107 protein-coding genes and 6 tRNA genes (1 of these 113 running past the window's edge) are annotated in these 115,343 nt (G+C 65.1%); 78 read left to right on the top strand and 35 right to left on the bottom strand.

What is annotated here, in order from left to right; all coding sequences use genetic code 11:
• The 4 genes from EB836_RS06235 to ettA form a co-directional block, all read left to right on the top strand.
• Positions 1-801, top strand: partial view of a GTPase gene (locus tag EB836_RS06235; RefSeq protein ID WP_135538613.1) — the 3' portion only. Its footprint begins 780 nt before the window's first position; only the last 801 of its 1,581 coding nucleotides appear in the window; its start codon lies off the left edge, out of view; the stop codon is at positions 799-801.
• Between the two features lie 171 nt (positions 802-972).
• Complete coding sequence (locus EB836_RS06230; protein ID WP_135538611.1) at positions 973-1,644, top strand: single-stranded DNA-binding protein; 672 nt, start codon at positions 973-975, stop codon at positions 1,642-1,644.
• A gap of 77 nt (positions 1,645-1,721) precedes the next feature.
• On the top strand, positions 1,722-2,330 hold the full coding sequence (locus EB836_RS06225) for a hypothetical protein (RefSeq protein ID WP_135538609.1): 609 nt from the start codon (positions 1,722-1,724) through the stop codon (positions 2,328-2,330).
• A 47-nt stretch (positions 2,331-2,377) separates the two neighbouring features.
• Entirely contained in the window at positions 2,378-4,060 is a 1,683-nt protein-coding gene (gene ettA, locus EB836_RS06220) for an energy-dependent translational throttle protein EttA (RefSeq protein ID WP_135538607.1), read from the top strand.
• 161 nt (positions 4,061-4,221) lie between these two features.
• On the opposite strand, the gene EB836_RS06215 is transcribed toward ettA, so the two are convergent.
• Positions 4,222-4,470, bottom strand: a complete 249-nt coding sequence (locus EB836_RS06215) for a hypothetical protein (protein ID WP_135538605.1) — start codon at positions 4,468-4,470, stop codon at positions 4,222-4,224.
• Positions 4,467-5,375 carry an acyl-CoA thioesterase II gene (locus tag EB836_RS06210; RefSeq protein ID WP_135538603.1) on the bottom strand — a complete coding sequence of 303 codons (909 nt, stop codon included), beginning with the start codon at positions 5,373-5,375 and terminating at the stop codon, positions 4,467-4,469. The genes EB836_RS06215 and EB836_RS06210 overlap by 4 nt, the downstream gene beginning before the upstream one ends.
• A gap of 95 nt (positions 5,376-5,470) precedes the next feature.
• Between EB836_RS06210 and EB836_RS06205 the strand changes: the two genes are divergently transcribed.
• Complete coding sequence (locus EB836_RS06205) at positions 5,471-6,013, top strand: acyl-CoA thioesterase (RefSeq protein WP_135538845.1); 543 nt, start codon at positions 5,471-5,473, stop codon at positions 6,011-6,013.
• Positions 6,010-6,678 carry a hypothetical protein gene (locus tag EB836_RS06200; RefSeq protein ID WP_135538601.1) on the top strand — a complete coding sequence of 223 codons (669 nt, stop codon included), beginning with the start codon at positions 6,010-6,012 and terminating at the stop codon, positions 6,676-6,678. The genes EB836_RS06205 and EB836_RS06200 overlap by 4 nt, the downstream gene beginning before the upstream one ends.
• A 78-nt stretch (positions 6,679-6,756) precedes the next feature.
• On the opposite strand, the gene EB836_RS06195 is transcribed toward EB836_RS06200, so the two are convergent.
• The 3 genes from EB836_RS06195 to pepN are packed head-to-tail and all read right to left on the bottom strand — an operon-like array spanning position 6,757 to position 10,984.
• Positions 6,757-7,161, bottom strand: a complete 405-nt coding sequence (locus tag EB836_RS06195; protein WP_135538599.1) for a globin — start codon at positions 7,159-7,161, stop codon at positions 6,757-6,759.
• Positions 7,145-8,305 carry a mechanosensitive ion channel family protein gene (locus EB836_RS06190; RefSeq protein ID WP_135538597.1) on the bottom strand — a complete coding sequence of 387 codons (1,161 nt, stop codon included), beginning with the start codon at positions 8,303-8,305 and terminating at the stop codon, positions 7,145-7,147. Before EB836_RS06190 ends, EB836_RS06195 begins: the two co-directional genes overlap by 17 nt.
• Before the next feature lie 12 nt (positions 8,306-8,317).
• Positions 8,318-10,984 (bottom strand): aminopeptidase N, encoded by a 2,667-nt coding sequence (gene pepN, locus EB836_RS06185; RefSeq protein WP_135538595.1) that lies wholly within the window; start codon positions 10,982-10,984, stop codon positions 8,318-8,320.
• A gap of 194 nt (positions 10,985-11,178) precedes the next feature.
• On the opposite strand from pepN, the gene EB836_RS06180 reads away from it, so the two are divergent.
• The 3 genes from EB836_RS06180 (at position 11,179) to EB836_RS06170 (ending at position 13,470) form a co-directional block, all read left to right on the top strand.
• The gene (locus EB836_RS06180) at positions 11,179-11,784 is read left to right on the top strand and encodes a DsbA family protein (RefSeq protein WP_135538593.1); all 606 of its coding nucleotides are present in this window, start codon (positions 11,179-11,181) and stop codon (positions 11,782-11,784) included.
• A 75-nt stretch (positions 11,785-11,859) separates the two neighbouring features.
• On the top strand, positions 11,860-12,333 hold the full coding sequence (locus EB836_RS06175; protein ID WP_135538591.1) for a ribose-5-phosphate isomerase: 474 nt from the start codon (positions 11,860-11,862) through the stop codon (positions 12,331-12,333).
• 24 nt (positions 12,334-12,357) lie between these two features.
• Positions 12,358-13,470 (top strand): alcohol dehydrogenase catalytic domain-containing protein, encoded by a 1,113-nt coding sequence (locus EB836_RS06170; protein ID WP_135538589.1) that lies wholly within the window; start codon positions 12,358-12,360, stop codon positions 13,468-13,470.
• On the opposite strand, the gene EB836_RS06165 is transcribed toward EB836_RS06170, so the two are convergent.
• On the bottom strand, positions 13,451-14,587 hold the full coding sequence (locus tag EB836_RS06165) for a PQQ-dependent sugar dehydrogenase (RefSeq protein ID WP_167854369.1): 1,137 nt from the start codon (positions 14,585-14,587) through the stop codon (positions 13,451-13,453). The two genes, EB836_RS06170 and EB836_RS06165, sit on opposite strands and share 20 nt — an antisense overlap.
• A 203-nt stretch (positions 14,588-14,790) precedes the next feature.
• Positions 14,791-14,864, bottom strand: a tRNA-Pro gene (locus EB836_RS06160).
• 164 nt (positions 14,865-15,028) lie between these two features.
• On the opposite strand from EB836_RS06160, the gene EB836_RS06155 reads away from it, so the two are divergent.
• From EB836_RS06155 to EB836_RS06125, 7 genes are all read left to right on the top strand, one after another.
• A tRNA-Gly gene (locus EB836_RS06155) sits at positions 15,029-15,102 on the top strand.
• Between the two features lie 139 nt (positions 15,103-15,241).
• Positions 15,242-16,621 (top strand): hypothetical protein, encoded by a 1,380-nt coding sequence (locus tag EB836_RS06150; protein ID WP_135538585.1) that lies wholly within the window; start codon positions 15,242-15,244, stop codon positions 16,619-16,621.
• Between the two features lie 226 nt (positions 16,622-16,847).
• Positions 16,848-18,203: a trigger factor gene (gene tig, locus EB836_RS06145; RefSeq protein WP_135538583.1), complete on the top strand. Its 1,356-nt coding sequence runs from the start codon at positions 16,848-16,850 to the stop codon at positions 18,201-18,203.
• Between the two features lie 204 nt (positions 18,204-18,407).
• A complete protein-coding gene (locus EB836_RS06140; RefSeq protein ID WP_135538843.1) occupies positions 18,408-19,004 on the top strand; it encodes an ATP-dependent Clp protease proteolytic subunit in 597 nt (198 codons plus the stop codon).
• A gap of 26 nt (positions 19,005-19,030) precedes the next feature.
• Complete coding sequence (locus EB836_RS06135) at positions 19,031-19,675, top strand: ATP-dependent Clp protease proteolytic subunit (protein ID WP_135538581.1); 645 nt, start codon at positions 19,031-19,033, stop codon at positions 19,673-19,675.
• A gap of 198 nt (positions 19,676-19,873) precedes the next feature.
• Positions 19,874-21,157: an ATP-dependent Clp protease ATP-binding subunit ClpX gene (clpX, locus tag EB836_RS06130; protein WP_135538579.1), complete on the top strand. Its 1,284-nt coding sequence runs from the start codon at positions 19,874-19,876 to the stop codon at positions 21,155-21,157.
• Positions 21,158-21,168: 11 nt separating this feature from the next.
• Positions 21,169-22,455, top strand: coding sequence for an MFS transporter (locus EB836_RS06125; RefSeq protein ID WP_135538577.1), 1,287 nt, complete (start codon positions 21,169-21,171; stop codon positions 22,453-22,455).
• Between the two features lie 240 nt (positions 22,456-22,695).
• Here the strand turns inward: EB836_RS06125 and EB836_RS06120 are convergent, their stop codons facing one another.
• Together EB836_RS06120 and valS are read right to left on the bottom strand one after the other, a co-directional pair.
• Positions 22,696-23,388 carry an AIM24 family protein gene (locus EB836_RS06120; RefSeq protein ID WP_135538575.1) on the bottom strand — a complete coding sequence of 231 codons (693 nt, stop codon included), beginning with the start codon at positions 23,386-23,388 and terminating at the stop codon, positions 22,696-22,698.
• 278 nt (positions 23,389-23,666) lie between these two features.
• Complete coding sequence (valS, locus tag EB836_RS06115) at positions 23,667-26,312, bottom strand: valine--tRNA ligase (RefSeq protein ID WP_135538573.1); 2,646 nt, start codon at positions 26,310-26,312, stop codon at positions 23,667-23,669.
• A gap of 253 nt (positions 26,313-26,565) precedes the next feature.
• Here valS and EB836_RS06110 point away from each other — a divergent pair, with 253 nt between their 5' ends.
• From EB836_RS06110 to ndk, 6 genes are all read left to right on the top strand, one after another.
• Positions 26,566-27,780 carry an acyltransferase gene (locus EB836_RS06110; protein ID WP_135538572.1) on the top strand — a complete coding sequence of 405 codons (1,215 nt, stop codon included), beginning with the start codon at positions 26,566-26,568 and terminating at the stop codon, positions 27,778-27,780.
• A gap of 62 nt (positions 27,781-27,842) precedes the next feature.
• Positions 27,843-28,598 (top strand): SDR family oxidoreductase, encoded by a 756-nt coding sequence (locus tag EB836_RS06105; RefSeq protein WP_135538570.1) that lies wholly within the window; start codon positions 27,843-27,845, stop codon positions 28,596-28,598.
• Between the two features lie 282 nt (positions 28,599-28,880).
• Positions 28,881-32,144 carry an isoleucine--tRNA ligase gene (gene ileS, locus EB836_RS06100; protein WP_135538568.1) on the top strand — a complete coding sequence of 1,088 codons (3,264 nt, stop codon included), beginning with the start codon at positions 28,881-28,883 and terminating at the stop codon, positions 32,142-32,144.
• On the top strand, positions 32,141-33,616 hold the full coding sequence (locus EB836_RS06095) for a folylpolyglutamate synthase/dihydrofolate synthase family protein (RefSeq protein ID WP_135538566.1): 1,476 nt from the start codon (positions 32,141-32,143) through the stop codon (positions 33,614-33,616). Before ileS ends, EB836_RS06095 begins: the two co-directional genes overlap by 4 nt.
• Entirely contained in the window at positions 33,613-33,978 is a 366-nt protein-coding gene (locus tag EB836_RS06090; protein ID WP_135538564.1) for a DUF4233 domain-containing protein, read from the top strand. The genes EB836_RS06095 and EB836_RS06090 overlap by 4 nt, the downstream gene beginning before the upstream one ends.
• Before the next feature lie 82 nt (positions 33,979-34,060).
• Entirely contained in the window at positions 34,061-34,480 is a 420-nt protein-coding gene (ndk, locus tag EB836_RS06085; protein ID WP_135538562.1) for a nucleoside-diphosphate kinase, read from the top strand.
• A 143-nt stretch (positions 34,481-34,623) separates the two neighbouring features.
• On the opposite strand, the gene EB836_RS06080 is transcribed toward ndk, so the two are convergent.
• The gene (locus EB836_RS06080) at positions 34,624-35,271 is read right to left on the bottom strand and encodes a vitamin K epoxide reductase family protein (protein WP_135538560.1); all 648 of its coding nucleotides are present in this window, start codon (positions 35,269-35,271) and stop codon (positions 34,624-34,626) included.
• A gap of 300 nt (positions 35,272-35,571) precedes the next feature.
• Between EB836_RS06080 and EB836_RS06075 the strand changes: the two genes are divergently transcribed.
• Positions 35,572-38,640, top strand: coding sequence for an Rne/Rng family ribonuclease (locus tag EB836_RS06075; RefSeq protein WP_135538558.1), 3,069 nt, complete (start codon positions 35,572-35,574; stop codon positions 38,638-38,640).
• A 122-nt stretch (positions 38,641-38,762) separates the two neighbouring features.
• On the opposite strand, the gene EB836_RS06070 is transcribed toward EB836_RS06075, so the two are convergent.
• Entirely contained in the window at positions 38,763-40,073 is a 1,311-nt protein-coding gene (locus tag EB836_RS06070; protein WP_240689658.1) for an SPFH domain-containing protein, read from the bottom strand.
• A 142-nt stretch (positions 40,074-40,215) separates the two neighbouring features.
• Between EB836_RS06070 and EB836_RS06065 the strand changes: the two genes are divergently transcribed.
• The 12 genes from EB836_RS06065 (at position 40,216) to EB836_RS06015 (ending at position 50,643) form a co-directional block, all read left to right on the top strand.
• Entirely contained in the window at positions 40,216-41,745 is a 1,530-nt protein-coding gene (locus EB836_RS06065; protein ID WP_135538556.1) for an alanine/glycine:cation symporter family protein, read from the top strand.
• Between the two features lie 110 nt (positions 41,746-41,855).
• Positions 41,856-42,173, top strand: coding sequence for a chorismate mutase (locus tag EB836_RS06060; RefSeq protein ID WP_240689656.1), 318 nt, complete (start codon positions 41,856-41,858; stop codon positions 42,171-42,173).
• Positions 42,174-42,426: 253 nt separating this feature from the next.
• On the top strand, positions 42,427-42,735 hold the full coding sequence (gene rplU, locus EB836_RS06055; protein ID WP_135538553.1) for a 50S ribosomal protein L21: 309 nt from the start codon (positions 42,427-42,429) through the stop codon (positions 42,733-42,735).
• 15 nt (positions 42,736-42,750) lie between these two features.
• Entirely contained in the window at positions 42,751-43,002 is a 252-nt protein-coding gene (gene rpmA, locus EB836_RS06050) for a 50S ribosomal protein L27 (RefSeq protein WP_135538551.1), read from the top strand.
• A 100-nt stretch (positions 43,003-43,102) separates the two neighbouring features.
• Positions 43,103-44,671: a GTPase ObgE gene (obgE, locus tag EB836_RS06045; protein WP_135538549.1), complete on the top strand. Its 1,569-nt coding sequence runs from the start codon at positions 43,103-43,105 to the stop codon at positions 44,669-44,671.
• On the top strand, positions 44,668-45,834 hold the full coding sequence (gene proB / locus EB836_RS06040) for a glutamate 5-kinase (RefSeq protein ID WP_135538547.1): 1,167 nt from the start codon (positions 44,668-44,670) through the stop codon (positions 45,832-45,834). The genes obgE and proB overlap by 4 nt, the downstream gene beginning before the upstream one ends.
• 3 nt (positions 45,835-45,837) lie before the next feature.
• Positions 45,838-47,127 (top strand): glutamate-5-semialdehyde dehydrogenase, encoded by a 1,290-nt coding sequence (locus EB836_RS06035; protein ID WP_135538545.1) that lies wholly within the window; start codon positions 45,838-45,840, stop codon positions 47,125-47,127.
• Positions 47,128-47,302: 175 nt separating this feature from the next.
• Positions 47,303-47,464, top strand: a complete 162-nt coding sequence (locus tag EB836_RS18140) for a hypothetical protein (RefSeq protein WP_167854366.1) — start codon at positions 47,303-47,305, stop codon at positions 47,462-47,464.
• A gap of 1 nt (position 47,465) precedes the next feature.
• Entirely contained in the window at positions 47,466-48,071 is a 606-nt protein-coding gene (nadD, locus tag EB836_RS06030; RefSeq protein WP_135538543.1) for a nicotinate-nucleotide adenylyltransferase, read from the top strand.
• Complete coding sequence (locus EB836_RS06025) at positions 48,064-49,635, top strand: hypothetical protein (RefSeq protein WP_135538541.1); 1,572 nt, start codon at positions 48,064-48,066, stop codon at positions 49,633-49,635. Before nadD ends, EB836_RS06025 begins: the two co-directional genes overlap by 8 nt.
• A gap of 37 nt (positions 49,636-49,672) precedes the next feature.
• Positions 49,673-50,050, top strand: coding sequence for a ribosome silencing factor (gene rsfS / locus EB836_RS06020; RefSeq protein WP_240689652.1), 378 nt, complete (start codon positions 49,673-49,675; stop codon positions 50,048-50,050).
• A complete protein-coding gene (locus EB836_RS06015; protein WP_135538536.1) occupies positions 50,047-50,643 on the top strand; it encodes a histidine phosphatase family protein in 597 nt (198 codons plus the stop codon). The genes rsfS and EB836_RS06015 overlap by 4 nt, the downstream gene beginning before the upstream one ends.
• Before the next feature lie 47 nt (positions 50,644-50,690).
• Here the strand turns inward: EB836_RS06015 and EB836_RS06010 are convergent, their stop codons facing one another.
• Positions 50,691-51,872 carry a glycosyltransferase family 1 protein gene (locus EB836_RS06010; RefSeq protein ID WP_205683317.1) on the bottom strand — a complete coding sequence of 394 codons (1,182 nt, stop codon included), beginning with the start codon at positions 51,870-51,872 and terminating at the stop codon, positions 50,691-50,693.
• Positions 51,873-51,994: 122 nt separating this feature from the next.
• Here EB836_RS06010 and EB836_RS06005 point away from each other — a divergent pair, with 122 nt between their 5' ends.
• The 6 genes from EB836_RS06005 to EB836_RS05980 are packed head-to-tail and all read left to right on the top strand — an operon-like array spanning position 51,995 to position 57,878.
• Positions 51,995-55,027 (top strand): DUF4040 family protein, encoded by a 3,033-nt coding sequence (locus EB836_RS06005; RefSeq protein ID WP_135538533.1) that lies wholly within the window; start codon positions 51,995-51,997, stop codon positions 55,025-55,027.
• The gene (locus tag EB836_RS06000; RefSeq protein WP_135538531.1) at positions 55,024-55,356 is read left to right on the top strand and encodes a cation:proton antiporter subunit C; all 333 of its coding nucleotides are present in this window, start codon (positions 55,024-55,026) and stop codon (positions 55,354-55,356) included. The genes EB836_RS06005 and EB836_RS06000 overlap by 4 nt, the downstream gene beginning before the upstream one ends.
• On the top strand, positions 55,353-56,870 hold the full coding sequence (locus tag EB836_RS05995) for a monovalent cation/H+ antiporter subunit D family protein (RefSeq protein ID WP_135538528.1): 1,518 nt from the start codon (positions 55,353-55,355) through the stop codon (positions 56,868-56,870). Before EB836_RS06000 ends, EB836_RS05995 begins: the two co-directional genes overlap by 4 nt.
• Positions 56,867-57,238 carry a Na+/H+ antiporter subunit E gene (locus EB836_RS05990; protein WP_346763078.1) on the top strand — a complete coding sequence of 124 codons (372 nt, stop codon included), beginning with the start codon at positions 56,867-56,869 and terminating at the stop codon, positions 57,236-57,238. Before EB836_RS05995 ends, EB836_RS05990 begins: the two co-directional genes overlap by 4 nt.
• Complete coding sequence (locus tag EB836_RS05985) at positions 57,235-57,495, top strand: monovalent cation/H+ antiporter complex subunit F (protein WP_135538526.1); 261 nt, start codon at positions 57,235-57,237, stop codon at positions 57,493-57,495. Before EB836_RS05990 ends, EB836_RS05985 begins: the two co-directional genes overlap by 4 nt.
• Entirely contained in the window at positions 57,495-57,878 is a 384-nt protein-coding gene (locus EB836_RS05980; protein ID WP_135538524.1) for a monovalent cation/H(+) antiporter subunit G, read from the top strand. Before EB836_RS05985 ends, EB836_RS05980 begins: the two co-directional genes overlap by 1 nt.
• 12 nt (positions 57,879-57,890) lie before the next feature.
• On the opposite strand, the gene EB836_RS05975 is transcribed toward EB836_RS05980, so the two are convergent.
• Positions 57,891-58,613 carry an alpha-ketoglutarate-dependent dioxygenase AlkB gene (locus EB836_RS05975; protein ID WP_135538522.1) on the bottom strand — a complete coding sequence of 241 codons (723 nt, stop codon included), beginning with the start codon at positions 58,611-58,613 and terminating at the stop codon, positions 57,891-57,893.
• 54 nt (positions 58,614-58,667) lie between these two features.
• On the bottom strand, positions 58,668-59,879 hold the full coding sequence (locus EB836_RS05970) for an FAD-dependent oxidoreductase (RefSeq protein WP_135538520.1): 1,212 nt from the start codon (positions 59,877-59,879) through the stop codon (positions 58,668-58,670).
• Between the two features lie 151 nt (positions 59,880-60,030).
• Here EB836_RS05970 and EB836_RS05965 point away from each other — a divergent pair.
• The 4 genes from EB836_RS05965 (at position 60,031) to EB836_RS05950 (ending at position 63,226) form a co-directional block, all read left to right on the top strand.
• Positions 60,031-60,103: transfer RNA gene (locus EB836_RS05965), tRNA-Ala, on the top strand.
• Between the two features lie 38 nt (positions 60,104-60,141).
• Entirely contained in the window at positions 60,142-60,495 is a 354-nt protein-coding gene (locus EB836_RS05960; RefSeq protein WP_135538518.1) for a MauE/DoxX family redox-associated membrane protein, read from the top strand.
• Positions 60,496-60,587: 92 nt separating this feature from the next.
• Positions 60,588-61,940, top strand: a complete 1,353-nt coding sequence (locus EB836_RS05955) for a family 1 glycosylhydrolase (protein ID WP_205683316.1) — start codon at positions 60,588-60,590, stop codon at positions 61,938-61,940.
• Positions 61,937-63,226 (top strand): MFS transporter, encoded by a 1,290-nt coding sequence (locus EB836_RS05950; RefSeq protein WP_240689650.1) that lies wholly within the window; start codon positions 61,937-61,939, stop codon positions 63,224-63,226. The genes EB836_RS05955 and EB836_RS05950 overlap by 4 nt, the downstream gene beginning before the upstream one ends.
• Positions 63,227-63,240: 14 nt before the next feature.
• On the opposite strand, the gene EB836_RS05945 is transcribed toward EB836_RS05950, so the two are convergent.
• From EB836_RS05945 to EB836_RS05930, 4 genes are all read right to left on the bottom strand, one after another.
• Entirely contained in the window at positions 63,241-63,789 is a 549-nt protein-coding gene (locus EB836_RS05945) for a YdeI/OmpD-associated family protein (RefSeq protein ID WP_135538517.1), read from the bottom strand.
• A 128-nt stretch (positions 63,790-63,917) separates the two neighbouring features.
• Positions 63,918-65,438 carry a 3-hydroxyacyl-CoA dehydrogenase NAD-binding domain-containing protein gene (locus EB836_RS05940; protein WP_135538515.1) on the bottom strand — a complete coding sequence of 507 codons (1,521 nt, stop codon included), beginning with the start codon at positions 65,436-65,438 and terminating at the stop codon, positions 63,918-63,920.
• Positions 65,435-66,346, bottom strand: coding sequence for a 3-keto-5-aminohexanoate cleavage protein (locus EB836_RS05935; RefSeq protein WP_135538513.1), 912 nt, complete (start codon positions 66,344-66,346; stop codon positions 65,435-65,437). Before EB836_RS05935 ends, EB836_RS05940 begins: the two co-directional genes overlap by 4 nt.
• The gene (locus EB836_RS05930) at positions 66,343-67,239 is read right to left on the bottom strand and encodes a TetR family transcriptional regulator (protein WP_135538511.1); all 897 of its coding nucleotides are present in this window, start codon (positions 67,237-67,239) and stop codon (positions 66,343-66,345) included. The genes EB836_RS05935 and EB836_RS05930 overlap by 4 nt, the downstream gene beginning before the upstream one ends.
• 161 nt (positions 67,240-67,400) lie before the next feature.
• Here EB836_RS05930 and EB836_RS05925 point away from each other — a divergent pair, with 161 nt between their 5' ends.
• Complete coding sequence (locus EB836_RS05925) at positions 67,401-68,774, top strand: aminotransferase class V-fold PLP-dependent enzyme (RefSeq protein WP_135538509.1); 1,374 nt, start codon at positions 67,401-67,403, stop codon at positions 68,772-68,774.
• A gap of 79 nt (positions 68,775-68,853) precedes the next feature.
• Here the strand turns inward: EB836_RS05925 and EB836_RS05920 are convergent, their stop codons facing one another.
• Entirely contained in the window at positions 68,854-69,519 is a 666-nt protein-coding gene (locus EB836_RS05920; RefSeq protein ID WP_135538507.1) for a hypothetical protein, read from the bottom strand.
• A gap of 156 nt (positions 69,520-69,675) precedes the next feature.
• Here EB836_RS05920 and EB836_RS05915 point away from each other — a divergent pair, with 156 nt between their 5' ends.
• The 4 genes from EB836_RS05915 to EB836_RS05900 all read left to right on the top strand — a co-directional run bounded on the left by EB836_RS05915 (position 69,676) and on the right by EB836_RS05900 (position 73,604).
• Complete coding sequence (locus tag EB836_RS05915) at positions 69,676-70,455, top strand: YggS family pyridoxal phosphate-dependent enzyme (protein WP_135538505.1); 780 nt, start codon at positions 69,676-69,678, stop codon at positions 70,453-70,455.
• Between the two features lie 14 nt (positions 70,456-70,469).
• A complete protein-coding gene (locus EB836_RS05910) occupies positions 70,470-71,429 on the top strand; it encodes an arsenic resistance protein (protein WP_167854368.1) in 960 nt (319 codons plus the stop codon).
• A gap of 32 nt (positions 71,430-71,461) precedes the next feature.
• Positions 71,462-72,913, top strand: a complete 1,452-nt coding sequence (locus EB836_RS05905; protein WP_135538501.1) for an AlkA N-terminal domain-containing protein — start codon at positions 71,462-71,464, stop codon at positions 72,911-72,913.
• A gap of 82 nt (positions 72,914-72,995) precedes the next feature.
• Entirely contained in the window at positions 72,996-73,604 is a 609-nt protein-coding gene (locus EB836_RS05900) for a methylated-DNA--[protein]-cysteine S-methyltransferase (RefSeq protein ID WP_240689648.1), read from the top strand.
• Between the two features lie 116 nt (positions 73,605-73,720).
• Here EB836_RS05900 and EB836_RS05895 read toward each other — a convergent pair.
• Positions 73,721-73,793, bottom strand: a tRNA-Ala gene (locus EB836_RS05895).
• A 114-nt stretch (positions 73,794-73,907) separates the two neighbouring features.
• Positions 73,908-74,135 (bottom strand): hypothetical protein, encoded by a 228-nt coding sequence (locus tag EB836_RS05890; RefSeq protein WP_135538499.1) that lies wholly within the window; start codon positions 74,133-74,135, stop codon positions 73,908-73,910.
• A gap of 811 nt (positions 74,136-74,946) precedes the next feature.
• Here EB836_RS05890 and EB836_RS05885 point away from each other — a divergent pair.
• Both EB836_RS05885 and EB836_RS05880 read left to right on the top strand, forming a co-directional pair.
• Complete coding sequence (locus EB836_RS05885; protein WP_135538497.1) at positions 74,947-75,843, top strand: universal stress protein; 897 nt, start codon at positions 74,947-74,949, stop codon at positions 75,841-75,843.
• Entirely contained in the window at positions 75,840-76,709 is an 870-nt protein-coding gene (locus EB836_RS05880) for an alpha/beta hydrolase (RefSeq protein ID WP_240689646.1), read from the top strand. The genes EB836_RS05885 and EB836_RS05880 overlap by 4 nt, the downstream gene beginning before the upstream one ends.
• A gap of 121 nt (positions 76,710-76,830) precedes the next feature.
• Here EB836_RS05880 and EB836_RS05875 read toward each other — a convergent pair whose 3' ends face one another.
• Together EB836_RS05875 and EB836_RS05870 are read right to left on the bottom strand one after the other, a co-directional pair.
• Positions 76,831-77,061 (bottom strand): hypothetical protein, encoded by a 231-nt coding sequence (locus EB836_RS05875; RefSeq protein WP_135538495.1) that lies wholly within the window; start codon positions 77,059-77,061, stop codon positions 76,831-76,833.
• A gap of 73 nt (positions 77,062-77,134) precedes the next feature.
• Positions 77,135-77,554 carry a phage holin family protein gene (locus tag EB836_RS05870; RefSeq protein ID WP_135538493.1) on the bottom strand — a complete coding sequence of 140 codons (420 nt, stop codon included), beginning with the start codon at positions 77,552-77,554 and terminating at the stop codon, positions 77,135-77,137.
• 243 nt (positions 77,555-77,797) lie between these two features.
• Here EB836_RS05870 and EB836_RS05865 point away from each other — a divergent pair, with 243 nt between their 5' ends.
• On the top strand, positions 77,798-79,096 hold the full coding sequence (locus EB836_RS05865; protein WP_135538491.1) for an MFS transporter: 1,299 nt from the start codon (positions 77,798-77,800) through the stop codon (positions 79,094-79,096).
• Positions 79,097-79,243: 147 nt separating this feature from the next.
• Positions 79,244-80,713, top strand: coding sequence for an oligopeptide:H+ symporter (locus EB836_RS05860; protein ID WP_135538489.1), 1,470 nt, complete (start codon positions 79,244-79,246; stop codon positions 80,711-80,713).
• A 148-nt stretch (positions 80,714-80,861) separates the two neighbouring features.
• Here EB836_RS05860 and EB836_RS05855 read toward each other — a convergent pair whose 3' ends face one another.
• Positions 80,862-81,710, bottom strand: coding sequence for a CPBP family intramembrane metalloprotease (locus EB836_RS05855; protein WP_240689644.1), 849 nt, complete (start codon positions 81,708-81,710; stop codon positions 80,862-80,864).
• A 110-nt stretch (positions 81,711-81,820) separates the two neighbouring features.
• Here EB836_RS05855 and EB836_RS05850 point away from each other — a divergent pair, with 110 nt between their 5' ends.
• Together EB836_RS05850 and EB836_RS05845 are read left to right on the top strand one after the other, a co-directional pair.
• Complete coding sequence (locus tag EB836_RS05850) at positions 81,821-83,002, top strand: molybdopterin molybdotransferase MoeA (protein WP_135538486.1); 1,182 nt, start codon at positions 81,821-81,823, stop codon at positions 83,000-83,002.
• A gap of 83 nt (positions 83,003-83,085) precedes the next feature.
• On the top strand, positions 83,086-84,246 hold the full coding sequence (locus tag EB836_RS05845; protein WP_135538484.1) for a ThiF family adenylyltransferase: 1,161 nt from the start codon (positions 83,086-83,088) through the stop codon (positions 84,244-84,246).
• Between the two features lie 18 nt (positions 84,247-84,264).
• Here EB836_RS05845 and EB836_RS05840 read toward each other — a convergent pair whose 3' ends face one another.
• The gene (locus tag EB836_RS05840; RefSeq protein WP_135538482.1) at positions 84,265-84,510 is read right to left on the bottom strand and encodes a MoaD/ThiS family protein; all 246 of its coding nucleotides are present in this window, start codon (positions 84,508-84,510) and stop codon (positions 84,265-84,267) included.
• Positions 84,511-85,599, bottom strand: a complete 1,089-nt coding sequence (moaA, locus tag EB836_RS05835) for a GTP 3',8-cyclase MoaA (RefSeq protein WP_135538480.1) — start codon at positions 85,597-85,599, stop codon at positions 84,511-84,513.
• Between the two features lie 40 nt (positions 85,600-85,639).
• Between moaA and EB836_RS05830 the strand changes: the two genes are divergently transcribed.
• The 13 genes from EB836_RS05830 to gluQRS all read left to right on the top strand — a co-directional run bounded on the left by EB836_RS05830 (position 85,640) and on the right by gluQRS (position 97,333).
• Positions 85,640-86,953, top strand: a complete 1,314-nt coding sequence (locus EB836_RS05830) for a molybdopterin molybdotransferase MoeA (protein WP_135538478.1) — start codon at positions 85,640-85,642, stop codon at positions 86,951-86,953.
• Positions 86,950-87,420, top strand: a complete 471-nt coding sequence (moaC, locus tag EB836_RS05825; protein ID WP_135538828.1) for a cyclic pyranopterin monophosphate synthase MoaC — start codon at positions 86,950-86,952, stop codon at positions 87,418-87,420. The genes EB836_RS05830 and moaC overlap by 4 nt, the downstream gene beginning before the upstream one ends.
• On the top strand, positions 87,402-87,851 hold the full coding sequence (locus EB836_RS05820; RefSeq protein ID WP_240689642.1) for a molybdenum cofactor biosynthesis protein MoaE: 450 nt from the start codon (positions 87,402-87,404) through the stop codon (positions 87,849-87,851). The genes moaC and EB836_RS05820 overlap by 19 nt, the downstream gene beginning before the upstream one ends.
• Positions 87,848-88,249, top strand: coding sequence for a TOBE domain-containing protein (locus tag EB836_RS05815; RefSeq protein ID WP_135538476.1), 402 nt, complete (start codon positions 87,848-87,850; stop codon positions 88,247-88,249). Before EB836_RS05820 ends, EB836_RS05815 begins: the two co-directional genes overlap by 4 nt.
• 116 nt (positions 88,250-88,365) lie before the next feature.
• Positions 88,366-89,130, top strand: a complete 765-nt coding sequence (modA, locus tag EB836_RS05810; RefSeq protein WP_135538474.1) for a molybdate ABC transporter substrate-binding protein — start codon at positions 88,366-88,368, stop codon at positions 89,128-89,130.
• 1 nt (position 89,131) lies between these two features.
• Positions 89,132-90,874: an ABC transporter permease gene (locus tag EB836_RS05805; RefSeq protein WP_135538472.1), complete on the top strand. Its 1,743-nt coding sequence runs from the start codon at positions 89,132-89,134 to the stop codon at positions 90,872-90,874.
• Positions 90,875-90,903: 29 nt separating this feature from the next.
• The gene (locus tag EB836_RS05800; RefSeq protein ID WP_135538470.1) at positions 90,904-92,592 is read left to right on the top strand and encodes an AMP-binding protein; all 1,689 of its coding nucleotides are present in this window, start codon (positions 90,904-90,906) and stop codon (positions 92,590-92,592) included.
• A 145-nt stretch (positions 92,593-92,737) separates the two neighbouring features.
• Positions 92,738-93,466, top strand: a complete 729-nt coding sequence (locus EB836_RS05795) for an amino acid ABC transporter ATP-binding protein (protein ID WP_205683323.1) — start codon at positions 92,738-92,740, stop codon at positions 93,464-93,466.
• A 45-nt stretch (positions 93,467-93,511) separates the two neighbouring features.
• Positions 93,512-94,411, top strand: coding sequence for a glutamate ABC transporter substrate-binding protein (locus EB836_RS05790; RefSeq protein WP_135538466.1), 900 nt, complete (start codon positions 93,512-93,514; stop codon positions 94,409-94,411).
• A gap of 70 nt (positions 94,412-94,481) precedes the next feature.
• Positions 94,482-95,144: an amino acid ABC transporter permease gene (locus tag EB836_RS05785; protein WP_135538464.1), complete on the top strand. Its 663-nt coding sequence runs from the start codon at positions 94,482-94,484 to the stop codon at positions 95,142-95,144.
• On the top strand, positions 95,141-95,983 hold the full coding sequence (locus EB836_RS05780) for an amino acid ABC transporter permease (RefSeq protein WP_135538462.1): 843 nt from the start codon (positions 95,141-95,143) through the stop codon (positions 95,981-95,983). Before EB836_RS05785 ends, EB836_RS05780 begins: the two co-directional genes overlap by 4 nt.
• A gap of 94 nt (positions 95,984-96,077) precedes the next feature.
• Positions 96,078-96,398 (top strand): GNAT family N-acetyltransferase, encoded by a 321-nt coding sequence (locus tag EB836_RS05775; protein ID WP_135538460.1) that lies wholly within the window; start codon positions 96,078-96,080, stop codon positions 96,396-96,398.
• Positions 96,395-97,333, top strand: coding sequence for a tRNA glutamyl-Q(34) synthetase GluQRS (gluQRS, locus tag EB836_RS05770; protein ID WP_135538458.1), 939 nt, complete (start codon positions 96,395-96,397; stop codon positions 97,331-97,333). The genes EB836_RS05775 and gluQRS overlap by 4 nt, the downstream gene beginning before the upstream one ends.
• A gap of 11 nt (positions 97,334-97,344) precedes the next feature.
• On the opposite strand, the gene EB836_RS05765 is transcribed toward gluQRS, so the two are convergent.
• The gene (locus EB836_RS05765) at positions 97,345-98,514 is read right to left on the bottom strand and encodes a glycosyltransferase (RefSeq protein ID WP_135538456.1); all 1,170 of its coding nucleotides are present in this window, start codon (positions 98,512-98,514) and stop codon (positions 97,345-97,347) included.
• 42 nt (positions 98,515-98,556) lie between these two features.
• On the bottom strand, positions 98,557-99,468 hold the full coding sequence (locus tag EB836_RS05760) for a DMT family transporter (RefSeq protein ID WP_240689640.1): 912 nt from the start codon (positions 99,466-99,468) through the stop codon (positions 98,557-98,559).
• A gap of 234 nt (positions 99,469-99,702) precedes the next feature.
• Between EB836_RS05760 and EB836_RS05755 the strand changes: the two genes are divergently transcribed.
• The 6 genes from EB836_RS05755 (at position 99,703) to EB836_RS05730 (ending at position 104,802) form a co-directional block, all read left to right on the top strand.
• Positions 99,703-99,775, top strand: a tRNA-Asn gene (locus tag EB836_RS05755).
• An 86-nt stretch (positions 99,776-99,861) separates the two neighbouring features.
• Positions 99,862-100,899, top strand: a complete 1,038-nt coding sequence (locus tag EB836_RS05750) for an LLM class flavin-dependent oxidoreductase (RefSeq protein WP_135538454.1) — start codon at positions 99,862-99,864, stop codon at positions 100,897-100,899.
• A gap of 155 nt (positions 100,900-101,054) precedes the next feature.
• Complete coding sequence (locus tag EB836_RS05745) at positions 101,055-102,476, top strand: MFS transporter (protein ID WP_167854377.1); 1,422 nt, start codon at positions 101,055-101,057, stop codon at positions 102,474-102,476.
• Positions 102,477-102,612: 136 nt separating this feature from the next.
• Positions 102,613-103,884, top strand: a complete 1,272-nt coding sequence (locus EB836_RS05740; RefSeq protein ID WP_240689638.1) for an EAL domain-containing protein — start codon at positions 102,613-102,615, stop codon at positions 103,882-103,884.
• Between the two features lie 90 nt (positions 103,885-103,974).
• Positions 103,975-104,048, top strand: a tRNA-Ile gene (locus EB836_RS05735).
• 262 nt (positions 104,049-104,310) lie between these two features.
• Complete coding sequence (locus tag EB836_RS05730; RefSeq protein WP_135538822.1) at positions 104,311-104,802, top strand: DUF3145 domain-containing protein; 492 nt, start codon at positions 104,311-104,313, stop codon at positions 104,800-104,802.
• A gap of 418 nt (positions 104,803-105,220) precedes the next feature.
• Here the strand turns inward: EB836_RS05730 and EB836_RS05725 are convergent, their stop codons facing one another.
• The 6 genes from EB836_RS05725 to aceE all read right to left on the bottom strand — a co-directional run bounded on the left by EB836_RS05725 (position 105,221) and on the right by aceE (position 112,980).
• On the bottom strand, positions 105,221-106,465 hold the full coding sequence (locus EB836_RS05725) for a beta-ketoacyl-[acyl-carrier-protein] synthase family protein (RefSeq protein ID WP_135538449.1): 1,245 nt from the start codon (positions 106,463-106,465) through the stop codon (positions 105,221-105,223).
• 67 nt (positions 106,466-106,532) lie between these two features.
• The gene (locus tag EB836_RS05720; protein WP_025776743.1) at positions 106,533-106,784 is read right to left on the bottom strand and encodes an acyl carrier protein; all 252 of its coding nucleotides are present in this window, start codon (positions 106,782-106,784) and stop codon (positions 106,533-106,535) included.
• Between the two features lie 118 nt (positions 106,785-106,902).
• Complete coding sequence (locus EB836_RS05715) at positions 106,903-107,904, bottom strand: beta-ketoacyl-ACP synthase III (protein ID WP_135538447.1); 1,002 nt, start codon at positions 107,902-107,904, stop codon at positions 106,903-106,905.
• A gap of 18 nt (positions 107,905-107,922) precedes the next feature.
• Complete coding sequence (locus EB836_RS05710) at positions 107,923-108,828, bottom strand: ACP S-malonyltransferase (protein WP_135538445.1); 906 nt, start codon at positions 108,826-108,828, stop codon at positions 107,923-107,925.
• A 55-nt stretch (positions 108,829-108,883) separates the two neighbouring features.
• Complete coding sequence (locus tag EB836_RS05705) at positions 108,884-110,083, bottom strand: helix-turn-helix domain-containing protein (protein WP_135538443.1); 1,200 nt, start codon at positions 110,081-110,083, stop codon at positions 108,884-108,886.
• A 134-nt stretch (positions 110,084-110,217) separates the two neighbouring features.
• Entirely contained in the window at positions 110,218-112,980 is a 2,763-nt protein-coding gene (aceE, locus tag EB836_RS05700; protein ID WP_135538441.1) for a pyruvate dehydrogenase (acetyl-transferring), homodimeric type, read from the bottom strand.
• 262 nt (positions 112,981-113,242) lie between these two features.
• On the opposite strand from aceE, the gene EB836_RS05695 reads away from it, so the two are divergent.
• The 3 genes from EB836_RS05695 to EB836_RS05685 all read left to right on the top strand — a co-directional run bounded on the left by EB836_RS05695 (position 113,243) and on the right by EB836_RS05685 (position 114,616).
• On the top strand, positions 113,243-113,686 hold the full coding sequence (locus EB836_RS05695) for a DUF3052 domain-containing protein (RefSeq protein ID WP_135538439.1): 444 nt from the start codon (positions 113,243-113,245) through the stop codon (positions 113,684-113,686).
• Positions 113,683-114,150 carry a redoxin domain-containing protein gene (locus EB836_RS05690; RefSeq protein WP_135538437.1) on the top strand — a complete coding sequence of 156 codons (468 nt, stop codon included), beginning with the start codon at positions 113,683-113,685 and terminating at the stop codon, positions 114,148-114,150. The genes EB836_RS05695 and EB836_RS05690 overlap by 4 nt, the downstream gene beginning before the upstream one ends.
• Before the next feature lie 61 nt (positions 114,151-114,211).
• Complete coding sequence (locus EB836_RS05685; protein WP_135538435.1) at positions 114,212-114,616, top strand: HIT family protein; 405 nt, start codon at positions 114,212-114,214, stop codon at positions 114,614-114,616.
• Positions 114,617-114,643: 27 nt separating this feature from the next.
• On the opposite strand, the gene EB836_RS05680 is transcribed toward EB836_RS05685, so the two are convergent.
• Positions 114,644-115,204: a TipAS antibiotic-recognition domain-containing protein gene (locus EB836_RS05680; RefSeq protein WP_240689636.1), complete on the bottom strand. Its 561-nt coding sequence runs from the start codon at positions 115,202-115,204 to the stop codon at positions 114,644-114,646.
• Between the last annotated feature and the right edge of the window lie 139 nt (positions 115,205-115,343).

Below are 115,343 nucleotides of genomic sequence, written 5' to 3'. Positions count from 1 at the left end.
ATGCAGGCCATGGCCAAACGGATCCGGAAGGAACTCGGCGAGCCCGTCGCCCCTCCGGACGAACTGCCAGGAGCTTCCCGCCTCGTCGAGACGATGTCCGATGCCGCCGGCGTCGACGCCGTGGCGCAGACGGTTCACGATGATTACATTCGTCGTGCCTATCGCAAGACCGGGTATCCCGTTCTCGCGTGGATGCAGCGCAATGCTCCGGATCCACTCGGCGCCAAGCACGGACAGGACCGTGACGAACTCGTCCGCGCCTCGGTCCCGGCGACCACCAAGGCGCAGAGTGCGCACGTGCGATTGATGGCCCACGAACTGATCACCGAATCGGTGTCCACGATGCCCCGAGCGTGGCAGAACGACGCCGCCGAAGCGGAGAAGAGAAGCACAGACGAGCTCTCCGACAACCTCGACTCGGCCATCACCGCTGTGGAGATCACCCGGCGTCGTCCCGGTTGGTGGTCGCTTGCACACACCCTGCAGATCGTCTTCTTCATCGCCACGATCATCGGAATCGTCGGTGTCGTCGCCTCCGCCCTGGCCGCGGCGATCGGTTCCGGAACGCTGCCGGCTTGGTGCTGGGTGGTGAGCATCGGACTGCTCGTGATCGGTGTGATCGGCTCCGTGATCACCTCGCTGATGGCGAAATCGGCGCGGAACAGAGGGGCCAGCGAAGCGGGTGCCGAAGTCGACGCCAGACTGCGGGACGCGGTCGGTCAGGTTGCGCAGAGCTCCTACCTCGAACCGGTGAAGGCTGTCATCGGTGAGCATCGGCGGGCATACGAAATGCTCACCTGAGACTTCAGCGCACAATGAGTGCGACTCGGTCTCCTGTGCCCTGTGGATGGAAAAGCGTCATCCACAGGGCATTTTCAATCTCTGGACGGGGGAGGACGGTTCCGGGCTGACTGGAGGACCACGCGACCGCCGAGGATCGCGTGCCGCCATCCAGTCGAAGAGGAGACACCGATGTCCGCCATTCCAATCACCGTCACCGGCACCATCGCCACCGAACCCACTGCTCGCACGCTGCCGTCCGGGCGGGCCTGTGCGTCCTTCCGCCTTGCCGTCAATCACTGGAGAGTCGACAGAGGCACCGGGGAATTCATCAACGACGGCACCTCCTGGTTCGGCATCGACTGCTACGGAGATCTGGCCAGCAATTCCTCCATGTCGCTGGGCAAAGGCACCGCGGTCATCGTCACCGGCAGTCTGCGCAACCGCGAGTGGGAAACCGAAGAGCGAAGCGGCGTCGCCCCGACCGTCGTCGCCGACCACATCGGTCCCGACCTGCGCTACGGAACCGCGCACTACCGGAGGGCCAAGGGACAGGACCGGACAGAGAATCAGCCGTCGAAAGCGCCGGAGGACACCGGCACGGCTGAGAGCGATGGCTGGGAGGGCCTCGGTTCTCCTTCTGCAGCCGAGGTGGCGACTGCTGCTCGCACGACCGGTGCCGGTGAGCGCCCATCGTCCGATGCCGACACCTCGGTCGCTGAGGGGGAGGCGTCGGCGGCTGAAAGCGATGGAGCCGACCAAGAGGGAACGGGCAGCAGCGCTGCGACGGGCGACAACGACGGGCCCAGCGCGGACGATACCGCGATCGCGGCAGTGACCGCTGCCGCGGCGGCGCCGTTCTGATCGATTCGCTGCCACCGCCAGCCGCCTCGATCGGTTAAAGTGAGACTGTCAATCGTCCCCTCTCGCCGAGGTTTCAGATGCGTCTTGTTCCTGTGCTGGGTGCCGCAGCACTGACTCTGGCATTGTCGGGCTGCTCCCTTCTGGGCTTCGGCGGCGACGACGCCAAACCCGAACCGAAGACGACTCACGCTGCTCCCGTGGCCGAGGTGGACAAGGTGCTCAAGGCACTCAAACCGATCACGGGGGACAAGGACTCGGTCCCGTCGACGAAGAAGTTCTTCACCACGATGCTCGACGCCGGTTACGAGCCCGATCAGCTTGAAGCCACACTCGACGCCTCGCCATTGGGCAACGATGTCCCATCGAAGATGTTTGGAGTCAAGACCGACAAGGGCTGTGTCGTCGGAGAGATCCGGTCGGGGAAGGCGACGGCAGAACTCGTGGAGCCCACAGAGTCGACGGGTTCCTGCCTGTTCGGCGAGGTCGACAGGCCGAAGGGGGTCAAGGCTCCGAAGGGGGAGAAGCGGGACGAAGAAGGTGACTCCAACGGCAAGGGCCACCTGCCGGGGGAGGATATCAACGGCAAGGACGAGCAGACAGAGACTCCGCAGCCGAGCGAGGACTCTCCAAGCTCCGACGGCAGTTCCGGTTCCTCGGACGAGGCCCCTTCGCTCGGCGGCGGCTGAACGCCAATTAACGCTTGAGCGCGCGGAAACGATAGCCTGAGGACACTATGGCCGAATTCATCTACACCATGCACAAAGCGCGCAAAGCGCACGGTGACAAAGTCATCCTCGACGATGTATCGATGTCGTTCTACCCAGGAGCGAAGATCGGTATGGTCGGCCCCAACGGCGCCGGCAAATCGACGATCCTCAAGATCATGGCGGGACTCGAGCAGCCCTCGAACGGCGAAGCTCGACTCAGCCCCGGTTACTCCGTGGGCATCCTTCTGCAGGAACCGCCCCTGAACGAAGAGAAGACAGTCCTCGGCAACGTCGAAGAAGGCGTCGGCGAGATCAAGGCGAAGGTCGACCGCTTCAATGCGATCTCCGAGGAGATGGCCAGTCCCGATGCGGACTTCGACGCCCTCATGGAAGAGATGGGCAAGCTCCAGGAAGCCATCGACGCGGCCGACGCGTGGGATCTCGACTCGCAGCTCGAACAGGCGATGGACGCTCTGCGCTGCCCGCCGCCGGATGCCGAGGTCTCGGTGCTCTCCGGCGGTGAGCGCCGCCGCGTGGCCCTGTGCAAGCTCCTCCTCGAGAAGCCGGACCTGCTGCTTCTCGACGAGCCGACGAACCACCTCGATGCCGAATCCGTGCTGTGGCTCGAGCAGCACCTGAAGACCTACCCGGGAGCGGTCATCGCGATCACTCACGATAGGTACTTCCTCGATCATGTCGCCGAATGGATCGCCGAGATCGACCGCGGTCACCTCTACCCCTATGAGGGCAACTACTCGACCTACCTGGAGAAGAAGCAGGAGCGCCTCCAGGTCCAGGGCAAGAAGGACGCCAAACTCTCTAAGCGGCTGAAAGACGAACTCGAGTGGGTGCGTTCGAATCCGAAGGCGAAGCAGACGAAGTCCAAGGCACGTCTGGCCCGCTATGAGGAGATGGCCGCAGAAGCGGAGAAGACCCGCAAGCTCGACTTCGAAGAGATCCAGATCCCTGCCGGTCCCCGCCTCGGAGATGTCGTCATCGAGGCCGATAACCTGCAGAAGGGCTTCGACGGTCGTCAGCTCATCGATGGTCTGAGCTTCTCGCTGCCGCGCAACGGCATCGTCGGTGTCATCGGCCCCAATGGCGTCGGTAAGACGACGCTGTTCAAGACGATCGTCGGGATCGAAGAGCTCGACGGCGGCGATCTCAAAGTCGGCGACACCGTCAAGCTCTCCTATGTCGACCAGTCGCGCGGCGGAATCGACCCGGACAAGAGCCTGTGGGAAGTCGTCTCCGATGGACTCGACTTCATTCAGGTCGGTGCGGTGGAGATGCCTTCGCGTGCCTATGTCTCAGCGTTCGGATTCAAAGGTCCGGACCAGCAGAAGAAGGCCGGCGTCCTCTCCGGCGGTGAGCGCAACCGTCTCAACCTCGCACTCACCCTCAAACAGGGCGGAAACCTCCTTCTCCTCGATGAGCCGACTAACGACCTCGACGTCGAAACCCTGGGTTCCTTGGAGAACGCGCTTCTCGAGTTCCCGGGCTGTGCCGTGGTGGTCTCCCACGACCGGTGGTTCCTCGACCGTGTGGCCACACACATTCTGGCGTGGGAAGGCACCGAGGAGAATCCGGCGAACTGGTACTGGTTCGAAGGCAACTTCGAGTCGTACGAGAAGAACAAGGTCGAACGCCTCGGTGAGGATGCGGCGCGACCGCATCGGGTCACGCACCGTCGTCTCACCCGCGACTGAGCCTCACCGGCCGCAGCCGCCGATTCTCCACAGAAGTGCCTCCGCCCGGTGGCGGGGGCACTTCTGTGTCCGGTCAGCGCTGATCGAATGATTCTGCTGCTCTGTTCGGCTCTCAACCGGCGTGCGCAGATCGTCGACTGGCCGCTGACCGAGTGTACGGTTCAGCGTTCGGATGGGCGCAGAAGCGCTCCGAGACCCTTGAACAGGAGGCGGATGAGAACTGTGCCGATGACCCCGCTGATGACCGACAGGATCGCGCAGACCCCGATAGGCAGATCGGTTCTGCCGTTGAGCGCGGCGAGGGTGAGGAGCGCGATGACGATGAACAGGGCCACGTTCACCAGGCGGCTGAGGATCGTGCCGATGACGTCCATCATCGTCGGGTCGCTCGGCATCGGATCGTTCTTCACCGGCTCTCCTTGACCCGGACCATGCCCTCCTGCGCCACCGTGGCCAGCAGCGTCCCGTCCTGGGAGAAGATCCGTCCGTAACCGAGACCCCGTCCGCCCTGTGCCGCCGGTGACTCCTGAACGTAGAGCATCCACTCGTCGACCTTGACCCGACGATGCCACCACATGGCGTGGTCGAGGCTGGCGACCCGCAGACCGGGGCTCCTCCACGTCAGCCGGTGATGACGGAGAACAGGTTCGAGGAGGTTGAAGTCGCTGGCATAGGCCAAAGCTGCGGCATTGAGGACGGGGTCGTCGCCGAAGGGGGCACTGGCCCGGAACCATGAATGCTGCTCGGTGATCGAGGGATCGGAGACCCCTGAGGTGTGCAGGGACGGTTCGACCGGGCGGACTTCGAAGGGACGTTTGCGCAGCCAGTCGGTGACGACCGCCGAATCCTCGTCGCCGATGTAGTCGAGCAGCTCCGGGCAGTCCTCGGGAGCCGGCAGACCGGTGGGCATCAGCTCGGCGTGGTCGAGACCGGGCTGTTCGTCCTGGAACGAGGCGCTCAGCGAAAGGATCGGCGCGCCCTTCTGATAGGCGTGGACGCGCCGGGCCGAGAACGAACGGCCGTCGCGCAGGCGCTCGACACCGAATTCGATCGGTTCGCTGACATCCCCGGCACGGAGGAAATAGCCGTGCAGGGAATGGATGAGCCGGTCGGAGGGCAGAGTCGCTGCCGCCGCGATGACGCACTGGGCCAGCACCTGACCGCCGTAGACACGACCATCGGGTTTGTACTGGCTGTGGCCGATGAAGAAGTCCGTTTCGCTCGACGCCGAGGTGAACTCGAGCCGCTGCAGATCGAGGATGTCATGCAGCGTCGCCACGTTGGTCTCTGCTTCGGTGGATGCTTCTTCGGTCATAGCTCTCTCCCTGCAACGCCGGTGACTTTTTCGCGTACGGTCCACGATCCTATCGCGTGGGACACCGAGTCGATAAAGGTGGCATGATGGGAAGCATGCACTCAGGCGCCACCGATCCACTGCTCGATGACTTCACCCGTGTACTGCTGGAGCTGAGATGGGGCGATATGGATGCCTACGGGCATGTCAACAATGTCACCCAGCTCAGGCTGCTCGAAGAGGCTCGTGTACGCGCGCTGGGATCCCCGACCCACAGCTCCGATGCTCCGACGACGCCCGGCCGGCACGGAGTGTCCGATGCTGTCAGTGGGGTGAAGATCCCCACGATCTTCGCTGACGCATCGGCGACGACCGAGCTGCTAGTGGCCTCCCACGCGATCGAATACCGCGCACCGATGCCCTACCGCACCGGACCCGTCGCGGTCGATCTGGTCATCAGCGAAGTCAGGGCCGCCTCGGTGACGGTCGGCTACACCATCTGCGAACCCGACGGTTCGCAGGTCTACACGGTCGCCGAGACCGTCATCGTCTTCATCGACATCGCCAGCGGCCGACCGCGTCGCCTCAACGAAGCCGAGACCGCAGCGATGGAATCCGTCCTCGGCACCGCCGTTCCGCTGCGGAGGGCACGCCGATGACCACATTGCAGATCGCCGACCCGCTGGCGATGCGGGATCTCGCCTCTTTCACCACCCTGGCCCACCGTGCCGATTCCGACGGTGCGATGCGGCTGCAGGTCGTCTCCAACGTCCTCGCCGCCTCCGTGGCGCCGCTGTTCCCCCACGGATTGGGCGATTCGACGCCCCTGGTCCTGGCCATGCGGACTCTGCGCCTGCATGATTCCGAGCTCGACGGACTGGACGAAGCAGTGCCGCTGTCGAACCTGCTCGACCGCTTCGCTCGGGAGGAGAACGGCACGGCTCTGCCCGTGCCCCCGAACTCCGTGCTCGTCTCGTGGACGGGCATCGCGCCTCCGCGCGGAGGATGGCAGACAACGGACACGATTTCGGTGGGCGGTCTGCACGAGACCGCAGCACAGGGTGTGGCCGAGATCAGCAGCGGAGCGCCGGAAGGTTCAGGGGCTCACGCGGTCAAGGCGCTGCGCTCCCGAATCTGGTCGCGCGAAATGTTCGGCGACCAGGGTACGGCCGTGCCCAGCGGGCTCGCCTTCGCGGCCACGGCCCTGCGTTTCATTCCTGCGGCAGGACGCGATGATGACCGCGAACTGACCATCATGGAATCCGCGGGATGGCTGCGTCTCGTCACTCCGGGCGGGCACCTGCTCACTCGGATCCGCGGCTGAGCCGAATCGTGCTCACCCGCCTTCGACGCTGAGCCGGCGCTCGCTGAGCGGCGCCTTCGACGCTGAGTCCGAGCTCGCTCAGCGGATATTCGGATTGGCCGTATTCACCATCGCCGTCGCGGCTCGCTGGAAGTAGTCCCAGAAGATCTCGTCGTAGAGCGGGGCCAGAGCGACATCGTCGAGTGCCGCACGCATGCAGCGCAGCCACCGGTCACGGGCATCGAAGTCGATCGGATAGTCGAAATGACGCATCCGCAGCCGCGGATGCCCCCGTTCCTCCTGATACGTCGAAGGACCCCCGAAGTACTGTTCGAGGAAGGTCTGCAGGCGATGCTTCGCGCCCTCGAGCTCGTGGCCGTCAGGGTACATGGCGATGAGCTGAGCATCCGCGTCGACGTGCTGGTAGAACACATCGACGAGACGGCTGAAGGTTTCGTGGCCTCCGACGGCGGCGAACACCGAATCGTCAGTCGTCTGCGTCATCGTTCGATCCTTCGCTCGGGGAGTCTTCCTGGACGGTGCTGCGGATCTCCTGGTCGCTGGGCAGCGCCGAGGGCTTGTCCTCGGCGGTCGCAGTCGACTTCGTCGGTGCGGCACCGACGGTGCTCTGCGCACGCTGGGCAGATGAGTCCGCGCCGGTCGTGGAAGCAGCGGTGGTGGCGGCATCCTCGGTGGTCGGCAGTGTGCGCAGGACCGTCTCCTGCATCATACCGATCTGTCCGCCGCGCTCGGCCAGCTGGGTCATGAGTTCGGCGCGGAATGCGCGTTCGACCATCCACTGCAGGTTCGGTTTGGTTTTGACCATTGTGCGGATGACTCGGTACGAACCGGACAGGGACTGGACACCGGCGATCTCCGGGTCTTCGAGCATCGCCTTGGCGATCTCGGGGTCCTGCTTCAGCTTGTGGGTGATCTGTGCGGCCATCTCGCGGAAGTCGTCCATCGAGGTCCGGTAGTCGATGGGGATGTCGAGGACCGCGCGAGCCCAGCCCTGCGACAGGTTGCCCACGCGCAGGATCTCACCATTGCGCACATGCCACAGGGTGCCGGTGAGGTCACGGACCTGAGTGCGGCGCAGACCGACGTCCTCGACCTCGCCGACGGCCTCACCGAGGTCAACGGTGTCACCGATGCCGTACTGGTCCTCGATGACGATGAAGAACCCGGAGAGGTAGTCGCGGACGAGCTCCTGGGCACCGAAGGCGATGGCGACACCTGCGATACCGGCAGAGGCGAGGATCGGGGCGATGTTGAAGCTGAGCGCGTCGAGGATCATCAGCGCAGCGATCACACTGATGAGGATCGTCGTCACCGACGACAGCATCCGTCCCACGGTCCTCGCCCGCTGCGCACGGCGCTGCTTGATCGTCTGCTGATCGATCCCGGTGCGCTGCGCTTCCATCGCCGTGGCCGAGAACTTCGCGAGACCGGCACCTTCGGCCTTCTCGCTGCCGACCGTGCCCTTGGCCACCGCCGTCGTGAAACGACGGATGAAGAGACGCACGATGAGATTGACGATGATGGCACCGACGATGATGACGGTGATCCGCAGCGGGGCTCCGAGGAGGAAGGACCAATCGAAGTCACCTGCGGCTTGAACTGTGGATTCCAATGGATCAGAAGTCATGGTGCCCCGAGACTAACGCGCGAGGTTCAACGATCCCTTGGAAGCGCTGGACACCCGCTGAACCCGCAGCGCCCTCTCGGCATCGGCGAGGTTCTCTCGCATCAGCCTCAGCAGGCCCTTCGGAGCCGAAGGGTGGTCATCGAGCCAGCGTCGGGTCGCCTCGACTGTGTCGGAACTCACCGGCGGGAACAGACGCACTGTCATCGTCTGAGCCATCTCCAGGGTTCGAGTCTCCCACCAGCCTGCGACGCGGGCGAAGTACTCGTCTGCGAAGGGACCCAGCGGAGCCGCCGCGGCGATGCTCTCACCCGACGACGTCTGCAGACCCGTGGCGAATCCCAAAGCGAGCGCGCTGAGTTCGGAGTTCGGCAGATCCGCCTCATCGACGAGGCGGGTGAACGCCCACGATTTCGCCTCCGTCGTCGGCCGGGAGGCACGAGCGGTTGCGGCCCGCCGGACTCCGGTGGCGCTGGGATCCTTGCGGCTCATCGCCTCGAGCGCAGCCTCATCTGCGCCGTCATGGGCGCAGAGGGCGACGAGAATGTCCCAGGACAGGTCCGTGTCGATGGCGATCCCGTGAACCCTCTCGGTCTCAGGCAGCAACCAGGACCGCAGCCGGTCGAGCTGGCCGGTCGTGGTTGCGTGCTTGACGAAGCCCTGGACGAACTGGAACGCCTGATCGGTGCCTTCGTCCACGGTTTCGAGGAGTTCGAAGAAGCGATCGGCCAGCCGGGCGTGCATCGCCTCGCGCTGCTGCGGAGGCAGATACGCCGAGACCGCGGTCTCGAGCTGGCGCATCTGCGTGAGCAGACCAGAGGAATGCGTGATCGCCCCCAGATGGGCGGTGATGGTGTCGATGTAGTCATGGACGGGCCGTTCACCGTCGCGGACCTCATCCCAGAGAGTGGCGAGGATGAGCAGCTGGGTGAGCGAATCGTCGAAGTCACTCAGACGCTTGGCAGCGGTGTCCATGCTGTGGGCGTCGAAGCGGACCTTCGCGTAGCTGAGGTCGGCGTCATTGACGACGATGACGTCGGGACGGGCCAGCCCCTCGGCCTCGACCACCTCGGCGGATTCGGAATCGATGTCGAGGGAGAAGGAATGGGTGCGCACCATGCGGCCGGTCTCGGACTCCGAATAGAAGCCGATGGCAAGACGGTGGGGCCGCAGCGACGGGGTGGGCTGTCCTGCGATCTCCCACGGACGCTGTGTCACCTGCAGACGCGTGATGACTTCGCTGTTGCCTTCAGCCGCGGGGTCGGACTCGGTCTCGACGGCAGCTTCGAGGAGGTTGACGCCGGATTCCTCGAGCCACAGCTTCGACCAGCTGGCCAGATCCCGCCCCGAGGTGGCCTCGAGCTCGTCGAGGAGGTCGGAGAGTTCCGTGTTCGACCACGCATGTTTGTCGAAGTAGCGTCTGAGTCCGGCGAAGAACTCCTCCCGCCCGACCCAGGCCACCAGCTGCTTGAGCACCGAAGCGCCCTTGGCGTAGGTGATGCCGTCGAAGTTGACCTCGACATCGGCGAGGTCTTCGATGGGCGCGACGATCGGGTGGGTGCTCGGCAGCTGATCCTGTCGGTACGCCCACGACTTCTCGATCGTGGCGAAGGTCGTCCATGCGTCGGCGAACTCCGTCGCCTCGGCGGTGGCCAGCGTCGACATGAATTCGGCGAAGGACTCGTTGAGCCACAGATCGTTCCACCAGCGCATGGTCACGAGGTCGCCGAACCACATGTGGGCGAGTTCATGGAGGATGGTCACCGTGCGTCGTTCGACCAATGCCTCGGTCGGCCGCGACCGGAAGACGTAGTTCTCCAGGATCGTCACGGCCCCGGCGTTCTCCATCGCTCCGGCATTGAACTCCGGCACGAAGAGCTGGTCGTACTTCTCGAACGGGTAGGCGATCCCGAACTCCCGTTCGAAGAACTCGAAGCCGGCCTTTGTGATGCGGAACAGTTTGGCCGAGTCGAGGTGCTCGAGCAGCGAAGCCCGGCAGTACAGGCCCAAGGGCACGATCGAACCGTCCGAGGACGTCAGCTTCGAATGCACGGACCGGTAGGGGCCGGCGATGATGGCAGTGATGTAGGACGAGATCGGCGTGGTGGGAGCGAACTGCCACACGGCCGTCCCCTCGATGGGCTCCTCGTCGAGCTCGGCGAAGGTCTCCTTCGGGCTGCTCGGCGTGGGGGTGGGGGAGTTCGAGACGACCGTCCACTTCTCGGGAGCGATGACGGTGAAGGAGTACGGGGATTTGATGTCGGGCTGCTCGAAGACGGGGAAGACGCGGCGGGCGTCGGGGACTTCGAATTGGGAGTACAGGTAGACCTCGTCGTCGATCGGGTCGACGAAGCGGTGCAGGCCCTCACCGGTATTCATGTAGTAGAAGCGGGCATCGACGATGAGTTCGTTCTCAGCGGCCAGGCCGGGCAGAGTGATGCGCGCCGGTCCGACCACCTCGGCGAGGTCGAGGTCGACGTCGTTGAGACGCACGCGCTCGACACTGGCGGTGATGGCGTCGATGAACGTCGACGAGTCCGGCACCGCGGTGAAGCGGATCCGCGAGCGGACGCGGAAGCTCTCACCGACTCCCGTGAGGATCAGGGTGTGATCGTAGCTCGTGACGTCCACGAGGGCGGAACGTTCGCGGGCTTCATCGCGGGTGAGGTTGTATTGCGGCACAGTGTGGCGACCTTCGCTTCGGGAACCGGGTGTACTGGGTCATTCTTTCATGGACACGTCATCGGGCAAGGACCTCGGCTCCGATGCCCGTGATTCGATCGCGTTCCCCGTACCCGCTCGGCCTTGATAGATTGAACAGCGCAACGTCGGGTGGCCGGCTTCGGTGCCCACGACCGAATGGAAGAGGAGAGACAGTGAGCAAGGAAACACTCGATCTGTGGTTCGATACGGCCTGCCCCTGGGCCTGGATGACCTCCCGCTGGGGCCTCGAAGTGGCCAAGGTGCGCGATGTCGAGGTGAGGTTCCGGCCCATGAGCCTCAACTTCCTCAACCGCGACAAGGACATCGACGCTGACTACCGGGCACTGATGGACCGGGCGCTGGCGCCGATGCGCATCGTCACCGCCGCGATCGCCGAACACGGAGAAGAGGTGGCCGAGCCCCTCTACACCGCCATCGGCACCCGTATCCATCCGGGTGGGGAGAAGGACTTCGAGCAGGCCGTCTCCGAGGCCCTCACCGAGGTGGGGCTGCCCGCCGAGCTCATGAAATACGGCGAGACCGACGACTATGACGCGGCTCTCCAGACATCCCACGATGAAGCGCTGGCTCTTGTCGGCGATGATGTCGGAACGCCGATCTGCCGTGTGGCCGGCACCGCGTTCTTCGGACCGGTCGTCACCCCGGCACCGAAGGGCGAGGACGCAGGCCGACTCTTCGACGGTGTCCTCGCGGTCGCTTCGACGCCCGGATTCTTCGAACTCAAACGCACCCGCGACCAGGGTCCGAACTTCGACTGAAGATCCAGCACCACCCGTTCCCGCGCGGATAAAGCGGATAAGACAGCTCCGCAGAGTTCATCGAAAGGCACGCACATGAAGGTTCACCTCGGCACAGATCACGCCGGATTCGATTTCAAACAGGTTCTCAAAGCCCACCTCGCAGAGGCGGGGCACGAGGTCGTCGACCACGGCGCACTCGAATACGACGCCCTCGACGACTATCCGGCGTTCTGCATCGCCGCCGCCCAAGCCGTGGTCGATGACCAGTCCGCCGGAATCGAGGCCCTCGGCGTCGTCATCGGCGGTTCGGGCAACGGCGAGCAGATGGCGGCGAACCTCGTCACGGGCGCACGCACCGCTCTGGCGTGGAACCCGGAGATCTCGAAGCTGGCACGTCAGCACAACAATGCGCAGATCGTCGCCGTCGGCGCCCGCCAGCACCCCGAGGACGAGGCGATCGCCATCGTCGATGCCTTCCTCGCCGAACCGTTCTCCGGCGACGAACGTCACCAGCGCCGGATCTCCATCATGGCCGATTATGAAGAGCAGGGCGCCCAGGCGCTGTGAGACGAACAGTCTGAGGAGGACGCTGTGAAGATCAGAGGTGCGGTGCTGCGTGAGATGGAGCGGCCTCGTCCGTTCGCGACGTCGCGGCCGATGACGATCGAGGACCTCGACCTCGATGACCCGGGACCCGGTGAGGTGCTCATTCGGATGGAGGCCGCCGGAGTCTGCCATTCCGACCTCTCCGTCGTCGACGGCAACCGACCCCGGCCTCTGCCGATGCTGCTCGGCCACGAGGGAGCCGGAGTCGTCGAGAAGCTCGGTGACGGTGTCGATGACCTCGAGGTTGGCCAGCAGGTCGTCACCGTGTTCCTGCCCCGGTGCGGTGAATGCCCGAACTGCCGCACCGACGGCAAACTTCCGTGCACGCCCGGCAGCGTGACCAACGGCGCCGGGACCCTGCCGTTCGACGGTCACCGGGTGCGCCTGCACGATGACACCGGTGCCGAGGTCCTCCACCACCTCGGCGCGTCCGTGTTCGGCACGCATGCGGTGCTCAACCGGGCATCCGTCGTCCCCGTCGCCGACGATGTTCCCGCACCCATCGCCGCTGTGCTCGGCTGCGCCGTGCTCACCGGCGGGGGAGCGGTGCTCAACGCCGGTCGCCCCGGACCGGACGACGAAGTGATGGTCGTCGGCCTCGGCGGGGTCGGCATGGCAGCGCTCATCACGGCAGTGTCGCTCGACACCGCAGGAGTCATCGGCGTCGATGCGAACCCGGACAAACTCGTGCGGGCGAAAGAACTCGGCGCCGCCGAAGTCTTCACCCCCGAACAGCTCGGGGACCGGAAGGCTCCCATCGTCATCGAATGCGTCGGGCACCCGCGCGCCTTCGAAACCGCGTTCGAAGCCACCGCCGTGGGCGGAACGACGGTGACCGTGGGCCTTCCCGCACCGGATGCGCAGTCGCATATCACTCCGGTGACCTTGACCGCCGAGGCTCGCACCGTCGTCGGCTCCTACCTCGGTTCGGCCGTGCCGAGTCGCGACATCCCCGTCTACGCCCAGCTGTGGCGGGAGGGGAAGCTGCCGGTCGAAGAGCTCATCTCCGACACGATCGGCCTCGACGACCTCAACTCCGCGTTCGACGCCTTGGCCGACGGCACGGTGGTGCGACAGATCATCGACTTCGCACGCTGAGGATCCGGTCGTCGCCGTCGGACGGGTCGCCGCGTCCGTCGGTGTTGTTCGTCATCAGCCACAGTTCTCCGCCCGGGGCGGAGACGACATCTCGCAGCCGTCCGTACTCGCCGACGAACTGCGTCTCCTGCCTTGCGGTGTCCGCGAGGGGGACCCAGCGGAGTCGTTGACCGCGCAGGTTGGCAATGGCGATCGAATCCTCGGTCACGGCGATTCCGCTCGGGCTCGCTTCCTCGGTGCTCCACTGATGAACCGGAGCGACGAAGTCGCCGGCCGACCCCGAACCCGTGCTGCCGCTGGAGGCTGGGATCCCTTCGACCTCCGGCCAGCCGTAGTTGCGCCCGGCTTCGATGATGTTGAGTTCGTCCCAGGTGTCCTGACCGAACTCGCTGGCGTACATCGTTCCTTCAGCGTCCCAGCCGAGCCCCTGTGCGTTGCGGTGTCCGTAGGTGTAGACAGGGGAGTCCGGATCCGGGTTGTCCGCGGGCACGGTTCCATCGAAGTTGAGCCGCAGAATCGAACCGTTGAGAGACTCGGGGTCCTGCGCATCCGCGGGGTTCCCGGCATCGCCGGCCGTCGCATAGAGCTTGCCATCGGGTCCGATCGCCAGCCGACCCCCATTGTGGAAGCTCGCCTTGGCGATCCCGTCGAGGATCGTCTCCGGCTCACCGAGCTCGAGCCTGCCCGGCTCTCCCGAGAGCGGAAACCGCTGGATGCGGTTGTCCTCGGCCGAAGTGAAATAGGCGAAGAGACTCTCATCGGCCACTGCCAGCCCGAGCAGCCCGCCCTCACCCTCGGCGACGACTGATTCGACAGTCGCGACTTCGCGGGACTGCGCGGGCCGGTCCTCGCTGAGTTCGAGGATCCGCCCGGAATCGCGTTCGCTGACCAGCGGAGTTCCCTTGAAGAAGGCGATCGACCACGGGGTGTTAAGATCCTCTGCCACCAGCTGTGGTGCACCGTCCTCGGAACCGGTGTCGGCAGCTCCATCCGACTGCGCGGCGGTCGGATCCGCGGTGTCGTCGGCCGACGCGGGAGATTCGGACCCCTCGGGACTGGGCGGTTGATGGGTGCAGCCCGAGAGCAGCAGGGCAAGCGCAGCGATCACGGCAGCCATGCGGACCGGTCCCTGCTTCGATGGCTCGCTTCGGATCGGTCGGTTTCGGCCCAGCATCGTGAGCACCTCTCGGGGTCGTTCGCTCGAACAGCTCGTGCGCCCATTGTTCCCGATGCGGTCGACTGCCGCCAGAATCAGGCCCCGCAGAGCCTGAGAATGCGAAAGAGCCGCCCGGACCGATTGGTCCGAACGGCTGCTGATCGTCGGGATGACAGGATTTGAACCTGCGACCCTCTGTTCCCAAAACAGATGCGCTACCAAGCTGCGCCACATCCCGCGACGACACCCATCTAACCACAGGCCAGGACCCAGATGCACGCCGGAATCGACCAGTCGCGGTAATGCGATGCAGTTCACACGACGACCGCGCCTGTGGTGCAGCTCACGAACCCTCGATTTGGTGAGCGGAGAGGAACTCGACTATAGTCGATCTCGCACCGCGGGGATGTAGCTCAATGGTAGAGCCTCAGTCTTCCAAACTGATGGTGCGGGTTCGATTCCCGTCATCCCCTCCAGCTACCGGTCTGGCCTTCGGGCCAGGCCGGTTTTCTCATGCCCGCACGTGCCTGTGTGGGTAGAATTCGTCCATACCGTCATCGCCGCCCCGCGACATCGCAGTCCGGTGTCGGCTCCGCACAGCAGGAAGTCCCACTCATGTCCTCCGCCCGGCCCCGCCGTCAACGTGCCGGGTTCGCGCTGTCGCGTCGACGGCTGATCGCCGGAGGGGTCGGTCTCGGCCTCATCGGGCTCGGGGCGACGGCGGCGACCCGGGAACTCGCCGAGGCGGCCCAACCCGATCCCGTCCGTTCGGTGACCGTGGCCTACACGCGGTCGGGACGCAGAGAGGGCCTCGATGCCGAGGCGGCGCGGAGTCTGCCCGACGGGTCGAGGGTGGTGCCCGGGGCCGCGGTTGCGGCGCCTGCACGGCGGCAGCGGGAATTCCTGACTCAGAGGGCGGCATGGTTGGAACATGTGCCCGAAGCCCGGCGGGGCCTCGCGACCTCGGCGCTGCTGGATCTGTGGGTGCTCAGTGACGGACTGCCGGCCACCGTGGCCGGCTGGGTCGGCCCGTGGAGGTACATCTGGCCTCGTGACACGGCCTTCGCCGCTGTAGCTCTGGCCCGCGTCGGCGCTGTCAGACAGGCCTGGAGCCAACTGCTCTACCTGCAGAGCATCCAGGCCGTCGATGGGTCATTCGCCGCCAGGGTGGTCCCCGAGACAGGGATGTCGCCGGACGACCGGGAATCGCAGTTCGACGCTCTCGGACTGGTGCTCTGGGCCGTTGCCGACGTCCTTGCTGCGGCGGAACGGGCCGCTGTCCGACTCGACCTCGACGAGTTGGCCGACCTGCTGCGAAGAACCACCCGGAGACTGCTCGACCACACCGCCCGCGGACAGCATCTGCCGCCGGTGGGCCCGGACTATTGGGAGGTCGGAGAATCACAGGTCACCCTCGGTCTGGCCGGCCCGACTCTGATCGGAATGGACTCGTTGGCCGCGCTGACCGCGGCGGATCCGGAACTGTGGGGCCGCCTCGGCGGGGGAGTCGGGAACGTCCTGCCGGCCGTCGACGCCTATTCCGCGACCTTCGCTCGCACCTTCGGCGCCAACGGGCTGCAGCGCTATCCGACCTCGGGCGGGTGTGATTCGGCTGCTGCCTATCTGCCCGCCGCCGGGCTCGTCCCCACCGACGGTTCCGGCGCCCGCATCTACGCGATCGAAGCCGAAGCCCTCGTGACCGTATGGGACCGTCTCGAGCAGCCGGGCGGCGGCATCAAGCCGGGTCACGGATGGATCATCGACCGCTCCAGCTGGAGCCCATCGACCTCGCTCATGGCGCTGGGATTCGCGCGTCTGGGGCAGCGCGGTCGGGCCGAGGCGATCCTCGATTGGCTGGCCGAGCATCGTACCTTCGCGGGTTCCCTGCCGGAGAAGATCAGTGCCGACGGGCAACCGGTCTCGGTGGCGCCGCTGGCATGGACGGCAGCCAATGTCATCATCACCTTCGACGAGCTCTACGTTCGGCGCGGATAGGCCGCCCCATGAAATAGCGCCGGTTTCGCGTATCGAGAGGGGTTTCGCGTAATATGGGTGATTGCGTCTTGCGGACGTGCGCGAAACATTCGTGGACTTTCGCTCCCCCTTAAGGTCACGGGTTGGCCGATCAGGCTGCGAGATGGTCGACAACGACCACGAGCTGAGCCGGTCAGGTCGGTTGATGGCCGCAAATGCATGACTGTCGAAATTGAAAGGTCGCACTGTGAAGAGCTCCGTCGAGCAACTCGACCCCACCCGGGTCAAGATCAGCGTGGAAGTCCCTTACGCCGAACTCAAACCGAGTGTCGACGAGGCATACACGACTATCGGTGCTCAGGTCACCGTTCCCGGCTTCCGCAAGGGAAAGGTCCCCGCGCGCATCATCGATCAGCGGATCGGTCGTCCGGCAGTCATTCAGGAGGCCATCAACAACGGCCTCGATGACTTCTACCGCAGCGCCGTGGAAGAGAACGAGCTCAAGCCGATGGGTCAGCCCGAGGTTGAGATCTCCGAGGTCCCCGGACTCGACGGCACCGAAGACGGTGACCTCAACTTCACCGTCGAGGTCGACGTCCGCCCCGAGATCGAACTGCCTGCCTACGACTCCATCGCCATCGAGGTCGACCCCGTCGAGGTCACCGACGCCGATGTCGATGCCGAGCTCGAGCAGCTGCGCACCCGCTTCGGAACCCTCGTCTCCGTCGACCGCCCGGCCGCCAAGGACGACTTCGTCACCCTCGACCTCATCGCCACGATCGGCGACGAAGAGATCGACACCGCCTCCGACATCTCCTATCAGGTCGGTGCCGGCACGATGCTCGAAGGCATGGACGAAGCCCTCGACGGACTCTCCGCCGGTGAGACCACGACCTTCGAGACCACTTTCGCCGGCGGCGAGCACGCCGGCGAGCAGGGCACCGTGAAGATCACCCTCGGTGCTGTGAAGGAACGCGAACTGCCCGAGGCCGATGATGACTTCGCTCAGCTGGCCAGCGAATTCGACACGATCGCCGAACTGCGTGAGGATCTGCGCGAGCAGGCCGGCAAGCAGAAGGAGACCGATCAGGGCGTCCAGGCACGCGACAAGGTGCTCGAACACCTCATCGAGACCCTCGAGGTCCCCGTCCCGGCCAAGGTCGTCGCCGACGAGGTCGAGCGTCACCTCGAGTCCGAGGACCGTGTCGACGATGACGAGCACCGCAAGGAGGTCACCGAGGAGACCGAGCGCAACCTGCGCACCCAGTTCATCCTCGACGCCGTCTCCGAGGCCGAGAACGTCGAAGTCAGCCAGCCCGAACTCATCGAGTACCTGATCTCCGCATCGCAGCAGTACGGGATGAACCCGAATGAGTTCGCCCAGATGCTCGACAGCTCCGGACAGGTCAACGCCCTGGTCGGAGAGGTCTCGCGCCGCAAGGCCCTGGCAGCCGTCCTCGCCGGTGCCACCGTGAAGGACACCGACGGCAACGTCGTCGACATGGAGGCCTTCACCTCCGCCGGAGACGACGAAGAAGGAGCCGAGGCTGAGGCCGAGGAGGCCGCTGACGAGGCACCCGCAGAGGCCGCCGAAGAGAACTGAGGAACGGCCGCCTCGGCGGTGGATTCCCGATGAGACGGTGGGGTCGGATGATCATCCGACCCCACCGTCTCGCCGTATCCGGACTCGACGATCACGCTGAGGGCGAACACAGGCCTCGCCGCGGACTAAAACCCGGTGGTCAGAGGTTAGAGTCCATAACAAGCCATCCACAGAACACAGGAGTGAAACGTGAGCGCACACGACATGACAGCTCCCGTCGGCCTCGACGCCGGTGGGGGAATGGGCCTGGACGACCATATCTTCAATCGTCTTCTCAAGGAGCGCATCATCTGGCTCGGTTCAGAGGTGCGCGACGACAACGCCAACGCGATCTGTGCGCAGATGATGCTGCTGGCCGCTGAGGACCCGGACGCCGATATCTCGCTCTACATCAACTCACCCGGCGGCTCGGTCACTGCCGGCATGGCCATCTACGACACCATGCAGTACATCAAGCCCGACGTGTCGACCGTGGCGATGGGCATGGCCGCCTCCATGGGACAGTTCCTGCTGTCCTCGGGAACCCCGGGCAAGCGCTTCGCGACCCCGCACGCTCGCATCCTCATGCACCAGCCGCTCGGCGGAATCGGCGGCACCGCCACCGATATCAAGATCCAGGCCGAGCTCATCCTGCACATGAAGAAGCAGATGGCCGAACTGACTGCCGAGCAGACCGGAAAGTCGCTCGAGCAGATCCTCAAGGACAATGATCGCGACCACTGGTTCACCGCCGAGGAGGCCCTCGAGTACGGCTTCATCGACAAGATGGTCACCCGCGCGTCCGACGTCGAGAACAACTGAGCAGGAGTGAGGGAAGAATGAATTCAATGAACTTTATGCCGGGTTCGACGGCGTCGAACATGCCGCAGTCACGTTACGTCATGCCGCAGTTCGAGGAGCGCACCCCTTACGGCTTCAAACGCCAGGATCCGTACACGAAGCTCTTCGACGACCGTGTCGTCTTCCTCGGTGCGCAGGTCGATGACACCAGCGCCGACGATGTCATGGCTCAGCTGCTCGTCCTCGAGTCGCAGGATCCCGACCGGGACATCACCCTCTACATCAACTCGCCCGGTGGTTCGTTCACCGCGATGACAGCGATCTACGACACGATGCAGTACATCAAGCCGGAGATCCAGACCGTCTGCCTCGGCCAGGCCGCTTCGGCCGCCGCCGTGCTGCTCGCCGCCGGTTCTCCCGGCAAGCGACTGGCCCTGCCGAACGCGCGTGTGCTCATCCACCAGCCGGCCATGCAGGGGCAGGGGCAGGGCCAGGCGTCCGACCTGGAGATCCAGGCCGCTGAAGTGCTGCGGATGCGCGAATGGCTCGAGGGGACTCTGGCCAAGCACTCGAACAAGGAAGCCTCGCAGGTCTCGAACGACATCGAACGCGACCTCTTCCTCACGGCCGAGCAGGCCAAGGACTACGGCCTCGTCGATCAGGTGCTCTCCTCGCGCAAGAACGCGAGCTGAGCCCTTCGGGGACCGAACGATTCCGGTGTCAACGGGCCCGTACGGCGATGACCGTGCGGGCCCGTTTTCGGCTTCGCCGGCCGACACACCGAATGACGTTGCTGGCGGCTCGCGTCAGCCACGTATGGGAAGCTATTGAGGTACAGGAAACACGAGCGGTAGAGTTGGGGCCAAGCGTCCTGGCGAAAGGTTGTGACAGTGGCTCGCAGTGCGGACGGAGCAGACCTGCTCAAATGCAACTTCTGTGGGAAGTCCCAGAAGCAGGTTCGGAAACTCATCGCCGGACCTGGTGTTTACATCTGCGATGAATGCATCGGGCTCTGCAACGAGATCATCGAAGAGGAACTCAGCGAATCCACTCCTGATCAGGCGGAACTCGAGCTGCCCAAGCCGCGTGAGATCTTCGACTTCCTGCAGGAGTACGTCGTCGGTCAGGAACCGGCGAAGAAGGCTCTGTCCGTGGCCGTCTACAACCATTACAAGCGAATCCGCTCCCTGCAGTCCGGTGAGGACACGAAGACACTCGGCGGCGAGAACGAAGTGGAGATCGCGAAGTCGAACATCCTCCTCGTCGGTCCCACCGGGTCCGGTAAGACCTATCTGGCGCAGTCACTGGCGAGGCGCCTGAACGTGCCCTTCGCCGTCGCCGATGCCACCGCGCTGACCGAGGCCGGCTATGTCGGCGAAGACGTCGAGAACATCCTGCTCAAGCTCATCCAGGCCGCCGACTTCGACATCCAGCGCGCCGAACACGGCATCATCTACATCGACGAGATCGATAAGATCGCCCGCAAGTCGGAGAACCCGTCGATCACCCGAGACGTCTCCGGTGAAGGGGTGCAGCAGGCACTGCTGAAGATCCTCGAAGGCACGCAGGCCTCGGTGCCTCCGCAGGGTGGTCGCAAACACCCTCATCAGGACTTCCTGCAGATCGACACGACCAATGTGCTCTTCATCGTCGCCGGCGCATTCGCCGGGATGGAAGAGATCGTCGCCGGTCGCAAGGGCAAGCACGGAATCGGCTTCGGAGCCCTGCTGCAGTCGAAGAACGACGAAGAGGACCTCTACGCCGACATCCTGCCCGAAGATCTGCTCAAGTTCGGCCTCATTCCCGAGTTCATCGGCCGCCTGCCCGTGCTGGCCACGGTGTCCAACCTCGATCGCGCGGCGCTCATGTCGATCCTCACCGAACCGAAGAACGCCCTGGTCAAGCAGTATCAGCGCATGTTCGAGTTCGACAATGTCTCGCTGACCTTCGAAACCGACGCCCTCGAGTCCATCGCCGATCTCGCGCTGCTGCGCGGCACGGGTGCTCGCGGACTGCGGTCGATTTTGGAAGAGGTCCTGCAACCTGTCATGTTCGATGTGCCCTCGCGAGAGGACATCGCCGAGGTGGTCGTGACCAAGGAGGTCGTCGACAGCAATGTCGCACCGACGCTCGTGCCGAAGTCGCGGAACAGGACGAACAAGAAATCTGCCTGAGCCTCTGACACATGAGGCTCTTCGCTGATACCCGACCGCTGAAGTACGCCGCTTTTAGGCGGCTGTGGTTGGCCAATATCGTCACCGTCATCGGTGCGCAGATGACGGTCGTGGCCATTCCTGCACAGATCTTCCACATCACCGGGTCCTCGGCGTATGTCGGACTGGCCGGAGCCTTCGGCTTCGTTCCACTCGTCGTCTTCGGACTGTGGGGCGGTTCACTGGCTGATGTCGTCGATCGCCGCAGACTTCTCGTCATCTCGACGATCGGCCTCATCGTCACCAGCGCGCTGCTGGCGCTCTGGGCTCTCCTGGGATTGGAGAACGTGTGGCTGCTGCTGTGCACATTCTCCCTGCAGCAGGCATTCTTCGGTCTCAACCAACCCGCAAAAGGGGCGCTGCTGCCGACGATCGTGCCGCTGAGACTGCTGCCCGCCGCGAACTCGCTGAACATGACGGTGATGACCTTGGGCGCGGTCATCGGTCCGGTCATCGGCGGAGCCCTCATCCCGCTCTTCGGGTATCAGCTGCTGTATGTCCTCGACGCGGTGTTCCTCTTCGCGACCCTCTACGCCGTCGTCAGACTCCCGTCCCTCCCGCCGAAGAAGCAGCCCGATACCCGTTCGGGATTCAAAGGCATCATCGACGGATTCCGGTATCTCAGGACGAACACCGTCGTCATGGTGTCTCTGCTCGTCGATGTCATCGCCATGGTCTTCGGAATGCCTCGGGCTCTGTTTCCGCAGATCGCCACCGAGACCTTCGACGGACCGGACGAGGGCGGCATCGTCTTCTCGCTGCTCTTCGCCGCTTTGGCCGCCGGCAGCGCCTTGGCCGGTATCTTCTCCGGCTGGGTGTCCCGGGTCGAACGGCAGGGTCTGGCGGTGATCATCGCGATCGTCGTGTGGGGTTCGGCGATGACGGTCTTCGGTCTCAGCCTCGAACTCGTGTCGAATCTCTGGCTCGTCGCACTCGTCGTCGCTTTGGGCGCACTGGCCGTGGGCGGGGGAGCGGACATCATCTCCTCTGCGTTCAGGTCCACGATGCTTCAGGAGGCCGCGACCGATGACATGCGCGGTCGGATGCAGGGTGTCTTCATCGTCGTGGTCGCCGGAGGGCCGCGCGTCGCCGATCTGCTCCACGGTTCGGCGGCCGCGGTGACGAACACGACGGTCGCCTCGGCCGGAGGCGGCATCGCTGTCATCGTGCTCGTGCTCGCCTGCGCTTTCATCTTCCCGGTCTTCAGGAGGTACCGGGTCGACCGCGGCGACTCCGAGCACTCCGTCACCGTCGACTGACTCACCGATGCCGCTGCGCCGGGCAGAACCGCGCGCCCGCAGCCCTCACCGGTTTCCGCACTGCGCACCGCAGCCCGTACGTCCTCGCGCACCCGACTGTCTGCACCGATAGTTTCGGCATCAGTCACCGTCGGCGACAGAACCCACTGGTGCACCGGGGTGGTGTGAAGCTGCTGGTGGGGGATGGTGCTCGCAACTGCCGCGCGGCAAGAGACTGCCGCGCGGATCAGTGCGGCCGGGTCAGTTGGAAGTCGCCGAATAGACGGCATTCTCCGCGGGCTGGACGACGACGAAGCCGGGTCCGTGGAAGGCCAGCTGCACGGATTCGCCGGAGCCGCGGCCGAAGAACGTGCCGACGCTGACATCGGTCTTGATCTGTGGTGCCAGAGCCGAGGACCAGCACACTGCGGCCTGCGGGTCGACGAAGGTCGGCTGCTGCGAGCAGTCGAGAACCATCGGATCTCCCTTGCAGCAGATGGCCGCGGTACCCTGCCCGGCGAGTTCGAGGTTGAACAGTCCCGAGCCGCTGACCATGGCACCGACACCGCCCTTGATGCGCTTGATCTCCCAGTTGAGCGCGTCGTCGAAGGCCAGCAGGTTCGAGGTGTTGACGGTCAGAGCGTCCTGGGGCCCTTCGAGAGCCATCATGAAGATGTTCGACGCTTCGCGAGCGAAGAACACTTCGCCGTGACCTTCGACGCGCATGACATTGCCGCCCTCGCCGGTGGCTGCCTTCTTCATGAACTGCCCGACCGACTTCGAGCCCTGGTGGGTGAAGCGGACGTCGCCCTGGTAGGCGACCATGGCGCCCTTGGTGGCGATCATCGGTGCGTTCGGCGTGACCACCGTGCGCAGCATCTTCTTCGACTGGAGGGTCCAGCGATCCTGATTCTGGATCTCGGCATTGCGCTGGGAAAAGAGTTCGCTTCTCACGTTCCGTGGGCCTTTCTTCAGGCAGGAGGTCCTGACTGGTTATGGTGTCGAAACCATAGTACGTGGGCGAGGCCGTCGTCCCCGGCCAGCCGTGTGCCCATTCGGGAACACTCGAGATGCTCCGCCGTGACAGAAACAGGGGCCCGCGCAGTCTCGGCCGCATCCCGGGGCTGTCGTCGGAAGAGTCGAAGAAACCCCATGGCATCCGCCGCCGGCGATGTGACGTCGTGGTGGGTGCCATGGGGTCCGATGCTGCGGACCGGGCGAGAGCTCTCCGGTCAGGCTTGGTCGACGAAGGTGATCTCGTCGACGCTGATCTCCTCGCCGGCTTCGACGGTGGTCAGCGATTCGACACGGCCGGCGGCCTTGAGATCGCCTTCGGCAGACTTGATCGCAGCGACGACTGCAGCCGGTGCCTGGATCGTCACCGAGGCGACGCCGGTCTTCTGCGAGACCTTCGCTTCGGTCTTCGTGCGGCGGATCTCGGTCAGGGCCGCAGCCACCGACGCCAACAGCTCCGGATCCACGCTCGACTCCGGGTGGCTCAGCGACTCATCCGCCGGCCACGGCGCACGGTGGATCGAACCGGTGCGCCACCAGGACCAGACCTCTTCGGTCACGAAGGGCATGAATGGAGCGAACAGGCGCAGCAGCACATCGAGCGCTGTGGCGAGCGTGACATGGGCAGACAGCTGATCGTCCTCGCCTGTCGAACCGTATGAACGATCCTTGACGAGCTCGACGTAGTCGTCGGTGAACTCCCAGAAGAAGCTCTCGGCCACACGCAGAGCATGGGCGTAGTCGTAGGCGGCCATATGCGCTCCGGCCTGGTCGACGACCGCGGACAGCCGCGTGAGCAGTGCACGGTCGAGATCGTGGGTGACCGCACCGAGTGCACCGATGAGACCGGAGTGCACGCCCTGCGCCAGTGCGAACTTCGAGGCGTTGAGCAGCTTCATGGCCAGACGGCGCCCGATCTGCATCTGAGTGACGTCATAGGCGGTATCGGCACCGAGCTTCGCACTCGCAGCCCAATATCGCACCGCATCGGGGCCGAACCCGGGCTTGGCCTCGCCGAGGATGTCCGAGGGCACGACGACGTTGCCCTTCGATTTCGACATCTTCTTCCGGTCCGGATCGAGAATCCAGCCCGAGAGTCCCGCGTGCTTCCACGGAGCCGCATCATTGAGCGAATTCGCGCGCACCACGGTGGAGAACAGCCACGTGCGGATGATGTCGTGTCCCTGGGGGCGCAGGTCGAAGGGGAAGACTTTGCCGAAGAACTCCTCGTCGCGTGACCAGCCGCCGAGCAGCTGCGGAGTCAGCGACGACGTCGCCCAGGTATCGAGGACATCGGGATCGGCGGTGAACCCGCCGGGTACGTCACGCTGGTCATCGGTGAAGCCGGCGGGCACCTCGGCGATGGGATCGACGGGAAGCGATTCGGGAACGATCGGATCCTCGTAGTCGGGCTGCCCATCGGCATCGAGGCGGTACCACAGCGGAATCGGCACACCGAAGTAGCGCTGACGGGAGACCAGCCAATCGCCGTGCAGATTCTCCACCCAGTTCTCATAGCGTGAGCGCATGAACGTCGGGTGCCATTCGATCTCGCGTCCGCGGGCGATGAGCGCATCGCGCAGTTCGGCGGAGCGACCGCCGTTGCGGATGTACCACTGGCGGCTGGTGACGACCTCGAGCGGCTTGTCGCCCTTCTCATAGAACGGAACCGGGTGCGTGATCGGTTCGATCTCTCCGATGAGATCACCGGAATCGATGAGCATCTGCGCGATGTCCTTGCGGGCGGAGAACGTCGTCTTGCCCGCCAGAGCTTCGTAGTTGGCCACGGCATCGGACTTCGGCGAGGACGCGATCCACTCGGGAACCTCGAGGTTGAGGCGGCCGCCGCGGTTGATCACCGCACGTGTGGGCAGATCGAGTTCACGCCACCAGGTGACGTCGGTGAGGTCGCCGAAGGTGCAGACCATGGCGATGCCGGTTCCCTTGTCGGACTTCGCGAGCTCATGGGCACGCACCTCGACGCTGACGCCGAAGAGGGGTGAGACGACGTTCGTGCCGAACAGGGAGGCGTAGCGTTCGTCATCGGGGTGAGCGACGAGGGCGACGACGGCCGGGATGAGCTCGGGGCGGGAGGTGAGGATGATGATCGGTTCGGCCGAGGTGTCGGCGAGTCCATCGGCACCTTCGGGGAAGAACTTCACCTTGTGGTAGGCGCCGTCCTTCTCCCGGTCTTCGAGCTCGGCCTGGGCCACGGCGGTTCCGAAGGTCACATCCCACATCGTCGGGGCGTCCTGGGAGTAGGCGTGGCCGCACTCGAGGTCTTTGAGGAAGGCGCGCTGGCTCACGGCGCGGGAGTCGTCGTCGATCGTGCGATACGTGTACTTCCAGTCCACGGACAGGCCGGTGGACCGGAACAGGTCCTCGAAGACGTGCTCGTCCTCGGCCGAGAGCTTCTCACACAGCTCGATGAAGTTCTGGCGTGAGATCTTCACGAAGTCACGAGAATTCTTCGGCGCCTTCTCCGGCGGCTGGAAATTCGGGTCGTAGCTTTCGCTGGGGTCGCAGGTGACTCCGTAGTAGTTCTGCACCCGGCGTTCGGTGGGCAGTCCGTTGTCATCCCAGCCGAGCGGGTAGAACACATTCTTGCCGGTCATGCGCTGGTAGCGGGCGATGATGTCGGTCTGCGTGTAGGAGAACACGTGCCCGACGTGCAGGGACCCCGAAGCCGTGGGCGGGGGAGTGTCGATCGAGTAGACCTGCTCACGATCGGTCTCGACGTCGAAGGCGTAGACGTTCTGCTCGCTCCACGCGGCGTCCCATTTGTCCCGCAGACCCTCAAGGGCGGGCTTGTCAGGCAGGTTCACTGACTCGTGCGTCGAGTCCGAAAAGGCAGGTGTGTTCATAATTGCTGATTTTCTCACCCGGTTCGCTTCTGGCCAAACCGGTTCCCGCCCCGGCCGCGCCGGAACACAGGCGAAATTCGCCGACCGTGTCGAAACCGATCGGCGAGGCGGCTGCACGCCCCCAAGGAACCGCACCGAGGAGGTGGCCCGGAATGTCGGGAAGCCGTTCGTCAGGACGGAGGAGGAGCGCCAGGGCTCATGCTCTGAATGCGAGTTGAGACGCGAGCGCGGCGGTCAATGAGAATATGGACGCATGGCGCCCTTGGACAGAATTCCGACAGAGAATCCGCCTGCCACCTCGACGGCGTGGATGAACCCGGCTCGGGCGATCGCGATCGTCGCCGTCGTCGCCATCCACTCCCTGGGCACCGTGGTCGAACAGAATTTCGCGGACATGGGCCCCGACTGGTGGCTGGCCAATCTCATCGACTCCGCCTGCCGGTGGTCGGTGCCGGTGTTCATCATGATCTCCGGTGCCTTGGCGCTCGACCCCGTGCGTGGGAGCAAACCTCGGAAGTTCCTCAGCAAGCGTGTGTGGCGCATCGGCATCCCGCTCGTGTTCTGGACGGCCGTCTACGTTCTGTTCCGCCGTTACTATCTCCAGCCTGACGATGAGAGCTGGAGCCCGGGGATCGCCATCCTCACCGGTTCGCCGTTCGTTCAGCTCTACTTCCTCTACGTCCTCGCGGGCCTGACCCTGCTCACCCCGTTCTTCCGTCTCCTCAGCGTCCACGGCTCCCGCCGTCTGCAATGGGGCACGGGCCTGATCTTCCTGGGCATCGGCATGCTCGACCAGTGGGTGTCGATGATCTTCGACGTCGGCGAGGCCAATATCGCCACCCGCTTCCTGCCCATGGCCGGCTTCTACATCCTCGGCTGGGTGCTGCGCGACATCGTGCTGAGCAGAAGGGCCGTCGTGCTCGCCTGGGTCAGCCTCATCGGATCGATCGCCGTGACCGCTCTGTGGGCAGGCTTCGGCTCGGGCGAGAAACCGTGGATGTTTCCCTACGAGTACCTGTCTCCGGGCGTCGTCATCGCCTCGCTGTCGGCCTATCTGCTCTTCCACCACCACCTGCGCACCGGTTTCGGCTTCCTCCACTGGTTCTACCCGTATTCCTTCGGCGTCTTCCTCCTCCACCCGCTCGTCCTCTACCCGGTGCGCAATGAGATGGGACTGCCGACGACTGTTGCCGGAGTCCTGCTGCACGCCTTCGTCATGCCGCTTGCCTACACCGTCATCTGCGCCGCCGTCACCTGGTTGGCCGTGAAGATCCCCGGAGTCCGCGCGGTCTTCGGCGAGGGCGGGCCACGCAACCCGCACTCGCGGCCCACAGCGAAGGAGCAGCGTGAGTCGAAGGCCGAAGGCGCACACGAACATCCTCAGCCGCCGGGCCAAGCGGGGGCATCGGTTGAGCCGTTGTCCCCGCACGCCTCGGATCCCGACCCGCTGGAGCCGGAGAGTCCGTAGACTGGGCTCGAAACAGGTGATCGTGCCCGCGATCACCGGAACCGAGACCAGGGAGTACGGAGATGGAAACACTGAGAGCAGTGGTGACGGGCGCGAGCTCGGGCATCGGCGCCGCCACCGTTCGGCAGCTGCGCGACCAGGGCTGGGATGTTGTCGCCGTGGCCCGCCGTGAGGACAAGCTCAAGGCTCTCGCCGAGGAGACCGGAGCCAGCTACATCGTCGCCGACCTCACCGATGACGCCGCCGTCGAATCCATGGCCGCCGAGGTGCTCGCCGGTGGAGCCGTGCACTCGCTCGTCGCGAATGCCGGAGCCGCATTCGGCGTCGACACCATCGCCGACTCCGATGTCGAGGGCTGGAAGAAGATGTTCGACATCAACGTCCTCGGTGTCCTCCGCGTCGTCAAAGCACTCCTGCCCGGACTCATCGACTCCGGTCGCGGAGACATCGCCGTGATGTCCTCGACCGCCGGGCACCAGGCGTATGAGAAGGGCGGTGGCTATGTGGCGACGAAGCACGGCTCGCATACGATTGCGGCCACCCTGCGACTCGAGCTGCTCGGCCAGCCGGTGCGGGTCATCGAGATCGCTCCGGGCATGGTCGCGACCGAGGAGTTCAGCGTCAAACGGCTCGGGGGAGACGAGGAGGGTGCGGCGAAGGTCTACGAAGGCGTCGAGAATCCGCTGACCGCCGAGGATGTCGCCGACGCGGTGGTCTACGCGCTCACCCGTCCGCATCACTTCAACGTCGATCTCATGGTCATTCGTCCCATCGCGCAGGCCGAGCAGTACAAGGTGGCCAGGCACAAGGGGCTGTGATCATCACCCCTTGGCTGCGCCGAAGCGAAGTTTCCGGGCGCGGCCATGGGGTATACGATGGGATGTGCGTTGATCCGGCCATCACCGGGGAGCATCCGGAAGAACGGACCCTGCGAGCCATCGCGGGGATCTCAGTAGAACCGGACGGGTGGATCCGTCACAGTCCTGACAATGAGCGATCCGCGGCCCGGCCCCATCGGGACCGACTGCGGATAAGCGAGGTGGTACCGCGGCAGACTGTCGTCCTCGTGTCAGTGACCGCAGTGACCCAGAAGGACGCTCATGACTCAGCCTCTCTACCCCAAGGTATCGACTTCGACCTTCGGCCTCTCCGCCTCTCCGAACTTTCCGGAGATCGAAGACGCTGTGCTCCGCTATTGGCAGGAGGACGACACATTCAAAGCGTCGATCGAACAGCGGGATGCCGGCGTCAACGGTGAGAATGAGTTCGTCTTCTACGACGGCCCACCCTTCGCCAATGGTCTGCCCCACTACGGTCACCTGCTCACCGGCTACGTCAAGGACGTGGTCCCGCGCTTCCAGACGATGCGCGGGAAGAAGGTCGAGCGTCGCTTCGGTTGGGACACCCACGGCCTGCCCGCCGAGCTCGAGGCAGAACGCCAGCTGGGAATCACGGACAAGTCCGAGATCGGCCGGATGGGGCTGGCCGCCTTCAACGACGCCTGCCGCTCCTCCGTCCTTCGCTACACGAAGGAGTGGGAGGAGTATGTCACCCGACAGGGACGCTGGGTCGACTTCGAGAACGACTACAAGACGCTGGGCGTCGACTACATGGAAAGCGTCATCTGGGCGTTCAAGCAGCTGTGGGACAAGGGCCTCGTCTACGAGGGCTACCGGGTCCTGCCGTACTGCTGGAAGGACGAGACACCGCTGTCGAACCATGAGCTGCGCATGGACGACGATGTCTACAAGATGCGCCAGGACCCGGCAGTGACGATCGGGTACAAACTCAAGGACTCCGAAGAGTGGGTCCTCATCTGGACCACGACCCCGTGGACCGTGCCGTCGAACCAGGCGGTGGCCGTCAACCCCGAGATCCCGCTCGTCGCAGTGATCCCCGGCACCGACGGAGCCGAGGAGCTGCAGGGCAGAACCCTCATCCTCGCCGAGGCGCGACTGGGCGCGTACGCCCGAGAGCTCGGTGAGGACCCGCAGATCGTGCGCACCTTCGCCGGCAGCGAACTCGTCGGCGCCGCCTACGAGCCTCCGTTCCCGTACTTCGAGGGCCGCCAGGAGGAATTCGGTGAGAACATGCACACCATCCTCGCCGCGGACTTCGTCACCGTCGAAGACGGCACCGGCATCGTCCACCAGTCGCCGGCTTTCGGTGAAGAGGACAAGGAGCTCACCGACTCCTACGGCATCACCGCCGCCCGCCCCGTCGACGACGCCGGTCGTTTCGAATCGACCGTGGCCGACTACGCCGGCCAACTGGTCTTCGATGCGAACAAGGCCATCATCAAGGACCTGCGCAATCACACCGGCCCGATGGAATCGCGCCATGCTCTGCTGGTCCGTCACGAGTCCTACGAGCACTCGTACCCGCACTGCTGGCGCTGCCGGAACCCGCTGATCTACCGTGCGGTGTCGTCTTGGTTCGTCCGCGTCACCGAGTTCAAGGATCGTATGGTCGAACTCAACGAGCAGATCACCTGGGTGCCCGAGAACGTCAAGCACGGCCAATTCGGCAAATGGCTGGAGAACGCCCGCGACTGGTCGATCTCGCGCAACCGCTTCTGGGGGTCGCCCATCCCGGTGTGGATCTCCTCTGATCCCTCCTATCCCCGCACCGACGTCTACGGCTCTCTGGCCGAGATCGAAGCCGACTTCGGACGCCTTCCGGTCAATGACTCCGGCGAAGTGGACCTGCACCGCCCGTGGGTCGACGACCTGACCCGTCCGAACCCGGACGACCCGACCGGCAAGTCGGTGATGCGCCGCATTCCTGAGATCTTCGACGTCTGGTTCGACTCCGGGTCGATGAGCTATGCCCAGGTGCACTACCCGTTCGAGAACTCCGAATGGTTCGACAACCATTTCCCCGCAGACTTCATCGTCGAATACGTGGGCCAGACCCGCGGTTGGTTCTACCTGCTGCACGTGCTCGCCACCGCGATCTTCGACCGTCCGGCGTTCACGAACTGCATCTCCCACGGCATCGTCCTCGGCTCGGACGGACAGAAGATGTCGAAGTCGCTGCGCAACTACCCCGATGTCAACGAGGTCTTCAACCGCGACGGCTCGGACGCGATGCGCTGGTTCCTCATGGCCTCCTCGATTCTGCGCGGCGGCAACCTCGTCGTCACCGAGCAGGGCATCCGCGACGGAGTCCGCCAGGTCGTGCTCCCGCTGTGGAACACCTGGCAGTTCTTCGCCACCTACTCCAATGCCGCCGACGGGGTCGACGGGGGGCAGACCGGCTATCAGTCGCAGACCCGATACGACTCCTCCCAGGTCCTCGACCGGTACCTGCTGGCCAAGACCCATGACCTCATCGTCGAATTCGCCGAGGCGATGGACGGACTCGACATCTGGTCCGCCTGCGATCTCGTGCGAAGCTACCTCGATATGCTCACGAACTGGTACGTGCGGCGATCGCGCCGCCGTTTCTGGGACGGCGGCGTCGACACGCACGAGTCCTTCGACGTGTTCTCCACCTGCCTCGAAGCCTTCTGCCGGGTCGCGGCCCCGCTGCTGCCGTTCACGGTCGAAGAGATCTACCGCGGACTCACCGGCGAACGGTCGGTGCACCTGGCCGACTACCCCGACGCCGCGGCGTTCCCCGCCGATGCCGACCTGGTGGCGGCGATGGATCTCACTCGCGATATCTGCTCGACCGCGTCCTCGGTGCGCAAGGCCCACCATCTGCGTGTGCGGCTGCCGCTGTCGCAGATGACGGTGGCCACGGACACCGAGCTCGGCAGCGACTTCACCGACATCATCGCCGATGAGCTCAACGTCCGCACCGTATCGGTCCTCGACGTCGACGAGGCGGAGGCGGCCGGGTTCTCCCTGTCGCAGAACCTCGTCGTCAACGCCCGGGCGGCGGGCCCGCGCCTGGGCAAGCAGGTCCAGCAGGTCATCAAGGCGTCGAAGACCGGCGACTGGTCGGTCACCGACGGCACCGTCATCAGCGGCGGCATCGAACTCGTCGAAGGCGAATACACCTTGGACTCGGTGGCCGAATCCGGCACCGAGGGCATGGAGCTCGCGGCACTGGACTCCGGCTTCATCGCCCTCGACACCCGGGTCACCCCGGAGCTCGAAGCCGAAGGCATGGCGCGTGACACCGTCCGCGCCATCCAAGGCATCCGCAAGCAGCTCGACCTGCACATCTCCGACCGGATCGCCGTGACGATCGAAGCGAACGCCGAAGTGGCAGCCGCCCTCGAGCCCCACTCGGGCCTCATCGCGGGAGAGACCCTGGCCTCTTCGCTGACCTTCGGCCAGTCCGCCGACGGCGGTGAGGTCTTCACCCCCGAAGAGCTGCCGGAAGGCACCCGTCTGGCGGTGAGCCCGGTATGAGCAACGACGATAGCCGCGTCGCGGACACCACGTCCGGGAACGACAGCACCCAGGGCCCCGGTCAGGACTCCGCGGCCGCGATCGACCCGCAGGCCCAGGAAGCCTCCCGGGCCGAACTCGCTCGGGTCTACGCCCTGCTGCTCGCTCGAGCGGGAGAGACCCAGGTCGAACTGCGTCTCGACGCGACGTCGCGGGCCTGTGAGCTCCTCGGCGATATCCACACCGCCGCCCCGACGATCACGGTGACGGGCACGAACGGGAAGACATCCACGGCACGGATGATCGACTCGCTCATCACCGCGCACGAACTGCGGGTCGGCCGGTTCACAAGCCCGCACCTGCATTCGGTGACCGAGCGGATCTCCGTCGACGGCGCGCCCGTGTCGGCGGAGACATTCGTGCGGATCTTCGATGAGATCGCCCCCTACCTCGAGATCGTCGACGCCCAGCTCGAGGCCGAAGGCCGCGCGAAGCTCACCTACTTCGAGGCGCTGACCGTGCTCGCCTTCGCCGTGTTCGCCGATGCGCCCGTCGATGTCGTCATCACCGAGGTCGGCATGGGCGGGCAGTGGGATTCGACGAACGTCGCCGACGCTCAGGTGTGCGTGTTCACAAAGGTCGGACTCGACCATCAGGCATTCCTCGGCGACTCGATCGAGGAGATCGCCACCACGAAGTCGGGCATCCTCGACCGCACTGTCGAGCCGAGCCCGGCACCGACCCCGGTCGCCGTCAGCGCAGTTCAGGACGAAACCGCGCAGGTCGTGCTCGATGCCGAAGCAGCCCGTCGTGAGGTCTCGCTGGTGACCGAGGACAGGGACTTCCGCCTCCTCGACCGGCAGCGTGCCGTCGACGGACAGCTCATCACCGTGCAGGGCCGACGGGACGTCTACTCGGATGTCTTCGTACCGCTGCACGGTGTCCACCAGGCGCACAATGCCGCCGTCGCGCTCGTCGCCGTCGAAGCGTTCCTCGGTGCCGACGACAAGCCCTTGGACCTGGAGACCGTGGCCGAGGGCTTGGCGAGGGTGACCTCGCCGGGGCGCGCCGAACTCGTCCGCACCGGACCCAGCGTCGTCGTCGACGGGGCACACAATCCCGATGCCGCCCATGTCCTCGCCGACACTCTCGCCGAGGCGTTCGACTTCGACTACGTGGTCATGGTGCTCGCAATGCTTGAGGACAAGGACATCGACGGGGTGCTCGAAGAGCTTCACCGCAGCGCGGATGTGTTCGTCGTCAGCGAGACGCTCAGCGCCCGTGCACTGCCGGCCGAAGACCTCGCCGAGGCGGCCCGCGAATGGGTCGATGAGGACGACGTCTTCGTCGCCTCCGACCTCAACGCCGCGCTGATGAAGGCCATCGACTTGGCCAACGGCGACGACGCGAAGAGCCCCGGCATCGTCGTCACCGGGTCGCTCTACACCGTCGCCGAGGCCCGGCTGCTGCTGGGCAGGGGAGATGATCTGTGAAATCCAAGTATCCCGTCCTGTGCGGGTCGATCCTCATCTGCGAGCTCCTCGTCGTCTACTTCGCCGTGCTCACGACCTTCGGTCTGTCCGTGAAGTCGGCGCAGACCCTGACTCTGGGACAGCTGCTCATCGGAGCGTCGATCATCGCCGTGTTCGCGGTCGTCGCGGTGATCCTGCTGCCGCGTCGCATCGGTGAGAAACGACCCGGTGTGATCCTCGGCTGGATCGTCCAGGTGCTGCTGCTGGCCTCCGGATTCGTACTCAGCTCGATGTTCTTCGTCGGTGCTCTGTTCCTCGCCCTGTGGGCGGCGGCAGTGTACTGGTCGGCCCGCATCGACCATGAGGTCGCCGCTCGCTCCTGAGCCCCCAACACTTCCGGGCAGAACCGCGGTTGCGCCCGGGTAGACTGTTCACCGACGTCCACTCGAACTTGGAAGGACCAGAATGGAACGTACCCTCATCCTCATCAAACCCGACGGAGTCGCACGCGGCCTCGTCGGACAGATCGTCGCACGCATCGAAGCCAAGGGCTACGCGATCGATGCGCTCGACCTGCGTACGGCCACGGCCGAGGAACTGGCCGCGCACTATGCCGAACACGAAGGCAAGCCCTTCTACCAGCCGCTCGTCGACTTCATGTCCGAAGGCCCGATCGTGTCGATCATCGCCTCCGGCCAGGGCGTCATCCCCGGCTTCCGGTCTCTGGCCGGCGCCACCGATCCGACGAGCGCGGCTCCTGGCACGATCCGCGGTGACCTCGGCCGCGACTGGGGTGAGAAGGTGCAGAAGAACCTCGTCCACGGATCCGACTCCACCGAATCGGCCGAACGCGAGATCGGCATCTGGTACCCGGCTGAAGCCTGACCAGACCACGGCCCGCGAGCACAGATCGATCGTGCCGGTGCAGGCCGAACCTGCAGGCGCAGGTCGCGGATGACCAGTGAGGGCGCCCCACTGCTGCGGTGGGGCGCCCTCACTGCAGCTCAGGGTCTGAGGACTGCAGAACCTCAGAACAGGTTGGAGAAGTACGCCCAGAACTGGACGACGATGCAGGCGAAGATGATGAGCATCCAGAGCACGGACAAGGCGATGTTCTCCTTGGCGGCGACCCGGGCGAACGCGTTGCCTGCGACACCGCGGCCGAAGTGGCCGGAGAGCACATTGCGGGCGGTGACCGCCAGGAACATCGGAATCGTCACGGTCCACACGACGATGCACCAGGGACAGCCGACGCCGATCTTGTAGATCGAGATGTAGAACAGGAACATGACCAGGACCACGCCGAGGCCGAGCCCGAGGTTGAGTCCGATCATCACCCAACCGGGCAGTCTGGTGCCGGAGAGGATGAGGACACCGATGAGCAGCGGGATGATGAACGCGGCGATGCCCAGAAGCTGATTCGGGAACCCGAACAGCTCCGACTCCGCATGCTCCATGACCGAACCGCAGGAGAAGAAGGGGTTGAGGTCGCAGGAGAGCACGACATCCGGATTCGCCAGCTTCTCGTACTTCTCTGCTGACAGGGAGAAGGAAGCGAGGAAGCCGATCACCGAGCCGACGATGAGGAAGATCCCGAACGGGCCGGATCTCAGCACCCACGAAGAGACGGTCGGAGTGGCATCGATGTCATCGGAGAGGCTCTGTGCACTGTTCACCCTTCAAGAATGCCTGGCCGACCTCACCGCGGCAAACCCCGAGGGCCGAAACCTCAGCTCAGACGGACATCTGTGACATAATGGCATGACGGATACCTGTTCTCACACCGAGCAGGAGAAGGGCCTCCACCGAGTCGAGGGTATGACCTCGCAGGTCGACAACAAGATGAGGCTGCACCGAAGGCCTACGCGCTGAGCGCGAGCCGGAACGTGCCATCCACAAGTTTCGGTCCACTGGGGACCATGTAAGGATCCGAAGATCCGTTTGGTGTGGACGGCGTCTTCGGACTGGGAGAACTGATGAACGATATGTCGAACGACGGTACAGAGTCGACAGATCCAACCGAAGGCATCCTCGCCGATCTGGCGAATCTGGAGCAGTCGGTCAACGCCAAGAGCAATTCCTCCGACGACGTCGACGACAGTGTGCGTGCACGTCTCGATGACATCGCCGAGGCGGCCGAATCGCTGCGGATCGGTGACGAGGTCGACGGTGACGGCGATGATGAGGAACCGGAGCCGGCTCCCCGCCGGGGCCGGCCCAAGTCCGCCCGTGAGGCCGTCGCCAATCGAGGACTCGTCTTCGAGGAGTTCATCCGCGGGGACGCGGACGCTGAGAGCTCCGACGACGAGGGCTCCGATGACGACGAAGACGACGAGGAGAACTCGGCGGAGGACTCCTCTCCGCGTGAGCCGGCCGTGAGCTTCGATCCGCGCAATCCCTTCGCCGCTCCCGCCCCGGCGGCAGCGGAGCCGGCCGAACCCCGCCCCGCGCCGTCCGTTCCGCACGACGGCGGCCTGATCTTCCAGGTGCCGAAGGCAGAACACGCTCAGGTCGTGAACATCGACGACGAAGGCTCTGACGATGACTGGGACGATTCCCAGGACTCCGACGAGGACTCCTCGCCCTCTCGCCGAGGCGACCATGACGAAGACGAGAACTCCAATGGTCCGCGTCGCCGTCGAGGAGGCCGCGGACGCCGCTCGCGCAACCGCGACGACTCCCACGACGACGCCGACGAGGCTTCCGGGAAGTCGGAGAAGCCCCAGGACTCCGAGGACGACGACTCCGATTCGGAGAACTCGCGGTCGTCTCGTCGCGGCTCCCGGTCGAACAATCGCGGTGGGAAGCAGAAGTCCGATTCGGACTCACACGATTCGCACTCGAAGTCCGATCACGGTTCCGACGACAACTCCGATGCCAGCAGCTCCGATGACTCCCACTCGGATGAGCATGACGAAGACGACGACTCCGACGGCGGCTCACGTCGGCGCCGCCGTCGTCGCTCCCGCACACGCAGCTCCGAGCGCGACGAGGTCACGTCCCTGAAGGGATCGACGCGACTCGAAGCGAAACGTCAGCGTCGCAAGGAGGGCCGTGAGGCCGGGCGCCGTCGCCCGATCATCACCGAGGCCGAGTTCCTCGCCCGCCGCGAATCCGTCGAACGTACGATGCTCGTGCGCGAAAGCGGTGACCAGACCCAGCTCGTCGTCGTCGAAGACGGAATCGCCGTCGAACACTATCTCAAAGAGAACCGCCAGCAGTCCTCGCTCATCGGCAACGTCTACCTCGGCAAGGTGCAGAACGTGCTGCCGAGCATGGAAGCGGCGTTCATCGACATCGGCAAGGGCCGCAACGCCGTGCTCTACGCCGGTGAGGTCAACTGGGACGCTCTCGGCATGGACGGCAAAGCCCGTCGCATCGAAACCGCGCTGAGCCCCGGCGACCCCGTGCTCGTGCAGGTGACGAAGGACCCGATCGGGCACAAGGGTGCTCGACTGACCAGCCAGATCTCCCTGCCCGGCCGGTTCCTCGTCTATGTGCCCGGCAATTCGATGACCGGCATCTCGCGGAAGCTGCCGGACAACGAACGTGCCCGACTGAAGAAGCTGCTCAAAGAGCTCGTCGGCGATTCGAACGGCGTCATCGTGCGCACCGCCGCCGAGGGAGCCACCGATTCGGATCTCTCCCGTGACGTCGAACGCCTCGCCAAGCGCTGGGAGACGATCGAGAAGAAGTCCAAGTCGACGAAGGTGCTCGCCCCGCAGCTGCTCTACAGCGAGCCTGACATGATCGTGCGCATCATCCGCGACGTGTTCAACGAAGACTTCAACTCGCTCGTCATCGACGGCGACGGAGCCTGGAACACGATCCACGAATACGTCGAATCCGTGGCCCCCGACCTGCTCGAACGCGTCCACAGCTACAGCGAAGACGAAGACATCTTCGACCACTACCGGATCGAAGAGCAGATCCAGAAGGCTCTGCAGCGCACCGTGAACCTGCCATCGGGCGGTTCGCTGGTCATCGACCGGACCGAAGCGATGACGGTCGTCGACGTCAATACCGGCAAATTCACCGGTTCCGGAGGCAACCTCGAGGAGACGGTGACTCGCAACAACCTCGAAGCTGCCGAGGAGGTCATCCGTCAGCTGCGTCTGCGTGACATCGGCGGCATCATCGTCGTCGACTTCATCGACATGGTGCTCGAGTCCAACCGCGACCTCGTCGTGCGCCGCCTCGTCGAATGCCTCGGGCGTGATAGGACGAAGCACCAGGTCGCCGAGGTGACCTCGCTGGGTCTCGTCCAGATGACCCGCAAGCGCATCGGCACCGGCCTGGCCGAATCCCTCGTCAGCGCCGGAGAGGACCTCAGCGGTCGCGGCCTGCTGCTGCCGGGCTCCGAAGAGGACGGATCGAAGTCGCACCGCGGCAACCGATCATCGAACAACGACAACCGTCGCGACCGCAAGCGCCGCGGAGATTCGGGATCGAAGTCGAAGCAGAGCGAACCGGAGACGCAGGAGGAGCCGGTCTCGTCCGATGCCTCCCGCTCTGCAGTCGCTGCGATTGCGAAGGCGACGCTGAAGAAGGACGAAACGGACTCCGCAGAAGCGAAGTCTGAGAGCGGGCACGAGGAGAAGTCGGGCGCCGAGGACACCGGCAAGTCCCGTTCGCGTTCGCGCAACGGGCGTCGCCGCTCGAACTCCCGGTCCGGCCAGTCCGACACCGCGGACGCGAAGGACTCTGCGGACGGTTCCGCAGACAAGCCGAAGGACGCGGGCTCGAAGGCGGAGCCCGAAACCGCGGCCGCGACGCCCGAGTCCAAGGACTCGGGAGCGAAGAAGCCCGCGGCCGAGGTCTCATCGGCAAAGCGTGCGCAGAAGAGTGAGGACTCAGCGCCCGCTCCCGCACCGGAGCCGAAGGATCTGCCGCTGATGATCGGTGCTGACACCGAGACGAAGGTGGCCGCCGTCGCGCCCGTCCGGAAGGCCGCTGCGAAGAAGTCCCCGGCACCTGCGAAGAAGACGAGTGAGAAGGTCCAGGAAGAGCTGCCGACCTCATTCGTCATCATCGGCGAGAACTGAGCCTCGAGGCGGTGCGCGACACCGCCGCCGCGCTGAGCAGACAGTCTGCTGAGCGGACAGTCAAGCGCCCCGCCGACGGAGTTCCGTCGGCGGGGCGCTTGACGCTCTGAGAGAGGCGGTGCTCAGCCCGCCGACTGCTGATTGCGGGTGGTGCTGATCGTCGGCTGCGCCGCCTGATCACCGCAGAGGACGATCATGAGGTTCGAGACGAGATCGCTGCGTTCGGCCTGACCCAGCCGCACGATCTGTCGTCCCTCGATCTCCTCGATGGCCGTCTCGACCATGCCGACCGCGCCCTCGACGATGAGCTGACGCGCCGCAACGACCGCGGTCGCCTGCTGGCGCTGGAGCATCGCGCGGGCGATCTCGGGAGCGTAGGCCAACTGGGTGATGCGGGACTCGATGACCGTCACTCCGGCCGCCATCACTCTGGCGGCCACCTCGTCGGAGAGCTTCGAGGTGATCTCATCGGCATTGTCACGCAGCGACATCCGCTGTGGATCAGACGAGTCATAGGCATAGGAGTTCGCGATGTGCCTGACCGCGGTCTCGGCCTGGATCGCGACGAACTCCTCGAAGTCGTCGACTTCGAACATCGCCTGCGCAGTGTCTTTGACCTGCCAGACGACGACGGCACCGATCTCGATCGGGTTGCCGTCGAGATCGTTGACCTTCAGCGTCGAGGTCTCATGATTGCGGATGCGCGTGGAGACCTGATCCTTCGTGTAGAAGGGGTTGACGAAGCGCAGGCCCGACTGGCGGACCGTGCCGACGTACTTGCCGTAGAGCTGGAGGACGACGGCATGACCGGGTGCCACCGAAGTGCAGCCCTTGAAGAGGAACATCGATGCGATGAAGCTGAGGACACCGAAGACGATGAGGATGACGCCGATTGCGACCTGAACGAACGTCATGATGAAGCCGAAGACACCAAGGATGAGGGCGAGCAGAAGCAGACCGATGGCTCCGACGATTGCGAAGTAGCCGGAGACTCCTCCCGCAGGCTTCTCGCGCACCCGTTCTCCCTCGGGAGAGACGATTCGGGCCGGGGTCGGCCCATTCGCCGAGGTGGGCTGCTGTGGAGAGTCGGTGGGCCGGTTCGAGGTCGGGTTCGGCCCCGAACGTCGACGACGAGCCTCCTGGGGGATCGGAGAGGCGGGGCCGGGACCATGATGCTGGGGTGCGCCCGTGTTCGCCTGCGCACCGCCGGGCGGACCATAAGCGGGCCCCGAATCCGACATGCCCGAAGAGCTTGCCTGAGACCCCTGTGAACCGTAATGCCCGTTCGGGTTGGTCACGGGTTCGGCTCCCGGATACGCGGCCGGCTGCGTGTGCCCGGCCTGGTAGTGCGGGGCCGGATCACCGCTGGGCACGGGACCATGACCGGGTGGCTGATTCCGTCGGGGAGCTGGCTGCTGAGGGTTCTGAGTCATGCCTCCAGTCTAGGCCACAGAATGAGACGCGGGTCTCAGGAGCAGCCGCGTGCGGGCGGTTCGGTAACGGTTTGATAACTGAACCGGCTCCGCGGGTCGGAGCGCTTGAATGTGATGTGCGTCTCAGGGAGGTTGACAGATCATGAACACCATTCATATCTCAGCAGCGCCGGTCTCTCCGGTCGACGATGCCATCGACTCATGGTTCGATCCGATCGCCACGTGGTTCGGCAATATCATCTTCTTTCCGATCACCCTCGGAGACTTCTCCTTTCCGTTCGTCGTCCTGTGGCTGATCTTCGCGGCCCTGGCCTTCACCGTCTACTTCGGCTTCATCCAAGCGCGCGGAGCGAAACTCGCTCTCGAGATCATCCGCGGGAAGTACTCGTCGAAGGACGACCCCGGCGAGGTCACTCACTTCCAGGCTCTCGCCTCGGCGCTGTCCGGCACTGTCGGCCTCGGCAATATCGCCGGTGTCGGCGTGGCCATCGCGCTCGGCGGTCCGGGCGCCACCTTCTGGATGATCATCGCGGGCCTCCTGGGCATGTGCACGAAATTCGTCGAATGCACTCTCGGTGTGAAGTATCGCGAGATCGACGAGAACGGCGTGGTCCACGGTGGTCCGTTCAAGTACCTGCCCGTGGCCTTCCGCCGCTTCAGCAAGCCGGTGGCGACGACGCTCACCGGTCTCTTCGCGATCGCCATCCTCATCTTCGGCGTGGTCGGCGGCGGCATGTTCCAGGCCAACCAGACCTTCGCTCAGGTGCGCACGGCCACCGGCGGGGACGACGGACTCCTCGCCGGACCCTTCGCCTCGCTCGTCTTCGGCATCATCTTCGCCGTCCTCGTGGCCCTCGTCATCCTCGGCGGCATCCGCTCCATCGCGAAGGTCACCGACAAGCTCGTTCCCGGCATGGCGATCTTCTACGTCGTCTCCTGTCTGCTCGTGCTCGGGCTCAACTACGCGAACATCCCGAACGCCATCGGCGAGATCTTCGCCGGCGCCTTCAACCCGCAGGGCATCGCCGGCGGCGTCGTCGGCGTGATGATCATCGGCTTCCAGCGTTCGGCCTTCTCCAATGAGGCCGGCATCGGCTCCGCCCCGATCGCACACTCCGCAGTCAAGACCCGACGTCCGATCTCCGAAGGATTCGTCGCGCTCCTCGAGCCCTTCATCGACACCGTCATCGTGTGCACGATGACGGCGCTGACGATCATCGTGGCCAATCAGGCCTCCTACCGTGAGGACCTCGGCGCAGGAGAGATCGGGGGAGTGGCCCTGACCTCGGACGCCTTCTCCACCGTCGCGTCCTGGTATCCGGTGCTGCTGGCGATCGCTGTCGCGCTCTTCGCCTTCTCCACGCTCATCACCTGGGCCTACTACGGAGAGCAGGCCTGGGGCTTCCTGTTCGGCAAGGCGAAGGGCAGCGTCACCGTGTTCCGCGCCCTCGTGTGCATCTTCGTCGTCATCGGCTGCGTGGCCACCTTCTCGAAGGTCGTCGAATTCGCCGATGCGGCCCTGTTCATGTGTGCCTTCATCAACATTCTCGGCCTCTACCTGCTCATGCCGGTGGTGAAGAAGGAGATGAAGAAGTACCTGGCCGACCGCAGGGCCGGCACGCTCGGCGACCCGGACACCGTCGACGCCGTCCCTGTCGAACGGCCTGCCTGAGCGACTGAGACTCCCGCATTCCCGGGCATGTCTGCCGAACTGCGATGATTGTGCGCCGCGCGCCCGGACGCGGCGCACAATCATGCCCGGGCATCGTTAGACTGGGATGCGTGGAGCAGAACAGAGACGACAACACATACGCATTTCAGCGGCTGCGGGAGCTGCGGGGAAGCATCGACAACATCGACGCCTCTCTCGTCCATCTCCTGGCCGAGAGATTCAAGCTCACCGAACGCGTCGGCGAGCTCAAGGCCGACCACGGACTGCCGCCGGCCGACGAATCCCGTGAAACCGAGCAGGTCGCCCGACTGCGGGTGCTGGCCGAGGACTCACACCTCGATCCCGCCTTCGCCGAGAAGTTCCTCGCCTTCATCGTCGCCGAGGTGATCCGCCGGCACGAACGCATCGCGGAGTCGCGCGACAGCTGAAGAGACAGAGGCGTCTGCGGAGATGAGGCAGACTCATGAAGCTGTGAGAGATGTCTCACAGTCAGCATCTCAGTCGTCGACCGATGTCGAACGGGTTTGCCGATGTCGCGCAGTCTCGATTAGAATTGAGCGTCGGTGCGTGTGACGCACCACGGCTGGTGATTCCTCTCAATGGGAAGCCTGCGAAGACTCTTCGCGGCAGCCAAGGGACAACCGCCGTTCGTTTGAGAATTAGCAGAAAGAGGGTTCGACCATGGTCTATGCCATCGTCCGCGCCGGAGGCCACCAGGAAAAGGTGAGCGTCGGCGACATCATCACAGTCAACCGAATGAAGGCGAAGGCTGGAGACAGCGTCGAACTCGATGCCGTGCTTCTTGTCGACGGTGAGACGGTCACGACCGATGCCGATGCCCTGTCGAAGGTCTCGGTCTCCGCTGAGGTCACCGGCGAGCTCCGCGGGCCCAAGATTGTGATCCAGAAGTACAAGAACAAGACGGGATACAAGAAGCGTCAGGGCCACCGCCAGGACCTCACCCGCCTGAAGATCACGAACATCAAGTAAGAGGAGACTTCTCACATGGCAAGCAAAAAGGGAGTCAGCTCGACCCGCAACGGTCGCGACTCGAACCCACAGTACCTCGGTGTCAAGCGCTTCGGCGGTCAGACCGTCAAGGCCGGCGAGATCATCGTCCGCCAGCGCGGAACCAAGTTCCACCCCGGTTCCAACGTCGGCCGCGGCGGAGACGATACCCTCTTCGCACTGAGTGCAGGCGCCGTGGAATTCGGCACCCGCAACGGTCGCAAGATCGTCAACATCGTCGGAGCCTGATCCTTTAGGATCCGTTCCGTCGTCAATAGGATTTCTCCCCTGTGAGGGGACCATGAAGGGTGAGTCGAACGACTCACCCTTCATCTGATATAAGGACATTATGGCCACCGAGTTCGTAGATCGTGTCACTGTTCACCTCGCCGCCGGCGACGGTGGGAACGGGTGCGCCTCGATCAGGCGCGAGAAGTTCAAACCGCTCGGCGGCCCCGACGGCGCCGACGGCGGCAATGGCGGAAACATCATCTTCCGAGTCGACCGTCAGTCCACGACTCTTCTGCCGCTCCACCATCGACCGCACCTGCGCGCTGACGGCGGGGGGATCGGCAAGGGCGACCTGCGTCATGGAGCCGACGGCAAGAACCTTGTCATCGATGTGCCCGAAGGCACAGTGGTCAAGGACACCAACGGCAGCATCATCATCGACCTCGTCGAAGACGGCACCGAGTTCACCGCGGCCGCAGGCGGACGCGGGGGACTCGGCAACGCCGCCCTGGCCTCGACGAAGCGCAAGGCTCCCGGCTTCGCTCTGCTCGGTGAGCCCGGAGAGACGCTGAGCCTCGTCCTCGAGCTCAAGACGATCGCCGACATCGCTTTCGTCGGGTACCCCTCCGCGGGCAAATCGAGCCTCATCGCTGCGCTGTCTGCGGCGAAGCCGAAGATCGCCGACTACCCCTTCACCACCTTGGTGCCCAACCTCGGTGTGGTCCAGGCCGGCGACACCCGCTACACCGTCGCTGACGTGCCGGGTCTCATCCCCGGGGCCTCGGAGGGCAAGGGTCTGGGGCTCGAGTTCCTCCGCCACGTCGAACGCTGTGCCGGCCTCGTCCACGTCATCGATATGGCCACGTGGGAGCCCGGACGCGACCCGGTCTCCGATCTCACGATCATCGAATCCGAACTCGCCGCCTACGCCGTCGACCTCGACGACGGCAGCGGACTGCTGCCGCTGTCGGAACGACCGAAGCTCGTGGCACTGAACAAGGTCGACATCCCCGACGGACGCGATCTCGCCGACATCGTGCGCCCCGACCTCGAAGCCGCGGGGTACCGAGTCTTCGAGATCTCCGCGGTCAGCCACGCCGGACTGCGCGAGCTGTCCTTCGCCATGGCCGAACTCGTGCTGGCCGAACGCGAACGTCGCGCCGAGATCGAAGCCACCCCGCAGCGTGTGGTCATCCGCCCGAAGGCCGTCGACGATCGCGGTTTCGAGATCCGCGTCGAACACGACGCCGAAGGACCGCTGTTCCGCGTCCTCGGCGACAAACCGCGCCGCTGGGTGCAGCAGACGGACTTCGGCAACGACGAAGCCGTCGGCTATCTGGCCGACCGACTCGAACACCTCGGCGTCGAAGATGCCTTGTTCAAGGCCGGCGCCAAACCCGGGGACACGATCGTCGTCGGCGGCGATGACGGAGTGGTCTTCGACTGGGACCCCACGACCATCGGCGGAGCCGAACTGCTCGGCTCCCGCGGCTCCGACGCCCGACTCGAGGACGAGGCTCGCGCCACCCGCAAGGAGCGCAAGGCCGCCTACCACGACAGAATGGACGCGAAGGCCGCTGTGCGCGCCGAGTTCGAACAGGAACGCCTCGCCGAGCGTGCTCGGCGTCAGGGCAGCGCCGCCTCCGAGCCGTCGGCAGCCACTGAGTCGGGGACCGACGAGGAGTGAGCGCCTCTTCGCACGGGAGAACTGCAGCGCCGGCCGTCCGCGAGGACATCGCCACCGCGCGTCGTGTCGTGGTCAAGGTCGGTTCGTCTTCTCTGACCACCATCGACGGTGGCCTCGACGAAGCCAAGCTCATTGCGCTCACCGATGTCATCGGTGCTCATCGCGCCGCCGGGCATGAGGTGATCCTCGTGTCCTCCGGCGCGATCGCGGCCGGCCTCGACCCGATGGGCCTGAACAGACGGCCCCGCGATCTCGCCACTCAGCAGGCCGCGGCCGGCGTCGGCCAGGGACTGCTCATGGCCGCCTACACCCGTGCTCTGGGACGCTACGATCTCGTGCCCGGTCAGGTGCTGCTCACCGCCGACGACCTCATCCGTCGGACACAGTACAAGAACGCCCAGCGGGCCATCGACAAACTCCTCGCCCTGGGCACTCTGCCCATCGTCAACGAGAACGATGCCGTGGCCACCGAGGAGATCCGCTTCGGTGACAACGACCGGCTCGCAGCCCTCGTCGCACACCTGTCCCACGCGGATGCACTCGTCCTCCTCTCCGACGTCGACGCCCTCTACTCGGGGCCCCCGGACCGGCCCGGCTCGCGCCTCATCGATCATGTGCACGGTCCGAGCGATCTCGAGACCATCGCCATCGGCGGGGTCGGCTCCGCCGGGACGGGCACCGGCGGGATGGCCACGAAGGTCGACGCCGCGATCATGGTCGCCGATTCCGGTATCCCCGCGGTGCTGACATCGGCGCCCCAGGTCGACTCGGTGCTGGCCGGGGACGAAGTGGGCACGTACTTCGCGGTCACCCACCGACGTCGCGGCACGCGTCTGCTGTGGCTGCGGCACCTTGCGCGGACCTTCGGGTCGGTGACCATCGACAGGGGGGCCGAGCAGGCGGTGCTCTCCCGAGGCACTTCTCTGCTCGCGGCGGGCGTGACCGCGGCCGACGGAGACTTCGAGGCCGGCGACCCGGTCGAGATCCGCAGCATCGACGGCGAGGTCATCGCCCGGGGGATGACGAACTTCTCGTCCGAGGAGCTGCCGCTGATGTTCGGGTCCACGACCGAGGAACTTGGCACCCGTCTGGGAAATGATTACCGTAAAGAGGTCATCCATCGTAACGATCTCGTTCTCACACATGTGAGCGGGGGGAGATAGCACATGAGCGCTGCAGCCGAGATCCACCCCAAGACTGTGCGCGGCGTGACCCGGATCGCGCGCAATGCCAAAACCGCATCGAGCCTGCTGGCCACGACCTCGACGGCCGACAAGAATGCCGCCCTGCACGCCATCGCCGAGGCGCTGCGGACCCATACCGACCGCATCGTCAAGGCCAATGACGCCGACATCGCCGCCGGCACCGAGAACGGAATGAGCGAAGCGCTGCTCGACCGCCTCCGTCTTGACGCCGGTCGCATCGCCGCGATCGCGGATTCGGTCGAAGCCGTCATCGACCTCTCCGACCCCGTCGGCGACGTCGTCCTCGGCCGAACCCTGCCCAACGGCATCAAGCTCACCCAGACGCGAGTGCCGATGGGCGTCATCGGAGCCATCTACGAAGCCCGCCCGAACGTCACCGTCGACATCGCCGTGCTCGCCCTGAAATCGGGCAACGCCTCGGTGCTGCGCGGAGGTTCGGCAGCGCAGAACTCGAACGCGGAGATCATCTCCGTCCTCCGCGGCGCCGTCGAATCGGCAGGGCTGCCCGCCGACACGATCAACGGCATCGACCAGTACGGCCGTGAGGGAGCGAACGTGCTCATGAACGCCCGTGACTTCGTCGACCTGCTCATTCCCCGAGGCGGCGCCGAACTCATCAATATGGTCGTGCAGGAATCGATCGTGCCCGTGATCGAGACCGGGGTCGGCAACGTCCACATGTTCGTCGACTCCACGGCCACGGTGAAGACCGCCGTCGACCTCGTGCTGAATTCGAAGACGCACCGGCCCAGCGTCTGCAACTCCCTCGAGACGCTGCTCGTCCATGAGAAAGCGTCCAAACGGGTGCTGCCGAAGATCCTCGAACGCCTCGATCAGGCCGGCGTCATCGTCCACGCCGACTCCGATGTCTCTGCCCTGGCCCCCTCGACGATGAAGGTCCGCCGGGTCTCACGGCGCGACTGGGCCAAGGAATACCTCGGTCTGGAGATCGCGATCAAGCTCGTCACCGGGATCGAAGAGGCCATCGACCACATCCGCGCCTACAGCTCCGGGCATACCGAAGTCATCGTCACGAAGGACCTCGACAATGCCGACACCTTCGTCGCCGCGATCGACGCCGCGGCCGTCGGGGTCAACGTCTCCACCCGATTCACCGATGGGGGAGAGCTCGGCTTCGGAGCCGAGGTCGGCATCTCCACGCAGAAGCTGCACGCTCGCGGTCCGATGGGCCTCGAGCAGCTGACGACGACGAAGTGGGTGATGATGGGCAACGGACAGATCCGTTCCTGATCCCCAACCGGGGCGAAACCGTCACGATCGGAGCCTCCCCGGCCCCGCCTCGGCGGATTCGAAACCGATCGAAGTCATGTCGATGCCGAATAACGGGGTCGTTCATGAGAAAATGAGAGAACAGTGAAACCGGCGCGCACTTTCCGCGTCGGAGGAAATGAGAAGGAGTAATCACGTGAACGCAGCCATCTTGGCAGCCGCGGCCGAAGGTGCTGAGCATGCAGCCCACACCGAGCTGCCGATGGATCCGATCTGGTTCGGACTCACCACCCTGGCGATCTTCCTCACGATCGGCATTGTGACTCGGTCGTGGAAGGGCATCTCGCACCGCCACTGATATGGCAGAGCACAGACGCAGAGTCGGTGTCATGGGCGGCACCTTCGACCCCGTCCACCACGGCCACCTCGTCGCGGCAAGTGAGGTCCAAGCGACCTTCGACCTCGACGAGGTGGTTTTCGTCCCCACCGGACGGCCGTATCAGAAGGACGTCGAAGAGGTCACCAGCGCCGAACACCGGTACCTGATGACCGTCGTCGCCACCGCATCGAATCCACGTTTCACCGTCTCTCGCGCGGACGTCGACCGCCCGGGTCCGACCTACACCATCGATACGCTGCGGGATCTGGCCCGCAGCTACGGTTCGGACACAGAGTTGTTCTTCATCACCGGCGCGGACGCTTTGGCTCAGATCCTGACGTGGAAGAATGTGGATGAGCTGTTTTCCTTGGCACACTTCGTCGGGGTCAGCCGCCCCGGGCACGAACTCCATGGTGAGGGACTCCCGGTGGATCGGCTGAGTCTCGTGCAGATTCCGGCGCTGGCGATATCGTCCACGGATTGCAGACAACGGGTGATGGACGGCGCGCCTGTCTGGTATCTCGTACCGGACGGCGTCGTGCAATACATCGCGAAATACGAGTTGTACAGGAGTGAGAATGGCTGAGGAGCAGTTCACGTCACGTCGAGCCCGGCGCGAAGCCGAACGGCAGGCGGCGGAACAGGCGTTCGAGGCACGAGCGGTTCCTGAGCAGCCGCAAGAGGCCCCGAACTCTCGCGCCGATCTCCTCACCCCGGCGTCGCCGAAGAAGCCCGAGACCCCGCCGGCACCCCGTGAGGAAGCCGGCGATGCAGGCACGTCCGACACGGGTGCACCCGAGGCTGAGGGCGACCACGCCGCGAGCTCCCGCATCGATCCCGCCCCTGCGCCGCGAACCAGCCACGAACGCGGAGCCCTGGCTTCGGACCACCCGCAGGAGTCGCGGCCCCCGGTGCATGCCGAGGATCGTCTCGATCCGCAACGGGCCCCGCTGCCGCATTTCCAGTCCCGAGCCGAGAAGAAGCGCTACCTGCGCGAACACGGCCTCTCGCACTATGGCGATCTGTCGACCGGTGCCCTGCCCGTCGTCGCCGATGAGACGGAACTGGCCGAACGTCAGGCCGCCTCCGAGGGTCGACTGACCGGTCCGCTGCCCGAGATCGCCGAGGCCGGCGAGGACGCGCCTGCCGAGAGCACCCCTGCGAAGTCTTCGCCCACTGTGACAGAGTCCGCCGCGGCAGCGGCCGACGACGACGCATCCGGCGAGACGACGACCGCGGACTCCGACGCCTCCGACCCCGCCTTCGGCGAAAGCTCGGAGAGCGAGCCCCTGGCCGAACACGAATCCTACGATGCCGCCGGGTTCGGCGGAGCCACCGAGGAAGTCGCCGCACGCGACTTCGAAGCCCCGGTGACCGCCGACTCCGCCCCGCGGCCGACGACCCGTGAGAGCGAACCCTACGATGCGCTCTCGATGCCGTTCTCCGCTCTCGACGAGGACGCCGTCGACGAGTCCCCGACGACGCCGGGTACCGACGCACCGGCCGCGGGCTCGACCGAGACACCGGCTCCGGGCTCGACCGATGCCGCGGCGTCGGGCGAGACGGACGCTGCTGATTCGGCTGCCGAAGCACTGGGGAGTGAAGAACCTGCTGCGAAGGACGAACCCACTGAGAAGACCGAGGCTGGACAGTCCGAACAGGACGGGCCGGAACCGGCCTCCCGTTCGCGCCGGATGCCGATCGTCCAGCCGCCGTCGACCTCGGGCGTGCGTGTCGTCACCGCGGCCTCGGCGCAGATCCCCACGACCGACGAACCCGGCACCGCTGAGGAACCGACCGCAGCGTCGGCCGGCACCGAAACGGCGTCGGCAGACGATGCGACGAACCGTGAGGCGAACACCCCAGCTCACGAGCCCGGATCCGATGATGCGGCACGGGCACTGGCTGCGAACCCGGAGACCCGTCCCATGGACGCCGTCCCCGAAGCCTGGGCTCTGCCGAACAGCGACTACGAAGACGAGGAGACGGAGAACCCACCGGGAACCCGCATCCCCGCCAGGTCGGTGACCGGACACGACGGGCAGATCCTCATGGGGGAAGAGCCCTCGAAGATGCCCTACATCATCCTCGGGATCGCCGCTTTCTTCGCGCTGGCCCTCATCGTCGTCGCCTTCATCATGTTCCAGTGACACCACCTGCATTCCTGCATCCATGCGAAAGGATCTTGTGAGCGAGATCGCCGATTCCACTCAGCTGCTTCAGACCGCCGCGAAAGCCGCGGACGAGAAGCTCGGCACCGACATCATCGGCCTCGATGTGAGTTCCACGCTCTACATCACCGATGCCTTCCTCATCATCTCCGCCGACAACGAACGCCAGATCGATGCGATCATCGACTCCGTCGAAGAGGCCGTCCAACGCGAACACGACCGCACACCGCTGCGGCGTGAGGGACGCGGGGGCGACTGGGTCCTGCTCGACTTCGGAGAGATCGTCGTCCACGTCTTCTCCGCCGAACAGCGCGAGTACTATGCGCTGGAGCGACTGTGGAAGGACGTGCCGGTCATCGACCTGAACCTGCCCGAGCCCGACGCAGACGAATGACGAAGACCGTCCTGTTCTGGCGCCATGGTCAGACCGATTTCAATGTCGAGGGGCGATTCCAGGGGCAATCCGATGTGCCGCTGAACGACACCGGTCGCGCTCAGGCCGCTGAGGCCGCCCGCAGGCTCGCCGAGTTCGCCCCGGAGCACATCGTTTCCTCAGACCTCTCCCGGGCCGCGGAGACCGCTGACATCCTCGCCTCGTTCGTCGGCCTCACAGCGGCCCGTGACGCTCGCCTGCGCGAAGCCGCCTTCGGCGAGTGGGAAGGATCGACCCGCGCCGAGGTGGGACTGACCTGGCCGTCCGAACTCGCCGACTGGGTCTCCGGTGCCGATGTCGCACCCCCGGGAGGAGAATCCCGGTCGCGATCGGGCAACCGTGTCGCCGCAGCCATCACCGACATCGTCGGATCGGCGACCGCCGAGACGATCGCCATCGTCGCCCACGGTGCCGTGCTCCGCGGGGCCGCGGAGATCCTCCTCGACATGACCGGCACCGGTCGCATAGGCGTGCTCGGCAACTGCGGGCACGGAGAGTTCGGCTGGTCCGAACGCGGGTGGGTGCTGCGCAGCTGGGGCACGAACATCCGCTGAGTCCGCTCCCTGCCTCCGACCGACGGACCGACTGGCACCCCCGGGCCTCAGCTCCTCGATTCCCGCTCGTCGGCACCGCCGATGCGCCTCGTCGCACCCGTTGCCGGTTCGGCAGCGACCGAACGGATGAGCTCGACGAGAGCCGCAGCCGAGTCGGCCCAATCGAATTTCTGCGACTGGACCAGGCCCGCCTGTGACTTCTTCTCCCAAGTACCCGCGTTGGTGAGCCGGGTGATCGCCTCCGCAATCGAGCGCGGATCCTCCTGGTCGAAGTACAACGCCGCCGCTCCGGCGATCTCATTGAAGATCGGTATGTCCGAGACCGCGACCGGGACCCCCTGCGCCATCGCCTCGATGACAGGCAGACCGAAGCCCTCCTCTCGGGAAGCCGTGACGAGTGCTGTCGCCTCGTCGAGGAGTCGAGCATAGTCCTCTTCGCTGATCCCGCGATGGAACACGACCTTCGCCCGGTCGGGGATGAGTGACCGCAGCTGCGCCTCTCGGCGTCCCTCGATTCTGCTGGCGATGTGCAGGGTCCATCCCGGCAGGTGTTCGAGTGAGCGGATGAGTGCTTCGACGTTCTTGTACGGCAGGAAGGCGCCCATATAGATGAGCGTCTTCGCATCGCTGCGGTTCACGGTCCGCGTGCCCGCCGCGGACACCTCCGCTGCGTTCGAAACCACAGCCACCGGTTTGGTGGTCAGGCGGTGGGCGGCGATGAGGTCCTTCGTCGTCTCGGACACGGCCGCGACGGCATCGGCCCGGTTGAGCAGAAGCCGCTGCGGAGCGTAGCTGAGGTGGTAGGCCCGCCACAGCAGACGGATCGGCAGCGGGAGATCGCCCGGCGGCTGCGGATGCGAATAGTAGATGAGGTCGTGGATGGTGAGGATGAGGCCGTAGCGACGTCCGAAGGAGCCCATCGTCTGCATTGTGGAGAACACGACATCGGCTCCGAGGGCGTTGAGCCTGCCGGCGACGGCGACCTCGGCGGGGGAGGTGGGGTCGTTGAGTTCGACCCATCGACATTCCGGCAGCAGGGCCAGCTGCGCCCGATCGCTGATGATGGCGGTGACGTCGATATCCGTGTCCTCGACGGCTTCGAGGAGAGCCGCGAGGAGGCACGCGCCGTAGCGGGAGATTCCGTCATGATGCGTTGTGCGGGTGAAGCGCGCGTCGAAGAACACCGACAGCCGCGACTCGGGCCGAGGGGTCATTGTGCTTTTGCTCATGGAACTCCGAGTCGATAGTCTGATTCTTCGTAAGTCTACGATAATCAGTATTCGCACATCGCGATGAAGGATCAGTGAGTGAAGGAACCATCACCTGCGTCTGCGGCCGCTGAGGGCCGGTCATGATCCTCACTCTCATCGCACTCGCCGCGCTCGTCGTCATCACCCCGGGCATCACTCGGTTCGCCGGCCGGGCGAGCGGCTGGCCGCTGGCGGTCGCCTATCTGGGCGTCGCCGCACTGTTCACACCCACCGCCGCCGAGGTGATGGCCGGGAACACCCCGGAAGCGGCCTACCCGTGGATTCCCCGGTTCGGCGTGGACCTCGCCCTGCGAGCCGACGGGCTCGGCGTCGTCTTCACCTACATCGCGCTCATCATCGGGGCGGTCGTCTTCGCCTATTCGACGAAGTACCTCCCGCACGGACGGAATACGAGCTTCTACTGGCTGATGGTGATCTTCACCTTCTCCATGGTCGCGCTCGTGCTCAGCAATGATGTGCTCGTGCTCTTCGTCTGCTGGGAACTGACGTCACTGGCCTCGTTCTTCCTCATCGCTCGCTCCAGCTCCCCCGGACAGGCACCGGCGCTGCGGACGATGTTCTTCACCTTCATCGGCGGACTCAGTCTGCTGGTGGCCACCGGAGTCATCATCGCGGTGACCGGCACGACGCATCTGAGCGAGGCGATCGGTTCCCCGGTGTGGGCGGGCCAGCCTGAGGTGACGACCGCTGTCGCCGTGCTCATCGGCATCGCCGCTATGACGAAGTCCGCACAGTTCCCCTTCCATTCCTGGCTGCCCGATGCCATGGCCGCAGCCACGCCGGTCTCGGCATATCTGCACGCCGCAGCGGTGGTCAAGGCCGGAATCTTCCTCATGCTGCGGTTCTCGCCGACCTTCCACGCCACCCCGGCCTGGAACATCCTGCTCATCACCGCTGGTCTCTTCACCGCCTGCCTGGGCGGGTGGTTCGCCCTCAACCAGCACGACGTGAAGAAGCTCATGGCCTATTCGACGGTCTCGCAGCTCGGCCTCATCACCGCCGTCATCGGCGTCGGCACCGAAGCCGCGATCGCCGCAGCCACCCTGCACGTCATCGCCCACGCCCTGTTCAAATCCGGTCTGTTCATGATGGTCGGCGTCGTCGACCACCTCGCAGGCACCCGCGACCTCGCGCGGATCCCGAAGCTCAGACGCAGCGCTCCGGCCGCGTTCGTCGTGCTCATCATCGGCTGCGGCTCGATGGCCGGGATTCCGCCGCTGCTCGGCTTCGTCTCCAAGGAATCCCTGTTCACCGCCCTCGGCGAGGCGCCGGGCGGTCCATGGGCCGGCTGGTTGGCTCTGCTCATCGCAGCGGGCGCCTCAGTGCTCACCTTCGCCTACTGTGCGAAGACAGTGTGGGGCAGCTTCATCGACGGTAGCGAACCCGAACCGCGGCAGATCCACCGGGGGTCGGCGGTCATGCTCACGGCCGCCGCAGTGCCGATCCTCGCTTCGATTCCGCTGAGCTTCGTCCTCTTCGTCTTCGACAACCCGCTCGACCAAGTGGTGCGGGCGGCGATGCCCGAATCCGCGGGATCGGTGCATCTGGCTCTGTGGCACGGTTTCACCGCCGAACTCCTCGCCTCGGGCCTCATCATCGCCATCGGCGTCGTCATCATCCTCCGCCGCTCCCGCGTGTTCGCGTTCTTCCACCGGGCCACACCGCCCTTCGACGGAGCGAACGTCATCGACGGCCTCAACGCGGGCCTGCGCCGTGTCGGTCACGGTCTCGGTGTGTTCGTCCGCCCGATGAACTCCGGACCCTACCTGGCGATCTCCCTGGGCGGACTGAGCCTGCTGGCCATCTGCGCGATCCCCCTCGTGTATCCGAGTCTGCCGCCGCTCGAGCAGGGACTGAGCCGACCGGTGGACATCATCCTGCTGATCCTCATCACCATCGCGGTGCTCGTCCTGTGCACCTCCCATTCCCGTCTGACGACCGTCGTCGCGCTCTCGGCCATCGGGATCCTCGCCACCGTGCAGATCCTCGCCCTCGGTGCTCCCGACGTCACGCTGACCCAGCTCCTCGTCGAAGCGATGACGATCATCGTCATCATGCTCGTGCTGCAGAAGCTGCCTCGCTCGTTCTGGCGCTACCCGAAGCGCAAGCAGTCCCCGCGTCTGATCCTGGCGATCATCGTCGGCGCGGCGATGACTGCTCTCACCCTCGTCCTCAACGGGCGCCGGGAACGCTCCGATCTGGGCCGGTACTACCTCGACCATGCCCCCGACATCAGCGGCGGGAAGAACATCGTCAACACTATCCTCGTCGAATTCCGTGCCCTCGATACCCTGGGAGAGCTGACGGTGCTCGGCATGGCCGGCATCGCCATCGTCGCCGTGATGTCTACAGTCAAGGACAAGTTCATCGATCCGCCGGCCGAGAACATTCCCGAGCCGCCGCGGCCGCCCTGGGTGTCGATCCGCCCGAAGGGCACCACCGCCTATCGCGCCGTGCACGAGGCCTGGCCGAACGTCATCCCGCTGCAGCTGACGATCAAGGTCCTCGGCCCTCTGCTGGCGGTGACGTCGCTGGTCGTGTTCTGGCGCGGACACAATTCGCCCGGCGGCGGGTTCATCGCCGCGCTCATCGGTGCGGCTGTCATCGGCTTGGCCTACCTGTCCACACCGAAGGACCGGCCGATCGGTCCGCCGCGCGCACCCCTCTACCTCATCGGTTCCGGCGTCGGCGTCGCCGTGGTCACCGGCATCATCGGTCTGCTCTTCGCCGGATCGTTCCTCAAGCCCATGCACACCGAATTCGCCGGACAGCATTGGACGACGTCGATGCTCTTCGACCTCGGCGTCTACCTCGCGGTGCTCGGACTCATGCTGCTGTCGTTCAACCTCCTCGGCGTCTCGGACTCCGCTGCGACGCCGGCCGGCGATGATGTGCTCACCAACGGCATCATCCGCCGCGACGTCGAACGCACCCGCGAACGCGCCGACGAGCTGCTCTACGGTGAGCTCAGCGGGCCGATGGAAGCCATCCGCGGGGAGCGGCCCGACCGCAGCCGCCGCAGTGTGGAGACCGCGCAGGAGAAGAAGGTGCGCGCCACCTCGACGCATATCCTCCACGGGGACCCACCCGTCGACGGAGAGGAGGAAGCATGATTCTGGCACTGACGATCGGCGTCCTCACCACCGGCGGCGTCTACCTCATGATGCAGCGGTCGATGGTCCGGGGAGTCTTCGGGCTCACCCTCATCTCGCATGCCGCGAACTTCATTCTGCTCTCGGCCGGAGTCGGAGCATGGCGAGGCGAACCGCTCGCCGGCCGCAGCGGCCTGGCGGAAGCGGCCGACCCTCTGCCCCAGGCCTTCGTCCTCACCGCCATCGTCATCACCTTGGCGGTGACGATCTTCATGCTCGCCCTGGCCGTGCTCGGTCATGACGACGATCAGAAACGCAGCCCCGAGACAGGGGAGGAGCGCGACTCATGAACTCCGCCCTGCTTCTCCTCCTCATCGGGGTGCCGCTGCTCGCCTCGGCGCTGAGCGTGCTCATCACCTCACGCACCTTCGACCGGCTGCTGCTCCTGGCGGTTCCGGCCTTCGTGGGCATCAGCGGCATCGTGCTGCTCGGCCTCCACCGGTCCACCCCGGTGCTCGCGCATTCGGTGGGCGACTATGTGCCCGGCCTGGCGATCGTGTTCGTCTCGGACACCTTCACCGCGCTCATGCTCGCGCTCACCTCCCTGGTCGCGTTCATCAGCTGTCTGTTCCTCATCACCACGGGAGAGGACCAGTATCGGTTCGTTCCCGCGCTCATCCTCATGATGCTCACCGGTGTCTATGGGGCCCTGCTGACGGGGGACCTGTTCAACTTCTTCGTCTTCGTCGAAGTGATGATGCTGCCGGCCTACGCCCTCATCGCCGTGACCGGCACCTGGCGCAGGCTCGGCATCGGTCGGCTCTATGTCATGGTCAACCTGCTCACCTCCACGATGCTGCTCATCGGAGTCGGCTTCGTCTACGGTGCCACCGGTACGGTCAACCTCGCGGTCCTCGCCGACCAGGGCAGACCGACCGGTCAGGCGGGAATCGCCCTCGGAGTGGTGCTGCTGTCGCTGCTCATCAAAGCCGGTGGCGCGCCCTTCCACGGTTGGCTGGTCCGCACCTACCCGAACACCTCGGCGGGGATGATGTCCCTCTTCTCCGGCCTGCATTCGAAGGTCGGACTCTACGCCGTCTACCGCATCTACACCACGGTCTACGGTGAACCCGCCCCGTGGGTGAACGTGCTGCTCGTCGTCGCCGTGGTCAGCATCCTCATCGGTGCGCTCTCCGGATTCGGGCAGGCGCGCGTGCGCAACGTCCTCGGGTTCCAGATGACCGCGGGCGTCGGGCACATCCTTCTCGGCGTGACCCTGCTGAGTTCAGCGGCACTCGGGGCCGGTGCCTTCTACATGATCCATCACATGATCACGATGTCCGGGCTGCTGCTCATCATGGGGGCGGTCGAACAGACGTACGGAACGGGGTCCTTCCGGAAGCTCTCCGGGCTGGCGTCCCGTGAGAGGTGGGCCACCGTGCTCATGATCCTCGGCCTGTTCTCCCTCGTCGGTCTTCCGCCGACATCGGGGCTGTGGGGCAAGGTCGGGCTCATCACCGCGGCCACGGATTTCGGCGGGGGAATCGGCTGGGTCCTCGTCGCTGCGATCGTCATCGGTGCTCTGATCAGTCTCCTGGCGCTGCAGCGGACCTGGCGCAACACCTTCTGGGGACCGCCGATGCAGACCTATCGGCCCGACTCGGCCGAGACCGGCCGTGCCCCGGCCGAACCGATCCTGCGCAGCGTGCGCATCCCTGCTCGGCTGCTCGCGCCCGCCACGGTGATGATCGGCGTCTCCGTCGCCCTGTTCGCCTATCCGGAGCCTCTGCTCGACCTCACGCATCGGGCGGCGACCGGACTGCTCGACCACAGTGACTACATCCAGGCGGTGCTGACACCATGATGCGTCTCGTCCACGGAGTGTTCTACCTCGGCTTCATCGTCTGGGCCATCATCACGGGTTCGCTCACCATCGTCGCCCGGCTCTTCCGTGCCGACTATGCGGAACCGATGATCGTCGAACTGCCGATGCGCTGCGCCACCGACCTCGAAGTCACCCTCTTCGCCTCATCGATCACGATCACTCCGGGCACCCTGGTCGCCGCGATCGCGGCCGGTACCAGTACGACACCTCCCGCGATCTTCGTCCACGCTCTGTTCGAGGATTCCGAAGAGGATGCCCTGGCCGGTCTGGTCGATATGGAATCACGTCTGCTCGCCATGACCCGGGGCCGGGCGCCGCGGGCCGAGCCGGAAGGAGACCTGTCGTGATCGTCGTCGTCGGCATCTGCGCCGTCATCTTGGCCGCCGCCATCATCATCGGCCTGATCCGGGTGCTCACCGCCCGCGATCAGGGTTCACGGGCAGTGGTCTCCGACCTCATCTACTTCTCCGCCATCGCGATCGTCACGATGCTCGGCATCGCCGTGTCGTCCTCGGTCGTCCTCGACGTGGTCTTTCTGGCTTCCATGGTCGGCATCCTCGCGACCATCGCCCTGTCGCGCATCCTCACGAGGGGGCACCGCTGATGAACGAAACTCTGGCCACCTCCCTCGTCGGGATCTTCGGCATCACCGGGTCGCTGCTGCTGCTCGGCTCCGCCCTGGCGATGTTCCGCGTCCGTGACGCTCTGTCCCGGATCAACGTGTTCTCACCGGCTACAGGGCTGGGTATGCCGCTCATCGTCGCCGCCGCCTACGTCTTCGACCTGCATTCCGCAGGCTTCTCCTGGTCATCCCTGCTCATGGCCGTCGTTGCCGTGCTGTGCCTGATCATCGTGTCCTCGGTGGCGAGCAATACGCTTGCCCGGTCGACCGTGCTGTCGGGGCAGCCCGTGTTCCGCAAGACCTCTCCGAACCGGTTGGCCTTCCCACCGGAAGGCGTGATCGACGTCGACTCCGAAGAGGGGTGAAGCCGGTCGTCGTCAGTCTCGACCGGTCGTGCGCATGGTGATGTTGATTCTGCCCCCGCCGAGGTGGTCCAACCGTCCGTGGTCCGGCGCGGTTGCCGCACGGATCGACTGCACCCCATGGAAGGCGAAGCGGGCCGGCCCGCCGAAGACGAACGCATCGCCGGACGCTAAGCGCAGGTCTGTGAACGGGCGGTTGCGGGTCTCCGAGTTGCCGAACCTGAACAGGCAGGTGTCGCCGAGGGACAGAGAAACGACCGGGGCGGGATCGATTTCGTCCTTGTCCTGGTGCATGCCCATCTTCGCGTGCGCATCGTAGTAGTTCACAAGCGCCACATCCGGGTGGTAATCCTCGGGAACGAACCCCCAGACCCCGGCCGCATCCGGCCCGAATCCCGCGCTGTCGTCGACGACCTCCGTCGCCGCCTGCAGCACCTGACGGCCCAGCCGCTTCATCCAGTCGGGAAACGGCAGCACGAATTCTCTGTTGACATCGTCGGCCCGGCGATCGTAGCGTCCCGGCCGCCAGTGCCAGCCCAGTCCGATCGTCTGCACACTCATCGGGTGACCGGCGATCACCGTGGCATGCGGCGGGACCGGACCGGCCTGCCACTCGGCGTAGCGGGCGATGATCCATGACTGCGCCTCGGGACCGAGGAAACCCGGCAGCCAGACCGCTCCGGGGGCGACGATCTCGGGCCGGCGGTCGAAGGCCTCATCGGCGAAGAGCGATTCCATGCCTACCAGGATGCCAGAGGCAGCTCCAGGGCGTGTTCCTCCGGCAGGGACGGTTCACAGCTCGCCGACCGGCACCTGCTCATCGGCCAGGCGTTCGGCTGAGACCTCCTTGCCGATGAGAGCCCGCAGCTCATCACCGAAGTCCCAGATGTTGACATTCATCGCCGCCGAGACGCGGCCGTCGCGGAGCCAGAACACGATGAATTCTCCGCCGGCCCGGTCACCGCGGATGACGACTTCGTCATCGGCGCCGCCCCGACCCACGTATTCCATGCCGAGGTCGAACTGGTCGGTGTAGAAATACGGCTGCCAATCATAGGCCTTGGATCCGCCGGTGATCGTCGAGGCCGCGACCTCGGCCTGCCGCACCGCGTTGTCCCAGTGCTCGATCCGCAGTCGCTCTTCGCGGAGAACATTGTGCGCATTCGCGATGTCGCCGATGGCCAGGATGCTGCCGTCGGAGGTGCGCATGTGTTCGTCGACGATCACCCCGTCGTCGACCGTCAACCCCGCCGAGGCGGCCGGACCGGTGGCCGGATCCGCACCGATGCCGACGACAACGAGGTCGGCAGGGACGCTGCCCGCGCTCGTCTCGACGACTTCGACGGAATCGGAACCGGTGAAGGCGGTCGTCTCCGCCTCCTTGATGAACTTCACCCCGTTCTTCCGGTGCAGCTGTTCGAAGTGCTCACCGATCTCATGGCCGAGAACCGAAGACAGCGGGGGAGCGTCGGTGTGGAGGATGACGGTGACGTCGCAGCCCCGGGTCTTCGCCGCGGCCGCGACCTCGAGGCCGATCCACCCTCCGCCGATGACGGCGACTCTCTTGCCCTCGCCGAACTGGGAGCGGATGGCCACGGCATCGCCGGCGTCGCGGAGTGTGTGGATATTGCCGAGCTGGGTCCCCGGAACGTCGAGTGTGCGCGGTGTCGATCCAGTGGCGAGGATCGCCTGCCCGTACTTCAGTTCTTCACCGGAGTCCAGAGTCACCGTCTGTCCGGTGGGGTCGAGTGCGGCGACGGGGGAGCCGAAGAATGTCGACACATCATGTGCTGCGTACCAGTCGTCGCCGCGCAGTGCGGACTCGGCTGGGTCCGAGTTTTCGAGCATGACTTTCTTCGACAGGTCAGGACGGTAGTAGGGAGCGGCGGGATCGGCTCCTACCAGAGCGACGGACCCTGCGTATCCGGAGTCTCGCAGCGACTCGACGACGGTTCCTCCGCCGATGCCTGCGCCGATGACGACGGTTCCGAATTCCTCTGCCATAACACGTCCTTTCATAGAGGGGACCTGCTCACGACTGTACTCGTCTCACCGAGCAGTCTCCAGGGATCCGTGCCCAGGTGAGGCGGTGTTCGAACAAGACAGTCGTCGTTTTGATCTGCGGCGGGCAGGAGGCGTAAGCTGAAGAGCGCAAGGGGCTATAGCTCAGTTGGTAGAGCGCTTCGTTCGCAATGAAGAGGTCAGGGGTTCGAATCCCCTTAGCTCCACTCGTCGTCCCGACACCAGCCGCAGAGGTGGCCCATCAGTGAAGATCCAGACAGCGATCATGGCAGGGCTCCTCGGCACGGCGGGAATCATCCATTTCGCCCGGCCGAAGCCTTTCGACGCCATCGTTCCGCCCCGGCTGGGCAATCCGCGATTCTGGACCTATGCCAGCGGTGTCGCCGAACTCGGATGTGCCGGACTCCTGGCCGTTCCGTCTACGCGGCGCCTCGGCGGTGCCGCGTCCGCAGCGCTCATGATCGGTGTGTTCCCCGCCAACATCTACACCGTGGTCAAACATCGGGACGAGCCGAAAGCCCGCGCGATCGCACTCGCGCGCCTGCCGCTGCAGATCCCGTTGGTCTGGATGTCGAAGGGCATTGCAGCCGGCTCCTGAGCACTCCGTCTCAGCGCATATCGGCGGCGCTGACCGGTGCTCACCCTGGTGAAGGCATTGCGGCAGTGATGCGTCCGTGACATATTCTGGTTATGGAAGACATGGATGTCGCTGGTGCGGCTGTGCACGGTCTGCGGTTCTCGGCGGCCACTGCCGCCTTCCAGATCGAAGGCGCCAGATGCGAAGACGGTCGCGGACGATCGATCTGGGATGACTTCGTCGATAAACCCGGCGCGGTGATCGACGGCAGCAGCGCAGAACCGGGACCCGACAGCTATCACCGCAGTTCAGAGGACGTCGGACTGCTGGCCGGACTCGGCGTCGACCGATACAGATTCTCGATCTCCTGGCCTCGCATCATCCCCGACGGCGGGCCCCACACCGCGGTCAACCGACCCGGACTCGACTACTACGATCAACTCGTCGACGAACTGCTCGATGCCGGGATCACCCCGGAGCCGACCCTCTACCATTGGGATCTTCCCTCGCCCCTCGAAGCCGCAGGCGGGTGGCTCAACCGGGATACGGCCGACCGGTTCGGCGAGTATGTCACCGCCGTCGCCGATCGTCTCGATGATCGGGTCCGACATTGGTACACGATCAACGAACCCGCCTCGACCTCTCTGCAGGGCTATGCCCTCGGCGAACTCGCTCCCGGGCATACGATGCTCTTCGACGCCTTGCCGACGGTCCACCATCAGCTGCTCGCCCACGGACTCGCCGCAGCGATCCTGCGCGAACGCGGTGCAGTGCAGGCCGCGCCGACCATCAACCACAGCCTCATCCTCCCGGAGACTGACGCCGATGCCGACCTCGAGGCAGCCGGGATCCTCGATGTCATCATGAACCGGCTCTTCGCCGAACCGCTGCTGCTGGGCGCGTATCCCGATCTCGGCGCCTTCGGCGTCGACATGCCCATCCGGGACGGGGATATGGATGTGATCTCGGCGCACAACGAGATCTACGGATTCAACTATTACAATCCGATCACCGTCCGCGCCGCCTCCGCAGGTCCGCTGCCCTTCGACATGGTGCCCACGCCCGGGGCCCCGACCACGGGGTTCGGCCCGCAGTGGCCGATCCGGCCCGACACCATGCGCGACTTCCTCATCGATCTGCGCAACCGGTACGGTCAGGCGCTGCCGCCGATCGTCATCGCCGAGAACGGTGCCTCCTTCCCAGAACCGGACTCCGCTGCCGGGCAGATCGAGGATCGAGAGCGCATCGCCTATCTGCGTGACCACCTCGGCGCCGTCGCCGAGGCACGAGCCGCGGGAGTCCGGATCGACCAATACACCGTCTGGTCGCTGCTCGACAATTTCGAATGGGCCGACGGGTGGACCCAGCGCTTCGGCCTCGTCCATGTCGACATGCACACCGCCCGACGCAGTCCGAAAGCCTCCTACGACTGGTATCGCGAACTCATCGCTGCCGCTCGATCATGAGCTTCGGGATCGAGTCGAGTCCCGCCTCCGGTGATGGGACCGCGAAACGGGTCGGACCCGGGTGGATGGCATGGTTCACGCTGGCGTGGCTGGCGATCTGGACTGTGCAGCTCACCCCGGTCCAACTGCTCCTGCCGATGCAGCTCGATACTCAGAGTGGTCACTGGATCGACGGCGTCGTCTGGTCCGGACTCGTCCTCTCCGCCGGCGGGCTGGCCGGAATCGTCATCGCCCCGATCGCCGGTCGGTTCTCCGACCGCACGCGTTCTCGTCTCGGTCGCCGGCGACCGTGGGCGATCGGCGGTTCGCTGTGTGCCGCTCTCGGCCTCGTCCTCACCGGCGTCGCCGAGGGCCCGGTCAACGTCGGCGGCGCCTGGGTGATCACCTCTGTGGGCATTTCGACTGCGTCTGCGGCGCTGACGGCACTCATCGCCGATCAGCTCGACGCTCAACGGGGTGCAGCCTCGGCGGCGGCCAGCTCGGCCCAGGCCATCGGCATAGTCGTCGGCGTCGGCGCTGTCGTCCTGCTCGGCCTCGGTCTCGGCACAGCCTATGTCGTGCTCGCCGGCCTCATCGCCGTGATCGGGGTGGGCACGGCACTGCTGCTGCCCGATCCGCCGCCGCTGCACCCGGCAGTGCAGGCGCTGCATGAGCGGACATCGCTGACGCGGGCGCGGGTGTCCTCGCTCCTCGACCCGAACTTCACGAGACTGCTCGTCAGCCGCTTCATCGTCAATGTGGGCAATGCCTGCGGCACATCGCTGCTGCTGTTCTTCCTGCTCTACGGCATCGGGGTGCCGTCGGCGACGGCCGAGGACAAGCTGCTGGTGCTCATCGTCATCTACACGGTCTTCGTCGTCATCGCCTCGATCATCGTCGGGATGATCTCCGACCGCAGCGGGAACCGACGGCTGTGGACGGTGACGACCGCCCTGATCCAGGCTTCATCGGGCGTCATCATCCTCATCAGTCCGAGCTACCCGGTGACCGCGGTCGCGGCCGCCTTCATGGGGACCGGCTACGGCGCGTACATGGCCGTGAGCCTCGCATTCGCCACCGATCTGCTGCTCGATCCCGAGGACCACGCCCGCGATCTCAGCCTCGTCAACAGCGCAGCGAACCTCGGACAGCTGGTCGGACCCCTGCTGGGGGCAGGACTCGTGGCCCTCGTCGGGGGCTTCTGGCTGCTGTTCGCCTCAGCAGCTGTCGTCTCAGTCGTCGGCGCCCTGCTCACGCTCACCGTCCGCCCGAAGCAGTCGGTGCTCCGCGACCCCGCACCCGAATGAGGTCGGAGACCGGTTCAGGACTGCCCGAGCAGCTTTCCGCTCTTCGACACCTCGGGGTCCGTGCACGATGACCTGTCGAAGCAGCAGGGTCGACGCAGGCCCGACTCGAGCTTCGAGAGAGTGACTTCGACGCGGCGGGCCCGAGTGGCTGCGTTCTTCGTGGACTTCACCCAGCGCACCCACTCCCAATGGGCCATCGGGGTGAGTTCCTGCCAGACCTCGGCCAGCGCAGGAGCATCGGCGAGCGCCGATTGCATATCAGCGGGGACGACGACCTCGGGCCACCGGCTCTGCGGAGTCAGTGTCGCGGCGACCTCGTCACCGGGGGAGAGGCCGAGCCGGTTCCACAGTTCCTCGTCGAGGCCGATCCAATGACCGCGCAGGCCATCGGGCTCGACGACGGTGGAGAACTCGACTGCGTTGAGCGATCCCTGCACCGCGACCTGACCGCGTGAGGGAAGCTGCCCGCTGGCATCGGCGGGCAGACGCAGGATCGGGCGCTCGTTGAGCAGCTCGGCGACGGCTGTGAATGCGATCTCGGTGGTGGCTGTCGTGGTGGACATGGTCTCTCCTCTGCGGGCCTGGCCCCGTGAGTGCGGGACCGGTGTGAGCACCAGGATAACTCCGTCGAGACGCCGCGACTTCTCGAATCCTGATGACTGTGCACCTGATGTCTGCGGTCCACGGGGTCTCAGCCGATGTGGCGCCCTGACCAGTCCGGTTGGGACCGCTTCACCTCGTCGATGCGATCGAGGATCGTGTCCGGGAAGGCCACAGCACCTCCTGCCTGTTGGTCGACGTGAAGGGCGACGATCTCCTCGGTGGCCACCAGGCGCTGGTCCACGTGCATCTCGTACGCCAGGTGCAGCTTCTTCTCACCGGCACTGACCAGCTGGGGTGTCACGGTCAGCTGGGCGCCGAGAGCCACCTCGTCGAGGTATCGGATATGGGATTCGACGGTGTACAGCGAGGCGTTCGCCGTGTTTCGGTAGCCCGCGTCGAGCCCGAGCTCATCCATCACCTGATCGGTGGCGAAGCCGAAGACGAGGACATAGAACGCCTCAGACATATGCCCGTTGTAGTCGATCCACTCCGGTGCCACTTCCGTGGTGTAGCGCGCGAGGCAGGGGGAGGGCTCGGCGCTTCGAGCGCTCGATTCGGTTGCCGAACCGTTCGCCTCTGCCGTATCCGCTGCGGTGGCCGACCCGGTCCCTGAGGTGGGGTCAGTGCCGACGGTCTCGGTTCCGGCCGTCGACAGTTGGGCGGTGAGCCGGCGCAGAGCGATGATCCCGGCATCGCGGTGTGCGACGAGATCGGCGATGGTGCGCGGGCCGGCCTCGACTTCGCAGCCGGCCACGACATCGTCGCGCAGAGCCTGGCTGAGCTCCGGAGCGGTCAGCCGCGTCCACGGCGACTTCAGCGAGGGCCCGAAGTGATCGAGCATATGCGCCATTCCACCCTCACCTCCGGCCAGATGGAAGGTGAGCATCGGCCCCTGGAAAGGCCAGCGCAGCCCCGGCCCGTCGGTGATCGAGCGGTCGATCTGCTCGACCGTGGCCTCTCCCTGCTCGACCATGTGCAGTGCCTCCCGCCACTGGGCCTCCTGGAGGCGGTTGGCGATGAAGCCCGGCACCTCACGGTCCATCCGGATCACGGACTTGCCGATGCGAGTGTAGAAGTCGCCGGCCCAGTCGACGGTCGCCGGCGAACTCTGCTCGCCGCCGACGACCTCGACGAGTGGGATGAGATAGGGCGGATTGAACGGATGCCCGACGACGAGACGTTCGGGGTGGACCGCCTCGGTGGCCATTTCGGTCATGCTGTATCCCGAGGTCGACGATCCGATGACGATCTCCGGGGCACACACGGCATCGATCCGGGACAGCAGACCCCGTTTGAGGGACAGGTCCTCCGGCGCAGACTCCTGGACGAATCCGGTGCCCGCGACCGCCTCGGCGAGGTCGGTGTGAACCGACCAGGCATCACGGTCGGCGTCGGGGGCCATATCGAGTTCGGTCAGAGCCGGCCAGGCGGCGTCGAGGAGGCGGGTGAACTTCTCTGCGGCGTCGGGGGCGGGGTCCCAGATCTTCACCCGGAATCCCTGGGCAAGGAAGTAGGCGGCCCAACCGCCGCCGATGGTTCCGGCTCCGACGCAGGTGACGGTGTCGATCGACGCGAAGTCGGGGAAGGCAGGTGCGATGGAATCGTTCACAGATCGCCTCCGGTGATGGTCGGGGTCTGGACGCGCAGGTTGAGGATCTCGCGGGCTTCGTCCGGTGTGGCCACGGCCGCGCCGAGGCTGCTGATGATCTCGACGGCGCGGGAGGTGAGGTCGGCGTTCGTGGCTTTGACGCCCTTGGACAGGTAGAGGTTGTCTTCGAGCCCGACGCGGGCGTGACCGCCGGCGAGCACGGACTGGGCGACCCACGGCAGCTGGTTCGCGCCGATGGCGAAGGACGTGAACTGTGCGCCCTTGGGCAGCATATTCACCATCGCAGCGAGCAGACCGGGGTCCGCGGGGGCGCCGTAGGGGATGCCCATGCACAGCTGGTAGAGCGGCGGGGCGTCGATGAGGCCCTCTTCGACGAGCACATTGGAGAACCACAGGTTGCCGGTGTCGAAGATCTCAAGCTCGGGACGCACGCCGAGGGTCTGGATCCGCTTCGACCCCTCACGGAGCATGTCCGGAGTCGAGACGTAGATGTTCGAACCCTCGCCGAAGTTGAGAGTCCCGCAGTCGATCGTGCAGATCTCGGGCAGCAGCTCCTCGACGTGGGGGAGACGGTCGAGGGCGTTGATGAGGTCCGTGCCCGGCATCGTGGTCAGCGGGTCCTGCGGGTCGACGACGAGGTCGCCGCCCATCCCCGCAGTGAGGTTGATGACCGGGTCGACGTCGGAGGCGCGGATGCGGCGGACGACCTCACGGTAGTACGCGACCTCACGGGAACTCTGCTTCGTCTCGAGGTCGCGGACGTGGATGTGGACGATCGAGGCGCCGGCTCGGGCGGCGGCGATCGCGTCGTTCGCGATCTCTTCGGGGGTGACGGGAACGTGTTCGCTCTTGCCCGTGGTGTCTCCGGCTCCGGTGACGGCACAGGTGAGGATGACCTTGCGATTCATGATGACTCCTTCTTCGAATCGGTGCTTCTGTCGTGATCGGTGGTGTCGTTGGTGTGCATGATGGAACGGTCGAGGTAGGACCGCAGGCGCAGGGTGAAGGTCTCGGCATCCATCACCCCGGTGAGGACTTTGATGCCGAGCCCGTCGAGCAGCGAAGTGAGCTCATCGGCCATGGCACGGGCATCGCCGGGTCGGAAGCACCCGGTGCGCTGACCGTCTTCGAGCGTGGTCTGCACGGTTCGCGACCAGCGTTCGTAGCTGAGGGGATAGTCCTCCAGTGCTGCGTCTTCGAGAGCCAGACGCGCCCAGGTCTGCAGCCAGATCGACCACTCTCCGCGTTCGGTGCGGCCCAGCGGCGATTGCAGCGCAAGGAGACGTTCGAGCCGCAGAGAGGGATCGTCGATGTCGGCGAGCCAGGCGATCTGCCGGTCGAAGGCGAGCTTGACCGAATAGTCGAGAGCGGCGTCGAAGAGCTCTGCCTTGTTCGCGAAGTAGTAGTGGATGCTCGGAGTCGAGACCCCGGTCGCCTCGGCGATGTCGGCGATGCGCACGGCATCGAAGCCATGACGGCCGAACAGAGTCCACGCCGCCTCAGCGATCGTGCGCCTCGGGGTCGCTTCTTCGGGTGCGGCGGCTGCGTCGGTCGACGAGTTCGGCGGCAGGGCCGAGACCTGGGATTCGTCGCCGAGGATCCACCGCACGGTCACGCCCGTGGCGGTGGCCAGGCCGAGGAGCTCCTCGGCGGTGAATCGGCGGCGCCCCGCCAGGGCTTTGGACAGTTTCGTCTCGTCGATGCCGATCGCCTCGGCGACGCGTCGTTGAGACAGGCCGCTCCAGCCGATGGCTTCCCTCGCCCGAGCCGCTGTCACTTCGGGAGGCTGATCACCACTCATGGGGCGAACCTACCTCAGATCCGACAGTGATCGCAAGTAAAAATGACTGAAAATCAAAACTTGCGATCAGCCCGTGGTTCCACCCAAAATCCCGCGCATGACGTTAGTCTCATAGACGGTGGGAGACCCCCACCATCATCGAGCCCGACGAGGAGCCACCCATGACCGACAGTCTTCATTCCCGCATGCACGTCGTCTCCGACGAAACCCGCAACCTCGTGAATCTCGTCCTGGAATACTCCCGCCGTCGCACCTTGGCCGAGGACACTCCGCTCGACCACCCGACCTCGGAAGCCGAGCTGCGACGTCTGGCCGGTCCCACCGTCACCGAGGAGGGGCTCGGGTCGGCGCGGGCGCTGGCGATCTTCGAGCACATCTTCGCTCCCGCCTGCATCTCGACCGACCATCCGAAGTACCTGTCCTTCATCCCCAGCGCCCCGACGAAAGCGGCCGTTGCGTTCGACCTCGTCGTCTCCGCCAGCGCCCTCTACGGCGGATCATGGCTCGAAGGCGCCGGTGTCGTCCATGCGGAGAACGAAGTGCTGCGCTGGCTGGCCGGGGAGTTCGGTCTGCCCGAGACCGCCGGGGGAGTGTTCGTCCAGGGAGGGACCATCGGCAACCTCTCGGCCCTCGTGGCCGCACGCAATGCGCAGAAGGAGAAGCTGGGTGACAAGCGCCCCGGACGCTGGGTCATCGTGTGCAGTGCCGAAGCCCACTCGTCGATCGCCTCGGCGGCCGAGGTCATGGACGTCGATGTCGCCCCCGTGCCCACAGGTGAGGACGGGATCCTCCGGCCGGCAGGGGTGAAGGAGGCGCTGCAGGAGCACGGTGATGCCGTGATCGCGGTGGTGGCCACCTCGGGGACGACGAATTTCGGCACCATCGATGACATCGCCGGCATCGCGGCGCTCAAGGAGGAGTTCGACTTCTGGCTGCACATCGACGGCGCCTACGGACTGGCCGCGATGCTCTCACCGCAGGCACGGCACAAGTTCGCCGGCGTCGAGGAGGCCGATTCCCTCATCGTCGATCCCCACAAATGGCTCTTCGCTCCCTTCGATGCCTGCGCGCTGATCTACCGGGACCCGAACTCCGGCAGGCGAGCGCACACGCAGAAGGCGGAGTACCTCGACACGCTCACCGACGCCCAGGAGTGGAGCCCGTCGGATTTCGCCATCCAACTGACCAGACGACCTCGCGGACTGCCGCTGTGGTACTCCGTGGCCAGCTACGGGGTCGAGGCCTACAGAGAGGCGATCGGGCACTCGATCGATTTGGCGCGGCAGATCGCCACGGAGATCCGACGGCGGGAGAACCTGCGTCTGGTGCGCGAACCCGAACTCTCCGTCGTCGTCTTCGAACGCGATGGGTGGCAGCGTGGGGACTACGATGCGTGGTCGGATCGACTGCTCGAGGACCAGCGGGCGTTCGTCGTGCCCAGCTCCCATGCGGGGCGTCCGAACGCCCGGTTCGCGATCGTCAACCCGCTCACCACATTCGAGGACCTTGTCGACATCCTCGACACCATGGAGTGAACCGAGGCGGGCGGTTCTCGTCCCCTCCGGCGCAGGCCGGGATCAGCGCCTCTTCAGGAGTCAGCGCCTCTTCTGGGCTTCAGCGCTTCTGTCGGGGGCGGAGTTCGACGGTGAAGGTCGGCAGCAGCGCCTGGGTGATCGGGCCGATCCCCACCGCATAGAGAACGGTGCCGATGCCGACGACTCCGCCCAGCGGCCAGCCGATCGCGACGACAGTGACTTCGATGAGGGTGCGCACGAGCCGGATCGACCGTCCGGTGACTCGGGCGAGTCCGGTCATCAGTCCATCACGCGGACCGGGGCCGAACTGGGAGCCGATGTACATCGCCGAGGCGAGCCCGTTGAGGGCGACACCTGCGAGCATGAGCGGAATCTGCCACCCGAGGTGATCGGGTTCGGGCAGGAACAGTTGGGTCAGGTCGAGCGCGGGCCCGATGAGCAGTGCATTGAGGACCGTGCCGATGCCCGGCTGCTGTCGCAGCGGGATCCAGATGAGGAGCACGACGAAGGAGAGCAGGGTGACGACGGTGCCGAAGGTCACCGGCACATGTCGGAGGATGCCGGCATTGAGAACGTCCCACGGCATCATGCCCAGACCCGCATTGACCATCATCGCCATGGAGGCCCCGAACAGGTAGAGGCCGATGAGCAGCTGGGGGATGCGTCGCCACAGCCGGCCCCCGCGCAGCTGTTCGATGGGGCCGACATTGGCCAGCTGGCGTTTCGGCGTGGGTGTCGATGTCATTCGGCGGCTTTCTCATTCCTCAAGAGTCTCCCTCGTGACCCATTGTGGCCGAGATCCTCCGTGCGTGCACCGTCTGTCCGCCGGAATCGTGGACGCAGGCGTATCAGCATGCGCCGTGAGCCGGTGGCTGCTGCGCCGCCTGCCTATCATGAGGACATGGGAGACAACAGCGGACTCAGCCATGACGAACAGTATTCGACGGCCGTGAGCGTCGAGGACTTCCGGTCCAATATCGCCGAGGTCGAGCAGCGGATCGCTGCGGCCGCGAAGCGGGCGGGCCGGGATCGATACGAGATCGAACTGCTGCCGGTGAGCAAGACCGTGCCGCAGGAGCGCATCCGGGCCGCTGCAGCGGCCGGCTGCCACAAGCTCGGTGAGAACAAGGTCCAGGAAGCCCACCGGAAGTCCGAGGAGATGGCCGATCTCGACATCGACTGGGCGGTCATCGGGCACCTGCAGTCGAACAAAGCGAAGTTCGTCGCCCAGTTCGCCGCCGAATTCCAGGCCCTTGACCGCATCAAGGTCGCTCGTGCCCTCGATCGTCGGCTGCAGAGCGAGGGCCGCAGCCTCGACGTCTACGTCCAGGTCAACACCTCTGCGGAGGATTCGAAGTTCGGGATGCCCCCGGAGGAGCTGAGCGGGTTCCTCAGGCAGCTGCGCGAATTCGACACTCTCAAGGTGCAGGGACTGATGACATTGGCGATATTCTCCTCAGACGTCGAACGCGTCCGCCCCTGTTTCCAGATGCTGCGCGAGCTGCGTGACCGCGCGCGGGACACCGATCCCGAGCTCATCGGGCCGGGGCATCTGTCGATGGGCATGTCCGGGGACTTCGAGGTCGCCATCGAAGAGGGCGCGAACTGTGTGCGAGTCGGCCAGGCGATCTTCGGCAGGCGTTCCGTTCCCGATTCCCACTACTGGCCGGAGAACGGCTGAGAGCCGCGACCGGTTTGTCGACATCGGTCCAGGCCGTCTGGTGGGTGGGTGGACTCGCCCTCGGTGTTCTGCTCGGGGCGGGACTTCCCGCTCTCGGCCACGCCGCCGGGTGGGCGGTGACACCGTGTCTCATCGTGCTTCTCTTCCTCACCTTCCTCGAACTTCCGTTCGAAAGGGCGGCGAAAGCCTTCGAGGATGTCCGGTTCCTGGCAACCGTGGCGGTCCTCAACTTCCTCGTCGTCCCGGTCCTCGTGGCCGGTTTCGTCGCTGTCTTCGACATCGACGAGCCCATGCTGCTGGCCACGCTCGTCGTCCTGCTGTGTCCGTGCATCGACTACGTCATCGTCTTCACTCGCGCCGCCGGCGGTGCGTACGAGCATCTCCTCGTGCTCACCCCGGTGCTCACGGTCGCTCAGCTCCTCCTCCTGCCCGTGAGCCTGTGGGCCATCACCGGCGGTGATCTGAGCGCCGACCTGCCGGTGCGCGCACTGGTCTCGGCGCTGTTTCTGTTCATCCTCGTCCCTCTCACCGCAGCGATCATCGTCCGTTCGATCTCGCGACGCGCACTGCGCGTGAAACGACTCGTGAAGGCCTCCTCGTCGCTGATGACCCCGGTGATGACTCTGACGCTTCTGGTCATCACCGCCTCATCGACACCGCTGATCGTCGGCGCGATCGCTCAGCTGACCACCGTGGCCATCGCCTTCGCAGTCTTCGCACTCGTCATCGGTGCTCTCGCATGGGCCGTGACTCGTGCGTTGGGCTTCGGGGCCCGACAGGCGCGTTCGGTCGTGCTGTCGGCGGTGACGAGGAACTCACTCGTCATGCTCCCGATCGTGCGAGCGGCCACCGGCGACGGCATCGGACCGGCGACTGTGGTCACGCAGACTCTCATCGAACTGCTGTTCCTCCTCCTGCTCGTCCGCGTGCTGCCGAGGCTCATCCCCGACACTGCCATGTCTGAAATCCGCTAGTATTTGTCACCTGCGGCGACCAGAATGGGAGCATGCTCACCACCGATCAGTGCTATCAGGCGGTCACTTCCCGTGACAGACGCTTCGACGGCATGTTCTTCACCGCGGTGCACACCACCGGGATCTTCTGCCGACCGTCGTGCCCGGCCAGAACCCCGAGACGGGAGAATGTCGACTTCTTCATCAGCGCCGCGGCCGCCGCCGAAGCGGGCTTTCGCGCCTGCAAACGGTGTCGACCCGATGCCAGCCCGAATTCCCCCGAATGGGACACACGCGGTGATGTCGTCGCCCGGGCCGTGCGCCTCATCCGCGAAGGCATCATCGACTGCGGGGGAGTCGAGGCCCTGGCCGCGGAACTCGGCTACAGTTCCCGACAGCTGTCTCGCCTCATGCACGAGGAGCTCGGCGCCGGACCGCTGGCGCTGGCCCGGACCGAACGGGTGCGCACGGCCAGGACCCTCATCGAAGCCACGGCGCTGCCGATGAGCGAGATCGCCTTCGCCGCGGGATTCGCCAGCATCCGTCAGTTCAACGACACCTTCCGAGACATGTATTCGATCAGCCCGCGAGAGCTGCGCACCACAGGATCTGACCGTGCCGTCGCCGACCAGCTGGTCCTCCGCCTCGCCTACCGTCCGCCCTTCGACTTCGAGTACCTCCTGGCCTACCACTCCGTGCGTGCCGTGCCGGGAATCGAGACCGTTGCCGACGGCGCCTACTCCCGATCCATGCGCCTGGCACACGGCCCGGCGGTCATCACGCTGAGACAGGCAGCCGGAGACTTCGTCGAGTGTCGACTGCGACTGGCGGACACCCGTGATCTCGGCAGTGCCGTGGCCAGGGCCAGGCGGATCCTCGATCTCGATGCGGATCCCGTGGCGGTCGCCCAGACTCTGCGCGCGGCAGGACTCGGAACTCTCATCGACCGGCATCCGGGGATGCGTTCGCCCGGACACTGCGATTCCGTCGAACTGGCCGTGCGCACGGTCCTCGGCCAGCAGATCTCTTTGGCCGCGGCACGCACTCATCTTCAGCGGCTCGTCGCAGGGGCGGGGGAGCCCCTTCCCGAGGAGCTGCGGACCGACTGTGTCGATCGACTCTTCCCCACAGCCGAGGCGATTGCCGCGGTCCCCGCCGACGACTGGGCGCTTCCGGCCTCGCGCATCCGCACGATCCACGCCCTCGCGACAGCCCTGGCCGAGGGGCGCCTCGACCTCGGCGCCGGCAGCGATCGGGAAGCGGCGAGCCGGGATCTGCTCGCCCTGCCGGGGATCGGACCGTGGAGCAACGGGTACATCCGGATGCGCGCACTCGGAGATCCCGATGTCTTCCTCGGCTCCGACCTCGGAGTGAAGAAGTCCGTGGCCGAGCTCACCGAATCGGCTCCGGCAGGCGATTGGGCGGACGTCGTCGCCGCCTGCAGCCCATGGCGCTCCTACCTCACTCATCTCCTGTGGGCAGGACACGCCCAGGCGCAACACTGACATCGCAGACGACCGGATCGAAATGACAGACGACGAGACCGACTCGACTCGCCCACCATCCTTGAAGAAGGGACGAGAGACCATGACTTCTCAACACACGATTCAGCAGCAGACCACGACCAAGTCGACGACGACCACCGGGCCGGACCAGACAGCCTCGATCAGCGGTCCACTCGAGCTGCCGATCGCCTCGGTGCCGGTGTATTCGACGGTGCTCGACTCGGAGCTCGGACCGATGCTGGCCACCTCGGACGGCATCCACCTCACGGGCGTCTACCTCGATGTCTCCGAAGCGACCATCCAGCGCCTGTGCAAAGCCTTCGGAGTCGAGCCGACTCCGAACGACGAACTCGAGATCTTCACCCGCACGGCCACCCAGCTGGGGGAGTACTTCGCCGGCGAGCGGACACAGTTCGACCTGATGCTGGCCGCTCGGGGCACCGAATTCCAACGCTCGGTGTGGCAGGCACTGACCGAGATCCCCTACGGCCGGACCGTCGGGTACGGGCAGCTGGCAGCGATGCTGGGCAGACCGAGCGCGGCCCGGGCGGTCGGCGCGGCGAACGGGAAGAATCCCATCAGCATCATCGTGCCGTGCCACCGTGTGATCGGTGCCGATGGTTCACTCACCGGCTACGCCTGGGGCGAGGTGAAGAAGCGACACCTTCTCACCCTAGAAACCCCCACCTAATTGCTACCTGGCGGGGTCCCAGCCACCTGGCGCCAAGTTGCTGGGACCCCGCCAGGTAGCAATTAGGTGGGGACGACAAAGGGCCGAGACCCTTTCGGATCTCGGCCCTTCTGCGGTGGAGGTAAGGGGATTCGAACCCCTGACCTTCTCCATGCCATGGAGACGCGCTACCAACTGCGCCATACCCCCGCTTGCCTGAACAATATTACCCAGATGTGGGTGTCAGGCCAAATCGAGAGAAGGTGACGCTGCCCACACTCCGGTGCAGGCGGCTCGAGTCCGGTGGGCTCGAGCCGCCTGCTCTCAGATGTAGGGCTTGACCTGGCTGAGGTAGCGAACGATGTCACGCTCGCGCAGTTCGCGGATTCGTTGGTCGCGAGCGTGCGCCTTGAGACGTGCGGCCTGTTTGCGAGCGGACCTCTCTGCACGAGTCTCAGCGGTGACGGCTGGACGACGTGCCCAGCGGATGAGTTTCATCCCAGTGCTCAGTGCCCAGCGGCGCGGATAGGTGGACGGAAATGCGGTCGACACAATTCTTCCTCTGTGATTTCAGACAGGGATATCTGCAAAAAGGCAGGAGGTATCCCGAAATGGCGATCAATGAATGCATTCGCAAAAGGCGTCGCTGATCGGGTCACGCTAATCGAGCTGCGCTATTCGCAATGAATGCGATGAATGCGGACTGTTCGGTCGCAAGGGGGACGTGTTCCAGGATTCCGATTGAGCATGCTCACGACCGCAGAGCAATCGTGAGCCCACGACGGTCTTGGACGAAATACGGCCAGGGTCGTCAAGCGGCAGCGAAGGCCAGGCGTGGGAATACTGAAACGGCGGCGGGCAGATCATGTGGATCTGCGAACAGGCCGTAGTGGCTCAATGCCGGATTCCAGGCAACCGGTCGGCTCAGTGAGCGCCGGTGGTCAGAAGCCAACCGGTGGCAAAGACGCGAAAGACGGCTGGGGTCAGCCGACGAGTCCTTGTCCGCCAATCGGGCAGGCAGCATTGACAAATCCATGCCGTCGAAGTCCGGGGCCTGCGATTGTTGTCATCATCATCGAAACTGCGCTCCTCTCATTGGTCGTGGATCTCGCGTGAACTGCGTCAGCGTTCACAATGGTCAGTGTGCAATCAAGGTTTTGTCTGCGAATCCGTAATTGCACTGTCGAATTTATCACAGCAGTGAATGCCTGTGGAAGTTTTGTTCATTATTTTCTCCGACAATTTTTCATTCGGAAATCGGTGACGGCGGATTTCGAAGTCGATGCTGTCGAACCCGGCGACGTAGAATCGAACCAGACGTGCATCCGCATCCGTGCATCACGCATCTTCAAGGGAGTTGAGAATGTCAGAGACCGCCACCAAGAGACGGCTCGTCGTCGGCTACATCGCAACGGATCGGGGCCGAGATGCCATCGCTCTCGCCATCTCGATCGCCCGGTCGATCGACATCGAACTGGTCGTCACCATCGTGCGACCGGAGTCCTCGACGATCATGGCCGGCAGTGCAGTGCCGCAGGACGGCGCCGGCATCGTCGCACAGCAGATCGACGACTGGCTCGACGAAGCCATGTCACTCATCCCTGACGACGTCTCAGCCAAGGGCGTCATCCGCGTCGCCTCGAATGAGTCGAAGGGCCTCATGGAGGTCGCCGAAGCCGAGGAAGCTCTGGGCATCGTCATCGGTGCCCGGGCGGCCACCCTGATGCGACAGCTGCGGATCGGCACAGTCGCCTCCGCGCTGCTGCATTCCTCGACCGTGCCGGTCGTCCTCGCTCCGCCGGAGAAGTCAGATATCGGCCCGATCTCCCGGGTCACCGCGCTCTTCGGTGCCCGCCCCGGCGCTTCGTCCCTCATCGGTGCCGCTGTCCAATCGGCGAGCAGCCTCAACGTGGACCTGCGCCTGCTCTCGCTCATCGCAGACGACGGGCTGGTTGACGATGAAGTCGCCGAGGTGGCGGAATTCGCCGAACAGTACGGGGGAGCGGTCCTCGCCGAACGTGCCTCGGAGATGTTCGAGGCGGGGCGGGCGACGGTGAAGGCCCGTGCCGGTGCCGATATCGAGGAGGCCGCCGAGGGCATCGAATGGCTCCCCGGAGAGCTCGCGTTCATCGGTTCGAGCCGACTCGGGCACGGCGGCAGAGTCGCGATCGGTGCACGCGCCCGACGCCTGCTGCGAGTCCTGCCGGTCCCGGTGGTCGTCGTGCCACGGGGAGCAGTCAGCCCGGTCCGACCGCATTGAGACTGCGCGAGTCCCGGCGTCTGAGCCTCAACGCTGACGGCCACGAGACGGCAGCGTGGATCTACGGCGGGGACGAACAGGAACGACCGCTGCTGATGATCCACGGGTTCCGCGGGGACCACCACGGCATGGATCTCATCGCCGGAGAGATCCGAGACCGGCCGGTCATCGTCCCCGACCTGCCGGGGTTCGGTGAGACCCTGCCGCTGGAGAACGGGTTGGGGCTGCAGTCGTACGTCGACTTCCTGTCCGCACTCGTCGCCGAGGTGGTCCGCACCGGTGGACGGGCGCCCATCGTGCTCGGGCACTCCTTCGGGTCGATCCTCGTCAGTCACCTGGCCGCTCAGCAGCCTGAAGCGACACCGGAACTCATCCTCATCAACCCGATCACGACCCCGGCGCTCGAAGGATCGGCACGGTTCGCCACCGCGCTGACCAGGGCCTATTACCGCCTCGGTGCGAAACTGCCGCAGCGGGCCGGGCGGGCGCTGCTGTCCAGTCCGGTCATCGTACGAGTGATGAGCGAAGTCATGGCCACCACGGACGATCCGGGGCTGCGCTCTTATATCCATGATCAGCACGCAAAGTACTTCTCGGCCTTCTCCGACCGCGCCTCACTGGCCGAAGCCTTTGACACCTCGGTGTCCCACACCGTCACCGAGGTGGCCGATGCGCTGACGATGCCGACGCTCGTCATCGCCGGAGACAGCGACGCGATCGCCCCCATCGACGCCACCCGATCCTTCGCCGCGGACCTGCGGGACCCGAGCTTCGTCGAACTGGTCGGGGTCGGTCACCTCGTGCATTACGAGCGCTCGGAAGCGGCCGCCTCGGCGATTGCGGATTTCGTGCGCAGCCGCGCATGAGTCTGACGGCCATCTGCGGAGGGAAGCGCCGGACGGCTCGCGAGACCTCAGCCCGCCCGAGACACAGAAGAAGGGCCGCTGCGTGCGTACGCAACGGCCCCTTTCGGGTGTCAGTCGGAGATCAGGGGCGTGGGTCGCGCACCCAGTGATAGACCATCGGAATGATGAAGGCGAAGCTCGACGCCAGCAGACCGCCCCAGAAGACCCAGAATTCGGTGCCCTCAGGGGCAGAGAAGGCCGCACCGAAGAGGTAGAGGCCGAACAGGAAGACAGCGAACGAGATGACGAAGACGATGACATCGGCAAACGATGCTGAGTTGCGGGTTCGCTTCGGGGCGGCAATATTGGACATGGTCTCCTCCGGCAAAGTTTCTGGTGGTCAAGCTGACGCTTGGCTCCAGTCTACATCGCGTAGAGAACTTTGCTCATCTCCGTTCGCGTTCGGCGCTTCGGTCCGGGACCAACCAGCCCAAGAGAGCCGAGACGATCGAGACGATGATCGCGGCGAAGATGGCGGAGAAGAAGAACGAATCGATGGTGAACACGAAGGGTGTGAATCCGGAGAGCCAACTCGTCAGCGCCAGAATGAGCGCATTGATCACGATCGAGAAGAGTCCGAGGGTCAGACAGGTGATCGGGGCGGAGACGAAGCTGAGGATCGGTTTGATGAAGGCGTTGGCCAGTCCGAAGATGAGTCCGATGACGAGATAGGAGATGATCATGGCCGGGATCGTCCCGGTCTGTTCCTCGACGAGGCGGTTCCCTGTGATCGTCACTCCCGGCAGAATCCAGGCCGCCACCCAGATCGCGCAAGCGTTGACGATGACGCGAGAGAAGAAATTCATAATCGTCATCCTGTCAGACCGATCTGCGTTCTTTCTGAGTCGCGGATGGGAAAGACGTCTGTGCCGTGGTGATGCAGTTCAAACGCTGAGATCGGCGATCTGCTCGAATCGGAAGTCGAAACCCAGTAGCCTGAAGGCCGGGCCCTCTGGTCCGCAGACCTCAGTGCATCTACCGAGTGATTTGATCCAGGTCACCACGGCGGCACGGCCTCTCGGCCAGCCGAGAGGAGAAACTGGATTGGTATGACTCACAGCAATACACCGGCACCTGCTCCCGAACAGTCCGCGCCGACCCTGTTCTCGGTGGTCGGGCGCAGCTATTTCCCGATCGCCTTCGTCGCGCGGATGCCGTTCGCGATGATCGTCGTCGGCGTTCTCACCCTCGTCGTCGCCGGCCGCGGATCGCTCAGCCTCGGCGGCATCAATTCGGCCATGGTCGGTCTGGGCACCGCGCTGTTCGGATCCTTCATCGGTGCGGCGGGCGACCGATGGGGACAGCGCTACGTCCTGCTCGTCGTCGGCTTCCTCAACTGCATCGCGCTGACATTCATGGCTTGGGTCGTGTTCAGTCCCTTGCCCGACGTCGTCGTCTTCATCGCGGCCTTCGCGATCGGCGCGACCTCGCCGCAGGTGGCGCCCATGTCTCGCTCACGCGTCGTCGACATCATCATGACGGCGCTGCCGCTCTCACGCCGGCCGAAGGTGCTCAACGGCACCATGGCGTACGAATCCGCTGCCGACGAGATCATCTTCGTCTTCGGCCCCTTCCTCGTCGGCCTCCTCGCCACCCTGTTCGATCCGGTCGCTCCCATCATCGGGGCGATCGTGATGACGCTCGTGTTCGTCTCCGCCTTCGCCCTGCACCCGACGGGCCGGGCCCGGTCGTCTGCGATGAGCTCGGAGGCGGCGAAGCGTGCTCCGGCGAAGGACATGTTCACTGCGGGAGTCTTCGTCGTCGTGCTCGGTGTCTTCGGTGTCGGGATGGTGTTCGGGTCGACTCTCACGGCGCTGACAGCGCTGACCAACGACATCGGACGCCCGGAAGAAGCCGGGCTCGTCTACGGAGTGCTGGGAATCGGTTCGGCGATCCTCGCGATCTCGGTGGCGGCCTTCCCGACCTCATTCGCCCTCTGGGCCAGGCTGCTGTGCTTCGCTCCGATCCTGCTCACCGGTTCGGTCGTGCTCGCCTCGACCGAGTCGATGCCGATCATCGTCCTCGCGCTGCTGCTCATGGGCTCGGCGATCGGGCCGAGCCTCGTCACGCTGTTCAGCCTCGCCGCCGAGCGTGCACCGCGGGGACGGTCGGCTACCGTGATGTCCATGGCCGGGTCGGCGATCATCGTCGGCCAGTCGGTCGCCTCGGCGATCAACGGCATCCTCGCCGAGGAGCAGGGCACCGCGACGGCGATGGCTGTGCCCGTGGCCGCCTCGGCGATCGTCCTCCTCGCCGGGACACTCAATCTCGCTATCCGTCTCAGGGCTCGGCGCAAGGGCTCTGGGTCCGGACGCAGGGTCGTCTTCGACGGTGAGAACGAGACCTGAGTCACTCGTCCTTTCCGCTTTTTGGGACGCTGTGTCCCAGTGTCTGCCAGGTGTGACCGGTGGTTCGGCGGAGAGTAATATGACCGCTGGTCCACCGTGAAACGCACCACGGAACGTGGCGTCTCACACCACTACGGAAAGCACACAATGTCTTCAACCACCTCGTCGACCGAGGTCGTCCGCAGCGATACCCGCTTCTTCGGACACCCCCTGCCGCTCATGCAGCTGTTCAGCCTGGAACTGTGGGAACGGTTCTCCTACTACGGTATGAACGGCATCCTCGCCATCTACCTCTACTTCACTGTCACAGAGGGCGGACTCGGCCTGGACAAGGGCACAGCGGTCGGCATCGTCGGCGCCTACGGCGGTGCGGTCTTCCTCGCTACGATCCTCGGTGCCTGGATCGCCGATCGTCTGGCCGGAGCCGAGAAGGTCCTCTTCTACTCGGCGATCATCATCATGACCGGGCACATCTGCCTTGCGCTCATTCCCGGGTTCGGGGGAGTCGCACTGGGACTCATCCTCGTGGCCCTGGGCTCCGGTGGACTCAAGGCCAATGCCTCAGCGCTGGTCGGTGAGCTCTACGAAGAGAAGGACCCCAAACGCGACGCCGGGTTCACCATCTTCTACATGGGCGTGAACATCGGTGCGATGCTCGGACCCCTGCTCACGGGCATTCTGCAGAAACAGATCGGCTTCCACTACGGATTCGGTGCCGCCGCAGTCGGCATGGCGCTGGGTCTGATCATCTACGTCACCGGTCGGAAGAACCTTCCTCCCGAGTCCCGGGTCGCGGTCAACCCGCTGCCGAAGTCGAAGCTCTACCTCTTCATCAGCGCCGTCGTGGCCGTCGTCATCGTCGCAGTCGTGCTGTGGACGACCGGTCTGGTCAACGCCGAGAACATCGACTGGTGGATCGCCGGCATCTCCGCCGGAGCGGCCGCCTGCTACGTCATCGTCATGTACACCTCGCCGCAGACGAATCCTGATGAGCGGTCCCGCGTCATCGCATTCATCCCGTTCTTCCTCACCAGCGTGATCTTCTGGTCGATGTACCAGCAGATCTTCGGTGTGCTCACCGTCTACTCGGACACCCAGCTCAACCGGTCGATCTTCGGTTGGGAGATGCCGATCAACTGGATCCAGCTGATTCCCGCACTCTTCGTCATCATCTTCGCCCCGCTGTTCGCGATCATGTGGACGAAGCTCGGACCGAAGCAGATCTCGACCCCGGTCAAGGCCGGACTCTCGCTGGTGTTCATCGGAGTCGGCTTCCTCATGTTCCTGCCCTACGCCGAGGCCGGACCCAATGAGACTCCTCTGCTGTGGGTTGCGCTGACGCTGGCGGTGTTCGTCTTCGGTGAACTGCTCATCTCGCCGGTGGGCATGTCGTTCTCGACGAAGGTGGCGCCGAAGGTGTTCCAGTCGCAGATGATCGCCGTGTTCTTCCTCTCCTCCGGTGTGGGTACGGCGCTGTCGGGTGTGCTCGGCGGATACTTCTCGGTTGACAACCAGACCCCGTACTGGCTGTCGATCGGCGGCGCCTCGATCGTGCTCGGTCTGCTGGCCCTGACCCTGACCAAGCCGATGCTCAAGCTGCTGCGCGGCATCCGCTGACAATTGTCCGATTCGAAGGCTCCTCGCGCCGCTGGGTGCGAGGGGCCTTCGGCGTTCCCGGGGGTCATCAGTCACCGGGTGCAGCACAACCGCGTGGTCCTGCAGGGGGTTGTCACGCGAACGGTGATGGATGCCGTGGCCCCGGGGCTCACACTCCGATGAAGATCGGCAGCGCCTGCGGATGGTGGGCGTGGACGATCGTGAGGAAGACGAGAGCGTCGAAGAGCAGATGCACCGTCACGGTGTAGGGCAGTGACTTCGTGCGGGTGAAGATGAATGCCTGAACGAGGGCGAAGGGGATCGTGAGCAGCGGTCCGATCGACCGGTAGCCGAGCTCCCAGAGAAACGAGACGAAGATGATCGTGGTGAAGACGTTCGCCGTCCAGAACGAGAAATGCTTGCGCAGCAGTGCGAAGACCGTGCAGATGAAGAACAGCTCATCCCAGATGCCGACGGCGTTGACACCGAAGAACAGCCGCAGAATCTCCGACCAGCCATCAAGCGGCGGCCAGTTGAGGTAGACGCCGGTGCGCATGAAGTACTGCGGCAGCACCGTCCAGGCCACCACGACGACGAAGGCCAGCCACGCCCACTCGAACCGCGACCACGGTCGGCCGCGACGCCTGGGGAACTGGATCGTCCGATCATCGAAGACATACCGGGTCACGAGCCACGGCCCGACGACGACAGCGGAGAGGACGACACCCATCCGCGCGATGTTCGTCCACGAGATGTCGGCCTCGACGGAGATCGCGGAGATCAGCGCGAGACAGGCGGTGATGATGCTGTGATCACGGGCAAAACGGCGGTTCGCCGACCACGCGATGACGACTCCCGCCACCATCGGCACATAACCGAACGCTCGGACCTGCGGAAAGGTGGTGCCCAGCCCGAAGAGCACGACCGCGGCGAGCGCGAGAAGCGCGGTCGCAGCCGCCTCCCAGCTGAGGAGGCCACGGCGTGCGGTCTCGACGGAATCTGCATGCTCGGTGTCCACGGTCCACACTGTAGACGAAACCGCAGACGAACCTGCCCCGATCTCATCCGACCACTGTCGACGAGTCGGTGAGCCAGCCGCGTAGGATCGTCAGCGAAGGAAGGACACCATTGGACCCCGAGGACTACTCCGAACTCATCGCCGAACTCGCCCCCAGCGTGCACTCCGAGACCGTGGCCGTGCACGAGGCGATCGGCCGCACCCTTCGTGCCGACCTCGTCGCCGATCGGGCGGTGCCGGCCTTTCCCACCTCGGCGATGGACGGATTCGCCCTCGACGGACCGGCTCTGCAGGAGGCACAGCGCGGCACGGCCATCCGCGTCAGCGGCGACACCCCCGCCGGTCACGAAGCCGCGCTGCTGCGCCCAGGCGCTGCGGTGCGTGTGATGACCGGAGCTCCGATCCCCACCGGCGCCGAGGCGGTCGTTCCCGTCGAACTCACCGATGCTGACCAGACCGGCGCGGCCCCGCAGACGATCCGCATCTCCTCCCTGCCCCAGCAGGTCGCGAACGGCTGGAACATCCGCGCGGTGGGCGAGGATATCGCGGCCGGTGACGTCATCCTCCCGGCCGGATCCCGTCTGACCGCGGCCGGCGTCGGCACGCTCGCGATGCTCGGCATCGATGAGATCGACGTCGACGGGCGGCCTCGCATCGGCGTGATCGTCACCGGAGACGAACTGCGCGACACCGCCGCCGAGGCGGCCGGAGCCCTGATCCTCAACTCGAATTTGCCGATGCTCGCCTCCGCGATCCGCTCGACCGGAGCCGAAGCCATCGAAGCGACATGCAGCGATGATCCGAATGCACTGCGGGCCGTCTTCGACGAACTGGCACCTATGGCAGATCTCGTCATCACCACGGGTGGGATCAGCGCCGGAGCCTTCGAAGTCGTGCGGCAGACTTTGGAAGGCGAGCATTCGACCTTTCTGCGTCTGGGCATGCGACCGGGTTCACCGCAGGGACACGGTCGTCTCGGACGTCTGCCCCTGCTGCACCTCCCGGGGACTCCGCAGGGAGCGTTCGTCGCCTTCCACCTCTTCGCCCGATCGCTGTTGGAAGGTCGGCCGCTGCGCGCCAGGTGGAAGAAGGGCCTCTACACCGGGTCCGAACTCGGCCAGCATCCGCATGCGGTCAAGGTTCGTCCCGGTGCCTTCACGGCCACCGGTGAGATCCGCGCCGTGGACGGAGCCCGACTGCCGAACTTCGCCGCGGCAGAAGTGATCATTCGCATTCCCCGCGGCACCGGACGACTGCTCCCGGGTGCGATCGTCGACTATCTCGAGTGCTGAAACCAGATCCTTGGTGAATGCCGAAGACGGGTTCGGCCGGTCGACGCAGGACCGTCGGGTCTCGGGGAATTAGGATGGAAGACATGTCACAACCTCGTCTCGATCCCGCCGCTCGGGCCCGCTATGCCCGGCAGATCCGCCTATCCGGGTTCGGCGAAGCCGCGCAGGAGGCCCTGCTCGACTCGCACGTCCTCGTCATCGGCGCCGGCGGACTCGGTGCCCCCGTACTCAGCTACCTCGCCGCCGTGGGCATCGGCACGATCTCCGTCATCGACCCCGATATCGTCGAACTGAGCAACCTCCATCGGCAGATCATCCACACCGAGGCGGCCATCGGCACCCGCAAGATCGAGTCCGCACGCGAGCGGATGGCAGGAATCAACTCGTCGATCGACCTCCGCACCCACGCGGTCCTTCTCACCCCGGACAATGCCCTCGACCTGCTGACCGGTGTCGATGTCGTCATCGACGGCAGCGACAACTTCGCCACCCGGTACCTGGCCAACGACGCCTGCGAGATCCTCGGCATTCCGCTCGTGTGGGGGACCATCCTCGGATTCGACGGTCAGGTCGCCGTCTTCGACGCCGGCCAGGGCGCTACTCTGCGTGACCTCTACCCGGAGGTGCCGGCACCCGGCAGTGTGCCCGACTGCTCGGTGGCCGGTGTCCTGGGGCCGTTGTGCGGGAGCATCGGTTCTGCCATGGCGATGGAGACGATCAAGATCCTCACCGGGATCGGCACTCCGCTGGTGAACGCGGTGGCCGTCCACAGCAGCCTTGACGCAGGGTGGGAGACCGTCCCCGTCTCCAGGATTCCCGGCAGGCAGCCGATCACGGACCTTGACTCCCATCGCGGCGACTACGCGCAGCACACCGTCGACATGGGAGCGGCCGCGCTCGGCTGGTCCGAACTGGCCCGGGACGCGATCCTCGTCGACATCCGTGACGATGACGAGGTCACCGCGGGAATGGTGCCCGGCGCCATCCACATCCCGATGGACGAACTCATCGCCGACCCGAGTCGACTGCCTACCGGATCTGGGACCGAGGAATCGTCCGATGCGAAGCAATCGCCTCAGTCCGGACGGCAGCACGCACGACAGACAGGCGTCGCCCTGTACTGCAGGTCGGGGATGCGGTCGGCAAAAACCGTCGCCCAGCTGCGGGCACAGGGACTGCCCGTGACGTCGGTCAACGGCGGTTATCTCGCCTACCTGTCACAGCCCGCAGCTCAGCAGGACTGACGACGGAACCCGCCCGTCTCAGCCTCCGGCGAACGGCGGGAGGACGTCGACGGTGTCCCCGTCGGACAGAGGCGCAGACCGATCGGTCGCGGCCACGGAGTTGACGAGGAAGGACGAGCGCGACAGCACGGTCGCCGCTTGGGGATCGGCCGCCTCGGCGAGGGCGGAGACGAGTTCGTCGACGGATCCGGCACTGAGGCGGGCCTCGCGAGCTCCGAAGGCTTCACGGGCGGCGGCGAAGAACCGAACGGTGATGGTGGGCACTTATCCTCCGATGGCGCTCATGGGGCGTTGGGGCTGTTCGAACTCATCGGTGTCCATGCCGTGGCCGGCGAGCTTCTTCCAATGAGCGCCCTTCCACAGATCCGCGATCGACTCATCATCGGCGCCGTTGCGCATCGCAGTGAGAAGATCGACCTCGGTGCGGGAGAACAGACAGGTGCGCACACGCCCTTCCGCGGTCAGGCGGGTGCGCGTGCAGTCGGCGCAGAACGGACGGGTCACCGACGCGATGACGCCGACGGTTCCGAGCACGGTGTCCGGATCCTTCCGGTCGGCGACGAGGAACTTCTCGGCCGGGGCACCGTTTCGCGGAGCCGAATCGGGGGTGAGCACGAACCGGGGCTCGAGCAGGGCGAAGATATCGGCGGCGGTGATCATCGCTCCCCGATCCCAGGAATGGCCGGCGTCCAAGGGCATCTGTTCGATGAACCGCAGACTCAGGCCCTCGCCGAGGCACCACTGGAGCAGATCGGGCGCGTGCGCATCGTTGATTCCGGGCAGGAGGACCGCGTTGATCTTCACCGGGTCGAGGCCGGCGGCCTTCGCCCCGTCGATGCCCTCGAGCACACGATGGAGGAAGGGACGTCTGGCCATGGTCTCGAAGGTGTCAGGGTCGATGGTGTCCAGCGAGACGTTGATCCGATCGAGACCGGCGGCTTTGAGCCCGGCTGCCCTCTTGTCGAGGCCGATTGCGTTCGTCGTCAATGCGATGTTCGGTCGCGGCTCCAGCGCCGCGACCCCAGCGATGATCTCGTTGATGTCCTTGCGCGTCAGGGGCTCGCCGCCGGTGAACCGGACTTGGTCGACGCCGAACTTCTCAACCCCGATGCGGACGAACCGGATGATCTCGTCGCGCGACATTGCGGCATCACGAGACATGAACTCCACACCTTCGGCGGGCATGCAGTACGTACAGCGCAGATTGCAGAAGTCTGTGAGTGAGATGCGCAGGTCCCTGGCTCGACGACCATAGGTGTCGAGCAGCGAATCCTCGCTGTGTCCGGTGAACTCCTCGCCGGGATCGACAGTCGGAGTTCTCAGCACCGGCATCGGCAGGCCGATCTTCTCCATTTCGTCATCCTCCTTGAAAGCGTGTCGTTATCATCGTCCCATGACTACTGCGAAGATGCATCGTGTACGGGTATTCGAGACGATCGCTCCACTGACCGAAACGCAGACGCTGCCGCTGAGCGAACTTCTCGACGCCCCGCGCCGGCTTGCCGCCGATGTGGCCTCACCGATCGACGTCCCCGGCTTCGACAACTCGAGCATGGACGGATACGCCGTGGCCGCCGAGACACTGGCAGCGGCGTCCACGGCTGCGTCCGCCTCCATGGCGGTCTGCGCAGGCGCCGCCACCGCCGACAGGTCCTCCGCCGGGTCCACTCGACTCGGACCGATCCCCGTACGCGGTCGGGTCGCCGCCGGAGCACGCGGCGACAAGGTCGAGCCCGGCACCGCCGTCGAGATCATGACCGGAGCCCCACTTCCCGAAGGCACCGATACGGTGATGAGGATCGAAGACACCGCACCAGGAACCTTCGGCGCCGCAGCCATCACGATCGACCGCCCGGCCGAGACACCGGTGCCCGGGACCCCGGCGGGCCCACCTGGACCCGGGGCGTTCGTGCGCACCCGCGGCAGCGACGTCCGCACCGGACAGATCGTGCTCACCGCGGGCACCATGCTCAGCCCCGCCCACCTCGGCGTGGCCGCCGCCTGCGGAGTGGGCGCTCTGCCTGTCCTCTCCCTGCCGAGGGTGCTCGTCGTGAGCACGGGCGACGAGATCGCCGCCGAAGCGGCAGCCGGGATCAACGACGCGAACTCCGTGACGCTCTCAGCCGGACTGCGCCGGCTCGGGGTGGAGACAGAGGTCGCCTTCGTCCCCGATGATCCGCAGCTGCTCCTCGACCGGGTGCGGGGAAGTGAGGCAGACCTCGTCATCTCCACCGGCGGGATCTCGAAGGGTGCCCATGAGGTGGTCAAACTCGCCGCCGAACTCGACCCGGACTCCGACGTCGTGTTCGAACCCATCGCCATGCAGCCCGGCGGTCCGCAGGGATGCGGGCGGCTGGCCGACCACGCGTGGGTGGCGCTGCCGGGCAACCCGGTGAGCACCCTCATCAGCTTCGAGATGTTCATCCGTCCCGCCCTGCTCGGCCTTGCCGGCGACGAGGCACCCCGCGAGGTCGCCCACCACCGTCTGGCACACGGATTCGACGAACGGCCACCGGTCGGCAAGCTCCAGATCCGTCGCGCCCGGCTGACCGAGGCCGGCCTCGAATTCGTCGGAGACTCGCGCTCCCACCTACTCCACAGCTATGCCGAGGCGACCCATCTCGTCTTCGTCTCACCCGACGAGCCCGGAGCTGACAATCCGTTCTCAGCCGTGGACGATAGGCTGATGACGTGGAAGATCGCATGAAGCTCTCGCACGTCGACGAGTCCGGAACCGCCCAGATGGTCGACGTCGGTGACAAAGACGTGACCAAACGACGCGCCGTTGCGGCCGGGATCATCACCACCCGCAGCGACGTCATCGACCTCATCGCCGAGGCGGGGCTGCCCAAGGGCGATGCCCTGCCCGTGGCGCGCATCGCCGCTGTGATGGGGGCCAAACGCACCAGCGACCTCATCCCCTTGTGCCATCCGCTGCCGCTGACGGGAATCGATGTCGAATTCGAACTCGGTGCCGAGTCGGTGACCATCACCGCCGCAGTGAAGACCGTGTCGAAGACCGGGGTCGAGATGGAGGCCCTGACCGCCGTGACCACTGCGGCACTGACGATCTTCGACATGATCAAGGCCGTGGACAATCAGGCCGTGATCGGCGAGATCAGGGTCATCGCGAAGTCAGGCGGAAGGAGCGGAGATTGGACGAGGCAGACATGAGCGCCCCCGGCACGGTCATCACCACCGGGGTCGTCGAGACCGAGATCTCCACCGCCGCGCTCGAACCCGAAGTCCTCACTGACACCTGCGGAGCCGTCGTGAGCTTCTCCGGAGTCATCCGCGACCACGACGGGGGACGCGGCGTGGCGTCCCTGCACTATGAGGCCCACCCCGTCGCGGCGGAACAGATCGCCGAGGTGGCCGCCGACATCGCCGCCCGCCACCCGCAGGTCCGCCTCTCCGTGATCCACCGCGTCGGCGACCTCACCATCGGAGATGTGGCGCTGGCCGCCGTCGTCGCCTCCGCCCACCGCAAGGACTCATTCCTCGCCTGCTCCGAACTCATCGACGAGGTCAAGGCGCGGGTGGCGATCTGGAAGCACCAGCACTTCGCCGACGGCAGCGACGAGTGGGTCGGGGCCCTCGAATGACGCAGCTGCGCATCAGCGATGCCGCACGATTCCTCGGTGTCAGCGACGACACGGTCCGCCGGTGGGTCGCCGACGGCCGTCTCACTCAGCTCAAGGACGCCTCCAATCGTGCCGTGGTCTCAGGCAGCGAACTCGCGGCGCTGGCACAATCGTCCGCAGCTGCCCTGCCCGACCCCAGCGGAGTCGTGAGCTCGTCACGGAACCGGTTCGCCGGACTCGTCACCCATGTCGTCATCGACGGCGTCATGGCTCAGGTGAGCCTGCAGTGCGGGCCCTTCCGAGTGGTGTCCCTGATGTCGGCGGAGGCCTGCCGCCAGCTCGAACTCGAACCGGGCAGCCTTGCGACCGCCTCGGTGAAGGCGACGATGGTCTCCATCGACACGGTGCCCGACAGCTGATCAACATCGCCCCGAGACCACGACTGAAGCCGCATTTCGGGAAAAGAATCGAAAAATATGTCTCAATCTCGCCTCTCGGATCGACATAATGCCGCAGATGCGGTTTCAATGGGAGTATGAAGAAAACCCTGCTCGGGTTCGGCATCGTCGCTGCCCTGACCCTTTCCGCCTGCTCCTCCGGTTCCGATCCGCAGTCCGCATCGGGCACCCCGAGCGAGATCACCGTCTTCGCAGCAGCGTCACTGACCGAGGTGTTCGAAGACATCGCCGATGAGTTCCAGAACTCTGACCCGGCCGGGCCGGAAGTGAAGTTCTCCTTCGGAGGCTCCTCGGACCTCGTCTCCCAGATCACCGAGGGCGCCCCCGCCGACGTCATCGCCACCGCCGACGAGAAGACCATGGACACGTTGGAGGGCGACGACTTGCTTGCCGGAGACCCTTCGATGTTCGCCTCGAACACGCTGACCCTGGCCGTGGCCGAGGGCAACCCGAAGTCGGTCGAGGGCTCGACGGACTTCCCCGGGCTCGACCTCGTCGTCTGCGCGCCCCAGGTTCCCTGTGGTGCCGCCACCCAGAAGTGGGCAGAGCTCAACGAGGTCGCACTCGACCCGGTCAGCGAAGAGAATTCCGTGACCGATGTCCTCGGCAAGGTCAGCGCCGGTCAGGCCGACGCCGGAATCGTCTACGTCACCGATATCGCCCGTGCCGACGGCCAGGTCGAGCAGGTCGACCTCGACGGCGCGGACAAGGTCATCAACAAGTACCCGGCCGCCACCGTCAGAGCCAGCGAGCATCAAGAGCAGGCCGACTCGTTCGTGAAGTTCCTCGGCTCCGACAGCGCCCAGAAGCTGCTGCGCGACGCCGGATTCGCCGCTGCCTGATATGGCTGCCAAGCATTCCGGGGGAGGGCATACGACGATTCCCGGGTGGCTGTGGATTCCCGCAGCAGTTGGGATCGTCTTCCTCCTCGTGCCGATCATCGGGATGATCACCCGCGTCGAACCGCAGGGGCTCCTCGACGTCGTCCTCGCGAAGGAATCCCTCCTGGCGATGCGGCTGTCTCTGCTGACATCGGTGATCTCGGCGCTCGTCAGCGTCCTCCTCGGGTTCCCGCTGGGCTACCTGCTCGCGACCAGGCAATTCACCGGGCAGCGAATCGTGCGCACCCTCATCCTCCTGCCGCTCGTGCTTCCGCCGGTGGTCAGCGGCCTCGCGCTGCTCTACACCTGGGGGCGTTCGGCAGCGCTGGGCGAGAGCCTGGAGGCACTCGGCCTCAGCCTGGCCTACACCACCTCGGCGGTGATCATGGCGCAGATCTTCGTCTCGCTGCCGTTCATGGTGATGTCGGTCGAGACCGCCGCCACGGCCCTGGGACGCCGGTTCGAACTCACCGCCGCCGAACTCGGTGCGAGACCGAACCGCGTGTTCTTCACGGTGACGCTGCCGCTGCTGCGGCATGGGATCACGACCGGAGCCGTCCTCTGCTTCGCTCGCTCGCTCGGCGAATTCGGTGCGACCCTGACCTTCGCCGGGTCCCTGTCCGGAGTGACCCGCACGATGCCGCTGCAGATCTACCTCGTCCGCGAGTCCGACCCACAGGCGGCGATCGGTCTGTCCCTGCTGCTCGTCGTCATCGCCGTGATCATCATCGTCCTCGCCTATCGGTCGCCGCACGCACCCCGCCTCACTCTCGGACGTCGGCCCGGTCCATCAATTCTCTCCGAGGACGTCCCCGCCGCCGAGGCGGGCGCCAGCGGCCCGGTCGACGACCGCGCCGCGAGGGAAGCACTCAAACACACCCGCATCGAGGCGGAGCCCCCGGCAACAGCTCACGACCGAGCTCTCGGCGATCGGGCCCCGGCAGAACCGGGGGAGGGCGGTGGCCTGAGCGGATCGATTCGTCTGGCTGAGCGCGGAATCGCTCTCGACTTCGCCGTTCCCTCCGGCGCAACCACTGCCATCATCGGGCGCAACGGCGCCGGAAAATCAAGCCTGTTCCAGACACTGACCGGTGCGATGCGGCCCGATTCCGGCAGCCTGCGCATCGGCGACGACACGATCTTCGACCTCGACACCGGACACTGGCCGCCCGTCCACGCGCGCGGCATCGTCCACCTCGCGCAGAACCCGCTGCTGTTCCCTCATCTGAACGTCATCGACAACGTGTCCTTCGGACTGCGCGCCCATGGCATGGCCCACCGTCCCGCTCGACGACGCGCGCAGTCCATGCTCGACCGCCTCGGCGTCGGTCATTGCGCGAAGCGACGGCCCGAAGCCGTCTCCGGGGGACAGGCGGCGCGCATCGCCTTGGCCCGTGCCCTCCTCGTCGATCCGAAGCTGCTCCTGCTCGATGAGCCCCTGGCCGCACTCGACGTGGACGTCCGCGTCGAGACCCGACAGGTGGTCGCGGAGCTCCTCGCCGGTCGCAGCGCCCTGCTCATCACCCATGACATCGACGACGTCGTGTCATTGGCCGACGAGCTCGTCCTCATTGAGAATGGGGCTGTGGCATTGTCCTCCCAGGTGGGGCGGGTCGATCCCGGGGAAGCGGGCGCGGGGCAGAGCTTCCTGCGCAGCTTTTGCATAATGGACCGTGACGGAATAGTGTGCAGTCAGTCACATTGAGTCACTGACATTTCAAGGAGCACAACGCCGTGGCCGAACTGTCCTATTCTTCGGGTACATCGACAGAACCCCTGCTCGGGATCACCATCGGAGAGCACTTCAAGCGCATCGCAGAGGCGAACCCCGATGCCCTGGCTCTCGTCGACCGGTACTCGAGCCGACGGTGGACGTACGCCGAGTTCGATGCCGACACCGATGCGCTGGCCATCGGTCTGATCCGGCGCGGAGTGAAGAAGGGCGATCGAGTCGGAATCTGGGCGCAGAACGTCGCGGAATGGGCCCTCGTCCAGTACGCCACCGCGAAGATGGGCGCGATCCTCGTCAACGTCAATCCCGCCTACCGCAGCCATGAACTCGAATACGTCGTCGAACAGTCCGGGATGACGCTGCTCATCTCGCAGGTCTTAGCGCCTCCGCATTCGGATTTCCACGCCATCGCCACCGAGGTCGCTGCGAAGGTCCCCGCCCTCGACCTCGTGTTCCTCGACTCCGTGCCCGACGACCTCATCGGGGCTGCGAAGATCGACGAACGCGAATCCTTTGCCCACCTCATCGGGCAGGGGCGGCAGCTGCTGGAGGATGCGGATGCGAAGTACGGAGTGCGACTGCGGCAGGTGCTCGACGACCTTTCGGCAGACGAGCCGATCAACATCCAATACACCTCCGGCACCACGGGCTTCCCGAAGGGCGTGACGCTCAGCCACCACAACATCCTCAACAACGGGTACTTCATCGGCGAAATGCTCTCCTACACGTCTGCCGACACCGTCGTCGTTCCCGTTCCCTACTACCACTGCTTCGGCATGGTCATCGGCAACCTCGCCGCACTCAGCCATGGATCGGCCGTGGTGCTGCCGTCTCCCGGATTCGACCCCTTGGCGACGATGTCCGCCGTGACCGAGGAGAAGGCCACCTCGCTGTACGGAGTGCCGACGATGTTCATCGCCGAACTCGAACACCCGCGGTTCTCCGAATTCGACTTCTCGAGCCTGCGCACCGGGGTCATGGCAGGATCGCCCTGCCCGGTGAACACGATGCGCCGAGTCATCGATGACATGAACATGTCGGAGGTCGCCATCTGCTACGGCATGACCGAAACGGCGCCGGTGTCGATGATGACCCGAGTCGATGACTCTCTGGAGAAGCGCACGCAGACGGTGGGCCGCGTGATGCCCCACCTTGAGATCAAGATCGCGGACCCCGTCACGGGACAGGCTGTCCCGCGGGGGCAGAAGGGCGAGTTCTGCACCCGCGGCTACGCGGTCATGCTCGGATACTGGGAGCAGCCGGACAAGACAGCGGAGACGATCGACGCGGCTCGGTGGATCCACACCGGTGATCTGGCCATCATGGACGACGACGGCTATGTCGACATCTCCGGCCGGATCAAGGACATGGTCATCCGCGGCGGCGAGAACGTCTACCCGCGAGAGGTCGAGGAATTCCTCTACCACCACCCGGCCATCCGCGACGTCCAGGTCGTCGGTGTCTCCGATGAGAAATACGGCGAGGAGCTCATGGCCTGGGTGATCCTCAAGGACGGCTTCGACTCGCTGAGTGCCGACGAAGTCCGCGAATTCTGCTCCGGCAAGCTCGCCCACTTCAAGATTCCCCGCTATGTCGAGGTCCGCGATTCCTTCCCGATGACCGTGTCCGGAAAGATCCGCAAGGTCGACCTCCGGGAAGAGGGCGAGAAGATCGCGCACGCCGCCGTCTGAGTACCGAATGGGATCCGGCATGAGCTGCAGCCGGATCGCACTGGAGATCACAAGTCGGTTGCAGTTCAACCCGGACCGGGCATGAGTTTCGTTTGTGTGCCCGCATTCACTAGGATCAAATTCCATGAGAGTTGAATCACAGCCACTGGTGTCGATGACGAACGTCGAAAAGCACTACGGTGACTTCCACGCCCTGAAGAATGTCAACCTCGACATCGCCGAACGCGAGGTCGTCGTCGTCATCGGGCCCTCGGGCTCGGGCAAATCGACCCTGTGCCGGACGATCAATCGTCTCGAGACGATCACCTCAGGCAGCATCACGATCGACGGCAAGGAGCTGCCGGCCGAGGGCGCGGCGCTGGCTGAGCTGCGCTCGGACGTCGGCATGGTCTTCCAATCGTTCAACCTCTTCGCCCACAAGACGATCCTCGAGAACGTCACCCTCGGACCGATCAAGGTCAGGAAGCTGTCGAAGTCCGAAGCGGACAAACAGGCGATGGCCCTGCTCGAACGCGTCGGCGTCGCCCATCAGGCCGACAAATACCCTGCACAGCTCTCCGGTGGACAGCAGCAGCGTGTCGCGATCGCCCGGTCGCTGGCGATGAAACCGAAGGTGATGCTCTTCGACGAGCCCACCTCGGCACTGGATCCGGAGATGATCAATGAAGTCCTCGACGTCATGGAAGGTCTCGCGAAGGAGGGCATGACCATGGTCGTGGTCACCCACGAGATGGGATTCGCCCGCAAAGCCGCACACCGCGTCGTGTTCATGGCCGAAGGGGAGATCGTCGAGGTCGCCGAACCCGAGGAGTTCTTCACCCACCCGCAGAGCAGCCGGGCCAAGGATTTCCTGTCGAAGATCCTGACGAACTGAACCCACCCCTTTCACACCGATTCACCTCACTGACAAGGAGAGACAATGAAGAAGCTCAGATTGGCGGTCGCCTCGGTGGCCGTCGGAATGTTGGCGCTCAGCGGCTGCGGCCAGGGCGGAACACCGGATGCTCCGGCCGACGGCGATGGTGCCAAGGCCGAAGCACCGGAATACGAAGTCAACGACAGCGCGGATGTTGCGGATTCGAAGACGTGGAAGGCGGCGAAGGACTCCGGCGAGATCACCATCGGCGTCAAGTACGACCAGCCGGGCCTCGGCAACGTCTCGGCCGGTTCGAAGGAGCCCGAGGGCTTCGACATCGAGATCGCGAAGATGGTCGCCGCACAGCTCGGCTTCTCACCCGACGAGATCAAATACAGGGAGACCGTCTCGGCCAACCGTGAGCCGTTCCTGCAGCAGGGCAATGTCGACATGATCGTCGCGACCTACACGATCAATGACGAACGCAAGAAGGTCGTCGACTTCGCCGGACCCTACTATGTGGCGGGCCAGGACCTGCTCGTCGCCGCTGATTCCGACATCGCCGGACCCGAGGACCTCGACGGCAAGAAGGTCTGCTCCGTCGACGGTTCGACGCCTGCGCAGAACATCAAGGAGAAGTACAAGAAGGCCGAACTCGTCACCTACGATGCCTACTCGAAGTGTGTCACCGATCTCCAGTCGGGATCCGTTGACGCGGTGACCACCGACGACGCGATTCTGCGCGGCTACGCCCAGCAGTTCGAAGGTGAGTTCAAGGTCATCGGCAAGCCCTTCACCGAGGAGCCCTACGGCGTCGGTCTGCCCAAGGACGACAAGGCGCTGCGGGACGCGGTCAACGATGCTCTGGAGAAGGGCATGGACGACGGCGATTGGAAGAAGGCATTCGAATACACCCTCGGTTCCACCGATGGGGTCGATATGCCCGAGATCGACCGTTACTGACCCAGTCCACAGATTGACATGATGCGAGGGCACCGAAGCCGGTGTCCTCGCATCGATTAAGGAATCTGCTATGGATTTCCTGGAGCTGCTCCAGATGTTCCTCTCCGGTACGTGGGGAACGATCAAACTCTTCACCGTCGCCCTGGTCGGTTCTCTGGTCCTGGGCACAGTGCTGGCGGCCATGCGGGTCTCACCGACCCCGGTGCTCCGGATCGCCGCATCGACGTACATCAACGTCGTCCGGAACACTCCGCTGACCCTGGTGATGTTCTTCTGCGCGTTCGGACTGCCGTTCCTCGACATCCGGTTCGGTTCGACGAGTTCGTTCAACTCCTTCGTCTACGCCACGATCGCTCTCATCGCCTACACCGCCTGCTTCGTCGCAGAGACCCTGAAATCAGGTATCGCCACGATCCCCGTCGGGCAGGCCGAAGCCGCCCGAGCCGTGGGCCTGAGCTTCGGTCAGACGTTGAACGAAGTGGTTCTGCCGCAGGCGTTCCGCACGGTCATCCCGCCCTTGGGCAGCGTCATCATCGCGATGCTCAAGAACACGTCGATCGCCTCGGCGTTCAACAACCGGGAGCTGATCTCGGCGATGCGCAATGCCATCGAAGTCCGCGGTGACCTCGTCATTCCGCTGCTCTTCGGCACCGCGGTGGCCTATCTGATCCTGGCTCTGCTGCTCGGCCGTGTCTTCGACTACCTGGAGAGGAAGCTGGTGATCCTGCGATGAGCGCCCCCACCCAAGTGCTGTTCGACGAGCCGGGCCCGAAGTCCCGACGCAACAACATCATCCTCTCCGGCATCTCCGCGATCGTCCTGTTGGCGCTCGTGGCGTTCGTCATCTGGAAGTTCGCTGACGCGGGCCAGCTCAAGCCCGAGAAGTGGTATCCGTTCACCTTCGCACAGATCCAGACGGTGCTGCTCCAAGGCATGCTCGCGACTCTCAAGGTCGCCGTCGTCGCCTCGGCACTGGCGATGGTCGTCGGCGTCGTGTTCGCCCTGCTGCGGCTCTCAAGCAAAAGGGTCATCAGAGTTCCGGGCACCATCGTCCTCGAGTTCTTCCGCGGCGTGCCCGTGCTGCTGCTGATCTTCGCGATGTTCCTCATGTTCGGCAACGAGATCGGACCCTTCTGGTCCGTCGTCTTCGGCCTCACCCTCTACAACGGCATGGTGTTGGCCGAGATCATCCGCGCCGGGATCCTCGCGGTGTCGACCGGGCAGCGGGAAGCGGCGATGGCCATCGGACTGCGTCCCGGGCAGGTGATGAGCCTCGTGCTCATGCCGCAGGCCCTGCGCGCGATGATGCCGACGATCATCGCCCAGATCGTCGTCCTCCTCAAGGACTCGGCACTGGGCTTCATCGTCACCTATCAGGACCTGCTCTACCAGGTGAACCTCATCGGCCGTGAGTACAACAACCTGCTGCCGACATTCATCGTCGGAGCGGTCCTGTTCATCATCATCAATATGATCGTCGCCGGGTTCGCTCGCTGGCTCGAGGCCCGCCTGCAGCGCAAGACCACAGCGAACACCGAGGCGGAGGGACTGACTACGCAGATCGTCGACTGAGAGCAGGCAACGCCGGCAGGGCGGCGGCCGCGGCGCCGCCCTGCCGGCACCCTGTATCGTTCACAGTGAGAGTCGGCTACGAAGGAGTCGCAGAATGCCGCAGCCCGAAATCAGCCCCACACCGGTCAAGGTCGTCAAGAACATCGATCGTGAAAGGTTCGAGCTCTTCACCGATGACACCCCGGCAGAGTTCATCGGCTTCCTCGCCTATCAGAGGATCGACGAGGACACCGTGGAACTTCAGCACACGATCATCTCCGAGGACTTCTCCCGCCGCGGCTTCGCCCGGACCCTGGTCACCCGAGTCCTCGACATGATCAGAAGCGGCGGCGGCCGAATCGTGCCGACCTGCTCCTATGTCCAGGACTACCTCGAGCGGTTCCCGCAGTACGGTGACCTCGCGGCCCCACAGTGACAGGGCCCGAACCAGCATCCGGTGCAGGCCGTTTCGCACCGAGCCCGAGCGGCGACCTGCATATCGGAAACCTCCGCTCAGGGCTGTTGGCCTATGTCCGTGCCAGGCAGACGGGACGCCGCTTCCTGTGGCGCATCGAGGACCTTGACAGGGTCAGAGCCGGCTCAGCACAATCGCAGCTCGACGTCTTCGCCGAACTCGGCGTCACCCCGGACGAAGAGCCGCTCATCCAATCACAGCGTCATGATGTCTATGCCGCAGCCATCGCGGAGTTGGATGCCGCCGGGCTGGTGTTCGAATGCTACTGCTCGCGCAAGGACATCGCTCAAGCACCGAGCGCACCGCACGGCCCACCAGGGGCCTATCCCGGAACGTGCCGCCGCCTCGGCGAGGACGAGCGGCGGCAGCAGCGGGAGAGACTCGCACACAACGGGCGGCAGCCGGCCCTGCGGCTGCGAGCCGACAACCGTGCACATCACATCGATGATGCGCTGCTGGGCCGGGTGGTAGCCCCGGTCGACGACCTCGTGCTGCGACGCGGCGACGGAGTCTTCGCCTACAACCTCACCGTGGTCGTCGATGACGGAGCGAGCGGAGTCGACGAGGTGGTGCGCGGTGACGATCTCGCCTCCTCGGCACCTCGGCAGGCCTACCTCGCACGACTCCTCGGGATCACCGAACCGAACTGGGTGCATGTGCCTCTGGTGCTCAACGACAACGGTCAGCGTCTGGCCAAACGCGACGGTGCAGTCACCTATCAGCAGCTGCGCAGCCTCGGCTGGACCGCTGCCGATGTGTTCGCCTGGATGCAGAAGTCCTTGGCGCCGACGATGACGGGGCCGCGGTGGAAGGACATCGACGATATGATCTCCGGCGTCGACTTCGCTGAGATGCCGACCTCGCCGACGGTCTTCATCCCGCCGGCCGACTCCTGAAGTCGTGGGTCTCAGGCTGCGGAGGAGTTCGCAGCCGCGGAGATGACGCCGTCGTAGATCGCCTCGAACGTGTCCAAGGTGTATTCGATATCGTGTTTGGCCACGACATCGAGCGACGCCTTGGAGAACGCATCGAGTTCGGCGTCGCCCATTCGGCAGATGCGGGTGAAACGATCGGCCAGTGCGTTGATGTCGTGCGGCGGGAACAGGTAGCCGTTGACCCCGTCACGGACGAGATGAGGCAGGGCCACGGCGTCGGCCAACACCACGGGTTTGCGTGAGGCGAGCGCCTCGAGAGTGGCGATCGACTGCAGCTCCGCTGTCGAGGGCATGCAGAAGAAGGTGCAGCGCTGGTAGGCGTCCATCAGAGCCTTGTCGCTGATCTTGCCGAGGACATGGACCCGGTCGGCGATCCCGTGCTCGGCTGCCAGCTGCTTCAGGGGCTCTTCCTGGTCACCGCCGCCGACGATGTCGGCCTCGAGGCCGATTTCGGGGTCGGTCTTGGCGACTGCTTCGACGATATCTGCGGCATGTTTCTCGGAGGAGAGGCGACCGACGAAGAGCACCCGTGGGGGAGTGGAACGGGGCGCCTGCGGTTCGAGTTCGCGCAGATGGGCGAAGCGTTCGAGGTCGATTCCGCAGGACACCGCCCGGATCGGGGAGGTGAACCCGTTCTCGGTGAGCAGATCTGCAGCCAGCTGCGTCGGGACGGTGATGAAGTCGGCGGACTGGAACTTCCGGCGCAGATCCCACCACGCGATCGCGGTACCGCCGTCGAGGACGGCTTTCGGAGCCTTGATGTACGGGCGCACATTGTCGGGCATGAAATGGTTCGTCGCGACGACCGGGAGGCCTCGTCGGATCGATTCGGAGAACGCATAGCGGCCGATGACGAAATGGGCCTGAGTATGGACGACATCGGGTTGGAGGCTGTCGAGCAGCCGGGAGATCTCGGGTTTCGTCTCCCACGGCATGCAGATCATCCAGGTCGGATGCAGCGGCCAACGGTGGGCGGTCAGGCGGTGGACGGTGACTCCGTCTTCGACGCTGACCGAGGGCTTGCCCGTGGCAGAGGGACACGCGACGTGCACATCATTGCCGCGCGCGGCGAGTCCGGCGGCCAGACGTTCTGCGAACTTCGCGGCACCATTGACCTCGGGCGCGTACGTCTCTGCCGGGATGAGGATGCGGCGGGCTGGAGTGGGTCGGTGCGCAGACAGGATTCAGCTCTCCTCGGTGTCGGTCATGGTGTTGGAACGGCGGGCGTCCCTGCGCTGAGCTTCTCGATCTTTGACATCGGGATGATACCGCGACAATACAACGACACCTGCGCAGGCGACCAATCCAGTGACCGTGATGACGGCGATCAGCCACAGCGGAGCCGAGGCAGCCTCACCGAGGACCACGGTACCCAGGATCACGGCGCCGATCGGATCGATGACGGTGAGCCCGGCGATGACCATTTCGGGAGGGCCGGCGGCGTACGCGTTCTGAACGAACCAGGAGCCGAGAGCGACTGCGGCGAGCAGTCCTGCCACATTCACCCAGGTGACCTCGGCGAGACCGGCCTGGAGGAATTGAACGCTGACGAGGTGAGCGTTCGTGGCGACGCACGAGAAGAGGAGTCCGGCGGCGACGATGAGGACGAGCTGAGGCGCATGACGGAAAGCGAGCATGATGACCAGGCCGAGACCGACGACGACGGCGGTGATCCAGAACAGCGGCAGGGCATCGGCGCCGAGGTGGACCTCCGAACGTGCTGTCGTGGCCGAGAGCCCGACGAAGATCGTCACGCCGATCGTGCACCAGACGACGGACTGGACGAGCCGTCGATTGACCCTGAGCCCGCGGTGACGGACGCCCAAGAGCACGGACACGATGAGCGAGAACGCACCGATCGGCTGCACGACCATCACCGGGGCAAGCGCCAGGGCCACGAAATTGCCGGCCGTGCCGAAACCGAGGATGAGCAGACCGAGCAGCCAGCGCCCGTTGCCGAGCAGTTCTGTGAAATGAGCCCAGCTGAGTCCGTTGTGGGAATCATCCTGACCGGCGATGGCATCGTGTTGGTACAGAGCGCCATAGGCGAGGGCCACGGCCGCCAGCACGGCGAGGGCGATTGCCACTGTGGTCACGGTGAATCTTCCGGGTTCGGAGCGGATGGAGAAGGTGCGAGGATCGCTTCGAGTTTACCGTGCACCTGCGCTGCGAGGGGGCCCATGGCCTGTATTCGTCACGACTGTACGGCTAACCGACCGGGGCGGTGGGGTTTCCCTCAGGGGTTGTGAGCTAAAGCACTCATCGCCGTTTTGTTCGCCTGCCTCGGTGTTTGCTAAGCTGGAACACACGTCCGCAGGAGACTGCGACGTTCCTCCGTAGCTCAGTTGGCAGAGCATTCGACTGTTAATCGAAGGGTCGCTGGTTCGAGCCCAGCCGGGGGAGCAGACCGGGCCCCGTCCGTTTCGGACGGGGCCTTCGTCGTGCCCGGGCAGGGGAATACCTCGAGCATCAACCAGGTTGGCGGATGTATGAAGTCTTTCGGATTCTTGAGTTTCGGTCATTACGGCACCGGCAGTGCTCCCGAGGGGTATGGAGCGAAGGCGGCATTGCAGCAGGCGGTCGAGATCGGCGTCGGCGCCGACGAGATCGGTGTCAATGGTGCTTACTTCCGCGTCCATCATTTCGCCACGCAGGCGGCTTCGCCCATGCCGCTGCTGTCAGCGATCGCCGCCCGGACTCAGCACCTCGAGGTCGGGACCGGAGTGATCGACATGAGGTATGAGAATCCGCTCTACCTCGCCGAGGAGGCCGCCGCCCTCGACCTGCTCTCCGACCAGCGGCTGGCGCTGGGCATCAGCAGGGGATCGCCCGAACCTGCTCTGCGCGGTTGGGAATCCTTCGGCTACGAGGACCCGAGCGAACCCAAAGCCGCGAACATGGCCCGGGAGAAGTTCGACCGCTTCCTCCGGGCGGTCCGGGGTGAACGGCTGGCTCCGGCCGACCCGCAGCAGTTCGGACCCGGGGCCAGCCTGCGGGTCGAACCGCACTCACCCGGACTCGACCGACGCATCTGGTGGGGTGCAGGTTCCGCGGCGACCGCCGAATGGGCGGCACACCAGGGGGTGAATCTCATGAGTTCGACCCTGCTCACCGAGGCGACCGGAGCCTCATTCGGAGACCTGCAGGCCGAGCAGATCGACCGGTATCGGGAGGCATGGCGGGAAGCGGGACACGGATGGAACCCGCGCGTCTCCGTGTCCCGCAGCATCTTCCCGATCACCACCGACCTCGACGACCTCTACTTCGGTCGGCGAAGTGCCGGCCAGGGCGATCAGATCGGGATCATCGACGACACCCGCTCGACCTTCGGCCGGACCTATGCGGGCGAACCCGATCGCCTCATCGACGAACTCAAAGCCGATGCGGCCATCGCGGCTGCGGATACCCTGATGCTGACGATTCCCAGCCAGTTGGGGGTCGACTACAACCTGCACATCCTCGAATCCTTCGCCGAACACATCGCACCTGCTCTTGGGTGGGTGCCGAACTCTCAGCTCCGTTCCTGAACTTCGAATCCCATATCAGCTGGATCCAGACGAGACTTTCGGAGGAGCACCATAGGATGTGGTCTATAGCTTGAAAGACGAAGAGAGCCGCGTGGTCGACGAGTGATCCTCTCCCACGCGGGCGAAGAGGAGACCATGTGAGCGAGAGCACGGGAATGTCGCAGACGCAGAAGCGAATCCTGCTCATCGGCCTCGTTCCGCTCTTCATGTCGCTGCTGTCGGTGTCGAGCATCAATGTCGTCCTGCCCTCGATCGCCGCGGACATCGGCGCCTCGACCTCGGCGCTGCAATGGGTGCTCACCGGCTATGCCCTCTCGTTCGGTGTCGTCCTCGTCGCCGCCGGTCGGGCGGGGGATGTCTTCGGTCGTGGTCAGCTGTTCATCGCCGGAGTCGGACTCTTCGGGCTGTCCTCCCTCGTCTCGGGCATCGCGCCGGATCCGCTGACGCTCAATATCGCGCGCGTCGTCATGGGCTTCGGCTCCGGACTGCTCAACCCGCAGGTCGTCGGCCTTCTGCAGCAGTACTTCCAGGGACCTCCGCGCGGCCGAGCGTTCGGAATGATGGGCACCACGGTGGGCCTCTCAGTGGCGATCGGTCCTGTTCTCGGCGGGGCGCTGATCGCTCTGTTCGGCAACGACCTCGGCTGGCGGGCGACCTTCCTCGTCAACGTGCCCTTCGCCGTCGTCTCCCTCCTCCTGGCTCGCGCGTGGCTGCCCAGCGGTGCCTGGCGCCCCGCCGTGGCCGAAGGAGCCGCCGACGCCAAGGACGACAAGGACCTCGATCCTGTCGGTGTGCTCCTACTCGGCGTCGGAGTCCTCCTCATCCTCCTGCCCTTCGTCGAATCCTCGCTCGGATGGTTCATCTGGCTGGCGCTTCCGGTGGGACTGGCGGCGATCTGGGTGTGGACGAAATGGGAACGTCGCTATGCCCGCCTCGGCAGACCGCCGATGGTCGACCTCGACCTCTTCCGCATTCCCAGCTTCAGCAACGGCTCGATCATCATCACCCTCTACTTCCTCGGCGTGACCAGCGTCTGGGTCCTCGTGGCGATCTATATGCAGCAGGGGCTGGGGCATTCGGCCCTGGCTGCGGGCATGATCGGGCTGCCCGCGGCACTCCTGTCAGCGGTCTCCGCCGACGTGTCGGGTCGGTTCGTGTTCCAGATCGGGCGCCGCCTCGTCGTGTGGGGGATCGTCACCTGCCTGTTCGGCCTCCTCGCGACGATCGCCGTCGTCGTGCTGCTCTCGCAGGGGATCGGCAGCGAATGGTGGATGCTGTTCACCCTTGCGTTCATCGGCACGGCGCAGGGAATGGTCATCAGTCCGAACCAGACACTGACCCTGCACGAGGTGCCGCTGAAGTACGCGGGTTCCTCCGGTGGTGTGCTGCAGACAGGGCAGCGTATCGGCACCTCGATGGGTCTGGCCATCATGACCGCGCTCGCGTTCTCCATCACCGCGGTCAGCAACTGGCACATGGGCATGATCGGCGCTTTCGCAGCCATCGCCGTCGTCGTCATCCTCGCCGGGATCGTCGGCCTTGTCGAGGTTCGCCGAGGCGGTTCGCGCCGACGCTGAGACAGGCCGGCACGCGGCTCGGCCGAGCGCCGAATACCCTCAGCTGTCAGCGCAATAATGTTACTGAATTTAGACAATCCGCTGTGTGCGAATGTGGAAGACTGTGAACGCACAACAGCCCACGGAAGGAAACACAGTGTCCCTGGCCGTACCCGAGGACGATTCGGCGCTCGAAGAGCTCGTCCGCTCCGGAGGCATCGAAACCTACTTCGCGCCCGTCGTCGACGCCCTGACCTTCCATCGTGTGGGACATCAGATTCTGCAGGCTCCGACAGGGGATCCGGAACTGGGGCGTGCGGAGTCGGAGAATCTGCGCCGCGCGATGCGCTCATCGACGATCACCGGCGACATCGATGCGTCTCTGCGGGATACGGCTCTGCGGACGGCCGAAGGCGCCGGACTGCCGAAGTCGAATCGGCTCTTCCTCCACGCCGAAGCCGAATCGTTCGCCACGCTCGAGGACCGCACCGGTGAACCCGACCGTTCCGTCATCCTCCAACTCGACGCCCATCGCGTGGTGTCCTCTCCCGCCTCGGTGCTGCGCTCGGTTCGTTCGGCTCGGTCGCTCGGCTGGGGCGTGGGCATGTCATCGGTCGGGGCCGATCTGCGCAGCGCCTCATTCGTTCCCTTGGTCAACCCTTCTGTCGTCGGACTCCACCCGGATGTCCTGCGCATCGACTGCGACTCGCACCTTGCTGAACTCAACCGGCTGCTTCACGCCCACCTCGAGCGCACAGGAGCAGTCATCCTCGCCGACGGTGTGGAGACCGAAGACGATCTGGACAGAGTGCGGGGTTTGGGCGCACGGTTCATGTCCGGACCGTACTTCGGTGAGGCCACGAAACAGCCGCAGCCGTTCTCCGAGCCGAGCGAAGACGCTCTCGTCTCCCACTACTCGCGCAACCTGCCCGCACTGGGCACTCCCTACTCGATCTCGCAGGGGCTGCGCCGGGAGCCGCTGGTGATGAATCGAGAGCTCCTCATCGCTCAGATCGCAGCCCTCGAAGAGCGTGCCCTGGCTTCCGGGACGGCGACGATCACGCTCGGAGTGTTCGGGGAGGACGAGGATTTCTCCGAAGCGACCAGACTGCGGTACGAGAAGATCCGTGACACCGTCGGAATGACCGCGATGTTCTCCGGCGGATTCGACGGACCACCCATCCCCGGTGTGCGCACCGGACTCGTCGATGCCTCGGATCCCATGCGCAACGAACACGGAGTCGTTGTCGTCGGCCCGGACTGGTCGGGCATGGTCGCTGCCTCCAAACGCAATGACCCCGGCAGTGACGGGCAGACCGTGTTCGATGTCTACATCACCACAGATCGCTACACCTGTGTGGACGCAGCTCGGAGCGTGCTCACCCGTATTGCCCCACTGACCGCCTCGGCCTCGTTTCAGGGGGTCTGAGTCGGACAGACACGTCCGCGAAGTTCTCGGAGCGGCGGCATCGGACAAGTGGGTCTGGGCGCATTCTTGGTGCTAATCTTGACTCGGCTGGCCCCCGTAGCTCAGCTGGTCAGAGCAGGGAACTCATAATTCCTTGGTCGTCGGTTCAAGTCCGACCGGGGGCACCGACCGTCCACCCGCCTCGGCTCTCACTTACGGTGTGCGCATAGTCAGGGAACATCCGAATGGTCTCGGACCGGCCGACTCTGCCCCTTTCCTCTGCGATCGTCTCCACAGCGTCACGCCGTTCACTCGAGACTGACAGACACCCGCCACCACCAGCGTCTTCGATGCTTGGCTGCAGGTCGAACATGGACTATCATGTGGGCAGTGCCTCCTTGCGGATCGTAGGGGAAGACGTATCCGAGGTAGGAGGCAGAAATGGATATGACACAGGGCGTACTCTTCGTCCACTCAGCACCTCGTGCGCTGTGCCCTCACATCGAGTGGGCAGCGGGCGGGGCCATCGGCGCACAAGCACGCTTCGACTGGACACCCCAGCCGGCAGCACCTGGGCTTGTGCGCGCAGAAGTCTGCTGGCGCGCGCCCGCAGGCTCCGGGGCTCGTATTGCTTCAGCACTGCGCGGTTGGGACTCACTCCGCTACGAAGTCACCGAAGAACCCTCACCGGGTGTCGACGGTGGCCGGTGGAGCCACACGCCCGATCTCGGCATCTACCATGCTGTGACTGATACTGCCGGGAACATCCTCGTTCCCGAAGATCGCATCCGCTCCGTCATGGAACGCGCAGCAGGCGACCCCGCGAAGTTCTCCTCAGAGATGGCCATCGCTTTGGGCGAAGCCTGGGATGAGGAACTTGACGCGTTCCGTCACGCCGGTGAGGGTGCACCCGTGCGGTGGCTGACCAAGGTCGGCTGAACCGACTCACACGTCGTTCGTGCGGAGTTCCCAAAGACTCCGATCGAGTTCGACCCGTCTGAGGGCACACCTTCCTACCTCGGGTGTGCCCATTTCGCGTGTCCGCAGGCGGCATTGGCGCAGTGAGCCACGCAGTCTCCACGCGGGGAACCAGCAGCGCCCATCCTGGGATCGGCGGATATTGCTGCCGAGTTGATGAGTCGATTCCTCGCCGGAGACGGGCACCAATGGAAACGGCACACTTAAGGGTGGATAGCCCAGTTTCAAACTTGGGCTATCCACCCTAAAGTGTGCCAAAACTCAGATCGTCGCACCTAGAGTGTGCCGAAGCTCAGACAGCCGCACCTAGAGCGTACTGAACCGCAGACAGGCCGTACCTGAAATGTGCCGTAGCCGCCGTCTGCAGCTGGGCAGAGACTCAGGCGGAGCGGAACGCGACAACGGCGTTGTGACCGCCGAAGCCGAACGAGTTCGTGATTGCCGCGATGTCACCGGTGGGCAGCTCTGCGGGAGTGTCGCGCACGATGTTGATGCCCACGACCTTCGGATCGACTTCGTCGATATTGATGGTCGGGGGAGCCTTCCGAGTCTGCAGTGCCTTGACCGTGAGGATCGCCTCCACGGCTCCGGTGCCACCGAGAAGGTGCCCGGTCATCGATTTCGTAGCCGAAACCAAAGCCTCGCCGACATTGTCGCCGAGGAGCTCGGTGATCGCCAGCGACTCGGGAATGTCACCGACCGGAGTCGACGTGGCATGGGCATTGACGTGCTTGATGTCAGCTGCCCTCAGTCCGCCGGCGTCAAGAGCCTGCTGCATGGCAGCCAGCGCATGCTTGCCCTCAGGTTCGCCGCCGGTGATGTGGTAGGCATCATTCGAGATGCCCCAGCCGGCCACCTCGGCGTAGATCTTCGCTCCACGCGCCCGCGCATGCTCCTCGGTCTCGAGGATGAGCGCACCCGCGCCCTCTCCCATGACGAATCCGTCACGGTCGACGTCATAGGGGCGCGAAGCTGCTTCGGGTGAGTCCGTGCGACGTGAAAGGGCCTGCATCGAGTTGAACGCGGCCAGGGTGATCGGATGGATCGCCGCTTCGGAACCGCCGGCGATGATGACATCGGCCCTGCCGGACGCGAGCACATCGTAAGCGTGGCCGAGGCTCTCGGTCGACGACGCGCAGGCAGAGACCAGAGTCTGCACGCCTGCACGAGCTGCGAACTCCATGCCGATTGCCGCGGCCGGACCATTCGGCATGAGCATGGGGACCGTCAGCGGCATGACCCGGCGAGGGCCCTCCTCCTGCAACGTGTCCCAGGCATCGAGCAGAGTCCAGACGCCGCCGATTCCGGTGGCCCAGGAGACGGCAGTGCGCTCAGGGTCGGTCTCTTCGAGGCCGGCATCTGCCATCGCCTCACGGGCGGAGATCAGCGCGAATTGGCTCGAAGGGTCGAGTCTCTTCGCCTGGACTCGCTTGAGATTGTCGGGAACGACCTGTGGGTCGACCTGGGCGGCGAAGTCCACGGCGAGGCCGTACTTCTCCGACCAATCATTGTCCATCGTGTGGACCCCTGAGGTGCCTGCCAGAATGGCTTGCCACGTGGCCTCGGCGTCTGCGCCCAGGGGGGTTACCGCACCGATGCCGGTGACGACAACTTTAGCTGTCATGGTACAAACCTCGTCGATAGTGTGGACACGGCCCGTCGGTGGACGGGCCGTGTTCGGCTGCTGTGGTTCAGGCTTCCTGCGCCTTGTTGATGTAGTCGACAGCGTCCTGAACGGTCACGAGATCCTTGACGTCGTCATCGGGGATCTTCACGCCGAACTTCTTCTCAGCGTTGACGACGATGGTCATCATCGAGATCGAGTCGATGTCGAGGTCATCGGTGAACGACTTGTCGGCTTCGACTGCTTCAACGGCCAGGCCGGTCTCTTCGTTGACGATCTCTGCGAGCCCAGCGAGGACTTCAGCTTCGGTGAATGCCATTTCTTTCCTACTTTCTGATTTCGGCCGAGGGTTTTTCGACCGTTTGAGGAACGTTTCGACGAGTGTCCCGCCGAATATCTTAGGACATTCACGGAGAGTTTTCCGTGAATGGTGTGTCTCAGGGCAGGCGGACGACCTGCGCGCCGTAGACGAGGCCCGCGCCGAAGCCCATCTGCAGGGCGAGCCCGCCGCTGAGTTCGGGCTGTTCGCGCAGAAGACGTTCGGTGGCCAGCGGGATCGACGCTGCCGAAGTGTTGCCGTTGTCGGCGATGTCACGGGCGATGACGACCGAGTCCGGCAGCTTGAGCTGCTTGGCGAGCTCATCGATGATGCGCATGTTCGCCTGGTGCGGAATGAACGCTGCGAGATCCTCGGCTGCGACACCGGAAGCGGCGAGGGCTTCCTTGGCCACCTCGGCGCCGTCCCACACGGCCCAGCGGAAGACGGTCGGACCGTCCTGGCGCAGGGTCGGGAACGGAAGATCACGGTCGTCGCGGACATCCATGAGCGATTCGGTCATCCGAATGGTCGACCAGTTCTCGCCCTTCGAGCCCCACACGGTCTTCGAAATGCCGGGCTCGTCGGACGAGGTCACGACGACCGCACCGGCACCGTCACCGAGGATGAAGGAGATCGAACGGTCCTCAGGATCGATGATGTCCGAGAGCTTCTCAGCACCGATGACGAGGATGTTGTCCATGGCTCCGGACCGCACCAGCGAATCGGCCTGGCCGATGCCGTAGCAGTAGCCCGCGCACGCGGCGCTGATGTCCCATGCGGGGATCGGGCCGGTGCCGAGGCGATCGGTGAGGGCGGCGGCAGCCGAGGGGGTCATGTAGGGGAAGGTCACCGTGGAGATGATGATCGCGCCGATGTCCTCGGGTTTGAGACCGGACGAGGCGATGGCTTCGAGTGCGGCTTCCTCGCACATGTCGAGAACGCCGACGTCCTTGCTGGCACGACGGCGGGTGACGATACCGGTGCGCTGACGGATCCATTCGTCCGAGGAGTTGATCGGCCCGGCGATATCGTCATTCGTGACGAGGTTCTCTGCCCGGTAGGCGCCGATCCCGGCGATGCGGGAGAAGGTGCCGAGCTCGGCTGTCTGCAGTGTTGGCATTGTGTTGTCCTTCGATTCTCAGGCGTGAGCTGCCGCGAACTCACGCGCGCCGTCGAGGTCGGCGGCTGATTTGATGGGGAATGTCTCCACGCCCTTCATGGCGCGTCGAGCGATGCCGGTGAGGGTGCCACCGGGCACGAGTTCGATCATTCCGGTGACTCCGGAGTCGAGCAGGGTCTCCTGGCACAGGTCCCAGCGGACCGGGTTCGTGACCTGCTTGACGAGGCGGTCGACGTATTCGCGGCCGTCTGCAACAGCGCTGCCGTCAGAATTGCTGAGGATGCGCACCTGCGGGTCGGTGACCTCCAGCGCCGAGGCGGTGGTGGCGAGGTCCTCGGTCGCCGCAGCCATGAACTCGGTGTGGAAGGCGCCGGCGACGGGCAGCGCGATGACGCGTGCTCGCTCGGGCGGGTTCTCCGACAAGGTCTGCAGCGAAGCGAGGGAACCGGCGGCGACGGTCTGTCCACCGCCGTTGACATTGGCCGGGCTGGCACCGGCGGCTTCGATGGCGGCGAACACGTCTTCGGGCTGTCCGCCGACGACGGCGGCCATACCGGTGGGCGTGGCGGCAGCGGCGGCGGCCATGCCTGTGGCACGCACCGACACGAACCGCATGGCATCGGCGGGGGAGAAGACACCCGCGAGCTGTGCGGCCGCGATCTCACCGACCGAGTGTCCGGCCACGACGTCGGGGCTGACACCGAGCTCGGCGGCGCAGGCGATCGCCGAGGCGACGAGCAGCGGCTGTGCCAGCGCCGTGTCCTTGATCGTCTCGTCATCGGATTCGGTGCCGTGCAGGCGCAGGTCGATCCCCGAGGCGGTCGAGAGCACGTCGATCTGTGCGGAGAAGGTATCGAGCTCGAGGAAGGAGTTGAGGAAGCCGGACTTCTGGGCCCCCTGGCCCGGGCAGGTGATTGCTAGCACTCAGTTCTCTTTTCGTTGGGTTCCAGATGCCAATCTAATGGACGTCGGACCGATTTCAATGAGATTTGTCGCTGTTCGACAATACGCCGTCTTCTGACAGTCGCCCATAGACCAATGCGATGTGGATGACGAACGCATCGCGAGACGTCGTCGGGTCGAGTCCGATGGCTTCGGTGATCTTGCGCAGACGGTAGCGGACGGTGTTCGGATGCACTGACAGCGCCTTGGCCGTGGCTTCGAGCGAGGATCCGAATTCGACATACGCGCTGACGGTCTTCAGCAGCTGCCCGGTGCCCGACGTCAATGGTGCGTAATAGCGGTCGATGAGCTCGCCCAAGGCGATCCGGTCTCCGGCCAGTGCCCTTTCGGGCAGCAGGTCATCGGCCTTGACCGGCCGCGGGGAGTCAGGGCGTGCTGTGGCGGCCTTGAGTGCGCGGATCGCCGCTTTCGCCGAGGTGGCCGCCTCGGCCAGCGCCGGGACCGTGGGTCCGACGATGACTTCGGAGGGACCGAAGCAGTCGGACAGATCCTCGACGGCCTCATCGACTTCGGTGACCCCGCCCAGGACGATGAGCAGCCGGTTGTCGTGGATGCCGACGAGGGCGTCGTCGGCCCACCTGCTGGCTTTGCGCCGGATTCCGTCGAGGCCCTTGTTCGCCGAGCGCTGCGGGGCACGCCCGACGATGACGCACACTGGGCCGTCTGACTGCCAGCCGAAGGCAGCGGTGCGGCTGGCGAGCTCATCGACGGAGTCTCCGCGAACGAGAGCGTCGATGACCATAGCCTCGAGTCGGGCGTCCCAGCTGCCGCGGGCTTCGGCGGCGCGGGCGTAGACATCGGCGGCGGCGAAGGCCACCTCGCGCGAATAGACGAGCACGGCTTCGCGCAGGGCCGGCTGCTCGACAGGACGGGCGATGTCCGGAACGCGCTCCTCGACGACTTCGACGACGATCTTGAGCAGCTGCAGTGTCTGCTGCAGGCTGATGGCGCGGACGAGGTCGCGCGGAGCGGTCTTGAACAGGTCGGAGACCACGCGCAGGTTCTTATCGGGTTTGCGGTACCAGTCGACGAATGAGGAGATGCCCGACTGGGCGAGCAAGCCTACCCAGGACCGGTCAGAGGACGACATCGTGCGGTACCAGGGCAGCTGCGTCTCAAGCCGCTGCAGCGTCACCGACGACAGGACCCCGACTCCCGCCCGCAGTCGACGGGCGGTTTCGGCGCGACGGCGCACGGACTCGGCATCAGACATCATGAGTACGACTTTAGATGATTACTCACAAATACGTTGTCAGCGACATACAACCAGTGGGAATTTGAGACAAATATGGCCGGAGTCTTGGAGACTCCGGCCATATCGGGGCTCAACGCGTGAGCAATCTCAGGAGATCAGGCTCCTGCTCCCTCGGTCGATCCCGAGCTGCCCGCTCGGACATCGTCGAGCTGGTACTTCTTCGCCGCCTCGGCGGCCTTCTCAGCCGAGATCTTCCCGGTGTCGGCCAGGGAGATGAGCGCCTGGGTGACCACAGACGGACCGTCGACGAGGTAGTAGCGACGAGCCGCGGGACGGGTGTCCGAGATCGCGTAGCCGTCGGTGCCGAGCGAGGTGAAGTGGCTGGGCACGTACTGGCGGATCTGGTCGGGCACGGCTCGCATGTAATCCGAGGTCGCGATGACCGGGCCTTCGGTCTCAGCCATCTTCTCGCTGACATAGGGCACACGCGATTCGGCGTCGGGGTGCTTGAGCCGCTCGTTCTCGGCGTCGAGGCCGTCACGACGCAGCTCGGTCCACGAAGTCACCGACCACACATCGGCCGAGACTCCCCAGTCCTTCTCCAGCAGCTCCTGAGCCTCGAGGACCCACTGGACACCGACACCGGAGGCCATTAGCTGAACCTTCGGCCCACCGTTGTCGGCACCCTTCTTGAGCAGGTAGAGGCCCTTGAGCACGCCTTCGACGTCGAGGCCCTCCGGCTCGGCCGGCTGGACCATCGGCTCGTTGTACATGGTGATGTAGTAGAGCACGTCGGGGTCGCGTTCATCGGCGGGATCGTACATCCGGTGGATGCCGTCCTTGACGATATGGGCGATCTCGTAGCTGTAAGCCGGGTCGTAGGACACGACCGAGGGGTACGTCGAGGCGAGCAGATGCGAGTGGCCGTCGCCGTGCTGCAGGCCCTCGGCTACGAGTGTCGTGCGTCCTGCGGTGGCACCGAGGACGAATCCGCGGGCCATCTGGTCGCCGGCGGCCCAGAAGAAGTCGCCGGTGCGCTGGAAGCCGAACATCGAGTAGAAGATGTAGAACGGGATCATCGGCTCGCCGTGGGTGGCGTACGAGGTGCCCGCCGCAGTCAGTGCTGCGGTCGCGCCGGCCTCGTTGATGCCCACGTGCAGAAGCTGACCGTCAGTGGCTTCCTTGTACGCGAGGAACAGGTCCCGGTCGACAGAAATGTAGTTCTGACCGTGTGGGTTGTAGATCTTCGCCGTCGGGAAGAACGAGTCCATGCCGAAGGTGCGGGCCTCATCGGGGATGATCGGCACGATCCGGTGACCGAACTCCTTCTCCCGCATGAGGTCCTTGAGCACGCGCACGAAGCCCATCGTGGTCGCGATCTGCTGCTTGCCCGAACCGCGACGCCCGGCCTCGAAGGCCTTTTCGGAAGGCATCTTGAGGTCGATGTGGGTGCTGCGACGTTCGGGGGAGTATCCGCCGAGCTCGGCACGACGCTCCTGCATGTACTTGAGTTCGGGGGCGTCGACACCCGGGTGGTAGTACGGCGGGAGCTGCGGATTCTCTTCGAGCTCCTTATCCGAGATCGGGATCTGGAAGTGATCGCGAGCGAGTTTGAGGTCGTCGACGGTCATCTTCTTCATCTGGTGCGTTGCGTTGCGGGCCTCGAAGTGAGGTCCGAGCGAGTAGCCCTTGACGGTCTTGACGAGGATCGCCGTCGGCTGACCGGTGTGTTCGAGGGCTGCCTTGTAAGCGGCGTAGACCTTGCGATAGTCGTGGCCTCCGCGCTTGAGGTTCCAGATCTGCTCGTCGCTGTAATTCTCGACCATCGCCTTCGTGCGCGGATCACGGCCGAAGAAGTTGTCGCGGACGAACCCGCCGGACTCGCCTTTGTAGGTCTGGTAGTCACCGTCGGGCGTGACATTCATGAGGTTGACGAGCGCACCGTCGCGGTCCTTGGCCAACAGGGCGTCCCACTCGCGTCCCCAGACGACCTTGATGACGTTCCAGCCGGCACCGCGGAAGTAGGATTCGAGCTCCTGCATGATCTTGCCGTTGCCGCGGACGGGGCCGTCGAGCCGCTGCAGGTTGCAGTTGATGACGAAGTTGAGGTTGTCGAGCTCTTCGAAAGCGGCGACATGGAGCATGCCGCGGCTCTCGGGCTCGTCGAGTTCGCCGTCGCCGAGGAACGCCCAGGTCTGCTGCTGGGACGTGTCCTTGACGCCGCGGTTGTGCAGGTACTTGTCGAACTGAGCCTGCGCGATCGCGTTCATCGGCCCCAGACCCATGGACACCGTGGGGTGCTCCCAGAAGTCAGGCAGCTGGTGCGGGTGCGGGTAGGAGGGCAGCCCCTGCGGCTTGCCGTCGATGAAGTGCGACTGCTGCTGACGGAACCCGTCGAGCTGTTCGGCGCTCATCCGCCCCTCGAGATAGGCACGAGCGTACATACCGGGGGAGGCATGACCCTGATAGAAGATGTGGTCACCGCCGCCGGGATGGTCCTTGCCGCGGAAGAAGTGATTGAGCCCGACCTCGTAGAGAGTCGCGGACGAGGCGTAGGTGGAGATGTGTCCGCCGACCTCTACGCCGGGACGCTGGGCCCGGTGCACGAGCATGGCGGCATTCCAGCGGTTCCAACGGCGGTAGCGGCGCTCGACCTCTTCGTCGCCGGGGAACCATGGCTCGTTCTCGGGTCCGATGGTGTTGACGTAGTCGGTGGCCGTGAGGCTGGGGACACCGATCTGTTTCTGCCGTGAGCGCTCGAGCATGCGCAGCATGATGTAGCGTGCTCGTGTTCGACCGGTCTCATCGATGAGGCCATCGAGGGAGGCCAGCCATTCCTCGGTCTCCTCCGGGTCGATGTCGGGCACCTGGCTGGGCAGGCCGTTGAGAATGGGGCCGCCCTGATTCCGATTGTCCACGATGTGGTCCTCTCTTCAGCTCCACGATCTTCATTGGTGTAGAGATCATGTCCATCAGATGGAGTGTGGTCCGCAGGATGTCTGAGCCCAGGGTCCACCCGATACACAGGTCAGCCTAGTACGGGCAGGCAAACTTCGCTGTGCCGTTCACTTGTGATTTCCCTGACGGAAATGCGTGCTTAGATGCCCTTTGACTGCGCTTGCGGCGCGCGGGCGCGGACATCATTTGCACCTTGACCACTGTTGACGGAACAATACAGGCATGAGCAACTCCGCTTCTGAAAGGACATCCTCCACTTCGACCCTCGCGAACGAGCTGGGACACAACCTCGGCTTCAGCAAGGGCGACTATGTGCAAGAGATCGGCTATGACGACGATGTCGACCAGGCACTCTGCGAGGCGATCGAAAGCATCATCGGAGACAAGATCGCCGACGGCGAAGAGGACGATGTCTATGACGTGATCCTCATGTGGTGGCGATCGGACGACGATGATCTCATCGACGGCCTCGTCGACGCCCAGGCCACGTTGAAGGAGGGCGGAGTCGTGTGGCTGCTCAGCCCGAAGGCGAACCGCCCCGGCCACATCAGCCCAGCCGACATCTCCGAGGCGGCTCCGACCGCCGGGATGCACGTGACGTCGACGGTCAGTGCCGCCGATGATTGGGCCGGTTTCCGACTCGTAGGCAAAAAGAACTTCTCATGATCCTCAGGCCCGGTGACCGGGCCCCGGATCTCGCCCTTCCCGATCAGTTCGGATCGGTCTTCACCCTCACCGAGGCGGCCCGACCTCGCGTGGTCGTGCTCGTTTTCGTCCCGTTTGCGTTCTCACCGATCTGCGGTGACGAACTCGCCGCACTCGATGTGTGGCAGAAGCGGATGCGCGAGCGCGGGCGGGCTGTCGAGGTGGTCGTGGTGTCCGTGGACTCGAAGTACACCCTGGCCGCCTGGGCCCGGCACGCCGACACCGATATCGTGCTGCTGTCGGACTTCTGGCCGCACGGTGAGTCGGCCCGTGCCTTCGGCGTCTTCGACCCGATCCACGGCGTCGCCGAGCGCGGGGTCTTCGTGATCGCCCCGACAGGTACGATCGTCAGTGGCAGGCAGGTCGCTCGCACCGAGACCCGCGACTTCGGCGCGGATTTCGCTGCGGCCGTCTCCTGCCTTTGAAATTCGAGCCACATTCCGCGGGCGGGTCCACGCTCCGCGGGGACTGCAAGGAGGACTCCACATGGCCACGCTGTTCACGAAGATCATCAATGGCGAGATTCCCGGCACCTTCGTCCATGAGGACGAGAAGTGCGTCGCCTTCCTCGACGTTGCTCCGATGACAGAAGGTCATCTCATGGTGGTCCCGCGTGAGGAGATCTCGCACTGGATCGATGCTGACCAGGAGCTGATGAACCATCTCATGACCGTGGCGAAGAGGCTTGGTGAAGCGCAGAAGAGGGCCCTCGACTGCGAGCGCATCGGTCTGCTCATCGTCGGTTATGAAGTGCCCCACCTGCACATCCACGTTCTGCCGACGAACTCGATGGACGACTTCGACATCTCCGATCGAGCTCCGATGCAGACCCCGGAGCAGTTGGAGGTGCCTGCAGAGAAGATCCGTCAGGCACTCTCCGAACTGCCCTGAACCAGATGAGGTCCGTCGCGGGCCGTCTCAGATCCGATGGGCCTCGAGCCAGCGGTCGAGTGAGTCCCTGACCAACTCGGCGCCTGCGGTCCCGCCGTAGTTCGCACCGAGTCGTGGGTCGTCGACGTACATTCGGCCGAGGCCGCGCACGTAGCCGGCGAGATCCCCTGCGGGATCATGGGCCGGGGTGCCCGGAATCGCCTTCAGCCATTCGATATGACGGCGGGCGAGTTCCTGGCAGCGGTCCGATTCGGGCCGCGCCCCCGCCTCTGCGGCGGCGATCCAATCCTGGGAGAGCACGGCGACCCGCGATTTCCACACCTGTTTGTCCGTGTGACTCTTCCGGGACCACCATTCATCGGAGCGTCGGTACGCGTCGGCGCCCCAACGCTCGGTCACCTCTTCTTCGTATTGCCGATGGTCGAAGCCATCGAACATCTCTTCCGCCATGAGCGGTTCACCTGCTTTCAAATGCGTGATCGTCGCGGTGACGGATGCGATCTGCCGGTCGATGCGATCCCGCTCGCGTCCGAGCGAGAGCACATGGCGTGTCAGCGCCTCGACCGGGTCCTCGGTGCGGTCGAGCACCTCGGCGATCGTTGGCGCGTAGCGTCGGTTGGTACGGATAGTCCACGTACCTGGTACTGGTGCTCGGTGGGAGTGGTACTGGCCCCGAGCGTGTGCTCGGGGCCGGCACCTGTCGTCCTGGCGGCTACTCCCAGTAGCC

This window comes from Brevibacterium sp. S111 (genome assembly GCF_004745075.1).
In the GTDB taxonomy this organism is placed as follows: Bacteria; Actinomycetota; Actinomycetes; order Actinomycetales; family Brevibacteriaceae; genus Brevibacterium.
The sequence above is the reverse complement of the archived record's forward strand: the minus strand, read 5'-3'. Positions and strand labels throughout refer to the sequence as shown.

Bases quoted from the DNA above. Each gene is read 5' to 3' on its own strand.
- EB836_RS06095 (WP_135538566.1), top strand. From the start codon at position 32,141: ATGAGCAACGACGATAGCCGCGTCGCGGACACCACGTCCGGGAACGAC.
- EB836_RS06140 (WP_135538843.1), top strand. From the start codon at position 18,408: ATGACAGCTCCCGTCGGCCTCGACGCCGGTGGGGGAATGGGCCTGGAC.
- EB836_RS05955 (WP_205683316.1), top strand. From the start codon at position 60,588: ATGGAAGACATGGATGTCGCTGGTGCGGCTGTGCACGGTCTGCGGTTC.
- moaC (WP_135538828.1), top strand. From the start codon at position 86,950: ATGAAGCTCTCGCACGTCGACGAGTCCGGAACCGCCCAGATGGTCGAC.
- EB836_RS05705 (WP_135538443.1), bottom strand. From the start codon at position 110,083: ATGATGTCTGATGCCGAGTCCGTGCGCCGTCGCGCCGAAACCGCCCGT.
- EB836_RS05870 (WP_135538493.1), bottom strand. From the start codon at position 77,554: ATGAATTTCTTCTCTCGCGTCATCGTCAACGCTTGCGCGATCTGGGTG.
- EB836_RS06110 (WP_135538572.1), top strand. From the start codon at position 26,566: ATGGCGCCCTTGGACAGAATTCCGACAGAGAATCCGCCTGCCACCTCG.
- EB836_RS05690 (WP_135538437.1), top strand. From the start codon at position 113,683: ATGATCCTCAGGCCCGGTGACCGGGCCCCGGATCTCGCCCTTCCCGAT.
- EB836_RS06065 (WP_135538556.1), top strand. From the start codon at position 40,216: ATGAACACCATTCATATCTCAGCAGCGCCGGTCTCTCCGGTCGACGAT.
- ettA (WP_135538607.1), top strand. From the start codon at position 2,378: ATGGCCGAATTCATCTACACCATGCACAAAGCGCGCAAAGCGCACGGT.
- EB836_RS06200 (WP_135538601.1), top strand. From the start codon at position 6,010: ATGACCACATTGCAGATCGCCGACCCGCTGGCGATGCGGGATCTCGCC.
- EB836_RS05915 (WP_135538505.1), top strand. From the start codon at position 69,676: ATGGGAGACAACAGCGGACTCAGCCATGACGAACAGTATTCGACGGCC.
- EB836_RS05845 (WP_135538484.1), top strand. From the start codon at position 83,086: ATGTCACAACCTCGTCTCGATCCCGCCGCTCGGGCCCGCTATGCCCGG.
- EB836_RS06190 (WP_135538597.1), bottom strand. From the start codon at position 8,305: ATGACTTCTGATCCATTGGAATCCACAGTTCAAGCCGCAGGTGACTTC.
- EB836_RS05905 (WP_135538501.1), top strand. From the start codon at position 71,462: ATGCTCACCACCGATCAGTGCTATCAGGCGGTCACTTCCCGTGACAGA.
- EB836_RS06005 (WP_135538533.1), top strand. From the start codon at position 51,995: ATGATCCTCACTCTCATCGCACTCGCCGCGCTCGTCGTCATCACCCCG.
- EB836_RS05920 (WP_135538507.1), bottom strand. From the start codon at position 69,519: ATGACATCGACACCCACGCCGAAACGCCAGCTGGCCAATGTCGGCCCC.
- obgE (WP_135538549.1), top strand. From the start codon at position 43,103: ATGGCCACCGAGTTCGTAGATCGTGTCACTGTTCACCTCGCCGCCGGC.
- EB836_RS05815 (WP_135538476.1), top strand. From the start codon at position 87,848: ATGACGCAGCTGCGCATCAGCGATGCCGCACGATTCCTCGGTGTCAGC.
- EB836_RS05970 (WP_135538520.1), bottom strand. From the start codon at position 59,879: ATGGCAGAGGAATTCGGAACCGTCGTCATCGGCGCAGGCATCGGCGGA.
- EB836_RS06025 (WP_135538541.1), top strand. From the start codon at position 48,064: ATGGCTGAGGAGCAGTTCACGTCACGTCGAGCCCGGCGCGAAGCCGAA.
- nadD (WP_135538543.1), top strand. From the start codon at position 47,466: ATGGCAGAGCACAGACGCAGAGTCGGTGTCATGGGCGGCACCTTCGAC.
- EB836_RS05865 (WP_135538491.1), top strand. From the start codon at position 77,798: ATGACTCACAGCAATACACCGGCACCTGCTCCCGAACAGTCCGCGCCG.
- EB836_RS05875 (WP_135538495.1), bottom strand. From the start codon at position 77,061: ATGTCCAATATTGCCGCCCCGAAGCGAACCCGCAACTCAGCATCGTTT.
- EB836_RS05730 (WP_135538822.1), top strand. From the start codon at position 104,311: ATGACACAGGGCGTACTCTTCGTCCACTCAGCACCTCGTGCGCTGTGC.
- EB836_RS05990 (WP_346763078.1), top strand. From the start codon at position 56,867: ATGATGCGTCTCGTCCACGGAGTGTTCTACCTCGGCTTCATCGTCTGG.
- moaA (WP_135538480.1), bottom strand. From the start codon at position 85,599: ATGGAGAAGATCGGCCTGCCGATGCCGGTGCTGAGAACTCCGACTGTC.
- EB836_RS05830 (WP_135538478.1), top strand. From the start codon at position 85,640: ATGACTACTGCGAAGATGCATCGTGTACGGGTATTCGAGACGATCGCT.
- EB836_RS05885 (WP_135538497.1), top strand. From the start codon at position 74,947: ATGTCAGAGACCGCCACCAAGAGACGGCTCGTCGTCGGCTACATCGCA.
- EB836_RS06175 (WP_135538591.1), top strand. From the start codon at position 11,860: ATGAAGGTTCACCTCGGCACAGATCACGCCGGATTCGATTTCAAACAG.
- EB836_RS05750 (WP_135538454.1), top strand. From the start codon at position 99,862: ATGAAGTCTTTCGGATTCTTGAGTTTCGGTCATTACGGCACCGGCAGT.
- EB836_RS06135 (WP_135538581.1), top strand. From the start codon at position 19,031: ATGAACTTTATGCCGGGTTCGACGGCGTCGAACATGCCGCAGTCACGT.
- EB836_RS05720 (WP_025776743.1), bottom strand. From the start codon at position 106,784: ATGGCATTCACCGAAGCTGAAGTCCTCGCTGGGCTCGCAGAGATCGTC.
- EB836_RS05780 (WP_135538462.1), top strand. From the start codon at position 95,141: ATGAGCGCCCCCACCCAAGTGCTGTTCGACGAGCCGGGCCCGAAGTCC.
- EB836_RS05935 (WP_135538513.1), bottom strand. From the start codon at position 66,346: ATGAATCGCAAGGTCATCCTCACCTGTGCCGTCACCGGAGCCGGAGAC.
- EB836_RS05745 (WP_167854377.1), top strand. From the start codon at position 101,055: ATGTCGCAGACGCAGAAGCGAATCCTGCTCATCGGCCTCGTTCCGCTC.
- EB836_RS05685 (WP_135538435.1), top strand. From the start codon at position 114,212: ATGGCCACGCTGTTCACGAAGATCATCAATGGCGAGATTCCCGGCACC.
- EB836_RS05715 (WP_135538447.1), bottom strand. From the start codon at position 107,904: ATGCCAACACTGCAGACAGCCGAGCTCGGCACCTTCTCCCGCATCGCC.
- EB836_RS06125 (WP_135538577.1), top strand. From the start codon at position 21,169: ATGAGGCTCTTCGCTGATACCCGACCGCTGAAGTACGCCGCTTTTAGG.
- ndk (WP_135538562.1), top strand. From the start codon at position 34,061: ATGGAACGTACCCTCATCCTCATCAAACCCGACGGAGTCGCACGCGGC.
- EB836_RS05695 (WP_135538439.1), top strand. From the start codon at position 113,243: ATGAGCAACTCCGCTTCTGAAAGGACATCCTCCACTTCGACCCTCGCG.
- EB836_RS05995 (WP_135538528.1), top strand. From the start codon at position 55,353: ATGAACTCCGCCCTGCTTCTCCTCCTCATCGGGGTGCCGCTGCTCGCC.
- EB836_RS05785 (WP_135538464.1), top strand. From the start codon at position 94,482: ATGGATTTCCTGGAGCTGCTCCAGATGTTCCTCTCCGGTACGTGGGGA.
- EB836_RS06015 (WP_135538536.1), top strand. From the start codon at position 50,047: ATGACGAAGACCGTCCTGTTCTGGCGCCATGGTCAGACCGATTTCAAT.
- EB836_RS05725 (WP_135538449.1), bottom strand. From the start codon at position 106,465: ATGACAGCTAAAGTTGTCGTCACCGGCATCGGTGCGGTAACCCCCCTG.
- EB836_RS06230 (WP_135538611.1), top strand. From the start codon at position 973: ATGTCCGCCATTCCAATCACCGTCACCGGCACCATCGCCACCGAACCC.
- EB836_RS06105 (WP_135538570.1), top strand. From the start codon at position 27,843: ATGGAAACACTGAGAGCAGTGGTGACGGGCGCGAGCTCGGGCATCGGC.
- EB836_RS05805 (WP_135538472.1), top strand. From the start codon at position 89,132: ATGGCTGCCAAGCATTCCGGGGGAGGGCATACGACGATTCCCGGGTGG.
- EB836_RS05945 (WP_135538517.1), bottom strand. From the start codon at position 63,789: ATGTCCACCACGACAGCCACCACCGAGATCGCATTCACAGCCGTCGCC.
- EB836_RS05775 (WP_135538460.1), top strand. From the start codon at position 96,078: ATGCCGCAGCCCGAAATCAGCCCCACACCGGTCAAGGTCGTCAAGAAC.
- EB836_RS05930 (WP_135538511.1), bottom strand. From the start codon at position 67,239: ATGAGTGGTGATCAGCCTCCCGAAGTGACAGCGGCTCGGGCGAGGGAA.
- EB836_RS06205 (WP_135538845.1), top strand. From the start codon at position 5,471: ATGCACTCAGGCGCCACCGATCCACTGCTCGATGACTTCACCCGTGTA.
- EB836_RS06225 (WP_135538609.1), top strand. From the start codon at position 1,722: ATGCGTCTTGTTCCTGTGCTGGGTGCCGCAGCACTGACTCTGGCATTG.
- EB836_RS06010 (WP_205683317.1), bottom strand. From the start codon at position 51,872: ATGAGCAAAAGCACAATGACCCCTCGGCCCGAGTCGCGGCTGTCGGTG.
- EB836_RS06195 (WP_135538599.1), bottom strand. From the start codon at position 7,161: ATGACGCAGACGACTGACGATTCGGTGTTCGCCGCCGTCGGAGGCCAC.
- EB836_RS06035 (WP_135538545.1), top strand. From the start codon at position 45,838: ATGAGCGCTGCAGCCGAGATCCACCCCAAGACTGTGCGCGGCGTGACC.
- EB836_RS05975 (WP_135538522.1), bottom strand. From the start codon at position 58,613: ATGGAATCGCTCTTCGCCGATGAGGCCTTCGACCGCCGGCCCGAGATC.
- rpmA (WP_135538551.1), top strand. From the start codon at position 42,751: ATGGCAAGCAAAAAGGGAGTCAGCTCGACCCGCAACGGTCGCGACTCG.
- EB836_RS06165 (WP_167854369.1), bottom strand. From the start codon at position 14,587: ATGGCTGCCGTGATCGCTGCGCTTGCCCTGCTGCTCTCGGGCTGCACC.
- modA (WP_135538474.1), top strand. From the start codon at position 88,366: ATGAAGAAAACCCTGCTCGGGTTCGGCATCGTCGCTGCCCTGACCCTT.
- ileS (WP_135538568.1), top strand. From the start codon at position 28,881: ATGACTCAGCCTCTCTACCCCAAGGTATCGACTTCGACCTTCGGCCTC.
- EB836_RS05925 (WP_135538509.1), top strand. From the start codon at position 67,401: ATGACCGACAGTCTTCATTCCCGCATGCACGTCGTCTCCGACGAAACC.
- EB836_RS06070 (WP_240689658.1), bottom strand. From the start codon at position 40,073: ATGACTCAGAACCCTCAGCAGCCAGCTCCCCGACGGAATCAGCCACCC.
- valS (WP_135538573.1), bottom strand. From the start codon at position 26,312: ATGAACACACCTGCCTTTTCGGACTCGACGCACGAGTCAGTGAACCTG.
- EB836_RS05790 (WP_135538466.1), top strand. From the start codon at position 93,512: ATGAAGAAGCTCAGATTGGCGGTCGCCTCGGTGGCCGTCGGAATGTTG.
- EB836_RS06150 (WP_135538585.1), top strand. From the start codon at position 15,242: ATGTCCTCCGCCCGGCCCCGCCGTCAACGTGCCGGGTTCGCGCTGTCG.
- EB836_RS05980 (WP_135538524.1), top strand. From the start codon at position 57,495: ATGAACGAAACTCTGGCCACCTCCCTCGTCGGGATCTTCGGCATCACC.
- EB836_RS05950 (WP_240689650.1), top strand. From the start codon at position 61,937: ATGAGCTTCGGGATCGAGTCGAGTCCCGCCTCCGGTGATGGGACCGCG.
- EB836_RS05860 (WP_135538489.1), top strand. From the start codon at position 79,244: ATGTCTTCAACCACCTCGTCGACCGAGGTCGTCCGCAGCGATACCCGC.
- EB836_RS05900 (WP_240689648.1), top strand. From the start codon at position 72,996: ATGACTTCTCAACACACGATTCAGCAGCAGACCACGACCAAGTCGACG.
- EB836_RS06075 (WP_135538558.1), top strand. From the start codon at position 35,572: ATGAACGATATGTCGAACGACGGTACAGAGTCGACAGATCCAACCGAA.
- EB836_RS06210 (WP_135538603.1), bottom strand. From the start codon at position 5,375: ATGACCGAAGAAGCATCCACCGAAGCAGAGACCAACGTGGCGACGCTG.
- rplU (WP_135538553.1), top strand. From the start codon at position 42,427: ATGGTCTATGCCATCGTCCGCGCCGGAGGCCACCAGGAAAAGGTGAGC.
- EB836_RS06000 (WP_135538531.1), top strand. From the start codon at position 55,024: ATGATTCTGGCACTGACGATCGGCGTCCTCACCACCGGCGGCGTCTAC.